Genomic DNA, 115,343 nt, shown 5'->3' on the forward strand with positions numbered 1-115,343 from the left:
CGGCAGCGGCGGTGACGCCGGCCTCGGCGGCGAGGTCGGCGGCCCGCTCCCCGGCCTCCAGCCGCGCGACGAGCTCCATCTTCCTGTCGAAGGGCAAGTATACGGCCTTCTTGCGGGGCGGCGGGGCGACGCCCGCCGCCTTCGCCCAATTTACAACGGCCGTGCGGCTGCAGCCGGCCAGCTCGGCCGCCTCGGTCAGGCTGAACCCCGCCGCGACGGCCTCCACGGCGAGCTCCCTGGTCTCCAACGGGTACATGCGGACTCCAATCCGGACACCGGAGTGTCCAACTTTTTGTCCGCACCCCCCGCGCTCTTGGAAAATGTGCTTTCCTGTACCTTCGTTTTTCTTGAAGGCCTTCAGCAGGCCAAAATAGCACAATTTCCAAATCCTGGGCCGCCCTCTTTGCATCGAGCAGAAATTGTCTTCGACAAAAAGATTTCTCCATTTCGTCTTCGCGTCTGGCGATGGCGAGGCTGCGGGAAAAACTATAGGCGCATCGCCGACTTTTTAACCGATTGGAAATGTTGACCGCTGAGATGCCAGTAAAATAGCGTGCTACAGTCATTTTCGAGAACCGATAAGGAGGTCGCAGGTCGTGGAGCCGAATATCAAAGAGGTGGCGGGGCGTATTCGCGCTCTGCGGGAGGACATGGACCTCACGTTGCAGGAGATGGCCGAGGCCACGGGCCGGTCGACGGCGGAGTACGCCGCACAAGAGTCCGGCGAGGAGGATCTCTCCTTCACCTTCCTGTACAAGTGCGCCGAGAAGTTCGGCGTCGACGTCATCGAGCTGCTCACCGGCGAGAACCCGCACCTGACGGGCTACTCGCTCACGCGCGAGGGCGCGGGCCTTTCCATCAAGCGCCGCGCTGGCTTCGAGTACCTGCACAAGGCGCCGCATTTCCGCCACAAGCTGGCCGAGCCCTTCGTGGTCACCGCTCCCTATTTGGAAGAGGAGCAGGACGTGCCCGTGCACCTGTCCCGTCACGAGGGCCAGGAGCTCGACTTCATCATCTCCGGTCAGATGCGATTCGCCTACGAGGACCACGAGGAGATCCTGAGTCCGGGCGATGTCGTCATGTACGACTCCGGTCGCGGCCATGGCATGATCGCCACGGGAGGGGAGCCCTGCGTGTTCCTCGCCATTGTGATGAAGCCCGAGGGGGAGAAGATTATCTAGGCGGCCCGACTCGCGGGCTTGCGACCGGCGCTACCGGGCCCGGCCGCGCGTCCGCGCATCCGGCGTCGCCGAACCCAAGGTAATCGTTCGTCCTATCAAGACTTCACCCGAGGATATCATCATGAGAAACATCAACTTGCGCTACGTGGACGAGGCCTACGACGAGAACGGTCTGCTCACGAAGTTCGACATCACCATGCCCGATAACTTCAACTTCGCCTACGACGTCGTGGACGACATCGCGATCAACGACCCCGAGCGCACGGCCATGGTCTGGTGCAACCCGGAAGGGGAGGAGCACACCTTCACCTTCGCCGACATGAAAACGTGGTCGGACAAGACGGCGAACTTCATGGCGGACTGCGGCATCGGCCGCGGCGACTTCGTCATGGTCATCCTGCGCCGCCACTACCAGTTCTGGTTCACGATGCTGGCCCTGGAGAAGCTGGGAGCGGTGGCGGTGCCGGCCACCTTCATGCTGAAGGAGCACGACCTCACCTATCGCCTGAACGGGGCTGACATCAAGGCCATCATCGCCACCTCGGCCGGGGACATCGCCGGCACCATCGACGCGGTGGTGAAGGAGTGCCCCAGCGTGGAGACGCTCATCCTCGTGAACCCCGCCGGCGCCGGGCTCACCCCGCGCGACGAGGACGGGAACTGGGTCGCTCCCGCCGGCGAGCTTGTCGGCGAGGCGCTCTCGGGCCCTGCGGGCATCTGCGCGGCCCCCGTCGCGCGCGAGGGCTGGCGCGACTTCAACAGCGAGGTGCGCGCGGCTTCGGCCGACTTCACCCGCCGCGAGACGGCCGGCGCCGATCCCATGCTCATGTACTTCTCCTCGGGCACCTCGGGCAATCCCAAGATGGTGCTCCACGATTCCGGCTACGCGCTGGCGCACCTCGTCACGGCCAAGCACTGGCACAACGTGAATCCCGAGGGGCTGCACTTCACCATCGCCGACACCGGCTGGGGCAAGGCGGTCTGGGGCAAGTTCTTCGGCCAGTGGCTCATGGAGGCCGCGGTGCTCACCTACGACTTCGACCGCTACGATCCGGCCGAGATCCTCTCCCTCGTCGGTCGCTACGGCGTGACGACGCTCTGCTGCCCGCCGACGATGTACCGCCTCATGACCGAGGTGGACGTGGACGCCTTCGACCTGTCCAGCTTGGAGTACTGCACCACGGCCGGCGAGGCGCTGAACCCCGATCTGTTCGACTTCTGGCGCGAGCACACCGGCCTTACCATCTACGAGGGCTTCGGCCAAACGGAAACCCCGCTCACCGTGGGCAATCTGACGAACTCCACGCCGCGCCCGGGCTCCATGGGCAAGCCGGTGCCGATGTACGTCATGAGGATCTTGCGCGACGACGGCACCGAGTGCGACACCGGCGAGACCGGCGAGATCTGCATCTCCATCGACCCGCATCCGGCCGGCATCATGATGGAGTACTACCGCAACGCCGAGAAGACCGCCGAGGCCATGCACGACGGCTGGTACCACACCGGCGACACGGCCTGGCGCGACGAGGAGGGCAACTACTGGTACGTGGGCCGCAACGACGACGTCATCAAGTCGAGCGGCTACCGCATCGGCCCCTTCGAGATCGAGTCGGTGATGCTCGAGCACGACGCCGTGCGCGAGGTGGCCGTCACCGGCGTGCCCGACCCGGTGCGCGGCTTCGCCGTGAAGGCGACGGTGGTGCTCGCCGACGGCTGGCAGGGAAGCGATGACCTCACCGCCGAGCTGCAGAAGTGGGTGAAGCGCCAGACAGCCCCCTACAAGTACCCACGCATCATCGAGTACGTCGACGAGCTGCCGCGCACCGTCAACGGCAAGATCCGCCGGGCCGCCATCCGCGAGCAGGACAAGACCCACCACGCCTCGCAGAAGACCCCCGAGGGGCTCATCTGATGACGGCAGATCAAGCTGCGAGGCTCCCGTTCCCGTTGGCGCCGGTCACGGTGGTGACGGGGCATTACGGAGTGGGGAAGACCAACTTCGCCCTCAACCTCGCCTTGGACGCCGCCGCGGCCGGGTACCGCGTGACACTCGCCGATATGGACGTCGTGAACCCGTACTTCCGCTCGAACGAGTATCGCGATCTTCTGGAAGAGGCCGGGGTGCGGCTCATCGCGCCGGTGTTCGGCCACGCGGGCACGAGCCTCGACGTCCCGTCGGTCACCGGGGAACTGGCCGTGGCTGCGGCGGAGGCCTATCGCGACGAGACGGGGCGTACGGTCGTCATCGTGGATGCCGGCGGCGACGATGTGGGCGCCACGGCGCTCGCGCGCTTCGCGCCGGCCCTCGCAGCGGGGCCTTATGCCATGCTCTACGTGGTGAACGCCTTCCGCAACCTCACGCAGGAACCTGCCGATGCGGTGGCGGTGCTGCGCGAGATCGAGGTCAAGAGCCATTTGGCGGCCACGGCCGTGGTGGGCAACTCCCACTTGCAGGGCGAGACTGCTTTGGGACACATCGTCGAAAGTGTCCCGTATACCCAGGCAGTGGCCTCGATGGCGGGCCTTCCCATTGCCTGCATTACCGCCCCCATTCAGGCCATTCAGCGGGAAAACACGGGGCCATGCGCCCTGGACGACATTCCCAATGGCTATGCTGTGAACGTGTACGTCAAGCCTCCCTGGTCCTAAGGGCGGCCCATTCAAGATGAGAGAGAGGCGCGGGCGGCGAGGCCCGCGCGCGAGTAAGCAAGGGAGGTTTCCATGGCGCGAGTCACTATCGACGATTTCTTCTGCAAGGGATGCGGGCTGTGCACCGATGTCTGCCCGGTGGGCATTCTCGAGCTCGACCCGGACGTCATCACGGCCAAGGGCTATCACCCGGCCCATTGCACCGACGAGGACAAGTGCACCGGTTGCGCCACCTGCGCGACCATGTGCCCCGATGTGGCCATCACGGTTGAAAGGTAGTTCAATGGCTGAGAAAGTACTCATGAAGGGCAACGAGGCCATGGCCGAGGCGGCCATGCGCGCCGGTTGCCGCTTCTTCTTCGGTTACCCCATCACGCCCCAGACCGAGGTGGCCGCCTACATGGCGAAGATGATGCCGAAGGTGGGGGGCACCTATCTTCAGGCGGAGTCCGAGGTGGCGGCCATCAACATGGTCTACGGCGCATCGGCGGCCGGCGCCCGCGTGATGACCTCCTCGTCGTCGCCGGGAATCTCGCTGAAGAGCGAGGGCATCTCGTATATGGCTGGCGCCGATCTGCCCGGCGTCATCGTCAACGTGCAGCGCGGCGGTCCGGGCCTCGGTTCCATCCAGCCCTCCCAGGCCGATTACTGGCAGGCCACCAAGGCCACCGGGCACGGCGACTTCCACATCGTCGTGTACGCGCCCTCCACGGTGCAGGAGATGGCCGACTACGCCTTCAAGGCGTTCGATACAGCCGACAAGTACCGCGTGCCGGTCATGATCATGGCCGACGGCATGCTCGGCCAGATGATGGAGCCGGTGGTCCTGCCCGAGGCGCTCGCCCCGGAGGATCTGCCCGAGAAGCCCTGGGCCACCTGCGGCCACGGGCATAAGCGACCCCACAACGTGGCGAACTCGCTGTACCTGACCGCGTCCGATCTGGAGGACCTCGTCCGCGAGCGCTATGAGCGCTACGCGGTCATTGAGGAGACCGAGCAGGAGGCCGAGAGCTATCTCACCGAGGACGCCGACATCGTGCTCGTGGCCTTCGGCGGCGCGGCCCGCGTGGCCCGCTCGGCGGTGAACGCCGCGCGCGAGCAGGGCATCAAGGCGGGCCTTGTGCGCCCCATCACGCTATGGCCCTTCCCGACCCGCGCCATCGAGGCGCTCGTGCCCACGGCCAAGGCGTTCCTCGATGTGGAGATGAACATGGGCCAGATGGTGGAAGATGTGCGCCTGGCGGTGGCGGGGCGCGTGCCGGTGGAGTTCTTCGGCCGCACCGGCGGCGTCATCCCGACGCCCGACGAGGTGCTGGCGGCCATTGTCGCTTTGAACGAGAAGGTAGGTGAGTAGCATGGCCGAGACGACTGAGAAGGAAATGAAGGTGGTCTTCGAGCGACCCCACTCCCTGTTGCCCGTGGTCACGAACTTCTGCCCCGGCTGCCCCCACGGCATCGTGGAGCGTTTGGTGTGCGAGGTCATGGACGAGCTGGACATCGAGGGCGAGACGATCGGCGTGGCGCCCGTGGGCTGCTCGGTCATCTCCTACGACTTCTTCGGCTGCGACATGATCGAGGCCGCCCACGGCCGGGCGCCGGCGGTGGCCACGGCGGTGAAGCGCGTGCATCCCGACAAGGTGGTCTTCGCCTACCAGGGCGACGGTGACTTGGCCTCCATCGGCATGGCCGAGACGGTCCATGCGGCCACTCGCGGCGAGAACATCACCATCATCTTCATCAACAACGCCATCTACGGCATGACCGGTGGCCAGATGGCCCCCACCTCGCTGCCGAACCAGGTGACCCAGACGAGTCCCTACGGGCGCGATGTGTCCACGGCCGGCAACCCCATCCGCGTGAGCGAGCTTCTGAACGCGCTGGACGGCCCGGCCTACATCGAGCGCGTCTGCGTCGATACGCCGAAGAATGTGCGCAAGGCTAAAAAGGCCATCAAGAAGGCCTTCCAGAACCAGATCGACGGTGTGGGCTACTCGTTCATCGAGGTGGTTTCCACCTGCCCCACCAACTGGGGCATGACGCCGCAGGACGCCTTCGAGTGGATGCGCGTGAACATGCTGCCGTACTATCCGCTCGGGGTGGTGCGCGATGTGACCGCCGACGGCTTCGCCAATGCCGCCGAGGCGGCGAGCGCCCGCAATGCGGCCTGCCCCATCGCCCATCCCAAGGCCGTGTCAGAAGGAGGCAACTAATGGGCAAGGATCTCACCTGCGTCGTCGCCGGCTTCGGCGGCCAAGGGTCGCTGTTCGCCGGCAAGGTCATCGCTACGGCCGGCCTCATTGAGGACCGCGAGGTTTCGTGGATGCCCTCCTACGGCCCCGAAATGCGCGGCGGCACCGCCAACTGCTCGGTGACGCTGTCCGATAAGCCCATCGGCAGCCCGCTGATCACGCGCCCGAGCGCGCTCATCGCTCTGAACCAGCCCTCCTTCGACAAGTTCATCGACAACGTGGAAGAGGGCGGCATCGTGGTGGTGGACACGGCCATGGTGCCGAGTCTCACCGAGCCCGAGGGCGTGACGGTCATCGGCATCCCCGCGACCAAGATGTGCGAGGAGGCCGGTCTCAAAGGCCTCGGCAACATCGTGCTTATCGGCAAGCTCTGGGCCGAGACCGGCTTCTGCTCCGAGGAGGCGCTCGACGGCGCCATCGCGAAGGTGGCCGGCAAGAAGCCCGAGAAACTCGAGCAGAACCGCCAAGCCATCAAGCTCGGCATCAACGCGTAGTCTTTTACCGCAGCCGGGCGGGCTGGAAGCGGTCGGGGATTGAATCAGGCACCGTCCAGTCAGGGGCGGGACAAGATAGAAGGACGAACATGGAAGAAGAGAACCTGAAAGATTTGGGCGAGCGCCTGCAGGGCCTGCGCGAGGCCTGCGACGTGTCGCGCCACACTATGGCCGAGGAGCTCGGCGTCGATATCGACACCTACCGCGGCTGGGAGGAGACCGGCGAGGACATCCCCATCTCGGCCATCTACCACATGGCCCGCAAGTTCAACGTCGACCTCACCGAGATCCTCACGGGCACCGCGCCGAAGCTGGACACCTACCACTTGGTGCGTCGCGGCGAGACCGAGGAGGTCGAGCGTTTCCCCGGGTATCACTACGAGGACATGGCCAGCCGCTACGCCCGCAAGATCATGCAGCCGCTGCTGGTCATCTTGGATCCGTGCGACGAGCCGGCCGAGCTGGTGTGCCACGACGGCCAGGAGTTCAACTACGTGCTGGAAGGGTCGCTCATTCTCACCTTCGGGGATCGCGACATCCAGCTGAACGCCGGCGACAGCATCTATTTCAACCCCACCTACCCCCACGGCCAGCGCTGCAACGGCGACGTCCCCTGCAAGTTCATCACCATCATCGCTGAGTAGTACCATCTCATTTTTGGAAGAGTAGCGAAGCGACCCGGGGTGTTCCAACCGAGCGAGTTCCGCAGCGACTGGAAATGCCCAGTGGGCATTTCCACAAAGCGAGGACTGTTTGAGCGAACTGGAATACCGCGAGGCGCTTCGCGGACAAAGCGGAATCGCGCACAAAGCGAAATAGGAGAGCAGAGAGAAGCACCACTATGGATCATGTTCTGAAGAAGTACTGCCCGAGAATTGAGTTCGATTCCTACGAGGACTTCGCCGAGAACTTCACCATCGAGGTTCCCGAGGCCTTCAACTTCGGTTTCGACGTCGTCGACGAGTGGGCCGCCGTGGAGCCCGACAAGCGGGCGCTTCTGTGGACCAACGACGCCGGCGAGGAGCGTGTGTTCACGTTCACCGACATCAAGCGCCTGTCCAACCAGGCCGCCAACGCCTTTAAGGAGCTCGGCATCGGCAAGGGCGACGTGGTCATGTGCATCCTGCGCCGCCGCTGGGAGTACTGGGTGTGCGCCGTGGCCCTCTGCAAGTTGGGCGCCACCATCATCCCCGCGTCGCTGCAGCTCACGCGCAAGGACGTGGTCTACCGTGCCAACAGCGCCGACGTGAAGGCCATCGTCGCCGTGAACGACGAGTACGTCTGCACGCAGGTGGAAGAGGCCATGCCCGATTGCCCCACGGTGCGCGAGAAGTTCATCGTGGACGGCTCCCGCGAGGGCTGGGTCGATTTCGACGAGCTCATCGCCGGCTACCCCGATACCTTCGAGCGTCCGACCGGCGAGGCGGGCGTCACCTCCAAAGACATCATGCTCATGTACTTCACGAGCGGCACGACGGGCAACCCCAAGGCCGTGGAGCACAACTTCGCCCATCCGCTCGGCCACATCATAACGGCGAAGTACTGGCAGCAGGTGCAGGAGAACAAGCTGCACATGTCGGTGACCGACTCCGGTTGGGCCAAGTTCGGCTGGGGCAAGATCTACGGCCAGTGGATCGCCGGCGCCACCATCTTCGCCTACGACATGGACAAGTTCGTGCCCACCAAGCTTCTCCAGAAGATCCAGGACTACAAGCTCACCACCTTCTGCGCGCCGCCCACCATGTACCGCTTCATGCTGCAGGAGGATGTGGCCGCCTACGATCTGTCCAGCGTGGAGAACTTCGCCACGGCCGGCGAGCCGCTGAACGCGGAGGTGACCATTCAATGGGAGCGCCTCACCGGCAAGAAGATCCGCGAGGGCTTCGGCCAGACCGAGGGCCCGGTGCTTCTGGCCACCTTCCCGTGGATCGAGCCGAGGCCCGGCTCCATGGGCAAGCCGTCGCCCCTGCTCAACGTGAAGCTGCTCGACGACGACGGCCGCGAGGTCGATGACGGCGAGGAGGGCGCCATCTGCGTGACGGGCCTGAAAGAGGCCTACCCGCCGGGGTTGTTCGTGGGCTACTACGGCAACCCGGAGCGTACGGAGGAGGCCGTGGGAGGGGAGTATTACAACCTCCACGACATGGCTTGGCGCGATTCCGACGGCTATTGCTACTTCGTGGGTCGCAACGACGATGTCATCAAGTGCTCCGGCTACCGCATCGGCCCCTTCGAGGTGGAAAGTGCGCTGGTGGAGCATCCGGCCGTGGTGGAGTGCGCTGTTACGGCGGCGCCGGATCCCATCCGCGGCAAAGTGGTGAAGGCCACCGTCGTGCTCGCGAAGGGCTACGAGGGCACCGACGCGCTCACCCGCGAGCTGCAGGACCACGTGAAGAAGACCACGGCTCCCTACAAGTACCCGCGCATCATCGAGTACGTGGACGAGCTGCCCAAGACCATCGGCGGCAAGATCAAGCGCAAGCTCATCCGCCAGACCGACGGCATTCAGGAGTAGTTCCGTTCGCCCTGACGGGACGAACGGGAACGCCGACGCTGCGGCTCCGACAGGCACCTGGCCTTGCCCCTTGTTTTCACCTTGGCGCGTACCGAAGTACGCTTGGGTGAAAGGCGGGGCAATTCCAGGTGCCTGTCGGAGCCTCGCTGATTTCCTTGGTCCAATTCCGCTCCCTTTTCTTCTCGATGGGCTAAAAACACCATTGGCGAGAATTTCGCGGTGATCGGCGTTGTCAATTGCAGCCAAGTTCAGGTATCATGCACATCGAAGCGAAACCCCAAGGGGCGATGGCGTCGCGCTTCGAATGGCGCCGCCCTTGCCCCTCGAGGTTCAGAGGTCAGCTGGGGAGGGCAGATCGCTCGCTTCGAAGGAAGGAGATGCCATAAGGGCATCTCGAGGATCCCCAACTGGAAGGAAGAGGCATGACAGAAGAAGAGAAAAAGGTGGACGGGCAGACTGCCGAGCCTGCCGCCCAGAAGAAAAAGAAGAAGTGGCCCATCGTCGTGGGCGTCGTCGTCGCTGTGCTCGTCGTGGCCGGCGCCGGCTTCTGGGTATGGCACGAGCAGCCGAGCTTCTGCAACGCCATCTGCCACACCCCGATGGACGCCTACCTGCCCACCTATGAGGCCGAGCCCGGCCAGGCCGCCACTGACGTGTGGGGCAACGAGGTCGCCAACGCCTCCGGCATGATGGCCGCTGTGCATCGCGCCCAGAACGGCACCACCTGCCTTGGTTGCCACGTGCCCACCCTGTCCGAGCAGATCGGCGAGGGCATGAGCTGGATCACCGGCAGCTACGAGGTTCTGAACACCCAGACCGGCCAGCAGGTCGTGCCCGAGAAGTCGCTGGAGGATCTCGTGGCCGCCCGCGGCATCGAGCCCGATCAGTTCTGCCTGAACGAGTCCTGCCACAACATGACTCGCGACGACCTGATCCAGGCCACCGCCGACCTGGAGCGCAACCCGCACGTGGCCCAGCACGGTGAGAACCAGTGCAGCGACTGCCACAAGGCGCACCGCGCTTCCGTGAACATGTGCTCGCAGTGCCACAACGACGCCCCCATCCCCGAGGGCTGGATCTCCGCTGCGGACAACACCGCGCTGGAGAAGGAGCTGGACAGCCTGAACAAGGCCTAAGCTTCTCGCCACGCAGAGCATCATGGGGAAGGCCGCCTTCGGGCGGCCTTCCCTTTTTGTCGGGGGTGCAATGGCGAAGTTACGATTACCCAACTCCTTAAGGTTAGCCGCCGCAACTCGCGGCGCCGAGTCTCACTATAGGTAGGACGATACGGCGCCCGCACGAGCGAGGCCGTGGTGAAAGGAGTTGGAACCCATGGAACTTGAGAAGTCCCAGACATGGAAGAACCTGGAGAGCGCGCTCTCCCAGGAGGCCGTGGCCTACTGCGAGTACACGTTCTACGGCCAGCAGGCCGCCAAGGACGGCTACAAGCAGATCTCCGACATCTTCAACGAGACCGCCGGCAACGAGCTGCACCACGCGAAGCTGCACTACAAGAAGATGCACGGCGGGAAGGTACCAGGGACGCTCGACAACCTGAAGGCCGCCGCCGCTAGCGAGGACGAGGAGGTCGGCATCTACACCGACTATGCCAAAACCGCCCGCGAGGAGGGCTTCGCCGATCTGGCCGACTTCTTCGAGGGCCTGGCCGCCATCGAGAAGAGCCACGAGAACCGCTACCAGCTGCTCATCGAGCGCATCGAGAACGACGAGGTGTTCCGCCGCAAGGAAGTGAAGGTGTGGGTGTGCACCGTCTGCGGCCACATCGAGATCGGCACCGAGCCCCCCGAGAAGTGCCCCGTCTGCGAGCACCCGCAGGGCTACTTCGAGATCAAGGCCGAGAACTTCTAAGTTCCGTTCGCCCTGACGGGACGAATGGCACTCCCGATGCTGTGGCTCCGACAGGCACCTGCCCTTCGCACTCAGCGCTTTCCCTCACGGCCCCAAGGCCGCTCGGCCGCGCTTCAAGCGAATTGCAGGCACCTGTCGGAGCCTCGCTGACTTCCTTGGGCGAACCTGTGGCCATCCCATTTTCGCCTTTTTAGAAAAAATTCAACACAACGCTTGCAACTCATCTTTCTGCGGTGTATGGTGCAACCGTCCTTTAAATGCGGTACAGAGAGGCCGACAAGGTAACCCCAATCAGCGCAGCGCCCGGAAAGCGGGAAGCAAGCGCAACGACGCAGGAAGCCTAGTCGCCAGACGGGCTTTTTCTTTTGCCCGCGCGGCGGCACGAAGCTCGCGGAAAACTCGGACGCGGGGCTTCGCGGACTCGTCTGTGCGCACTGACCTTACGAAGGGAGTGTGTATGAACGACGAGAGCATGGTCAAGTCGATCTGCATGGATGCAGACGACATCGAGCGAGCGGTGACGCGCATGGCGCACCAGATCCTCGAGGCCAACAAGGGCGCGGACAACCTCGCGCTCGTGGGCATCGTCACGCGAGGCGACCTTCTCGCGAAGATGCTCGTTCACAAGATCGAGGAGATCGAGGGGGTCAAGGTTCCCCTGGGCAAGCTGGACATCAGCTTCTATCGCGACGACTTCGCGACCCATATGTCCCCCGAGGTCCATTCCACTGACATCCCGTTTAGCATCGACGGCATGACCATCGCGCTCGTGGACGACGTGCTCTACACGGGCCGCACTATCCGCGCGGCGCTCGACGCCCTCATGGACATCGGCCGCCCCGCCGCCGTGGAGCTGGCGGTCCTCGTCGACCGCGGCCATCGCGAGCTGCCCATCCGCGCCGACTTCGTGGGCAAGAACGTCCCCTCGTCCTCCAGCGAGAACGTGCGTTTGTTCTTGGAGGAAGTCGACGGCATCTCGGCCGTGGAGATTCTGGACATCGAGCCGGGCAAGCGCGCAGGCGCCGCGGCCCTGACGAAAAAGGAAGGTGAGTAGGTCCATGGCCTTCGATCACAAGCACCTCATCGACATCACGGAGTACTCCGCCGATGACATCATGACCATCCTGGAGACGGCCAAGACCTTCAAGCAGGTCAACGAGCGCCGCATCAAGAAGGTGCCGACGCTGAAGGGCTTCACCGTCGTGAACATGTTCAACGAGCCCTCCACCCGCACCCGCTCCTCCTTCGAGATCGCCGAGAAGCGCCTTTCCGCCGACTCTCTGAACTTCGGCGGTTCCTCCACGGCCACGGTGAAGGGCGAGAGCCTCGTGGACACCGTGAAGACGCTCTGCTCCTACAAGATCGACTGCATCGTGGTGCGCGACCGCTGGGCCGGCGTGCCCCGCAAGATCGCGGATGTGTCCGGCGTGTCGGTCATCGACGCCGGCGACGGCAAGCACCAGCATCCCACCCAGGCGCTACTCGATCTGTACTCCATCTGGGAGGAGAAGGGCTCCTTCGACAACCTGCACGTGGGCGTGGTGGGCGACATCTCGCACTCCCGCGTGTGCGGCTCGCTTATCCCGGCCCTGAAGATCATGGGCTGCGAGGTGACGGTCATCGCACCGCCGACGCTGCTGCCCGCGCGCCCCGATATCCTGGGCGCCGACCATGTGACGAGCAACCTGGACGAGGCGCTGCCCGAGCTGGACGTGGTGTACATGCTGCGCATCCAGCGCGAGCGCTTCGAGGGCGCGCCCTACCCGAACCTGCGCGAGTACAACCTGCTCTACGGCCTCACCGAGGAGCGCGACCGTCTTTTGAAGCCCGACGCGTGCGTGTGCCACCCGGGCCCCATCAACCGCGGCGTGGAGCTGGACAGCTTCATGGCCGACCATCCCAAGCGCTCCATCATCCTCGACCAAGTTTACGCCGGCGTGCTCGTGCGCATGGCCGCCCTGTACCTGCTCCTAGGAGGTAGCAACGATGGCATTGATGCTTAAGAACGCCCGTCTGATCGACCCCCAGATCGGCCTTGATGAAGTGGCCGACATCCTCATCCGCGACGGCAAGATCGTGGAGGTGGGCCACGACCTCACCATGGAGAAGGGCGTCGAGCGCGACCTGTCCGGCAAGATCGTCACCCCCGGCCTGGTGGACATGCACGTGCACTTCCGCGATCCGGGCCAGGAGCAGAAGGAGGACATCGCCTCCGGCTCCCGTGCGGCGGCCCACGGCGGCTTCACCGCGGTGTGCACCATGCCGAACACGAGCCCGGTGGTCGACGACGCCGTGGCCGTGGAATATGTGAAGGCCCGCGCCGCGGCCGTGGGGAAGTGCCGCGTCGTGGTGGCCGGCGCCTGCTCCAAGGATCTGAAGGGCGAGGTGCTCTCCGACATGGGCGACATGTACGCCCACGGCGCGCCGGTGTTCACCGACGACGGCCACGGCATCCAGGACGCCGGCATGATGCGTCGCGTCATGGACTACGCCAACCAGTTCGACACGGTTATCATGGCCCACTGCCAGGACGACTCGCTCGTGGCCGACGGCCAGGTGAACGAGGGCGTGGCGAGCACGCGCCTCGGCATGGTGGGCTGGCCGGCCGAGGGCGAGGAGCTCGAGATCGCCCGCGACATCGCGCTCTGCCGCCTGACCGGGTGTCCTCTGCACATCCAGCACATCACCACCAAGCGCGGGCTCGATCTGGTGGCCGCCGCCAAGGCCGAGGGCCTGCCGGTGACCTGCGAGGTGACGCCGCACCACATGTTCCTCACCGAGGACGCCATCACCGCCGAGTACCAGACCGCGCTGAAGGTGAACCCGCCGCTGCGCACCGCCGAGGATGCCGCCGCGCTCATCGAGGGCCTCGCGAATGGTACCATCGACGCCATCGTCACCGACCACGCGCCCCACACCGACTGGGAGAAGGACCGCGAGTTCGAGCTGGCGCCCTTCGGCATGACTGGGCTTGAGACCTCGCTCTCCCTCGTGCTCACGCACCTCGTGCGCGCCGGCGTCATCGACTACGGCCGCATGATTCAGGCCATGGCCGTCGCCCCGCGCGAGATCCTGCGCCAGGAGCCGGTGAAGATCGAGGCCGGCAGCGTGGCCGACCTCACGGTCATCGACCCGGAGGCCGCCTGGACCGTGGAAGTGGGCGACTTCTATTCCAAGGCCAACAACTCCGGCTTCATCGGAGCCGAGCTTACGGGCCGCGCCACCGACGTCTACGTCGGCGGCTACGCCACCATGGAGGACGGCAAGATCGTCGAGTAGGTACCTGCCGACAACCAATGTCTTGCCTGGAAGGGGCCGTCTTCGGACGGTCCCTTCTCGTTTACGCCTCAAGCTGCGCTTTACGGGAGAGCGTCGGCTGGGCAACAGGTGGGAGAGCGGAACGCGCGAGCCGGAGAGCCAATGTCTAGAATGAGGCAGTGCCGATTGTGGATGTTCTCCGAAGGACTTGCATAAAAGTAAACCGATGATAACATCTGGCGTTGTGAGTTTACTAAAGCTAACTTGATTGCTCAGCTTTCAGAAAGGATGTGCCCATGGCCCCGATTTCCCGCCGCACCTTCGCGGCCTTCCTCGCTACTGTCGCCCTGACTCCCATGCTCGGCGGCTGCTCCTCTTCCAGCGGTTCCTCCGCAGAAGGAGAGGCCGCCACGACGACCGACGGCAGCACTTCCGGCACCGATGCGGCCGCAGGCGCAGCCACGCGCACGGTGGACACCGACAAGGGCCCGGTGGAGATTCCGACCAACCCCCAGACCATCGTCAGCGACTACTACCTCGGCGAGTTCCTGGCCGTGGACGTGAAACCGGTCATCGCGAGCCCCTATGCCTTGAACAACCCCTTCCTCGCCGGGCTGTGCGACGGCATTGAGGCGCTGAACACCACCTCGGCCGAGACCTCGCTCGAGATGATCGCCGAGAAGCAGCCGGATCTCATCGTCACCATCACCGAGGCCGACTACGACAAGTACGCCAAGATCGCGCCGACGGTCTACATCGCCGATGGCACGCGCACGGACGAGGATCTGTTCCGCTACATCGCCGATTTGGTGGGCAAAAAGGATGCCGCCGAGGCGTACATCGCCGAGTTCAACGACAAGGTGGCCACGGTGAAGGACGAGATCGTGGGTATCGTGGGCGACCGCACCGTGTCCATCCTGGAGGTGTGGCCCCAGGAGATCTACACCATGGGCAGCCACTTCGCCCGCGGCGGCTCCATCCTCTACGACATGTGGGGGCTGAAGGCGCCCGAGGCCATCCAGGGCCCCATGGTAGAGGGCGACGAGGCCTACAAGGTGATCTCCGTGGAGGCGCTGCCCGACTACGCCGGCGACTTCATCTGCTACGGCGTGCTGGACGGCGCGGACTCGGCCTATGTGGACGACTCGCAGCTGTGGAAGAACCTGCCCGCCGTCAAGGCCGGTCGCCTCATGCCCTACGAGCAGGTGGCCTTCATGCACCGCGACCCCATCACGCTCACCAACCAGCTCGAGGCCTTCACCGACTTCTTCCGTGCCCATGCGGATGCGGCGGCCTAGCAGGGACGCTTCGTGTCGCGCCTCAGGACATCGATCTTCCTGATCGGGGGAGTCGTCGCGGTCGCGCTGGCCGCGGGGCTCTCCCTGTTCTTCGGCAGCACCCCCATCCCGCCCGACCAGGTGCTGGGGGCGCTCTTCTCGCCGGACATGGCGAACCAGGAGCACGTGGCCATCCTGGAGCTGCGCGGGCCCCGTACGGTGGGCTGCATCCTCGTGGGGGCGGCCTTCGCCGTGGCCGGCGCCATCATGCAGGGCGTGACCCGCAACCCCCTGGCCGACTCGGGGCTTCTCGGCATCAACGCCGGGGCCGCCTTCGCGCTGGCGCTTTGCTTGGCACTTCTGCCGGGCATGAGCTTCGCCGGGGTGGTGGGGTGCTCGTTTGTAGGCGCCGCCTTCGCCCTGGCCGTGGTCTTCGGGGCCGTGAGCTTCCGCCGGCGCAACGTGGATCCCGTCCTGCTGGTGCTGGCCGGCTGCGCCGTGGGGCTGTTCCTCACGGCGCTCGCCCAGGGCGTGGCCATCTTCTTCAACATCGGCTACTCGCTCACCTTCTGGACCGCCGGCGGCGTGGCCGGCATCCGCGCCGATACGCTGGCCATGACGGCGCCGTTCATATTGGCGGCGCTTGTGGCCTCTTGGGTGCTGGCGCGGCGCGTGACGGTGCTCTCGCTGGGCGAGGAGGCCGCCTCGGGGCTCGGCGTGAACGTGGGGAAATCCCGCACGCTGTGTCTGCTCGTGGTGCTCGTTCTGGCGGGGGCGGCCGTGGCCCTGGCCGGCCCGGTGGCCTTCGTGGGCCTCATGGTGCCGCACATGGTGCGCCGCTTCGTGGGATCGGACTACCGGGCCGTCATCCCCGCCTCAATGGTGGGCGGCGCGCTGTTCATGCTTCTGGCTGACGTACTCGCCCGCACGCTCATGGCGCCGAGCGAGATTCCCATCGGCGCCATCTTTGCCATCGTCGGCGTGCCGTTCTTCATTTGGTGCGCGCGGAGGGAGGCGAGCGGCCTTGACTGAGCGAAAGAAACGGCTGCGCACGGGCGCGGTGCTGGCGATCCTCGCCGTGTTGGCGCTTTTGGCCCTGTGGTGCGACATCAACGCCGGCTACCGCAGCATCTCGTTGGAAGAGCTGGGGCAGATCCTTTCCGGCACGGCGAGTCAGAGCCTCACCTACACGCTGGTGGACTTGCGCCTGCCCCGGGTGCTCACCTCGCTTCTGGTGGGCGTGGGGCTGTCGCTTTCCGGATGCCTTCTGCAGGGCGTCTCCCGCAACGACATGGCGGATCCCGGCGTGCTCGGCATCAACGCCGGCGCAGGGCTGCTCGTGGCCGCCTTCATCGTCTTCGTGCCCGCGGGGCTCTTCCCCTCCGCGGTGGCCCTCCCGGTTCTCGCCTTCGCGGGCTCGGCGGCCGTGGCCTTCCTCGGCTGGCGGCTGTCGGTGGTGCGCGGCGCCTCCAGCCCGCGGCGGCTGCTGCTCATCGGCGTCGCTTTGGCCACGGGGCTCTCCAGCGCCACGTCGCTCCTCATGCTGCGCATGTCCGACGGCGACTATGCCTTCGTGCAGAATTGGATCGCCGGCAGCATCTGGGGCGCCAGTTGGGAGAATGTGGCCATCCTCGCCGTGGGGCTGGCACTGCTCACGGCCGGCGCCCTCTACGCCTCGCGCACACTGAACGTGCTGGGACTCGGCGAGGCAGCGGCCACAGGGCTCGGCGTGAACGTGCCCCGGGCCCGCGCTGCCCTCACCGCCGTGGCCGTGGGGGCATCGGGGCTCGCCTGCGCCGTGGGCGGCGGCCTCACCTTCGTGGGGCTCGTGTGCCCGCATATGGCGCGGCGCCTCGTGGGGCCGAACTTCCGGACGCTCGTGCCGGCATGCGTGCTCGTGGGCGCGGTGCTCATGCTTCTGGCCGACATCATCTCGCGCACGCTGCTCGCCCCCAACGAGATTCCCGTCGGCATCGTGGCGGCCGTCATCGGCGCGCCCTATTTCCTGTACCTTTTGGCGAGATCCTAGGAGAAGGTGACGCTTGTGAAGAAGCCGAACGCAGCGGATTTCCTCGATTCCTTCCGCGAAGACGCTCCTGAAGCGCCCGAAGTCGTCGATGAGCCTCTGTTCTGCGGGACCTGCGACCGCACCTGCGAGAAATTCGCCGACGCGGCCCTGCGCGGCGAGGCCGTGTCGGTGGGCTACGGCGACCGCGTCATCATAGAGCCCATGGACGTGGCCGTGCCCGCCGGCGAGATCACCTCCATCATCGGGCCGAACGGCTGCGGGAAGTCCACGCTTTTGAAGGCGCTCTCGCGCACTATGCCCCTGCGCGGCGGAGCGGTGTACCTGGACGGACGCGCCATCGCCGAGATGCCCACGGCCGAGGTGGCCCGCAAGATGGCGCTGCTGCCCCAATCGCCCCAGGCTCCGGCGGGGCTCACTGTGGGCGAGCTGGTGGCGCTGGGCCGCTACCCGCACCAGAAGGGCTTCGGGCGCCTGACCGACGACGATCGGCGTATCATCGACTGGGCCCTTTCCATCACGCATCTGGGCGACTTCGCCGCGCGCCCCATCGACGCCCTTTCCGGCGGCCAGCGCCAGCGCGCCTGGATCGCCATGGCGCTCGCCCAGGACACAGGCCTCATCCTTCTGGACGAGCCCACCACCTACCTGGACATGGCCCACCAGCTGGAGGTGCTGGAGCTTCTGCAGGCGCTCAACCGCGACCAGGGCAAGACCATCGCGCTCGTCATCCACGAGCTGAACCTGGCCGCCCGCTTCTCCGATTGGATGATCGCCCTGAAGGCCGGCGCCATCCGCGGCGCGGGCACGCCGGCCGAGGTGATGACCCCGGCCCTCCTGCGCGAGGTCTTCGGCCTGGACGCCCTCATCGAGCCCGACCCCTGGACCGGCCGCCCCAGCCTCGTGAGCTACCGCCTTGCGGGGGAGGAATAAACTGCTGGACGCTCTGAAGCTTTTGGACGAACTCTCTGGCTAACTTTTCATGGGTGACCTTTAGGCGAACGCGAGGACCTTCTTCTCTTCGGCGCACTGCATCAGGTAGAGGTTTATCAGGTTCTGGTAGGGGATGCCCGTGCGGGCGGCCTCTTCCTTGAAGTAGTCGATGGCTTCCACGTCGATGCGCATGGTGACGGGACGGCACAGCCTCTTCGCGTAGGGGTTGGGCTTAGAATTGGTGAAATCGTACTCAGCTCTCATGGCAATACCTCCAGTAAGCTCGTTCCTTTTTGCAGCTTACCGCCCGTCTTCGTTCTGTTCGCTTGAATTCAACGCGGCGCATACGAGGTCGTCGTAGAGTCCCTCGTCCTCGGGGGCGTCCATCCAGGCTGGAAGGACGGTGATGCCTGTGGCGGGATTCGGCCGCAGCGTCTCCCGGCCGCTCAGGGCGGGGGAGGGCTCAGGGCGCAGATCGAAGGGGAGGCCGCCCACCTCGACGGACTTGCGCATGAAGAGGTTGAAGGCCTCGCTCAGGGAGAGGCCCCATCGGTCGTAGACGCGCCGGGTCTGTCGCTTCAGCTCGTCGCTCGTGCGAAACTTGATCTCGGCATCCTTCGTTGCAGTTGGCATGGTGCACCTCCTTGTTGTGGCCCTAATGTTACCACAAAAGGGTATTCATCTGAAACAGCGGCAGTGGGCGATGCTTTACTGTCAGCATTGGCTCGCCACATATCCCGCCCGCGAAAAAATCCTGGTGGTGTTGCCAACCTGTGCTAAACTTGCCGACATGCTGTTAATGAAGCGCACATATACATGCCTGGGGGGGGGTCTCACCGCTAAGTCGGCCCGACCCCTCGCGCGCTAGCGTAGCATTCCCGCGGGACGCGTTCCCGCAGCAACCGAGTAGATACAACCGAATAGAGAGCTTCGAGGCCCAAGGGTTCTTGGGTTCTTTTGCGCTTTGGAGCGGGAAGGGGCCATGAGCGGGCTTTCCACGACTTTATCGATCTGATGGACTGAAGCAGATATCCGAGAAAGGAAGGTAGGCACGTATGTTCTGTCCTAAGTGCGGGAGTGAGATCGCGGAGGGGTCGGCCTTCTGCGGGAAGTGCGGGGCGCCGGTGGGCGCCCAAGCGGGCGGTGCGGCCCCGACCAAAAACGCGCAGGGCACGGCTTCCGGAGGCTCTGGGGCCGGGGCGCCGGCATCCAAGAGGAACGGCGCCAAAATCGGTGCCATCGCAGCCGTTGCCGTAGTTGTGGTGGTGCTTGTCGCCGGGTTCGCGACGAACTGGTTCGGGCTCGCCGGAGTGCAGCCCAAGGAGGCGGTGGAGGTTCCCGCCGCGAGCCAGAGCGCGGACGGTGCACAGGATGCGAACGCGACCGATGGTCAGGCTGCCGATGCCGGCGAGAGCGCAGGCGATGCTCAGGGTGGCCCTCAGGCCGCTGCCGATGTCGTGGTGAAGTCGGCCGTCGAGGCTTACACGTGGGACGAGCTCTCACAGATCTCGGCCGAGATCGGCTCGGCCGGCGACGAGGCGGCTGCCATCGAGGTAGCCAAGAAGTACAACCTGTGCACGCCCGAGGGCAAACTCGACGGCACGCAGGTGAAGTCGGTAACGCTGGCCGACGGTACCCAGACCACCGTGCAGATCGTCGGCTTCGCCCACGACGACAAGACCTCAGGCGGCAAGGCCGGCATCACGTTTGTCTTCGGGGGTCCGCTGGTAAATCAACCTTTGCCTATGAACGATGATGATTCCATCGGTGCTGAAGGTGGCTGGGAAAGTTGCTCTATGCGAAGGTATTTGAATGGCGATGGATTGCTGATGCTTCCGGAGGAATTAAAGACCATTGTGGTTCCAGTTGACAAACTTACTGATAATAAAGGCCATGAAGGAGATAGCGAAGTCTCCGTGTCGTCGGTGTCAACGACCTCAGACTATCTGTGGCTGTTCTCGAATGTTGAGCTTAGTGGGGTCGTGCCTGAATGGTCAGAAAATGAAGCGGCAAACGAGGTCTTCGATGCGGAGGGCTCTGAATACAAGTTATTTCGCGATATGGGGGTAAGCTACCTCGAAGCCAATGCAATTCTTGAAAGAAGCTTTGAAGGAGAGCAAATATGGTGGTGGATGCGTTCCCCCAATCCTTACAACTCGGGTTACTTCTCGTTCGTTAGAGCAGAGGGGGCTCCTCATGACGCTACATATGCCGGTGCTGATCTTGGCGTAATTCCAGGCTTCTGTATATAAACCATCCAACCATCTAGACACTTCTCCCTGTGTGCCATGGGGAGGGGCAGAGAGGGTTCCAGATGGGCAACGTACCCCATCGAAACGCGAACCTTCGGTGGGGCGGAGAGAAGGAAAGGGACGCGCATGGGATTTCTGGACAACGTGGCCTCGGCGGTGAGCCGGAGGGCGGCGGCTGCGGGGCGCGGCGCCGACAAGATCAAGCTGAACGCCCGCATCGGCGAGCTGAACCGCCGGCAGCAGAGCCTGGCCGCCCAGCTGGGGGCGAGCCTGTACGAGGCCGCGGCGAACGAGAAGGACGGGGAGTAGCCATGTTCTGCACCAATTGCGGCAACCAGATGCCGGACGGTTCCAAGTTCTGCACAAAGTGCGGCGCTCCGATGGGCGCCCTGGCGCCGGAGGTTCCGGCAGAGGGTGCGTCCGCGGGCGGCGCGGACGCCGGGGACGCTCCCGCCCATGGCGGCGCGACCCAGGGAGCGGCTGCTGCTGCCGGCCCTTCGCCGGCCCCTTCCAAGAAGAAACCTACCGGACTCGTCGTAGGCATAGCTGCGGCGGTCGTGGTGGCGCTGGCGGCGGTGGGCATCGCGGTGGCGAACTCATTCGTGGCGCCCGCCCCCGAGCCGGAATCGGCCCCCGTGGAGGCACCGGCGCCGGAGCCCGAGCCTGCGCCCGAGCCGGAGACGCCTGCCGAGCCCGAGCCGGCTCTCGCCATTCCGAACCGCTACTTCATCTCGAGCACCAACTTCCATCCAAGCGGCACTTACGACGTGTGCCTCACCGATCTCGAGGGCAACGAGGTCGTCTTCGAGAACCCCGACATGAGGCCCATGGGCGGCTTCTCGGAGGGCAAGGTGCTCGTCACGTGGGAGACGAGCGAGTACGACGAGGAATGGGACACCGAGTTCGACGAAATGATCCACTATGGCCTGGTGGACGATACGGGCGCCCTGGTCGTCGACCTTACCGATCTCGTCCACGGCTACGGATACACTTTCCAGGGCAATCTACAGGATGCATCGGTGACCAACTCTCCCACTTACGCCGACGGACGACTCGTTCTCTTCATCGAGTGGAGCGGCGGCAGCTACGGAGCCGTCGTCGTCCTGGACGAGCAGGGGAAGGTCGTGTTCACCGTCGGCGACGCAGAGGCCTTCCAGTTCGCCGACGAGGGCGCGGCCGGCCGGGAATTCACCTACAACCTCGCCATGATGAATGCCCCCGACTGCTATCGAGACGGCGTCCTCGCACTGCAGGGCATCGACGGAGCCATGTTCCTCGATGTTGACGGCAACGTCCTCTACCAGGCCGAGGGCTACCCGACTTCGATCGGCGGCGGCTGCGTCATTCCCGACGATTCTGGTACCGTGGTGACGGACTACGCGAGCAACGTGCTGTTGGACATCGCCTCGTTCAATGTGGAGGGCGACATCGACGGCGCGGCTTTCACGGGCGACCAGGTTTCGTCGGGCGGCGTGGTGTGCGTGCGCGCCGAGAAGGTGAACCCCCACGGAGGCGCCAACAAGAATCTCGTGGGGCTGTACAGCGTTTCCGCCAAGAAGTGGATCGTTCCTTTGGCCGAGGGTTCGCTGAGCTTCACTGCCGCCGACGGCCTCGTCTACGTCACCGCGGACTCGAAGGAGCGTCTGATCGAGGGCTACGGCGCCGAGGGTGACGGATCGTCCGATGCGTACAGCTGTCTGATGGACTTGCAAGGCGCCATCGTCGCTGACGCCGCTACGCTGGCCGCCTCGGGGGCTGACCTTTCCGCAGATTTCGACGGGCGTTACCTGCAGGATGGGTACTGGCTTCTCGGGGAAAGGGAAGGGGGCCTTGTGGCCTACGCCGAGAATGGTAAGGTCGCGGGCATCGCGCCGGCTCCGGAGCACGGCGTCGATGTAACGCTCTATCCGGATACCGAGCCTTGCTACACTTGATGGTTCTGCGGCATCGACGCACAATTCCCCGCGAAGGGCCGCACGCAGCGGCCCTTCGTTTATAATCGGGGAAACGCTACGAAGGAGAAAGGCCGCACCATGACGGGCACCTACGAGAACGGCATCTATCGCGAGGGCGACGTGCGCCTGTCCGACCTGTCCGGCCGTCGGCGTCTGCCCATCGGGCGCGACGGGTTCGCCACAGCAGTGCAGGAGTCGGTGGTCATCGACAAGTCTCTGCTCATCGCCGACGTTCTCAACAGTTCTGCCGCCGTCACGCTGTTCTGCCGCCCGCGCCGTTTCGGCAAGTCGCTGAACATGACCATGCTCAAGTCGTTCTTCGAGATTCCCCCGGCGAGCGACCCGAACGCCGAGGACGCCGCCTATCTCTTCGAGGGCCTTTCCATTTGGGACGCCGACGACGGTCGCTATCGCGAGCATCAGGGCGCTTATCCCGTTATCTACATCAGCTTCAATCCGGTGAAGAAACAGTGCTGGGAAGATGCTTGGGGCGCCCTGAACCAGCTGATCGTATGGGAATACATCCGTCACGGATACTTGTCCGACAGCGCCGAGCTGAACGAACAAGAGCGCGCCTACTTCGAGCGTGTTGCGGGATGGGAGGCGGCGGACGGAGACATCGAGTCGTCCCTCATCAACCTCACTCGTCTGCTTTTCAAGCACCATGGGCGTCGCCCCGTCGTCCTCATTGACGAGTACGACGCGCCGGTCATGGCGGCTCGGGACAACGGGTACTACGACGAGATGGTCTCGTTTCTCAAAGGATGGCTTACGGCGGCCTTGAAGGACGGAGGGCAGGCCCTGGCCTTCGCGTGTCTCACGGGCGTGCAGCGCATCTCGAAAGAGTCCATTTTCTCTGATTTGAACAACTTGGTGGTGAACACCTCCCTCAACGCCAAGTACGACGAGCGCTACGGCTTCACGGAAGACGAGGTGCGCGCGCTCGCTAACTACCTGGGTCAGTCCGCTCACTTCCCCGAGATGCGCCAATGGTACGACGGCTACCGCTTCGGCTCGGTGGATGTGTACAACCCTTGGAGCGTGCTCAACTACTTCGACAACGATTGCGAGTGCGCGCCCTATTGGGGCAACACGTCTTCGAACGCGCCCATCGCCGCTATGGTGCGCGGGGGAGACGCGCGTCTGATGCGGAAGGTGTACGAGCTGCTTAAGGCGGGCGGGTCGGTGGAGGCCGCCCTCGATTTGTCGGTGGTGTTCGGCGATTTGGATGCCCGCCCCGAGGCCCTTTGGTCGCTTTTGTACCTTGCCGGCTATCTGACCACCGACGATACGGAGCAGCCCAATTCGAAGGACGTCGTGCGGCGGCTGCGCATTCCCAATTTGGAGATCGCGTCGCTGTACCGTAGCGAGATTATCGACCGTTTCGCGCAGATCGCCGGCGGTCGCGACTGCCTCATCGACCTTCACCGCGCGCTTGTCGACGGGGACGCCGGCCTGCTCGCCGAGGAGCTGGAGGACGTGCTGCTGAACTCGGCGAGCTTCTATGACCTTACGAGCGAAAACAGCTACCACATGCTTTTGGTGGGCCTTCTGTTCGGGGTACCCGGTTACGGGAACCCGGCCTCGAATCGCGAGGCGGGGCGCGGGCGCTTCGACATCCGGCTGGCTCCCGAGCGGGCGGGGCTACCGGCGGTCACCCTGGAGCTGAAGTTCGAGCACGGGGCCGACGCGTCCCGCCTTCAGGTGCTGGCCACCGAGGCCCTGGCCCAGATAGAGGCGCGGGCCTACGACGCGGACACGGCCAGGGGCGGCGCGGGCGCTCCGTCTACGGCGGGCAGCCTGCGCTACGGCATCGCCTTCTCCGGAAAATCTCTGGCTGTGGTCGTCGACCCCAGGCCTTCATAGGCCACGACGTTTCGGAGTCCTCGCGGTGCCATTCGGCTGTCGTCTTCGGCCGCTTATTTTTGTGCAGATGCATACCTAGCAAGGTGCCTTATGCTCAATTTCGACCTTTAACGGACGGTACCGAGAGACCGGCAAGGTGCGATGAGCGAACTTCATCTTGTGTGCTTGTAAGCGCTCCCGTCCAAGGCGGGAGCGCTTTTTTTGCGGGCGCTGCCGAGGGGCGGACCGTGCTTTCGCGAGAGTGCGGAGACGCGGGGACGGCAAGGAGCCGGGAGCACGTGAGACGAAAATGAGCGAGTCGCGGAAAGGACGGATGCTTTGAGCAAGATTGCGGAGAAGATGCGGGCGGCCACGTCGAAACCGGCGGCCGTGCCGGCGCTGCTCGTGCTGGAGGACGGCGCGGTGTTCGCCGGCACCTCCTGCGGCGCGCCCGGCGAGGCGTTTGGGGAGATCTGCTTCAACACCTCTTTGGAAGGCTATTTGGAAATCGCCACCGATCCCTCCTATGCGGGGCAGATCGTGGTGCTCACCTACCCCCAGGTGGGCAACTACGGCGTGAACGCCGACGACGCCCAGGCGCAGCACCCGGCCCTGCGGGCGCTCGTGGTGCGCGACCTGTGCCCCACGCCCTCCAGCTGGCGCAGTCAGGAGAGCCTCGGCGACTACCTCGCACGCGAGGGCGTCGTGGCCATCGAGGGCATCGACACCCGCGCGCTCGTGCGCCACATCCGCGACCATGGCGCCCAGCGGGCCGTCGTTTCCACCACGGACGCGGATGTCGCCTCGCTGCTCGAGAAGGTGCGCCGAAGCCCGTCGCTCGTAGGCGTGAACCTGGCCGCCGACGTGTCCTGCGACGGCGCCTACTCCTACACCGCCGCGAACCTGCCCGCTTTCCATGGCTTCGCCCTGGCCGCCCCGGCCGAGCCCCTCTTCAAGGTGGTCGTCTACCACTGCGGCGTGAAGCGCTCCATCTTGGACGACCTGGTGGCCTCGGGCTGCGAGCTCACCGTCGTGCCCTGGGACACTCCGGCCGAAGAGGTGCTGGCGATGAGCCCCGACGGCGTGTTTCTCTCCAACGGCCCGGGCGACCCGGAGGCGGTGGGGGAGACCTATCGCCAGGCCGAGAAGCTGCTGGGCCGCGTGCCGCTGTTCGGCATCTGCCTGGGGCACCAGATGATGGCCAAGGCCGCCGGCGCGGAAATCGACAAGCTGAAGTTCGGGCACCACGGCGGCAACCACCCGGTGCAGAACCTGCTCACCGGGCGCGTGGAGGTCACGGCCCAGAACCACGGCTTCTGCCCCCGCTTCCAGAGCCTCGGCGCGCTGGTGCCCGAGCTCTCCGGAGGTGCGACCGAGCACGTGGAGGACCTGCGCGAGTGGGGCCGCAAGGGCGTGGCCCCCGTCGCGGCCAACGAGCGCTTCGGGCGTATTCGGCTCACCCATGTGAACCTGGACGACGGCACTGCCGAGGGCTTCGCTTTCCTGGACGTGCCCGCCTTCAGCGTGCAGTACCACCCGGAGGCGGCGCCCGGCCCCACCGACGCCCACTACCTGTTCACCGCCTTCGCTCGCCTCATGGAGGGCCGTGAGGACTACCTGGACATTGATATCGCGACCGACCGCCTGTCCGGTTGGAAGTTCGGAGCTGACACGGAAGGGGAGGTGGCGTAAATGCCCAAGCGCGACGACATCAAGAGCATTCTCGTAATCGGCAGCGGCCCCATCGTCATCGGCCAGGCCTGCGAGTTCGACTACTCCGGCGCCCAGGCCTGCAAGGTGCTGCGCGAGGAGGGCTACCGGGTCATTCTCGTGAACTCGAACCCGGCCACCATCATGACCGACCCGGAGCTGGCCGACGCCACCTACGTGGAGCCCATCACGCCGGCCTTCGTGGAAAAGGTCATCGCGAAGGAGCGCCCCGATGCGTGCCTGCCCACCCTCGGCGGCCAGACGGGCCTGAACACAGCGGTGGAGCTGGCCAAATCTGGCGTGCTCGAACGCTATGGCGTGGAGCTCATCGGCTGCGACGTGGACGTCATCGAGCGCGGCGAGGACCGCAAGCTCTTCAACGAGCGCATGGCCGACCTCGGCATCGAGGTTTCGCGGGCCGGCTACGCCTACTCCGTGGAAGACGCCCTGCGCATCGCCGGCGAGCTCGGGTTCCCCGTGGTGCTGCGCCCGTCGTTCACCATGGGCGGCGCCGGCGGCGGCATCGCGCGCGATGCGGACGAGCTTGTCCGCATCGTCTCCCAGGGTCTGGAGCTCTCGCCGGCCGGCGAGGTGCTGGTGGAGGAGTCCATCGAGGGCTGGAAGGAATACGAGATGGAGGTCATGCGCGATGCGGCCGGCAACGGCATCATCGTGTGCTCCATCGAGAACCTGGATCCCATGGGCGTGCACACCGGCGACTCCATCACCGTGGCCCCGGCCCAGACCTTGACCGACCTGGAATACCAGCGCATGCGCGCCGCGTCGCTCGCAGTACTCGAGCGCGTGGGCGTTGCCACGGGCGGCTCCAACGTGCAGTTCGCCGTGCACCCTGAGACGGGCCGCATGGTAATCATCGAGATGAATCCCCGCGTGTCGCGCTCCTCGGCCCTGGCCAGCAAGGCCACGGGATTTCCCATCGCGAAGGCGGCGGCGCGCCTGGCCGTGGGCTACACCTTGGACGAGATCGTGAACGACATGACCGGCACCACGCCGGCCTGCTTCGAGCCGACCATCGACTACTGCGTCGTGAAGGCCCCGCGCTTCGCCTTCGAGAAGTTCCAAGGCGCCGACGACACGCTCACGACCCGTATGAAGGCCGTGGGCGAGGTCATGGCCGTCGGCCGCACTTTCGAGGAGTCCCTCGGCAAGGCCCTGCGTTCCCTGGAGACGGGCCGCGCCGGCTTCGGGGCCGACGGGAAGGGGGAGGAGACGGCGTTGACCGACGAGGAACTCTTCGCCGCGCTCTCGCGCCCCACGGCCGAGCGCATCTTCTTGGCGGCCGAGGCCCTGCGCCGCGGCATGAGCGCGGAAGAGCTGCACGAGCGCACGGCTATCGACATGTTCTTCTGCAATCGCATGGCCGACATGGTCGCCGTGCAGGAGGCCCTGCGCGGGTGCGCCCTGGAGGATATGGACGCCGAGGCCTTCCAAGTAGCGAAGCGCTACGGGCTCTCCGACGCCGAGATCGCCGTGCTCACCGGCTCCGACGAGCGCACGGTGCGCGCCTGTCGCAAGATTCTTGGCGTGCGCACGGCCTTCAAGACCGTGGACACCTGCGCGGCGGAGTTCCCCACGAAGACCGCCTACCATTACAAGACCTACGACGCCGACGAGTCCGAAGTGGCGCGCAAGGAGCGCCCGCGCGCCCTCATCCTGGGCGCCGGCCCCAACCGCATCGGTCAGGGTATCGAGTTTGACTACTGCTGCGTGCACGCCAGCTACGCGCTGGCCGACGCCGGGTACGAGACCATCATGGTGAACTGCAACCCCGAGACGGTCTCCACCGACTACGACACCTCCGACATGCTGTTCTTCGAGCCGCTCACCTACGAGGACGTCATGGACGTCATCGACGCGACCGACCCCGACGGCGTGGTGGTCACCCTCGGCGGCCAGACGCCGCTGAAGCTGGCCCGCGCTTTGGAAGAGGCCGGAGTGCCCATCATGGGCACGAGCCCGGATGCCATCGATCTGGCCGAGGACCGCGACCGGTTCGCCGCACTGCTCGACTCGCTCGACATCGCCTACCCGCGCTCGGCCATGGCCTCGGGGCTGGAAGAGGCCCGCTCTGCTGCCCGCGAGATCGGCTATCCCTTGCTCGTGCGCCCCAGCTACGTGCTCGGCGGCCGGGGCATGGGCATCGTCTACGACGACGCGGGGCTCGCGCGCTACGTGGCCGAGGCGACCGCCGTTTCCCCGGACCACCCCGTGTATCTGGACAAGTTCCTGGAAGGCGCCGTGGAATGCGACCTGGACGCCCTGTGCGACGGCGAGGACGTGTACATCGGCGGCATCCTGGAGCACATCGAGATGGCCGGCATCCACTCGGGCGACTCGGCCTGCTGCCTGCCGCCCTTCTCGCTGTCGGCGAAGGTGCAGGACGAGATGGCGAGCGTCGCCCGCAAGATCGCCCTGGCCCTGGGCGTGCGCGGTCTGGTGAACATCCAGTTCGCCGTGAAGGACGGGGTCGTCTACGTCATCGAGGCCAACCCGCGGGCGAGCCGCACGGTGCCCTTCATCTCGAAGGCGACGGGCGTGCCCCTGGCAAAGCTCGCCAGCCGCATCATGGCGGGGGAGAAGCTGGCCGCGCTGAAGCTTCCCGAGCATTTCGCGAAGCCGGGCCGCTACTTCGTGAAGGAGGCCGTCATGCCCTTCGGCCGCTTCCCGGGGGCCGATGCGCTCTTGGGGCCGGAAATGCGCTCCACCGGCGAGGTCATGGGCATCGCGGAAAGTTTCCCGGCGGCCTATATGAAGACCCAGATGGCCATCGACTACGCCGAGCCTGAGGGCGGCATGGCCTTCATCTCCGTGAACGACCAGGACAAGCGCGCCGTGGCCTTCATCGCCCGGGAACTTGTGCGCCTCGGCTTCTCGCTTCTAGCTACCGAGGGCACCTCGGCCGTGCTGCGCGCCTCAGGCGTGCCCTGCGAGGTGACCGGCAAGATCCACGAGGGGAAAAGCTCGGTGGTGGACGCCATTGCCGCCGGGGAGATCTCGCTCATGATCAACACCCCGCTCGGCGTGGCCACCCGCGACGACGGCTACGAGCTGCGCCGCGCCGCCGTGCGCCACGGCATCACCTACGCCACCACCCTGGCCGCCGCCCAAGCCCTCATAGCCGGCATGCAGGCCGCCCGTGCCGGCGAGCTGGATGTGGCGCCTTTGCAAGAGCTGTAGTTCTAAGCTTATCGGAGGAGTAGCAAAGCAAGAGGCTGTTCCTCCATGCAAATCTCCTAGGATTTCTGCTCGTTGCGACGTAGCGAATTCGATAATCGATTTACCATGCGTTAGAATATCACCAAATGCACTTTTCCGCCGACGCGACAGGAGAGCCTATGACGCTTTGTAACGAGAACGCGCCCATTCTGGTGAACGAAGAGATGGGGTGCAACATCTGGCTCATGACCGTGCGCGCGCCGGAAATCGCGGCGACGGCGCGGCCGGGGCAGTTCGTGCACGTGAAGGTGCCGGGCATGGAGGCCCACATCCTGCGGCGCCCTTTCGGCGTGTACGCGGCCGATGCGGAGGCGGGCACGGTGGACATGATGTACCAGGTGCTCGGCTTCGGCACTGAACACATGACAGAGCTCGCGATCGGCGACACGGTGGAGATGATCGGCCCCATCGGTCGCGGCTGGCAGCCGCCCGAGGGCTGCAAGCGCGCGCTCATTGTGGCCGGCGGCGTGGGAAGCGCGCCGTTGTATCCCTTGGTCGAGGAGCTGACAGCGGCGGGCGTTGCCACCGACGCCATCCTCGGCGCCTCCACCATCGACGCGCTGGTGGCCCGCAAGCGCTACGGGGCCGTGCTCGGGTGCGAGCCGGCCTGTTCCACCGATGACGGCACCTACGGCCGCGCCGGCTTCTGTACGCCGCTCGTGGAAGAGGCCCTGGCGGCGGCCGCGGCGGAGGGCGCGCCCTACGACTACGTGGCCTGCTGCGGCCCGGAGCCCCTCATGAAGATCGTGGCCGGCATGGCGGATGCGGCCGGCGTGTTCTGCGAGGTGTCCATGGAAAGACGCATGGCCTGCGGCGTGGGGGCGTGCCTGTCCTGCGTGGTCGATACGGTGGACGGCAAACGCCGCGCCTGCGTGGACGGCCCGGTGTTTCCTGCGAGCGAGGTGGTGTGGTAATGCAGCGCAAACCGAAAGAGACGAGCGTCAACCTGTCCGTGAACCTCGGCGGCATGGCCATGAAGAACCCGGTCACCGTGGCTTCGGGCACCTTCGGAGCCGGCATGGAGTACCACGACTTCGTGGACGTGGCGGCCCTGGGCGCCGTCACCACCAAGGGGGTGTCGCTCAACGGCTGGGAGGGCAATGCGAGCCCCCGCATCGCCGAGACGGCCTCGGGCATGCTGAACTCCATCGGGCTTCAGAACCCCGGCGTAGCGCACCTGAAGGAGGTGGAGCTGCCGTGGCTCGCTTCCATCGGCGCCACGGCTATGGTGAACGTGTCGGGACACTCCTTCGACGAGTACGTGGCCGTCATCGAGGCGCTGGAGGAGGCGTCAGTGGCCGCCTACGAGGTGAACATCTCCTGCCCGAACGTGGACGCCGGCGGCATGACCATGGGCTGCCACGTGCCTTCCGTCGAGAAAGTCGTCTCCATGTGCCGGGCGGCCACCAAGCGCCCGCTCATCGTGAAGCTCACGCCGAACGTCACCGATATCACCGAGATCGCGAAGGCCGCCGAGGCCGCTGGAGCCGACGGCATCTCGCTCATCAACACGCTGCTCGGCATGGCCGTGGACGCCCGCACCCGCCGCCCGAAGCTGGCGCGCGTGGTGGGCGGCTACTCGGGGCCGGCCGTGAAGCCCGTGGCCCTGCGCATGGTGTGGCAGGTGGCTCAGGCCGTTTCCGTGCCGGTGCTCGGCATGGGCGGCGTAACCACCGGTGAGGACGCCGTGGAGTTCATGCTGGCCGGCGCTACCGCCGTGGCCGTGGGCACGGCGAACTTCGTCAATCCCACCGCCACGGTGGACGTCATTGACGGCATCATCGACTACTGCGAATCCCAGGGCGTCAAAGACGTCAACGAGCTGATAGGAGCCCTGCAATGCTAACCGCCTTCGATTCCGTTCCCGCTCGCGACCGCGTCATCGTGGCGCTCGACTGCGACGCTTGGGAGGCCATAGCCCTGGCCGACAAGCTGGAGGGGCATGCGAAGTGGCTCAAGATCGGCATGACGCTGTACTACGCGGAGGGCCCGGCCATCGTGAAGATGTTCAAGCGCCGCGGCTTCAACGTGTTCCTCGACCTGAAGTTCCACGATATCCCGCACCAGGTGCAGGGCGCGGCGCGCTCGGCGGCGGCCAGCGGGGCCGATATGCTCACCATGCACACCGTGGGCGGCACCGCCATGATGGAAGCGGGTCAGCGCGGCGCCGAGGAGGGCGCGGCGGAGTACGGCGGGGACGTGCCGGCGACCCTCGGCATCACGGTGCTCACCTCCATGAGCCCCGAGGCTCTTGCGGCCACGGGCGTCGCCCGGCCCCTGCCCGAGCAGGTGGCGGCCCTCGCGGCCCAGGCCAAGGAGGCGGGCATCTCCGGCGTGGTGGCCTCGCCCCAGGAGGCGGCTGCCTTGCGCGAGATCTTGGGGCCCGACGCCTTCATCGTCACTCCCGGCGTGCGCCCGGCCGGCGCCGCCCTGGGAGACCAGAGCCGCGTGGCGACGCCCGCCCAGGCCTTCGCGAACGGTGCCTCCCACATCGTGGTGGGCCGGCCCATCACCGAGGCGCCCGATCCCGTGGCGGCCTTCGAGGCCATCGCCGCGGAACTGGAGTAGCTCCAAAGCGTTTTATCCCTGAATAAGGCCCGTGTATAGCCGATAATTAGGAAAAAATGCCGCATTTATTGATTCCGAGTAAATTAGGTGTTGATTCCTCATCAATGCGTGGTACTATGCCCTCAGCCCGAACTGGAAGGAGAACAGAAATGGCAATTCCCCAACTCAGCCCCGAGGCCCGCGCTGAAGCGCTTGAAAAGGCAAAGGCCGCACGCATCAAGCGGGCGGAGGTACGAGAAGAGCTGAAGACGGGCAAGCTCACCGTCGCTCAGGTTCTCGATATGCGCGACGACCCTGTCGTGGGCCGTATGAAGATTTCCACGCTCATCGAGACGCTGCCAGGCTACGGCAAGGCCAAGGCCGAGCGCATCATGAGGGAGCTGCAGATCGCCGAGAGCCGCCGCATTCGCGGTATCGGCGAGCGTCAGCGCGAGGCTCTGCTTGCGCGCCTGTCCAAGTAGAACGTCAACGTCACAAAGGAATTCATGAGACACGGAAACCTCTTCGTCGTAAGCGGTCCGTCCGGGACCGGCAAGGGAACGCTCATCGCGCGTCTTCTCGAGGAAGTGCCCGACGCTTGGTTGTCCGTCTCCGCCACCACAAGGCGCCCTCGTCCCGGTGAGGAGGAGGGCGTCAGCTATTACTTCCTCACGAAGGAGGAGTTCTTGAGCCTGGCGGAGGAGGGCGGCTTTCTGGAATGGGCCGAGTACTCCGGCAACTGCTACGGCACTCCGCGCGCCTCGGTGGAGCGCGAGATGGCGGCGGGACGCCAGGTCATTCTCGAGATCGAGGTTCAAGGAGCGCTCCAGGTGCGCGAGAAGATGCCCGAGGCGCACCTCGTGTTCATCGAGCCTCCCTCGCTCGAGGAGCTGGAGCGGCGCCTGCGCGGGCGCGGCACCGAGACCGATGACGTGGTGGATATGCGCATGCGCACCGCTCTGGTGGAACTTTCCCAGAAAATGGAGTATGATTATCGGCTTGTGAACGACGATTTGGACGAGGCCACTCGCCAGCTCGTCGCTTACGTCAACGAAATCGCCGAGCAACAGTAAGAGGATATCCGCCCTATGAGCATTATCGAACCGAAGATCGACGTCCTGCTTGACCGCACCGACAACGACCGTTTCCTTCTGTGCGCGCTGGCTTCCAAGCGCGCCCACGACATCAACGACATGATGCGCGGCCAGCGCGATCGCGCCATCCAGCTGCAGACGGCCGTGGAAATCGCCCGCGCCGCCGACACGAAGCCCTTGTCCATGGCCTTCAACGAGATCGCCCGTGGCGAGGTGAGCTACGACCCCGAGTCGATCGACGTGAAAAACCACTAAATGGAAGAGTTCCAGAGAATCATTCTCGTGCACTATCACGAGATCGGGCTCAAGGGACGCAACCGCGGAGTATTCGAGAAGCGCCTTCAGAAGAACCTGGAGGCGCTTCTTGGCGCGTATCCCGTTGTCACCATCCACCGCATCTCCGGCCGCCTGCTCGTTTTTTTGCGGGAGGGAACCACGCTTGAGGTGGCCAACCAGTGCACCGATGCCATTCTGGGCGTGCCCGGCGTGGCCCGCGCATCCTGCGGCTTCAAGTGCGACCTGGACATCGAGGTCATGGGGCGCGCTGCCTGCATCGCCCTGGCCGAGGCGGAGCCCTTCTCCTCCTTCAAGGTGTCCGCGCGGCGCAACCACACGGTGTTCCCCATCGACTCCATGCAGATGAACCGAGACATCGGGGAGGTGCTCTGCGAGCGGTTCCCCGAGAAGCGGGTGCAGATGAAGGGCCAGGACGTCACCGTGGGCGTCGAGGCAGTGGAGGGCACCGCCTACGTGTACGCGCGATCCGTCCGCGGGATCGGCGGCCTACCCGTGGGATCCTCGGGGAAGGTGGTGTGCCTTCTGTCCTCGGGCATCGACTCGCCTGTGGCCACCTGGCGCATGGCCCGCCGCGGCGCCGTGCCCATCGGCGTCCATTTCTCGGGACGCCCCCAGACTTCCGATGCCTCGGAGTACCTGGTGGACGACATCGCGCACGTGCTCGAGCGCACCGGCTGCATCGGGCGCGTCTACGTGGTGCCCTTCGGCGACTACCAGCGCGAGATATCCCTCTCCTGTCCGCCGTCTCTGCGGGTCATCCTGTACCGGCGCCTCATGTTCCGCGTGGCCGAGGAGCTGGCGCGGCGGGAAGGGGCTGGCGCGCTGGTGACCGGGGAGAGCCTAGGGCAGGTGGCCTCGCAGACCTTGGACAACATCCGCGCCACGAACGACGCGGTGGAACTGCCGGTGCTGCGGCCGCTCATCGGCTCGGACAAGCTGGAGATCATCGAGGCGGCCCAGGAGCTGGGCACCTTCGAGATCTCGTCCATGGACGCTCCGGACTGCTGCACGCTGTTCATGCCGCGCAATCCCGAGACCCACGCGAAACTGGAGGCGGTGCGCGAGGCCGAGGCGGCTTTTCCGGTTGACGAGTGGGTGCGCGCCCTCGCCGATGCGGCCGAGCCCCACGACTACGCCTGCCCGGCCTACAAGCCGCCAAAGAAGCGCGAGTAGAGCCGTTCCCGTAAGCTCTTCAGCTGCAAATCCTTCGTAGGGGGCGACCTTGGTCGCCCCTTTTTGTCATGCGCGCCTTTCCCCCTTGCGAGGGCAGACCTCGGTCTGCCCCTGCGGATGGCGCCGAAGAGCGCGGAGGGGACGGAAGCGGGACGCGATGGGGGTCGGCGCGGGGAACGAATCGGGACATTCCCGCGTCATTTTTACGGTCGTGCGCGCGTATCCTCTTCCCAACTCGGGAGAAGGAGGAGCCATGGCCTTTCAAGACAGCGCGGAATCGCTCGCGGAGAAACTGCACCTGAGCCGCGTCCCCCGGCCCGTCTTCGCCGCCATCGCCCTTGTCCTGGCGCTCGTGGTCGCGCTCGCCGTTTTCGCCTTCGCGACGTCGCCCGGCAGTGGCTTCGAGGTGACGGCGGCGAGCGACGAGACGGCGGCGCGGTCGGCGGAAGATGCTGGAGAGGAGGAGGCGAGAGCCGATGGGGCGGGCGGCGGCAGCGACACCTCGCCGGCGCCGCCGGCCGCGGACGGGGAGGACGTGGTGCTCCCTGCGGGAGGCGATGCTACGGCGAGGCGCGTCTGCATCCATGTGGACGGCTGCGTGGCGGCGCCGGGCGTCTACTATTTGGAGGCGGGCAGTCGCGTCATAGACGCCGTGACGGCGGCAGGAGGAGCCACCGACGAGGCGCGGACCGACGCGGTGAACCTGGCCCAGGAGGTGCAGGACGGTCAGCAGATCGTCATCCCGTCGCGCGTCGACGATCAGGCGGCATCCTCGGGCGCGGCCGATCAGACGGCATCCTCCAGCTCGCAGGCTTCCGGCGGCCTGTCTCCTTCGGGAGACGACGGCCTCGTCAACATCAATACGGCCACGGCGGAGGAGCTTGAGACCCTGAAGGGCGTCGGGGCGGCAACGGCGGAGAAGATCATCGCTGATCGCGAGGCGAACGGGCCGTTTAAGTCCATCGACGATTTGACGCGGGTGTCCGGGATCGGCGAGAAGAAGCTTTCGGCCATGCGAGATCGGCTGTGCCTATGAGGGGCGAGACCGACAGCCGGCCGCCGCGCCCCTCCCTGCCGCCTTTGCTCGTGGCGGGGCTCGTTCTGTGGGCGACGACGGCGCTGCTCTGGCCGCCCTTGCGCCTTGTTCCTGCTCAAATTCTCCCTGTCGCGGGAACGACCGCCCTCGGCCTTGCGACACTGCTCGCCCCTCGCATCTTGCGAGGGGTCCGAGCCGGCGGTGTCCCGCTCGGGGTTCTGGCAGCGCTCGCCGTGCTGGCCTCCGTGGTTCTCTGCGCTTTCTGGGGCGGTGCCCTTCGCGGCTCCATGGCGCTCGCGGATGCCGAAGGGCGCAGTTTGGATTCGGCGGCCTGGCGCGTCGAGCTCACCGAGGATGCCCGTCGGGGGGACTTCGGCTGGCACGCCGAGGCTCGGCTCTCCTGCGAGGATGGTCGCACGCTGCGGGCGCGGCTCAACTTGCCCGAGGATGCGGCGCTGCTCCAAGGACAATCCCTGACGGTAGCCGGAGCGCTTCGTCCGCCCTCGGAGACTGCGGCGGAATACTATTGGGGCGCTGGGCTGGCGGCCTCTTTCACCGTGAGCGGAAGCGATTTCCCCTCAGAGGAGAGATCGCTTGACAGCACCCCTTTCGTCTCCCTGAGACAACGCGCCTTGGATCTCATCGACGCGCACGGGGGAGGCAACGCACCGCTTCTTCAGGCTCTTGTGTGCGGTTGGCGGCCGGCCATCGAGGAATCGGGGCTCTACGATTGCTTCAAGGCCGTGGGGCTGGCCCATCTCGTGGCGGTATCAGGGGCGCACCTCTCCATCGTGTCCCTGTTCGTAGCGGGAGGACTGAGGCTGCTGAGATGCGGACGCCGGGCAACTGCGCTGACGAGCGCCCTGTTCCTCATTGGCTATGTCGCCTTCACCGGGATGCCCGTCTCAGCGCTGCGGGCCGCGATCATGGCTGCGACGGGGTTGTTCTCCCTCTGGACCGATCGCCGCAATTCAGCCCTGAGCGCGCTGGGACTGTGCCTTTTGCTCTTCGTCGGGATCGACCCGTCTGCCGCACTCTCGGTCTCCTTGGCCCTATCGGCCGGATCTACCTTGGGGATCGTCCTGTTCGCCCCGCTGCTGTCCTCGGCCTTCGCAGGGCATCCGCATTTGAAGAGGGTCGTGGGCGACCCCATCGCTCTCACCGGCGCCTCAGCCTTGGCGACCCAGCCCTATGCGGCGGCGCTCTTCTCCCAGCTGCCGCTGCTGTCGCCGCTGGCCAATCTGGTCGCAAGTCCTCTGTTCGCCCTGGCATGCCTTGTCGGATTCGTCGCCGTGCTCGCCGCCTGCCTCGTTCCCGTCGCCGCGCCGTGGCTCATCGGCGTTGCCAGCACAGCCTGCGCGCCGCTGTCCCTCGTCGTGGATGCCCTCGCGTCGCTTTCGGGCACGTGCCTTCCCATCGACGCCGTCCCTTTGGCGGCCGCAGCACTCTCCTGCGGGCTCTGCCTCGCACTGTGGGCCTGGTGGCCGCGAGTGAGCATCAGGGGCCTGACGGCGGCGGTAACCGGCGCCGCCCTAATCCTCGGTCTGCTTCGTTTTCCCTTCGGCATGGCCTCCGACGCCATCGTCATGCTCGATGTGGGCCAAGGCGATGCCTTTATCGTGCGCAGCGGCGAAAACGTGCTGCTCATAGACACGGGCAACCAGGATGCCCTGTTGAAGGCCGCCTTGGCCCGCCAGCGGGTGGGGCGCCTCGACGCCGTGGCCGTCACCCACAGCGACGACGACCACTGCGGCTCGCTCCCGGTGCTCGGGGATGTGGCGCCGGCTGCGGCGCTCTTGGTGCCCGAGGGCCTTCCCGCTTGCGGTTGCCGGGCTTGCGCCGAGCTGATGGAGGCAGCGGAGGCGGAGGGACTGGCCGACGACCTCGTCGAGCTCTCCTTGGGTGACACGGTGCGCTGTGGCCGGTTCTCGCTGACGGTGCTGTGGCCGGAACGTTTGGCCGACGATGGAGGCAACGCCGACAGTCTCTGCCTGCTCGCCTTCTGGGACGGCGATGGCGACGGCGCGGCGGAGTGGACGGCCCTGTTTACGGGCGATGCCGAGGCCGAGCAGCTGGGTCAGCTGTCCGACAGGCTGCCAGCCGGCGGTGTGGACGTGCTGAAAGTGGGGCACCACGGCTCGAAAAAGAGCCTCGATGCCTCTTTGGCCGAGCGGCTCTCGCCCGCTGTGGCGCTCATCGGCGTCGGGGAGCACAACCGCTACGGGCATCCGTCCCGGGAGGTGCTCGACCTGCTGGACGCGTCGGGATGCGCCACCTACTGCAGCGACGAGGCGGGGGATGTGGTCGTGGCGTTTTCCGAAGATACGCTCACGGTTTCCGCGCAAAGGCAGGGGTAGTGCGGACGATGGGGTACAATGGGGTTATGAGCGACAGCCAACATACCGATCTCCTTCCCGCCTATTTGGCCGTGGGAGAGGACGCCCTCAAGCGCGAGGCGGTCATCGCCCGTCTCAAGGCGCGCCTGGGCACGATGGGCGATATGGCCTTCAACTCCGACGAGTTCGACGGGGAGTCGGCCGAGGGCGCCGCCATCGCCGCGGCCTGCAACACCATGCCCTTCGCCAGCCCCGTGCGCCTCGTCTACGTGCGCAACGTCGACAAGCTGAAAAAGGCCGACGCCGAGGAGCTCGTCAACTACCTGAAGGCTCCCAGCGCCACCACGGTGCTCGCCTGCGAGGCGGAGAAGCTCGCCCGGAACACGCGGCTGTACAAGGCCCTCGCCGCCGCGGGCCCCAAGGCCGTCATCGACTGCGCCCCGCCCAAGAGCTGGGAGCTGCCCAAGCGCGTCCGCGCCATGGCCTGCACCCACGGCATCACGCTTACCGAGGGGGCGGCCTCGGCTCTGGTGGAGCTCGTGGGTGAGAACACCGTGCACCTCGACAACGAGCTGAAGAAGATCGCCTTGGCCCACGGCACCGGCGAGGGGGTGGGGGAGCGCGAGGTGCGCGCGCTGGTAGCCCGCACTTCCGAGGTGAAGCCGTGGGATTTCACAGCCGCCTTCGCCGAGCGAAACCTCGGAAAGTGTCTCGCCCTCAGATCCAAGATGGAGAGCACCTCGCCCCATGTGCTCATAGCTCTGTGCACCACGCGGCTGCGCGAGCTCATGGCGGCCCAGTCCATGGCCCGTCGCGGCAACCCGCGCGGGCTGGCCAAGGCCCTCGGCGCGCCCGACTGGCGCGTGAAGAACCACGGCGCGTGGGCGCGCCAATGGCGTCCCGAGGAGCTGCGCCGAGCGCTCGCCTCTTCTCGCGACGCCGAGCAGGCCATGAAGAGCGGCAGCGATCCCGACGAGGTCTTCTACCGCTGGCTCGTGGAAACCCTCAAGCGCTAGCTAGCCGCCCCCGGCGCCAAGGCCAGGTTCTTGCGGTCGTAGGGCATGCGGAAGTAGTACTCATGCCCGCAGATTCCCTGCAGGATGCGGCCCTCGCGCACAAGGTAGATGAGATGCGCCAGCGTCTCGCCCATGGAGAAGTACTTCTGATCGAGCGGCCAGCTCTTCCAATCGGGGTAGCGCCACGTGGCATGCTGGGAAATCTGAACGATGTCGTCGTGACCGCCGGCCACCAGCTCGTAGATCTCCTCCAAGCGCTTGCGGTGGTGCTCGATGAGGAAGTCGACCCGCTCGCCCATGCCGGTGAAGGGCTTGCCGTGGGCCGGCAGCACCAGATCGACATCGTAGCCCCTCACTTTCTCAAGGCTATCCAGGAACTCCGCCAATGCGTTGTAGGCAGAAAACCACGACGATACCGACGGCGTGATGCGCTCCAAAACATGATCGCCGGACAGGAGGATCTTGTGGGCGGCCTCGTAGAGGCAGATGTGCCAGGGATCGTGGCCCGGCGTCTCGATCACCTCGAACTCGAACTCGCCGAGACTCAGGCGGTCGCCATCGGCCAGATACGTCATAATCGGGTAGGTGGAAAGCGGCAGAAGCTCCGCCGACACGTGCAAACGCGGCCCCTCCTCGCCGAAGGTCATGTCTTGCTGCTGCTCGGAAGTGGCCGCTTGAAGGAGCAGCGGACCATAGACGTTGCCCTCCATCTCCATGAGGTTCTTCACCTCTTGGAAGGAGTGCAGGTTCGCGAGCACCGGCATGCCCTCGCGCCAAATGCGGTCGAGGTTGCCCGTGTGGTCGGGATGCGAATGGGTGAGCACCACCTGCACCTTGTCCCAGGAGCGCCCGAGGGCGGCCAGGGCATCGCTTAGGGCCTGCTCGCAATCCGGATGGTTGAAGCCCACGTCCACGATGGTGGTGGTGCCGTCGTCGTCCAAAATGAAATAGGAGTTGAGGGCGTGCAGCGGGTTGTGGGGAAGGGGCACGCGCACCAGGTAGAGGTTGGGGTAGATGAGCACCGGCTTGCCGAATTCGGCGTTGCGGGCCGTCTCCGCCGCCAGCACCGCGCCCTCGTCGGGCGTGATGCGCCCCCGCTCGCGGGCTCCGACCGTCTCTGCCATGTTGGCTCCTTCCGCGCTGGGCCCTCATCGGGCGGTTTCGTGTCTCGTTTTCTATTGTAAATAAAGGGTTCGTTCCTGCAACGGAAAACCGCCGTCTTGTAGGCAGGTTGATCCCATGAAAAAGCGCCGCCCCAAACGGGACGGCGCTTCGGATCGCGAAGTCAGCGGAGCGCGCAGGCTACTCGGCGGCCTCCTCGGCCGGAGCCTCCTCAGCCTCGGCGGCAGCGGCCTCAGCCTCGGCCTTGGCGGCCTCCTCGGCCTCCTTGGCCTTGCGCTCGGCGGCCTTCTTCTCCTCCTTCAGCTGCTTCTCGCGGCGCTTCGCCTTCTCCTCGGAAGCGGCGGCCATGGCGGCCTTGCGGGCGGCCTTGGCCTCGGCCTTCTTGGAGCCGGTCTTCTGCGGCTTCGGCGCCGGCTTCTCGTAAGCGGCGATATCCTCGGCGGTCACCACGGTGTTGGCCAGGCGCATGATGCCGCTCTTGCGGTTGGCGGCCTGGTTCTTGTGGATGACGCCCTTGGAGGCGGCCTTGTCCATCAGACGGCAGGCCTCGCAGGCGAAGGCGTAGGCGTCCTTGCCGTTGCCCTCGGCCACGGCATCCTTGACGTGACGGACGGCGGTCTTCAGCTCGCTCTTGACGGCGCGGTTGCGCATACGACGCTTCTCGTTGGTGATGATGCGCTTCTTCTGGGACTTGATGTTAGCCATGAATGCTAGCCCTTTCTGGTTCGGTCGTTTCCCATCTTCGGTGGTATCCAACGACACGAACGCGCGGCGGTATACCCCGCTGCGGGCCATCGTGCGAATCGGAAAGCGGCGGGATTTCTCCGCTTCCTCAGCCCCGAGACCGAATGCCTCGGAAAGCCGCCAGCAATCGTAATCTTAAAGCGCAGCCACGTCTGCAGATTTGGCGGTGGAATCACCGCGTGCACGTATCGCTGGATACACAATGCGGTAGAATACCAAAGATTCCCGTGAGCGCGGCGAAGAAAGTGGTCTTGCGGCCCCGAATCTTCGCGAGACGCACACATTGGGAGGGGAGAGGGGCCTCGCGGGCCCGCTCGCCCGGTAAGACCGCCGCCGATAAGAAAGACATTATGACCCACGAGCTTTCCCATATCCGCAACTTCTCGATCATCGCGCACATCGACCACGGCAAGTCCACGCTCTCCGACCGCATCCTGGAGCTCACGGGCACGGTGGCCAAGCGCGACATGCAGGCCCAGCTACTCGACTCCATGGATATCGAGCGCGAGCGCGGCATCACCATCAAGAGCCAGGCCGTGCGCGTCAGCTACACCGCAGACGACGGCGAGACCTACCAGTTGAACCTCATCGACACGCCGGGCCACGTGGACTTCACCTACGAGGTCTCCCGCAGCTTGGCCGCCTGCGACGGAGCCGTGCTCGTGGTGGACGCCACCCAAGGCGTGGAAGCGCAGACGGTGGCCAATGCGATGCTCGCCATGAACGCCGATTTGGAGATCATCCCGCTCATCAACAAGATCGACCTGCCGGCCGCGGAGCCCGAGCGCGTGAAGGCCGAGATCGAGGACGGCCTGGCCATTCCCGCCGACGACGCGGTGCTCGCCTCGGGCAAGACCGGCGAGGGCGTCCACGATCTTCTGGAAGCCGTGGTCTACAACATCCCTGCCCCCACGGGCAACGGGGAGGCGCCCCTGCGCGCGCTCATCTTCGACAGCTACTTCGACGCCTACCGCGGCGTGGTGGCCCTCATCCGTGTGGTCGACGGGCACATCAAGAAGGGCGACAAGATCCGCATGATGGCCACGGGCACGGAAACGCTCGTGGAAGAGGTTGGCGCGCGGCACCCCCAGGAGGTGCCCGAGGAGGCGCTTTATGTGGGCGAGGTGGGCTACCTCGTCACGGGCCTCAAGGACGTGAGCCAGGTGAAGGTGGGCGACACCATCACCGTGGCCGACGGCGGCGTGAACAAGCCGCTTCCCGGCTACCGTGAGGCGAAGCCCATGGTGTTCACAGGTCTCTTTCCCATCGACGGCGACCAGTACGAGCCCTTGAAGGAGGCGCTGGAGAAGCTGTCGCTGAACGACCCGGCGCTCGTGTGGGAGCCCGAGACCTCCCACGCCCTCGGCTTCGGCTTCCGCGTGGGCTTTCTGGGCCTTCTGCACATGGAGGTCATCAAGGAGCGGTTGGAGCGCGAGTTCGGGCTGGACCTTCTGGCCACGGCGCCCTCGGTGGAGTACCACGTGTACCTCAAGGGCGGCGAGATGGTGTCGCTCCACTCGCCCCAGGAGATGCCCGACCCCGGCTCCATCGATCACGTGGAAGAGCCCTATCTGAAGGCGAAGATCCTCATCCCGCCCGACTACGTGGGCGCTGTGATGGATCTGGCCGTGGGCCGCCGCGGCAACTTCGTCACCATGAACTACCTCTCCCAGACCACCGTCGAGATGCTCTGGGAGATCCCGCTGTCCGAGCTCATCCTGGACTTCTTCGACAAGCTGAAGTCGAACACGAAGGGCTACGCGTCCCTCGACTACGAGATGGACGGCTACAAGCCCTCGCAGCTCGTGAAGTTGGACATCCTGCTGTCGGGCAAGCCCATCGACGCCCTGTCGTTCATCGTGCACAAGGACAAGGCCTACGACCGCGGGCGCGTGCTCTGCGACAAGCTGAAGGAGATCATCCCGCGCCAGATGTTCGAAGTGCCCATCCAGGCGGCCATCGGAGGTAGGGTGCTCGCGCGCCAGACCGTGAAGGCCAAGCGCAAGGACGTGCTCGCCAAGTGCTACGGCGGCGACATCACCCGCAAGCGCAAGCTTCTGGAGAAGCAGAAGGCCGGCAAGAAGCGCATGAAGGCCATCGGCAACGTGGAAGTGCCCCAGGAGGCCTTCATGGCCATTTTGAAGGTGGACGAGTAGGGAAAAGCCTATCCCTCCAGCAGGTCCTCGCGGACGACGTTGGTCATCACCTTGGGCTCAAGCTCGGGCGGGTTGATGCCGGCGGCGCGGCCCGCTTCGATGCACTTGAGCATCCAGGCCATGTTGCGGCCGAGCACGCGCATGGTGTGCAGGCCCTCGCCGTCGCCCTGCGCCTCGCCGGGGTTGCGCCCGTAGGCAATGTTCCAGTAGGAGCTGGACACAATGGGCTGGCAGTTGATCTGGAAGTACTTGTTGATCTGGTCGGCCGCCTCGATGGCCCCGGCCCGGCGCGCCACAGCGACGCCGGCGGCCGGCTTCATGCGGAAGTTCGTGCCGCCGGCGTAGAACATGCGGTCCATGAGCGCCCGCAGCGATCCGGCCATACCGGCGTAGTACACCGGCGACCCCACGATGAAGCCATCGCACTCGACGGCCTTCGCGATGAGCTCGTTGCAGCAGTCCTCGGCGAACACGCAACGCTTATCGCCAGTCTTGCCGCAAATGCCGCAGGCGATGCACCCGCGGATCTCCTTGTTGCCGATCCAGACAAGCTCGGTCTGAACGCCCTCGGCCTCAAGAGCAGCGGCCGCTTCCTCCAGCGCCCGGTTCGTGTTGCCCTTCCAGCGCGGGCTCCCGTTGATGAGCAGTACCTTCACGATCGTCTCCTCTTCTTGTGATCTTGCCGCGACCGCGGCGCGCATCCATTAAACTATGCTCATTCTACACCGTTAAACGCAGCAGTCGAAAGAAGCACCGATGGCCAAGGAACAAGAAGACTACGACTGGATCAACGACCCCTTCGACGAGAAGAAGATCGCCGAGGAGCGGGAGCACATGGGCATGAGCGGCACGTCCAAGACCTTCGTGGGCGTCGGGTGCCTTCTGTTCGTGCTGGGCTTCATCGTGCTCATCGGGCTTTTGCTGTTCGGGATTCTTTAGTCGTGGAAGGGCTCTTCGGGAAATACCGGGTGCTGCTCGCGCCCATGGCCGGCGTGTCCGACATCGCCTTCCGCACCTTGTGCCGCGAGGCCGGGGCGGATATGGCCTTTACGGAGATGGTCTCGGCCAAGGGGCTCTCCTTCGCCAACGAGAAGACGCGCCACTTGCTGGCCCTGGCCGACGGCGAGTCCCAGGTGGCCGTGCAGCTGTTCGGCCACGAGCCGGACGTCATGGCCTCCCAGGCCGCCTGGATCGAGCAGGAGATGGGGGAGAGTCTGGCCTACCTGGACATCAACATGGGCTGCCCCGCCCGCAAGATCGTGTCGAAGGGGGACGGCTCGGCGCTCATGAAGGAGCCCGCGCTGGCCGCTTCCATCGTGCGGGCCGTGAAGGGCGTCGTGGAGCACCCCGTCACGGTGAAGTTCCGCCGGGGCTGGGCGGAAGACGACGAGACGGCGCCGACCTTCGCGCGCCGTATGGAGGAGGCCGGGGCCGACGGGGTCACGGTGCACGGGCGGTTCGCCGAGCAGCTGTACCGGGGGAGTGCCGACTGGGGCGTCATCGCTCGCGTGCGCGAGGCGGTGTCCGTGCCCGTCGTGGGCAACGGCGACATCCGCAGCGGAGCCGACGCCATGCGCATGGCGGTCGAGACCGGCTGCGACGCGGTGATGATCGCCCGGGGCACCGAGGGCAACCCATGGCTGTTCTCCCAGGTTCAGGCCGCTCTTGCCGGCGAACCCGAACCTGCGCCGCCCACGGTTGAGGAACGCATTGCCATGGCGCGCCGCCATGCAGAGCTGCTCACCCATCGCGAGGGGCGCAACATCGTGCGCATGCGCAAGCACGCCATGTGGTACATGGCGGGTCTCCCCGGCGCCGCCCAAGCCCGCGGCCGCATCAACTACTGCACGACGCTTTCGGACTTCGACGCGGTGTTCGACGAGCTTCTGGAGATTGCCCGGGAGCGTTCGTGATTTGTCCGTCTCGCGCCAATATCGCTCCGATTTCCTGCTGTCCATCTCGCATCAGGGTTGTCCGTCCGACGCTAGGAGGCATTGCAATTCGCTCAGACAGTCTTCGCCGGTATCGAAGGCGACAGGGTTCAATTTCCCGCATATCGCCGCGCCTTCGACACCGTCTGCGGAACTCGCTCGGTTGCAACGCCTCCTATCGTCGGACTACCCAGCCGGAAAGAGAGGTCTGTCGTGGCTTATGACCCTTATAAAGCACTGTACCTGCATATTCCGTTCTGCGTGAAGCGGTGCGGGTACTGCGATTTCGCCACTTCGGCGGTAGAACGGGACTCGCCGATTATTGACGAGTACGTGGAATCGCTCGTGATGGATATTCGCCGAGCCTCGAGGGAGGGGAAGCTCGGAGCCATTGAGACGGTGTATCTGGGCGGGGGGACGCCGAGCTATATCGGCATGAGACGACTTTCGATGCTTCTTTATGCGCTGTCGATGTCGATGCATCTCGAACCCGAGGTCGAGTGCACGATGGAGGCGAACCCCGAAAGTCTTACGGCGCCCATGGTGCGGGATATCTGGGCGCTCGGGGTGAACCGGCTCTCCCTTGGCGTGCAGTCCTTCGACGACGAGGTGCTGCGCATCCTGGGCCGCGCCCACGACGCCGAGGCTGCCCGGGCGGCGGTGCGCGCGGCCCAGGAGCGCTTCGAGAACGTATCGGTGGATCTGATGTGCGGCATCCCGGGTCAGAGCGAGGAGTCCTTCGCGGAAAGCGTGCGGGAGGCGGTGGCGCTCGGCGCGAACCATGTGTCGGTGTACCCGCTGACCATCGAACCCCATACGCCCTTCGATGCCGCCATTATGCGGGGCGAGATGCTCGAGCCCGACGAGGATGCGGAAGCGGCGGCCATGGAGGAGGCTCAGCGCATCCTGGAGGACGCGGGCTTTCACCGCTACGAGGTGGCAAGCTACGCGAGGCCCGGGTTCGAGAGCCGCCACAACACGGCCTACTGGACGGGCAAGCCCTACCTGGGGCTGGGGCGCTCGGCCGTCACCATGACCCAGAACGCCGAGCGTCGCATGCGGGTGCAGGACGGACAGGTGGTGGATGATCTGGACGCGCGGCAGATGGCCGCCGAGGACCTCATGCTGGGCATGCGCATGGCCCGCGGCGTCTCCGACGAGCAAATGGAGCAGGCGGCAGCTGTCATCGATGGGACTGCAGTCGGTCGGAAAGGGGGGAAGGCGAGCTTGGAAGAGGTGGCGGACAGGTCCGCAGAAGAGGCCGGCTCGGTGCACGCTGCCTTCGACGAGCTGGCCGTCCTCGGCCTGGCCGAGCACCGCGAGGGCCGTTGGCGTCCCACCGACGCCGGCTGGCTCTGCGGCAACGAGCTCTACGGCCGCCTGCTCGACCTCGCCCCGTAGCCTGCCGGTGCCTTCCACCTTTGCTTGTGTGTCGCTTGCGTCGAGATGGGGGCTTTCGTTAGCACTCTCGTGCCGAGGTTGCTAAAATAGCGTCAACAACGGAAGCCCGCGCTTGGCGCGGGGGTGATGCGGGAAGGTGAGAGGAGCGGATATGCTGTCGGAGCGACGCCAAAGGGTGCTGCGCGCGCTGATCGAGGACTACATCGAGTACGCGCTGCCCGTGGGCTCGCGTACCCTGACCGAGCGGCACCGCCTGGGCGTGAGCCCCGCCACGGTACGCAACGACCTCTCTGCTCTGGAAGACGCCGGCTTCATCCAGCAGCCACACACCTCTGCCGGGCGCGTGCCCACCGACGCCGGCTACCGCACCTTCGTCGACGAGCTGCTCTCGTCGGGATTGGCCGAGGAGGAGCGCCCGCACCAGGCCATGGTTGACGAGCTGCGCGCCTCGGCCTCGGAGCTGGACGCGCTCATGGAACGCACCTCGGCGGCCCTCGCGCGGCTCACCAACTGCCTGTCCATTGTCATGGCGCCCTCGGTGCTCGCGGGCCGCATTCGTCAGATCACGCTGGTGTCGCTTTCGCCCTGGCAGGCCATCGTCATCGTGGTGGCCGAGGACGGCCAGGTGGTCAACCGCACGGTCACCTTCGCCGACGAGGTCTCCGCCGACGAGCTGGCAGGTGCCCAGAACCTGCTGAACCGGGTGCTCGCCGGGCACTCGGCCCGCGACGTGCGCCGCTCCATGGACGCCGGCACCGTAGAGGCCCTCAGCGACCCGCTCGTGCAGCTCATCATCGACGAGGTCATAGAATGCTTGGGCGAGTCCGAAAGCGCTCGTGCCCACAGCCTCGGTGTCTCGGCGCTTCTGCGCCAGCCGGAGTTCAGCGATTCGAAGGCCCTGCTGCCGGTCATAGAAGTGCTGGAGGACGACCGCGTGCTGCTGAACACCTTCGACGAGGCCGCCGCGGAAGGGGGGCCGGTCATGGTGCGCATCGGGCACGAGAACCCCGCCTCGGAGCTCGCCGGTGTCTCTATCGTGGCCTGCCCCTATGGGCGCGGCGAGTCCGAGGGCGTCGTCGCCGTCATCGGCCCCACCCGCATGAACTACGAGCGCGCCATCCGCGCCGTCCGCGCCGCCCAGTGCGCGCTGCACGGCGAGTAGACGTGCGTTACCCAAGAATACGGAAGAGCGAACGAAGAAAGGCAAGATTCACCTATCATGGCCGCAACTAAGGACCTCTACGAAATCCTCGGCGTCTCCCGCGACGCCTCCGAAGCCGAGATCAAGAAAGCATTTCGCCATAGGGCGCGGGAGCTGCACCCGGACGTGAACAAGGCACCGGATGCCGAAGACCAGTTCAAGGAGCTGAACGAGGCCTACGACGTGCTGTCCGACCCCCAGAAGAAGGCCCAGTACGACCGCTTTGGCACGATTCCCGGCGCGGCGAGTGGCGGCGGCCCCTACGGCGGCGTCGGCATCGATTTCGAGGACCTGTTCGGTGGCGGCTTCGGCGGCATGGGCGACATCTTTTCCACCTTCTTCGGCGGCGCGGCCGCAGGCGGCCGCCAGGTGCGCAAGGACGGCCGCGACATGGGCGTGGGCATCCGCATCACGCTGAAAGAGGCGGCGACCGGCGAGAAGAAGGAGATCGTTTACGACCGCCTGGCGCCGTGTCCCGATTGCGACGGCACGGGCCTGGGCGAGGACGGCAAGGAAGTGACCTGCGAGGAATGTCACGGTACCGGGCGCGTCGTCACCGTGCAGCACACCTTCTTGGGCGACATGCAATCGGCGAGCACCTGCCCCGCCTGCCACGGCACCGGCACGGTCATCGATAACCCGTGTCCCGAGTGCGAGGGCCAGGGCCGCGTGCCCGACCGCCAGCGCGTCTCGGTGGAGATCCCCAAGGGCATTCGCGACGGCCAGCAGCTGCGCATCCACGGCTTCGGCGAAGCGGGCATGCAGGGTGCGCCGGCCGGCGACCTCATCGTCACCGTGCGCATCGCCCCCGACGAGTTCTTCGAGCGCGACGGCGACAACCTGCACTGCAAGCTCGTGGTTCCCATGGTGCAGGCGGCGCTCGGCGCCGACATCGAGATCGACGGCATCTACGAGGACGAGAAGGTCACGGTCGCCATCCCCGAGGGCTGCCAGAACGACCAGATCGTGCGCGTGAAGGGCTTCGGCATGCCGCGCCTGAAAAGCGACGCTCGCGGCGATTTGTTCGCGCACATCGCCGTGGAAGTGCCGAAGAAGCTCTCCAAGCGCGAGCGCGAGCTTTTGGAGGAGCTGGCCGAGGAGATGGGCGAGGACGTGAACGAGGAGAAGCGCTCGCCCTTGCAGAAGCTCCGCGACATTTTCGAGTAGGACTACTGATCATGTCGTTGCCGCGCTTCTTTCTGGAAAACCAAGTGCTCGCTGCCGAGACGGAGGCGGTGTTCCCGCTGCGCCTGGCACCCGACGACGCGAAGCACGCGCGGGTGCTTCGGCTGACGACGGGGGAGCACATCGCCGTGATCGACACCGACCAGGATTACTTCGAATGCGAGATCGTCGATTTTGCGGACGAGCTGCCCCTCGTTTCTATTGCGCGCCATGAAGACGCGAGCGAGGCCGGCCCGCAGGTGATTCTGCTGCAGGGCCTGGCCAAGGGCGACAAGATGGAGACCGTCATCCGCCACGCCACCGAAGTAGGCGTGGCGGCCTTCGTCCCCCTTACCTGCGCCCGCTCCATCGTGAAGCTGGACGGCAAGAAGGCGGCTGCGAAGACGGAGCGGTGGCGGGCCATCGCCAAAAACGCAGCCATGCAATCGGGACAGGCCCGGGTGCCGGAGGTCGCCGAGCCCGTCTCCGTGCGCGAGGCGGCCGCGATGCTCGGCCAGGCGACGGCCGTGCTCGTGTGCTGGGAAGAGGCGCCCGAGACAGCGAGTCTGCGTGAGGCCGTGCACGATGCGCTCCTTGCGACGTGCACGCCGGCCGCCGACGCCCGCATCGCCGTGGTCGTGGGCCCCGAGGGCGGCCTCGCCGAGGAGGAGGTGCGCTGCTTTCTCGGCTGCAACGCCCGCGCGCGCCTCGTGACCCTGGGCCCGTCCATCCTGCGCACCGAGACCGCCGGCATCGTGGCCCCGGCGCTGGTGCTCTACGAGCTGGGCGGCATGGGGAATCGGCCCTCTCCCACTTACGAGGGCAACCGTGGGTAGGGCCCTCTTCGGCTACACGGTCGTGAACTTGGGCTGCAAGGTGAACCGCGTGGAGGCCGACGGTTTCGAGCGGCTGCTCGCGGAACGCGGGGGAGTGCCTGTTGGAGAGGCGGCGGCCGATCTCATCGTCGTGAACACCTGCACGGTCACCGGCGAGGCCGAGAAGAAGACCCGCAAGGCCGTGCGCCATGCCCTGTCGACCAACGACGGCGCACGCGTCGTCGTCACGGGATGCGCGAGCGAGCTCTCGTCGGAGACCTTCGCCGCTATGGGTGATCGCGTCGTTGTCGTACCCAAGGCAGGCGCGGATCTCTATCTCAGCGAGTTGGAAATGAGCGGCGCAGCTCCTTGCGAAACGTCTGAATCTTTCTCGGCATCGCCCGCCGATGGCCGCACGCGCATCGGCATCAAAGTACAGGACGGCTGCGACAACGCCTGCACCTACTGCATCGTGCACGTGGCCCGCGGCCGCGCGACGAGCCGACCGGCCGGCGAGGTGGTGGCCGAGGCGGTGGCCCTCGCTGAATCCGGCGTCCGCGAGGTCGTGCTCACCGGCATCAATCTGGGCTCTTACGACGACGGCGGGACGGATCTGACCGACCTATGTCGCCGCCTTCTAACGGCCACCGCCGATCTGTACGGCGCGGGCGAGCCTCCCTGCCGCTTCCGCATCGGCTCCATCGAGCCTATGGACGTGACCGGCGAGTTCGTCTCTCTCCTCGCCGAGGCCGAGGGCCGCATCTGCCGCCATCTTCATCTGCCCTTGCAGTCCGGCTCGTCCCGGGTGCTGCGCGAGATGGCGCGCCCCTACGACGCCCACGAGTTCCGCCAGCTGGCCGACTTCCTGCGGGCGAGCGTCCCCTCCATCGCGCTGACCACCGACATCATCGTGGGCTTCCCCGGCGAGACCGATGAGGACTTCGAGGACACCTGCGCGCTCGCTCGCCACGTCGGCTTCTCGAAGATCCACGTGTTTCCCTACTCCAAGCGAGAGGGAACGCCCGCGGCCGCCCGTGCAGACCAAGTGCCGCCCGAGGCGAAGGCCGCCCGCGCCGCCCGCCTGCGCGCGCTTTCCGACGAGTTCGCCGCCGCCGACCGTGCCTCTCGCGTCGGCACCATCGAGCTGGCCCTCGTGGAAACCCCCGAGACGGCCACCACCGAGAGCTACCACGAAGTGCCTGCCCCCGCAGATGCGGAGATCGGCTCTCTCATCCCCGTGAAAATAGGATAGCCGCGCGGCAGAAGCGCCTCTCCCGCTTGAAACGCGCTCCGGATTAAGGCTCGCGCCGCCCGAGCGACCTTTTTCGGTCGAGTGCCGATGGGGTTTGGCTGCGACATCGATGGGAGTTTTGGAGCAGGCGCACAACACAGCGCGCAACATAGGGTACAATAGCGAGCATGACTGATTTGATGCAGACAACGCTCACGGCGCCCGGCGGGGTGGACATGGCCCTCGTCGTCGGCGCCTCCGACGAGATCCTCCACGTGCTGGAGGAGTCCTTCGACGCTCGGCTCACCGTGCGGGGCAATCGCATCGTCATCGAAGGGAACGCCGTGGAGGTGCAGCAGCTCACCGCGCTGTTCGCCGACCTGTTCAAAACGGTGGAGGAAGGGCAGGCCCCCGACACCGACTCGGTGCGCCGTTCCGTCGAGCTGCTCCGCCAGGCGGAGTTCGCCCCCACCGCCCTGCGCGACGATGTGCTGCTCACCTACCGGGGCCGGGCCATTCGACCGAAGACCGCCGGCCAGAAGCACTACGTCGACGCCATCCGCGACAACACGGTCACTTTCGCCATAGGGCCGGCCGGCACGGGCAAGACCTACCTGGCCATGGCCATGGCGGTGGCGGCCTTGAAGCGCAAGGAAGTCGGCCGCATCGTGCTGTCGCGGCCCATCGTGGAGGCCGGCGAGAACCTCGGCTTTCTGCCGGGCACCCTCTTCGAGAAGGTGGATCCCTACATCCGACCGCTCTACGATGCGCTGTACTCCATGTTCGATCAGGAGCGAGCGAATGCCCTCATCGAGAACGGCACCATCGAGATCGCCCCTCTCGCCTTCATGCGCGGGCGCACCTTAAATGACGCCTTCATTATCTTGGACGAAGCCCAGAACACCACGCCCGAGCAGATGAAGATGGCACTGACGCGCTTGGGGTTCGGTTCGAAAATCGTCGTCACCGGCGACATCTCTCAAATCGATCTGCCCCGCGGGGAGAGCGGCCTTGTGCAAGTGCGCTCCGTCCTCGAGGGCATCGACGACATCGCGTTCTGCGATCTTTCCGGCAAAGACGTCGTGCGCCACTCTTTGGTGGCGACCATCGTGGCCGCCTACGAGCGCGCGGCGGGAAAGGCAAGATAGCCCATGGAAATCCTCATCACCTACGGACATCGCGAGGAAGACCTCGCCTCCCTTCCCATTCGCGACCTGGCCCTGTTCGTGCTCGAGCGCGAGGGGAAGCCCATCAACACGGAGGTCTCCATCAGCTTTGTGGACGATACGGCCATGGCCGAGCTGAACGAGCGCTTCCGCGGTATGGAAGGACCCACCGACGTGCTCTCCTTCGAATGCGACAACATCGACGACGACATCACCGCCGCCGACGGGCCGAGCTGCCCGGTCTACGAACTGGGCGACATCATCGTCGCGCCCGACGTCGCGGCGCGTCAGAGCACCGAGTTCGGCAACTCCTTCGAGCAGGAAGTGTCGCTGCTCATCGTTCACGGGCTTCTGCACCTGTGCGGCTACGATCACATCGTGGACGAGGAGGCCGAGGTCATGGAGGCCCGCGAGCGCGAGCTGCTCACGGCCTGGACCGAGCGCGACCTGCCCGCTGTCTCCGAGAACCGCTGAGCGCTTGAGAGGCAGCCCGTTGGCCGGCGACGATAAGATGAGGCCGCTCGTGCGCAGAGCGGGGGAGAGCCGCCGGTGCGGGGAGGGGCGCTTCCCGCTCGTGTGCGCCTTTCGCTGCGCGGCCGCCGGCGTCGCCTACGCCTTTCGCTCTCAACGCAACCTGAAGATCCAGGTGATCCTAGGGCTTGCCGCCGTCGCGGCCGGATTCGCCCTGGGCATCAGCCGCGTCGATTGGCTCGCCATCGTGCTCTGCATCATCGTCGTGTCCGTGGCGGAGGTGGTGAACACCGCCATCGAGTCGGCGGTCGATCTCGCCTCGCCCGAGTGGCACGAGCTGGCCCGCGCGGCCAAGGACGCGGCGGCCGGCGCCGTGCTTTTGGCCTCAGCGGGCTCGGTAATTGTCGGGCTCATCGTCTTCGCACCCTACGCGCTCGACCTTCTCTAACGCACGACGCCCCACCTCTTCGAAAGGAACTTCATGGATCTCGACGCCTACTTCGCTGAAAACCCCATGGGGGGCTCATTTCCCACCAATCCCGACTTCAAGAGCGGGTTCGTGACGCTGGTCGGGCGCCCCAACGCCGGGAAGTCGACGCTTCTGAACGCCATCATGGGCAAGAAGATCGCCATCACCTCGAACACGGCCCAGACGACGCGCCACCGTTTCCGCGCCGTGCACACCACCGATGACATGCAGATGATCATTGTGGACACTCCCGGTCTGCACAAGCCCCAGGACGCCCTCGGCGAGGAGCTGAACACGAGCGCGATCAAGGCTTTGGAGGACGTGGACGTCGTGGCCATGCTCATCGACGCATCGAAGCCCATCGGACGGGGCGACGAGTGGGTGGCCGCCCAGGTGCGCGCCGCGAAGGGCTCGGCGAAGATCTGCGTGCTTTCCAAGACCGACCTGGCGAGCGATGCCGAGATCAGCGCCCAGCGCGAGGCGGCCGAGAAGCTCTGCGACTGGGACGCCATGGTGGCGCTGTCGGCCGAGACGGGCCGCAACGTGGACGCCTTCGTGGAGGAGGTGCAGTTTCTTCTGCCCGAGGGCCCGGCGTGGTTCCCCGCCGACATGGAGACCGACCAGCCGCTGGAGGTCATGGTGGCGGAATTCATCCGCGAGAAGATCCTGCGCAACTTCTTCGACGAGGTGCCCCATGCCATCGGGGTCGCCGTGGAGGAGATGGAATTCGAGAAGCCGAACCTCTACCGCATCTACGCGGTCATCTATGTGGAGCGCGACAGCCAGAAGGGCATCATCATCGGCAAGCGCGGGGCAGCCATCAAGCGCATCGGCACCGAGGCCCGCAAGGACTTGGAGCTGCTGCTGGGGGCGAAGGTGTTTTTGGATCTGTCGGTGAAGGTACGCAAGAACTGGCGCCGAGACGCCAACCAGATCCGAAGATTCGGCTACGGGGAAGGGGCCTAGGCGCCTGTCGGACCCTCGCTGACTTCCTTGGGCGAACCAGTAACTTTGTTGTTGCTGGATATGGGGGCTATATTCAGAATAATCGGGTACAATTTTCCTTATCTGTGCAATCAATGAGGAGAACGTCGATGAAATGCCCTCACTGCTCATTCGATAATCGTGACGACGCCGCGTTCTGCGAGAACTGCGGCGAAGTGTTCGTGGCCGCCTCGGCGAAAGTGTCGGTGCCTCCCGTGGTGGAGGTGCCCCCGGTCGTGCGCGTGCCCGACGTCGCCCCGGCGCCTTCCAAACCGGCGCCGCGGGCCTCGGTGGCCGATCTGGTCGATCCAGTGCCCGACGGCCCCGATGTCCCCGACCTGTCCGGCTTCGAGCGGCTGGTCGACTCAAGTTACGTTCCGCCGGCGGCCACTCAGGCCGGTGACACGGCCGAGATCCCGCGCATCAACGAGGAGTACGTGCCACGCGCCCGCAGCTACGCCATGGGACCGACGGAGAAGGAGCTGCGGCGCCGCGACCGCCAACAGAAGAAGCTCGCGAAGAAGTTTTCGAAGATGCAGGAGAAGGAGGAGGCCCGCAAGGCCAAGGAGCTCCTGCGGGCCGAGAAGGAGCGCCTGCGCGCCGAAACGGCTGCGGAGAAGGAGCGTTTGCGCGCCGCCGAGGCCGAGGCCCGCGAGCAGCGGCGGATAGCCGAGGAGGAGGCCCGCGAGGCCCGGCGCGCTGCCGAGGCTGCCGAGCGGGAAGAACGCGAGCGGCTTGAGCAAGAGCGGGTGGCTGCCGCGACAGCAGCTGCGGCCGTGGCAGCCGAGACTGCCGAGATGGAAGAAACGCCTGAATTCACGACGCCCGGCGAGGATGCCCCTGTTGCTGAGAACGAGGCCTCCAAGGCTGGCGATGCGTCCGGTGTCGCCTTCGGTGCGATTCCTGGCGCCGTCGCCGGCTTCGCAGCTGCAGACGCAACCGCCAAGGACGACGATCTCGACGAGGTGCTGTCCAGCGGGGACGAGGTAGTGAGCCTGTTCGAGCGGTCGGGCAAGCGTCCGGCGCGCATGGGCTCCCATGCGGCGCGGCCCTCCGTGAATCGTCAGGGCCGCGGTCGCTCCCGTAAGACCCAGGATGAGGCGGGGGCGACTCTGGAGACCCCGGTGGTGCAAGAGGCACCGCAAGCGTCGCCCAATGAGTCGGCCGACGCTTGCGCCGCCGAGGAAACGGCTCTCATGGAGGCCGCCTCCGCCATTGTCGTCGCCGACCAGGCGGCAGTCACGACTGCCGAGGCCGAGGAAGCGCTCACGCCCCGGGCCACCGGCGAGCTGGCCTTCCCCTCGACCATCGAGGAGGAAACCCCTGAGCTGGAATCTTCCATAGGTTTCTCGGCGCCCGAAGAGGCCGCGCCGGTTCGCGATGGCGCCGATGGGGAGGCTCCCTTCCCAGGGCCCTCCGCACGGCCCCCGCGCGCCAAGGGCCCGATCATCGCCGCCGCATGCATCGCCCTGGCCGTGGTGCTGGCGGCCGTAGCGGGTGGTACCTATATGGCCGAGCTGTGGGGCGGCAAGACCATCCCCGAGGTAGTGGGCCTCTCCCAGCCCGAGGCGGTCGACGCCTTGGCAGCCAAGGGGTTCGTTGCGCAGGCCGTCGAAGTGAAGTCCGACGATCCCCAGGACACGGTGCTCTCGAGCGATCCCGAGCAGGGGCATCGCGCGGAAGAGGGCAGCACCGTGACGCTCTCCGTGGCCGTACCGCGCATCGTGCCGGCCATCGTGGGCGCCACCAGCGAAGAGGCCGCCCAGGCTCTGGAGGCCGAAGGGTTCACGGCGGTCACCTACACCGAGGAGAAGTCGAACGAGGCCGCGGGCACCGTGCTGGCCGTGAGCCCGGAAGCGGGCACGGAGGCGAAATCCGGCGACGCTATCACCGTCACCGTGGCCGTTCCCTACACCGTACCCGATGTGGAGGGCATGTCCGAAGCCGACGCCAAGGCCGCGCTTCAAGCCGAGGGCTACGAGGTGACGAGCGAGTGGTACACCACCGAGGACATCGAGGAGGGCACCGCCGTCTCCACCGACCCGGCCGCCGGCAGCGAGCTGAACTCCGGCTCCGAGGTCACGCTGTATGTCGCCCACTCCCGCGGCACCGAGCTGGTGGACCTCACCCGCGAGATCCTGCCCGGAGCCAACCTCACCAACGACGAGGGCAGCTTCAAGGTGGAGAACATCAAGAGCTGCACCTACCGCGGCGACGGCGAGGTGCTCTACACCGTGGAGGCGCGCCAGTACGAGGTGGTCACGATGCCCTTCGGCCTGGGCCAGGAAACGGTGTTCGCCAAGAAGCTCACCACCATCGAGGGCGGCATCGTGTGGAACGACGACAACGAGGTCTCCTACGCCAGCCCCTCCATCCGCTACTAGGCGCGGGGCGGCTTCGTGGCGCAACCGACCTACTCCCTGCGCGCTCTCGTGCTGCGCCGTACGAAGCTGGGGGAGAGCGACCTCATTCTCACGCTGCTTTCCGAGGACGGCAGCCAGAAGCGGGCCGTAGCCAAAGGGGCCCGGCGGCCCAAGAGCAGCTTCGCGGCGCGCACCGAGCCCTTTTGCGTCATCGACGCCCTGTGCGCGACGGGCCGAAGTCTCGACATTCTGAAGGAGGCGCGGCTCGTCGCGGCCCATGACGCCTTGCGCTGCAACCTCGAGGCCTCTGCGGCCGCCGCGCCCGTAGCGGAGCTGCTCGCCCGCATGAGCCAGCGCGACCTCGCCAACCCGCGCCTGTTCCAGTCGGCGATGCGCATGCTGGACGCCATGGACGGCGCCGATGACAGCCACCGTGCGGCGCTTTCGGCCGCCGAGCTGTTGAAGATCCTCGCCTTCTCGGGCCTGCGACCGAGCCTCGAGGTCTGCGTCGGCTGCGGCGAGCCGGTGGCGCTCGTCGAGGGCGCACGCATCCCGTTCTCGGCTGCAGGCGGCGGAGTGCTCTGCGAGAGCTGCCGGGGCCTGGACGAATCCGTGCTTGTGGATGCCGGCACCCTCTGCTGGGCGCAGTACTTCCTCACAACCCCCTTCGACGCCATTGCAGAAGGGCCGGCCGACCTTACGGGCACCTTCGCCGTGCTGCACCTCGTGCAGGATCTCGTCCGCGCCCACATCGGCAGTTCGCTGAAGTCCCTCGAGTTCCTCTTCACGTGCGGCCTGTTCTAGTGTCGCACCGCTTTTTTCGCCGCGCTCACCCAGCCCCAATATGCAGAAACCGTGTCGCTCGCGGAAACCTTGGGCGAGCCGCGCCGCAAGTGCCCTATACTGGGCGGGCTGCCAAAACGGCGGCGGAATTCGCCTTTGGTTCCCACGGACCACTTCCATGGCTACCCAAGACGGATGGAAACGGTAGGCCGCGCACGCGGCGAAGACGGGGGAGACCCCGGGAAAGAAAGGTGGACCAGCTATGGCCAGCAAGCTCAGCATCTCCAAGGAGCGCACCGCGGAACTCATCAAGGAGTTCGGCAAGAACGATCAGGACTCCGGTTCCGCCGAGGTTCAGGTCGCCATCCTCTCGGAGCGCATCCGCAACCTCACCGAGCACCTGAAGACGCACAAGAAGGACAACCACACCCGTCGCGGCCTCATGATGCTCATCGGTAAGCGCCGCGGTATGCTGAAGTACATCAAGGAGCGCAACATCGAGGAGTACCGCGAGCTCATCAAGAAGCTCGGTATCCGCGACAACATCTAGCTCGAGCATGTACGGGGCCCCGCCTGGGGCCCCGTTTTCTGCTATAAGCGGTCGGAAGCGCATGAGGTGCCGACGGTCGCGGGGGCGGCGAATGTAAGTAGCCGCGCCCGAAGAAGTCCTCCGCAATGAGGCGGGGGAGTTGAAGAGAAAGAAAAGCGTTATGACGAAAATTGTCGAAGAATTCGAGTTGTACGGCAAGCAGTACCGTCTCGAGACCGGCGAGCTGGCCAAGCAGGCCACCGGCGCTGTGCTCGCGACCTGCGGTGCCACGAGTGTGCTCGTGACCGCCGTCGTCTCCAGCCAGGAGAAGGACTACGACTTCTTCCCGCTCACGGTCGACTACATCGAGAAGATGTACGCTGTGGGCCGCATCCCCGGCGGCTACCTGAAGCGCGAGGCGAAGCCCTCCGACCACGGCACCCTCGTGGCCCGCACGGTGGACCGCCCCATCCGCCCCGGGTTCCCCGACGGCTACAAGAACGAGGTGCACATCGTGGCCACCCCGTTCGTCATCGACGGCGAGAACCTGCCCGACACCATCTGTGTGGCCGGCGCCTCTGCGGCGCTGCTCGTGGGCGGCGCCCCCTTCGACGGCCCGGCGGCCTGCGTACGCATCGGCCGCGACATCGAGACCGGCGAGTTCATCGTGAACCCCACCAACTCCGAGCAGGAGAACTCCGATCTGGAGCTCACCATCGCCGGTACCGCCGACTACATCTCCATGGTGGAGGCCGGCGCCGCTGAGATCTCCGAGGAGGACATGCTCGCCGCCATGACCTTCGGTCAGGAGGCCATCGCCGCCTTCTGCGAGAAGCAGGCTGCCTTCCTCGCCAAGGTGAACCCGACGCCCATGGACTACACCATCCACGCTGCCGACCCGTCCGTGGCCGAGCGCGTCGACGCCCACCTCGACGAGATGTCCGCGGCCCTGAAGGACGCCGACAAGGCCGCCCGTATGCAGAAGGTGGAAGAGCTCAAGTCCTCCATCATCGAGAATGACTTCACCGAGGAGGAGCGCACTACCTGGGGAAGCGACATCAAGGCGGCCCTCAAGGCCCTCGAGAAGCGGGCCATGCGCGCCATGATCCTCGAGACCGGCGAGCGCGTCGACGGCCGCACCCCCGAGGAGATCCGCCCGCTGTACATCGTGCCGGGATACCTGCCCCGCGTGCACGGCTCGGGCCTGTTCCAGCGCGGCCAGACCCAGGTCATGTCCGTGTGCACCTTGGGAATGCTCAACGAGTGGCAGCGCCTCGACACCATCTGGCCCGAAGAGGGCAAGCGCTACATGCACCAGTACAACTTCCCGCCCTACTGCACCGGCGAGACCGGACGGATGGGTGCGCCTAAGCGCCGTGAGGTGGGCCATGGTGCCCTGGCCGAGCGCGCGATTGCTCCCGTGCTGCCCGACACCGACACCTTCCCCTACGCCATCCGCGTGGTCTCCGAGGTGCTGGAGTCCAACGGTTCCTCCTCCATGGCCTCCACGTGCGGAAGCTGCCTGGCTCTGATGGACGCCGGCGTGCCGATCTCCGCGCCCGTCTCCGGTGTGGCCATGGGCCTCATCAAGGAGGGCGACGACGTGGTCATCCTCTCCGACATCCAGGGCATCGAGGACTTCCTCGGCGACATGGACTTCAAGGTCTGCGGCACCCCTAACGGCATCACCGCCCTGCAGATGGACAACAAGGCCAAGGGCCTGTCCGTCGAGATTTTGGCCCGCGCCCTGAAGCAGGCCCACGAGGGCCGCGCCTTCATCCTGGCCGCCATGCTTGAGACCATCGACGGCCCGCGTGCCGAGATGAAGGAGACCGCGCCGCGCATCGAGACCATCAAGATCCCCGTGGACAAGATCCGCGACGTCATCGGTTCCGGCGGCAAGGTGGTTCGCGGCATCCAGGAGGAGACCGGCGCCTCCATCGACATTCAGGAGGACGGCACCATCCACGTGGGCGCCGTCTCCGGCACCGCCATGCAGGCGGCCAAGGACATGATCCTCGGCATTGTGAAGGAGCCCGAGGTGGGCGAGGTCTTCGAGGGCGAGGTCGTCGGCATCAAGGACTTCGGCGCCTTCGTGAAGCTCACGCCGGGCAAGGACGGCCTGCTCCACATCTCGCGCGTGGCCAACGGCCGCGTCGGCAAGGTGGAGGACGTGCTGAGCCTGGGCGACATCGTGAAGGTGGAAGTGCTCGAGATCGACCCGAAGACGGGTAAGATTTCGCTGGACCGCCTGGACAAGCCGGACGCGCCGGCTTCCGCGTCCCCGGCTCCGCGCGACAAGGGCGAGCGTCACGAGCGCCGCGAGCGTCGGGAGGACAACCGTCCCGGCCGCGCCGGCCGCACGCCGCGTCGTCGCCACGAGAGCGGCAGCAGCAACTAGCGTTTTATGGAAAGGGTCGCGATTGCGGCCCTTTCTTGTTGCAATCGGAATCCGCTACGCCGGCACCGTCCTGTAGGGGCAGACCTTAGTCTCCCCTAACGCCCCAGCGAAAGAGAAACCGGGGATGCCTAGATGGTTCGGATTGCTTAGGTAGAAGTTCACGCCGCGACACTCCCGGAGAGGAGCCAGGGGGCACCTTGATTCGCTCAGACAGTCCTCGCCGGTATCGAAGGCGCGCTAGCTGCATTGCTCCCTGCATCATCGCGCCTTCGATACCGTCTGCGGAACTCGCTCGGTCAAGGCGCCCCCTGTCTCCTCTTCGCTCTCACGTTGTTGCTTTACAATAGCGTTCACGCTTCTTGTTGAATCTGACTGGTGTATGGGAGGTTTCCTATGATTAAGGTTGCGGTGGCGGGTTATGCGGGGCGCATGGGCTCGGCGGTGGTTGATGCGGTAACGGCTGCGGATAACATGAATGTGGTCTGCGGCATCGATCCCCATGCCAAGGAGGCGCCCTTCCCGGTGTTCGACACGCTGGCAGAGGCGCTGGATGCGACGGACGTCGATGTGCTCGTCGACTTCACGCAGCCGAACGTGGTGGCGGGCAATCTCTCGGTGGCGCTGCCGCGGGGGGTCGACTGCGTGGTGGGAACGACGGGGCTCTCCAACGAGACGCTGGAGGGGCTTGCCGCCTCGGCGGCGCCGGGGACGTGCCTGTTCTACGCGCCGAACTTCACCACCGGCGCCGTGCTCATGATGGAGTTCGCGAAGGCGGCGGCGCCCTACTTCCCCGAGGCCGAGGTCATCGAGTACCACCACTGCAACAAGAAGGACGCGCCCTCCGGTACCGCCGTGCGCACCGCCGAGATCATCGCGGAGGCCCGCGCCCCCCGCGTGAGCGAGGCTCCCGGCCGCGAGACGGAGATCGCCGGGGCTGAGGGCGCTCGCGGGGCGCTCATCGACGGCGTGCCGGTTCACTCCGTGCGCTCCATGGGCTTTGTGGCCAGCCAGGAAGTGATCTTCGGCTCACTGGGTCAGACGCTCACCATTCGCCATGACTCGTGGGATCGCACCTCCTACATGCCCGGCGTCCTTCTCGGCATCCGCAGCGTAGGGAACCGCGACGGCCTCATCGTGGGCCTCGAGAACTTTATGAATTAGCCACTCAGCCCCCATTCGTTCGCAGACACCATCCGTAGGGGGCGGCCTTGGTCGCCCCTGTTTTGTCTCGCGCGATCGTCCCGCTCGTCAGGGCCGACCAAGGTCAGCCCCTACGGAGCGGACGCAAGGGCAGTGCCCGCTTGGGACAGCATCTTATCCCCGCAGGTTGTGCGTTTGACGGACTTACGGGCGCTCGCGTTTCCCCGTCGAGCCAACCATGGCATAATAGAGCTGTGCTAGGGCAGCCACGCCCCCCGAGTTTGTTTAAGGAGATACTTCCATGGAGTTCAAGCGCGATCCTCGCTTCGGCCGCATGATTCCGGCCATGGTCACCCCGTTCAACGCCGACCTCGAACTCGATCTCGACCGGGCTCAGGAGCTGGCCGACCGACTCGTGCGCGGCGGTGCCGACGCCCTCATCGTCAACGGGACCACCGGCGAGAGTCCCACGGTGTTCTACCCCCAGAAGCTCGAGCTGTTCCGCGCCGTGGTGCGCGCCGTGAACGGCCGTATCCCCGTCATCGCGAACGTCGGCGACAACTGCACGGCCGACACGGTGTACTTCGCCCAGGATGCCGCCAAACAGGGCGTCGACGGCTTCATGTGCGTCGTGCCCTACTACAACAAGCCCCCGCAGGAGGGCCTGTACCGCCACTTCAAGACCATTGCGGATTCCACGGACATACCCATCATCCTGTACAACATCCCCGGGCGCTGCTCCATCAACATGGAGGGCGACACCACCCTGCGCTTGGCCCACAACTGCGACAACGTCGTGGCCATCAAGGAGGCCTCGGGGAACTTCGATCAGATCAAGTACATCATCGACAACGCTCCGGCCGGCTTCGACGTGTACTCCGGCGACGACTCGTCCACCCTCGACATCATGGAGCTGGGCGGCGTGGGCGTCATCTCCACCATTGGCAACGTCGCGCCCGACCGTATGAAGGCCATCGTCGATCTGGCCGCCAAGGGCGAGTGGGATGCGGCCCGTGAGGCCAACGAGGCCCTGATGCCGCTCATGAAGGGCCTGTTCGAGACCTCGAACCCCATCCTCGTGAAAGAGGCCTTGAGCCTCATCGGCTTCCCTGTCGGCGGCGTGCGTCTGCCGCTCGTGGACGCCACGCCGGAACAGTCGGCGCGCCTGGCCTCCATCATGCGCGAGGTCGGTGTTCTTGACTAGAATCGTCCACCATTGAAGATGCGACGCCGGCCCGACGCCCTCGGGTCGGCGTTTTTGCGCGTTACTACCTTTAGAAAGAGGCATTGAATGACCAAAGAAAACCAAGAGAAGCAGAACGGCCGCACGGAGGGCGGCAACGGCAAGAACGCCAATCGGCGCAACAACGATCGCCGCAAGAACAACACCTCCTTCAAGCGGGTGAACCTGGAGCGCAAGCGCCCGCAGCTCTCGCGCGGCGAGACGGCGGCGGCCAAGGAGGCCCCCTCCGGCGGCCGAAAGCCGCGGCGCGGCTCGAAGGCGGGCAAGGATCCGAACGCGAAGCTCAAGATCATCCCGCTCGGCGGTCTTGACGCCATCGGCAAGAACATGACCGCCTTCGAGTGCAACGGCGACATGATCTTGGACGACGCGGGCCTGATGTTTCCCGACGACGACCACCCGGGCATCGATCTCATCCTCCCGGATTACACCTACGTGCTGGAGAACGCCGACAAGCTGCGCGGCATCGTCATCACCCACGGCCACGAGGACCACACCGGCACGCTGCCGTACCTTCTGAAGGATCTCGACCGCACGGTGAACATCTACGCCACGAAGCTCACGCTCGGCCTCATCGAGGGCAAGTTCGCCGAGCACCGCGTGAAGAACGCCAAGCTCATCGAGATCAAGCCCGGCGACGAGGTCAAGCTCGGCTGCTTCACGGTGGACTTCTTCGCCGTGAACCACTCCATCCCCGGCGCGGTGGGCCTGTTCATCCAGAGCCCGGCCGGCAACGTCCTGCACACCGGCGACTTCAAGCTGGACCAGACCCCCATCGACGGCATCACCACCGACTTCGGCGCCCTGGCGCGCTTCTCGGAAACGGGCGTGGACCTCATGATGAGCGACTCCACCAACGCCACGAACCCGAACTTCACCCCGTCCGAGGCCGAGGTGGGAAAGACCTTGGAGCAGATCATCTCCCAGGCCAAGGGGCGCGTCATCATCGCCAGCTTCGCGAGCCACATCCACCGCATGCAGCAGATCTGCGACGCGGCGGTGAAGAACGGCCGCAAGGTGGTGGTCACGGGCCGCTCCATGATCCAGAACACCGACATCGCGCGGCGACTCGGCTACCTGAACATCTCCGACGACAACCTCATCGACGCCTACGACCTGAAGGGCATCCCGCCGGAGCAGGTGGTCATCATGTGCACCGGCAGCCAGGGCGAGCCGCTTTCGGCTCTGGCCCGCATCGCCAACGGCGAGCACAAGACCATCGAGATCGAGGAGGGCGACACCGTCATCATCTCGGCCACGCCGGTTCCCGGCAACGAGAAGGCCGTCACCCGGGTCATCAACCAGCTGGCCAAGATCGGCGCCGACGTGTACGACAAGAGCCGGGCGCGGGTGCACGTGTCGGGCCATGCCGGGGCCGAGGAGCTGAAGATCATGCTCTCCATCGTGAAGCCGAAGAACTTCATGCCGGTTCACGGCGAGGCCACGCACCTGCGGGCCCACGCGAAGCTGGCCGAGGCCACCGGCGTCGATCCCGACAACATCTACGTGCTGGAGAACGGCGACTCACTGGAGCTTTCGGCCATGGGCGTGGCCCGCGGCGAGGGCGTGCCCTCGGGCATCGTCTACGTGGACGGCCTGTCGGTGGGCGACACCTCCCAGGACGTGCTGGACGAGCGCAACACGCTCGGCAACCAGGGCTTCGCCTCGGTGGCCGCGGCCGTGAACATGAAGGATCGCAAGCTCATCGGCCAGGTGCAGGTGTCCATGCACGGCATTACCGGCGGCGACGACTACTATCTGGCCCACGAGGCCGAGAACACCGTGGCCAACGCCCTGCGCAAGTGCCTTTCCAAGGACGGAGGCGTGAAAGAACTGCGCAAGGCCGCCCGCGACGCGCTGCTCTCGCTTCTCTGGGAGCGCACCAAGCAGCGTCCCATGGTCGTCGTGAACCTGCTGGAGGTCTAGAGGCACCGTGGCGCGCAATACGAGCACCAACAAAGAGAAGGCGAGCGCCCAGAAGGCCTCGGGGAACCCGTCGAAGAGCGGCACGCGCAAATCCGCCGCGGCCCGCAGCCGCGCCGTTGAGGCCGAGCCCCGCATCTTGGACGACCGCACGCGCCGCGACATCGTGGGCGTCGGCTTCATCATTTTGGGCATTGTGCTGTTCATCGCGGCCGCGGCTCCGGCCGGGGCCACCGTGACCGACTTCCTTTCGGAGTCGCTCCATGTCGTCTTCGGCGTGGGCTGCTACATCATGCCCTTCTTCCTCGTCGCCATCGGTGGCGCCGTTCTGTACCGCATGCAGTCGGAGCGCATGTCGCTGCGCGTCACGTTGGGCCTCTCGCTCATCCTCGTGGCGCTGCTCGGCATCATCGCGCTGTTCACGCCGACGACCGGCACAGGCCCTGCTGCCCTGTTCGACCGCATTGCGCTCGTGACCCACGGCGGCTATGTGGGGGCGGCGCTCGCCTGGGTGGGGCTCACGCTCTTCGGGCCGGCCATCTCCGCCATCCTGCTCATCGGGGTGGCCATCGTCGGCGCCATCGTCATCGGATTTTCCATCTCCGCATTTCTGGAGAAGGTGCGCGCCCGCTGCGACTTGGACGGCGAGGGTGCCGCCTCCCTCATCCCCGATGCCTTCGGATCTATGAGGCGGGGGAGGGGCAAGCCGCCGCTGACGACCATGGCCGAGTCCGCCGATCTGCCCCCGGCAGCCCATGGGGCGCCCACCGCCCGCATCTCCTTGGGCGAGCAACCGCGCCGGCGCTCCCGCGGGACTGCGGCCGACGCCGTGCCCGATGCGGCCGTCACGCGGCAGCTGGGCGCCCAGAAGACGGGCGGTCTCGTGCCCATCCAGGCCCCGGATCCGCGCGAGGTGGCCGAGGTGGAGGACATCTCCGCTGTGGAGCCGGCCGCTCCCATGACCCGCAAGCTCGGGCGGCGCCGGCAGGAGGCCGAGGCCGCCGAGCGCGAGGCCGCGAAGACGAAGCCCGTGAGCAAGAAGGCCGCCCCCAAGAAAAAGAAGGAGGCTCCGGCCCAACCGATCTCCAAGGACGGCTTCCAGCTGCCTCCCATGAATCTCCTCGCCACCGGCGGCGCCCGCCGCGGCTCTACCGAGGAGGAGCTGCGGGAAGTGGCCGCCGAGCTGCAGGGGACCCTGGAGGACTTCGGCGTCATGGCGAGCGTGGTCGGCTGGGTGGAGGGCCCTACGGTGACGCTGTTCAAGGTGGACCTGCCCTCCGGCGTGCGCGTGAGCAAGGTCACCAACCTCACCGACGACATCGCGCTGGCGCTCGCCGCCCCCGGCGTGCGCATCTTCGCCCCCATTCCCGGCACCAACTACGTGGGCATTGAAGTGCCCAACCGCAACCGCCAGATGGTGTATCTCCCCGACGTGCTCGCCGCTGCGGGCCCCGGGCCGCTGCAGGTGGCCATCGGCGAGGACGTGGAGGGCCACGCCATTGTCCACGACCTGGCGAAGATGCCCCACGTGCTCATCGCCGGCACCACCGGCTCGGGCAAGTCGGTCGAGGTCAACTCGATGATCATGTCCATCCTCATGCGCGCGACCCCGGCCGAGGTGCGCTTCATCATGGTAGACCCCAAGCGCGTGGAGTTCGCCCCCTACGAGGGCATCCCGCACTTGTACGTCCCCGTGGTCACCGAGTGCCGCGAGGCCTCCAGCGCCCTTTCCTGGGCCGTGGCCGAGATGGAGCGGCGCCTGAAGATGTTCTCGAAGTGCGGCGTGCGCAACATCATCACCTTCAACGAGAAGGCCCGAGCGGCCCAGGCGGCCGACGAGGCTGCCGAAAAGAGGGGAGAGGAGCCGCCGGAGAACCTCTACGGCGAGCCCATCCCCTACATCGTCATCGTCATCGACGAGCTGGCCGACCTCATGATGAATGTGGGCAAGGAAGTCGAGTTCTCCATCAGCCGCATCGCGCAGCTCGCCCGCGCCGCCGGCATCCACCTCATCATCGCCACCCAGCGCCCCTCCACCAACGTGGTCACAGGCCTCATCAAGGCGAACATCACCTGCCGCATCGGGCTTACCGTGGCCTCGGGCATCGACTCCCGCGTCATCCTCGACTCCACAGGCGCCGAGAACCTCATCGGCATGGGGGACATGCTCTTTGCCAAGCCGGAGTACCCCAAGCCCATCCGCATCCAGGGCCCCTACATCCCCGACGACGAGATCGCCGCCGTGGTGGCGCACCTGAAGAGCCAGGGCGAGCCGGAGTACCACTCCGAGATCCTGAAGACCAACGTCGTGACCTTGGGCGACTCCTCGCCTTCGGGAGAGGGGGGCTCCGAGGCCGACGATCCGCTTCTGTGGGAGGCCGCCGATGTGGTGGTTTCAAGCGATTTGGGCTCCACGAGCAACCTTCAGCGTCGCTTGAAGGTCGGATACGCGCGAGCTGGACGTATAATGGATCAGTTGGAAGAAAAGGGCATCGTGGGCCCGGCCAACGGAAGCCGCCCGCGCGAGGTGCTCGTCGACCAAATGGAACTGGAAACACTGAAGGCCTTCGAGGCCGCTGACGAATAGGCCGGAACGGAATCGCACCGCAACGGCCAACGGAAAACACAGAGGAGACCATCGTGGCGAGACAGACATCATTCGGCGAGGCGCTTGCCCATGCCCGCGAGCGCAAGGGACTCGATTTGTCCACGGCCGCCCGCAAGCTGCGCATCCGCCCGGATATCCTGCGCGCCATCGAGGAGGGTGATTTCGCCCGCATGCCCCCGCGCGGCTACACGTCGAACATGGTGGGCGCCTACGCGCGCCTGGTGGGGCTGAACCCCACGGAGGTCACCCGCGCCTACCGGGAAGAGGTCTATCAGTTCGAGACGGGCCGCCGTCCGGCGAGCAACCGTCGCGAGCGCCCCCGCGATGCCGGGCGCACGGTCGCGCTGCCCTCCAGCCGCGATCGGGGATCCTCTCGGGGCTCCTACCGAGACGATTACGCGGGCTCCACGCGCTCCGGCCGTTCCGGCTTGGGCGGTTCCTCGGCCCGCACGGGCAGAGCGGCCCCGCAGCCCCAGTACACCAACCTCGTCCAGGGCCGGCAGGCCCCGGGCATCGCGGCGAACATCGGCTCTTACTTGCCGCTCATCATCGTGGGCGCCATCATCGTGGGCCTGCTCGTCCTCGTGATCGTCCTGGCCTTTGGAAACCGCGCAGCGCCGGAAAGCGATGTGCCTACGGTGCCTATCTCCGGCATGCAGAACCCCGCCGGCACCGATACCGGTGCCGCGAATGAGGGCGGCACCGACGCGACGGCGCCCACCCAGCAGCCCGTGGCGCCGACGAGCGCCAAGTTCAGCTACAACGTGCCCGAGGGCTCAAGCGTCTACATCGAGGTCGTCCAGGACGGCAAGACCGTGGAGGCGGGCGATGTCACCGGGCCCAAGACGGGCGATTTCGATGTGACCGGAACGCTGAAGTTCGTGCTTTCCGGTGATGACGAGGACATCGCCGCCGTCAAGCTCACCCTCGACGGTGAGGAAGTGAAGGCCGAGGATCAGAACGGCCGCGGCGTCTACACCTACACCGTCAACTTCGAGGACGTGCTCAACGACTGGAAGCGTGCCAACGGCGTGGCCGGCGCCTCCTCGGATAGCTCCGGCGACTCGGATTCCGGCTCCTCCTCCGGCTCGGATTCCTCGAGCGACGACTCCAGCACAAGCGATAGTTCCTCCGGCACCTCGGGAAGCGGCGACGCGTCTGATTCCGGCGAGGACTCCTCCGACAACGCGGCCTAGCGGGCCCATCGAGAAAGGCAATCAACCCATGGCTAAAGAATCCAGCTTCGATATCGTCTCCACGGTGGATATGCAGGAGGTGGACAACGCCTTCCAGCAGGCCCGAAAGGAGCTCGCCCAGCGCTACGATCTGAAGGACTCGGGCGCTGAGATCTCCCTGGACAAAAGCGCCGGCACCCTGACGGTGACCGCGCCGGCCGATTTCGTGGCCTCTCAGGTCATCGACGTCATCGGCAGCAAGCTCATCAAGCGCGGCATCGATCTTACCGCCGTGAAGTGGGGGGATTCCACGCCTTCCTCCGGCGGCGGGGTGCGCCGGTGCGCCACGGTGGTCAACGGCATCGACAAGGAGACCGCGGGCAAGATCAACAAGGACATCAAGGCCCAGAAGCTCAAGTGCAAGGTGACCATCGAGGGCGACAAGCTGCGGGTGAGCTCTCCCTCTCGCGACACGTTGCAGGAGGTCATCGCCTTCTTGCGCGGCCAGGACTACGGGCAGCCGCTGCAGTACGTCAACTATCGCTAGGGCTACAGACGTGATCGATACGACGCGCGACAGCGCGGCGCCCTCCGTCTGCCTCATCACGATGGGGTGCGCGAAGAACGAGGTGGACTCGGCCGCCATGGCGCGGCGCTTGCGCGAAGCCGGCTTCTCCGTGACCGAAGAGGCGTCCAGCGCCGACGCCATCATCGTGAACACCTGCTCGTTCATCCAGGCTGCCACCGAGGAGAGCATCGATGCCATCTTCGAGGCCGCCTCCCTGCCCAAAGTGGATGAGGGCAGCGCCGTCCTCATCGTCGCCGGCTGTATGCCGGCCCGCTACGGGGACGACCTGGCCGCGGAGCTGACGGAGGCGTCGGCGTTTGTGCCCTGCAGTCGCGAGGACGATATCGCGGAAGTGGTGGCGCGCGCTTTGGGGATCTCCCTTCCCGTAGCGGCCGTTGGGGGCGAGCCGACGGAAGGGGAGGGCCGGGCGTTCGCCTACGTGAAGATATCCGACGGCTGCGACCGCTTCTGCTCCTATTGCACCATCCCCTACATTCGCGGGCGCTACCACAGCTTCCCGTACGAGCAGATCGCCGAGGACGTCGAGCGCGAGATCGCCTCCGGCGCCCGGGAGATCGTGCTCATCGCCCAGGACACCGGACGCTGGGGCGCCGACCTTCCCGACGGCCGCGACCTCGCGTGGCTCGTCGACACGCTGGCCGAGGCGCACCCCGACACGTGGTTCCGCATCATGTACCTGCAGCCCGAGGGCGCAACCGACGAGCTGCTCTCCGTCATGGCGGCCCGCGAGAACGTTTGCTCTTATCTGGACATTCCCCTGCAGCACGTGAGCAAACCGATCCTTCGGGCCATGAACCGCCGAGGGGATGCCGCAGCGTTTCGCGCCCTCATCGAGCGCATCGAGGCCGCGGTGCCCGACATCACCTTGCGCACAACGCTCATCGCGGGATTTCCCGGCGAAACCGACGAGCAGTTCGAGGAGCTCCTCGATTTCGTCTCCGAGGGGCTGTTCCATTACGTCGGCGTCTTTCCCTATTCCCGCGAGGAGGGCACCACCGCCTTCGACCTGCCGAACCAGATCGACGAGGACGAGAAGGCCGAGCGGGCCCAGGTGCTGCGCGACGCCGCCGATGCCGCCTGCGGGCCCCGCATCGCCGAGCGCATCGGGAAGGGGGCGATCGTGCTCGTCGAGGGAACCGAGGAGGACGGCCAGCGCTTCGGTCGCGCCCAATGCCAGGCGCCCGAAGTGGACGGCGTCACTTACGTGTCCCGCGGCGAGATCGGCGCGTTCGTTCCCTGCACCATTGCGGATACCCTGCTTTACGAAATGGAAGGCGAGTAGGCCATGACCACCATCCAGCCCACGGCTCCGGACAAGCTCTGGACGCCGGCGAACATCGTCACGCTCATCCGCATCTGCCTGGTGCCGGTCTTCGTGCTGGCGATCCTGAGCCCCTGGCCCGAATGGGTGGGCCTGCCGGGCATCACCATGGAGGCGAAGTGCGTCATCGCCGCCGGCATCTTCATTCTCATCTCCTGCACCGACTGGATCGACGGATATCTCGCCCGCAGCCGCGGGGAAGTGACCGACTTCGGGAAGTTCATGGATCCTCTGGCCGACAAGATCCTCGTCACGGCGGCGCTCATCGCCTTAGTGGAGCTGGCCGTGCTGCCCGGTTGGCCCGTGCTCATCATCCTTGCCCGCGAGTTCATCGTCTCGGGCATCCGCATGGTGGCGGCGAGCAAGGGCACGGTCATCGCCGCCAGCTGGTACGGCAAGGCCAAGACGGTGTTCCAGATCATCGCCATCGTGCTGTTCCTTCTCAAGGACTCGCTCACGTTCACCACGGCGGCCGGCGCCTTCACCAACCCCATGTTCGTGCTGTCCTGGACCGTCATGGTCATCGCGCTCATCCTGACGGTCATGTCCATGCTCGACTATCTCGTCAAAGCACGCCATCTGTTGAAGGGGAGCGCGGGGGCCAAAACCGCAAAGGCGGCCGCCCCTTCTGCGGCACCCACCGAGATCGCGGCGCTGCAGAAGGCCATCGACGAGCAGGCGCGCATCGTCGTCGAGAAAGCGACGGCAGCAGGGGCCACGGTGGCCACGGCCGAGAGCCTCACCGGCGGCCTCATCGCGGCCATGCTCACTTCCGTGCCTGGGTCGTCGGCCTCGGTGCGCGGCGGCATCGTGAGCTACGTGAACGAGGTGAAGGCCGAACTTCTCGGCGTTTCCGAGGACGTGCTCGCGCGACAGGGGGCCGTCGACGAGTTGGTGGCCCTGCAGATGGCCCGTGGCGCCCTGCGCGAGCTGGGCAGCGATGTCTCGGTGGCGGTCACGGGCATCGCCGGACCGACGGGCGCCGAGCCCGGCAAGCCGGTGGGCACGGTGTGGATCGGCTGCGCCACGGCCAAAAAGACCCATGCAGCATGCCATCATTTCGAAGGCGGCCGCGAGGCCGTGCGCCTGCAGACGGTGCTGATCGCCCTGCGCACGATGGAAGAGGCGCTCGCGAGCTTCTGACAGCGCCGCGGTTTTGGCGAGAGCGCACGGGCGCTCTGCGACGAGAGTGCGACAGCGGTACGGTCGGCGCGAGGACTCAAATGAGACATTCCCGCGTCATTGCTGCGGTCGCGTAGCGTTATGCTGTTTTCGCGCACAGAGGGAACTGGTTTTTGAGAATCACCTCTTGACGTGCATACGTTTGTTCGTATAATGATGAAAACAGGCCATTTGTTCGCCTGGCCCAGACAAGGAGAGGTCATGAACGAAGATAAAGAAAAGATGCTCAAACTCACCACCGATCAAATCGAGTCCAAATTCGGCAAGGGCTCTATCATGACCCTCGGCGAGGGGGGCGCCGATCTCAACATCGGGGTCATCCCCACGGGCGCTCTGCCGCTCGATGCCGCGCTCGGCATCGGAGGCGTGCCCCGCGGCCGCATCATCGAAATCTACGGTCCGGAGTCAAGCGGCAAGACAACGCTCGCCTTGCAGATTCTCGCGGAGGCCCAGGCGCTGGGCGGCATCGTCGCCTTCATCGATGCCGAGCACGCCCTCGATCCCGTTTACGCCGCGCGCATCGGGGTCGATATCGACGAGGTGCTCATCTCCCAGCCCGACACCGGCGAGCAGGCGCTGGAAATCTGCGATATGCTCGTGCGTTCGGGCGCTATCGACTGCGTCATCGTCGACTCTGTGGCGGCGCTCGTCCCCCGTGCCGAAATCGAGGGCGAGATGGGGGATACCACCGTGGGCCTTCAGGCTCGGCTCATGTCCCAGGCCCTGCGCAAGCTGGCCGGGTCGCTGTCGAAATCGAACACCACCTGCATCTTCATCAACCAGCTGCGCGAGAAGATCGGCGTCATGTTCGGCAACCCGGAGACGACCACCGGAGGACGCGCCCTGAAGTTCTTCTCCTCGGTTCGCATCGACATTCGCCGCATCGACTCTATCAAGCAGAACGGCGATGTGGTCGGCAATCGCGTGAGGGCGAAGGTGGTCAAGAACAAGGTGGCTCCTCCTTTCCGCCAAGCGGAGTTCGATCTCATGTACGGCGAGGGCATCTCTCGGGAAGGCTGCATCGTCGATATGGCCGTGGAATGCGGCGTGGCCAAGAAGTCCGGCGCCTGGTACACCTACGGCGAGGAGCGCCTGGGCCAGGGCCGCGAGGCGGCCAAGCAGACGCTCAAGGAGAACCCCGATCTGCGTGAGGAACTCGAGAACAAGGTCCGCGAGGCCTACGAGATCCCCGTCATCGAGCGTCCGGCCGAAAACGAATCGTTCACGCCGGCGCCCAAGAGCGGCAAGAAGAAGTAACGCATTGTGGCGTCCAAGGCCGACATACTCGCAGCGCTCAGGGCGGATATCGCCGCCCTGGAAGCCACTTCTTCCTCAGAGGAGCCGCACGCGCAAATCTCCGCTTTGCCGCATCCTGTCGAGGATGTTGCCGTCTGCGGCAAGGATACAGGGGCGTCTTGCGCGCAGGATCTCTCCCGCTCCTCTCGTGGAGAGGAGCGGGAGAACGCTCTGAGCAACGAGGAGGGGAAGACGGCCCGCGACGCGTACCAGAAGATCCTCCGATGGGCCGCGGTCCGCGAGCGGTCCACAGCCTATCTGCGCGAGCGCCTGCTGAAGGACGACTTTCCTGCGGCAGTGGTGGAAGAGGCCCTTCAGCGCGCCATGCGCGTACGGGCGGTGGACGATCGACGCTACGCCGACGCCCTCGTCCGCATGAAGCTTGCGGCCGGCCGGGGGCTTCGCGATGCCGAACGGGAGATCGAGGAGCTCGGCATCGACCCAGCCACCCTCGATTCCTGGGTCGAGCACGAGCGGAAGGGGAGGGACTTCGAAGTGGGCCGCGCTCTGGCCGCCCTACGGCGTCGGCCGCCTAAAGCCAAGCGCGCCCGAGAGGCCGCCTTCCGCCGTCTCGTATCCCAAGGATTTTCCACCGATGTCGCCGCTTCCGCGTCGCGCACGTGGTCCGAGGAGCAGGAGCGCAACCTGAAGTGCGATTCGATGAGCCATTCGTGACACAAACCCACTAGAGTCTGTCTAAAGCCGCGGCCTTACGCTATACTGTGAGCTGTGGCTTTAGAGCATACGTGCCCTTCTGGGCATTCAAGATAGAGAATTTCATATTCCTCGTATCTTCGCGCAGTTATGCTCATGCCCGGCCACGGGCATTTTTTATGACATGAAATGGGTATGAAAGCCCAGATGAAAGGAGGAAACAGCCATGGATCCCATCACGATCGTGCTTTTGATCGTCGCTATCGTCATCGGCCTGGTCCTCGGTTTCATCGTCAACCGACTCATTGCCAGCTCCTCATCCAAGAACGCTGCCCGCGAGGCCGCAAGCCTGGTCGAGGATGCCAAGAAGCAAGCCGAGACGCTCCGACGTGAAGCCGCCGTGGAAGCCAAGGACGAGGCCCTTCGCTACAAGCAGGAGATGGAGAAGGAGAACAAGGAGCGCATGCGCGAGGTGCGCTCTGCCGAGAACCGCATCGCCCAGCGCGAGGAATCCCTCGATCGCCGCGTCGAGTCGCTGGATGCCCGCGAGCACCAGCTCTCGTCTTTGCAGGGACAGGTCGAGCGCCGCGAGCGCGATGTCGAAGAGGCCGAGAATGCCATCGAGCGCCATCGCGAGGAGGCCCAGATCGAGATCAACCAGGCCCTCGAGCGCGCTGCGGGCATGAGCCCCCAGGAGGCCAAAGAGGAGCTGCTGGAGACTATCCACGACGAGGTCACCCGCGAATCGGCCGTCATCATTCGCGATGCCGAGACGCGTACCAAGGCCGAGGCGGACAAGAAGGCCCGCGAGATCTTGAGCCTCGCCATCCAGCGCGTGGCCGCCGACCACTCCGCCGAGAGCACGGTGTCCACCATCCATATCCCCTCCGACGATCTGAAGGGCCGCATCATCGGCCGCGAGGGCCGCAACATCCGCTCTTTCGAGCAGCTGACCGGCACGAACCTCATCATCGACGACACGCCGGAGTGCGTCACCATCTCCTGCTTCGACCCGGTGCGCCGCGAGATCGGCCGCGTCACCATGGAGAACCTCATCGCCGACGGGCGCATCCACCCCGCGCGCATCGAGGAGATGTACGACAAGGCCGTCAAGCTGGTGAACCAGCGGGTGCACGAGGCCGGCGAGCAGGCCACGTTCGATGCGGGCATCCACGATCTCCACCCGGAGCTCGTCAACACCCTGGGACGTTTGCGCTATCGCACCTCGTTCGGCCAGAACGTGCTGAACCATTCGCTCGAAGTGGCCTATCTGGCCTCGGTCATGGCCTCCGAGCTCGGGCTCGACCCCATTCCCGTCAAGCGAGCCGGCCTTTTGCACGACCTCGGCAAGGCCGTCGACCACGAGGTCGAGGGCAGCCACGCCGTCATCGGCGCCGATCTGGCCCGTCGCTTCGGCGAGCGCCCCGAGATCGTCCACGCCATCGAGGCCCATCACAACGATGTGGAGGCCAACTCCGTCGTCGATGTGCTCATTCAGGCCGCCGACGCCGTCTCCGCTGCCCGTCCCGGTGCCCGCAAGGAGACGCTGGACGCCTACGTGAAGCGCCTCGAGAAGCTCGAGGAGATCGCGAACTCGCACAAGGGCGTCGAGCGCACCTACGCCATCCAGGCAGGCCGCGAGGTTCGCGTCATGGTAGAGCCGGAAGTGGTGGACGAGGCCGAATCCGTCGTTTTGGCCCACGACATCGCCCAGCAGATCGAGAACGAGATGCAGTATCCGGGCCAGGTGAAAGTCGTCGTCATCCGCGAGAGCCGTGCGGTCGACTACGCCAAGTAGGCCATGGAAGGCGATACCCTCAGCGATTTCATAGACGATGTGTGCGGCGAGAGCCGTCTCCGGGTCGAGGATGACCTCGGAGACGGCTTCGTCCGCCTCCGGTCCTCCGAGGCCGAACGACGCCAGGCCGCCCAGGACATCCGCTCGAGCGAGGACGTTGTCATCGAGCTTCTGCGCAACGCCCGCGATGCCGGCGCCAGCCGCATCTTCCTCGCCACTCAGAAGACCGGCAACGAACGTCTGCTCACCGTCCTCGACGACGGACAGGGCATTCCCGCCGCGCAGCACGAGCGCATCTTCGAACCGCGCGTCACCTCGAAGCTCGATAGCGCGCATATGGACAAGTGGGGCATGCACGGGCGCGGCATGGCCCTTTACTCTATCTCCGTGAACGCCGAAGAAGCCCGGGTGCTGCAATCGGAGCCGGGGCTCGGCACCAGCCTCACGGTCGCCACCGACACCGAAAGCCTCGCCGAGAAGGCGGATCAGTCGACGTTTCCCCGTTTCGAGCAGGAGCCTTCCGGTTCGTGGGCGATGCGCGGCCCCAAGAACATCGTGCGCACGGCCGCGGAATTCGCCTTGGAGCACCGCGGCGACCTCTCCGTGTATCTCGGCACCCCGGTGGAGGTGGCAGCGACGCTGTACCAACTGGGCCTCGCCTCGCTCTCCCCGGCCGTGCGCGCCTTCGGGGGCGACGGCACGGGAATCCCCCTCGTCAAGCGCCTCGCCCTGGCCGCCGGCCCCGATGACCTCGCGGACCGCTGCGAGGCCCTGGGGCTGCCGCTCTCCGAGCGCTCGGCCCGACGCATTCTCGACGGGGCCATCGCTGCGCTCGACCCCTTAACCGAGCGTTTGGCCGCCGAATCGTTCCCGCGGCAGGCCCATCGCCCATCCGAGCGCCGGCGAAATTCTAAGAACGCCCGCTCCCTGCGTCTGGCTCCCGAGGACATCGATGCGCTGAAGCGCGGCATCGGCCGGCTCATGGAGCCCGTGGCGGAAACGTATTATCTGGAAGCGGTGGGCGAGGCGGAGGTCATCGTGGGCCAGGAAGCCATCCGCATCACCGTTCCCATCCGCACGTCGCTCTAAGGAAGCGCGCGGTTGCGCCACTCGGGTGCAACAGGTAGAATATTCGGGCTGAAGGCGCCACGGGCGCCCGCTAAACGAACCACATCCAGAGAAGAACCGCACCACAAACGACAAGGACCAGCTGTGTCTACCACTGAAACCAAGCCCTCCATCGGGTGCCTCAAAGTATCCTCCAAATCGTCTCCCGCCTCCGTTGCCGGCGCCATCGCCGGCATGATCAAAGACGGGGCGTCGGTGGAGATTCAAGCCGTGGGGGCCGGTGCGGTGAACCAGGCTGTGAAAGCCGTGGCCATCTCCCGCGGGTTCCTCTCGCCGGTGGGCATCGAGATCTGCTGCATCCCCTCCTTCGCGGACATCGTCATCGACGGCGAGTACCGCACGGCCATCCGCTTCGCCGTCGAGCCGCGGGGCGCCGCCGCGATCGCCCCCATCGTCGATGCGGCCGCGGTCCATTAGAGGGTTTTGCTATGAGCAACGTCTTCGAGGGAACTCGTTTCTGCATCCACACCTTCGGCTGCCAGATGAACAAGCACGATTCCGAGCGGGTCGCCGGCATGCTGGAGGGCCTGGGCTCGCTGCCCGTCGAAACCATCGAGGAGGCGGACATCGTCGTGTTCATGACGTGCTGCGTCCGCGAGGCTGCCGACACGAGGCTCTACGGGCAGGTCGCCTCCATGAAGAACATCCCCTTGCGCGACGGCACGCCCCTCGACAAGCGCTACATCGCCGTAGGCGGCTGCATCGGCCAGCGCGACGGCGACAAGCTGCTTGCGGCGCTTCCCCATCTCGATGTGGTTTTCGGCACTCACAATCTGGGCTCTTTGCCGGGGCTTCTCCGACGCGCCATCGAGCAGCACGGCCGCGCCGCCGAAGTGATTGAGGGGGGAGCGGAGTTCTCCTCCGCCCTGCCCACGGTGCGCGAGCACGACTGGGCGGCGTGGCTGCCCATCACCGTGGGATGCAACAATTTCTGCTCCTACTGCATCGTGCCCTACGTCCGCGGGCGCGAGAAGTCGCGGCCCCTGGACGACATCGCCGCCGAGGCGCGCTCCTATGCGGAAGCGGGCGTCAAGGAGATCACGCTGCTGGGGCAGAACGTGAACTCCTACGGGCGCGACCTCTACGGCGAGCCGCGGTTCGCGGATGTCCTTCGGGCCGTGGACGCCGCGGGCATCGAGCGGCTCCGCTTCGCGACGAGTCACCCGAAGGATCTCACCGACGAGGTCATCGGGCTGTTCGCCACGCTGCCCTCGCTCATGCCGGCGCTGCACCTTCCCGTGCAGTCGGGCTCGAACCGCATCCTCTCGGCCATGAACCGCCGCTACACCCGCGAGCACTACCTCGGCCTTATCGAGAAGCTTCGCCGCGCCCGTCCCGACATCGCCCTGTCCACGGACATCATCGTGGGATTTCCCGGCGAGACCGAAGAGAACTTCATGGACACCTATCGCCTCGTGGAGGAAGTCGGCTACAGCCAGGTGTTCACGTTCATTTACTCCAAGCGCGAGGGGACCCCTGCTGCGGAGATGGACGACGACACGCCCCGCGAGGTCATCCAGGAGCGCTTCGACCGGCTCGTGGATCTCGTCCAACGCAAGGCCTTCGAGGCGAACCAGGCAGAGCTCGGCGCCACGGTGCCCGTGCTGGTCGAGGGCACGTCCAAGCGCGACGATTCCATCTTGGCCGGCAAGAGCCCGAAGAACCAGACCGTTCACGCGCCGGTGCCCGCTGGTGCGGACGCGACGTCTTTGGTGGGGCGCATCGTGCCCGTGACCATCGAGGAAGCCCGCACCTGGTATCTCTCGGGCACGATCGTCCATGCTTGAGCTTTCCGCACCCGTCATCGCCATCGTGGGGCCCACGGCCTCGGGCAAGACCGACGCGGCCCAGATCGTCGCCGAGCGCCTCGGCGGGGAAGTGGTGAGCGCCGATTCCATGCAGATCTACCGGGGCATGGACATCGGCACGGGCAAGCTTCCCGCATCTGAGCGCCGCGTGCCCCATCACGGCTTCGATCTCGTTGATCCCGGCGAGCCCTACTCGGCGGCCCTGTTCCAGGCGTTCGCCCGGCACTGCATTCGCGATATTGACGCCCGCGGCAAGAGAGCGGTGCTCTGCGGCGGCACCGGCCAGTACGTGCAGGCGACCATCGACGACTTCGCCTTCCCCAAGGGCGACCAGGTGGAAAACCCCGTCCGCGAACGCTGGACCGCCTATGCGGAGGAACACGGCAACCAGGCCCTGTGGGAGGCGCTGGAGGCGCGCGATCCCGCAAGCGCCGCCGTCATCCACCCCAACAACGTGCGGCGCGTCGTGCGTGCCTTCGAGCTTTTGGAGGAGGGTGCCAGCTACGCCGAGCAGAAACAGCGGCTCGCCACCGTGGCGCCCTTCGTTCCAGCCGTGCAATTCGGGCTGGCCGTGGAGCCGGCTATCCTGAACGAGCGCATCGACGCCCGGGTCGATGCCATGGTGGCCGCAGGGCTCGTCGACGAGGTGCGGGGCCTGCTGGCCGCCGGATTCCGCGACGGCGTCACGGCGCCCCAGGCCATCGGATACAAGGAGATCGTCGAGGCGCTGGATGGGAACATCACGCTAGAGGAGGCCGTGCAGGCCATCAAGACGGCCACGCGCCGCTACGGCAAGCGCCAGCGTACGTGGTTCCGCCGCGATAAGCGCATCCGCTGGGTGAACGCCGATGTCGGCGATGCCGAAGCCGTGGCCGCCGAGATTCTTTCCCAGTTGGAAACATTGGACGCCTACCATGGTTGAAGCGGCCCTTCCGGGTCGTCGAGGAGAGCTTCCGCCCCCTCAATTGCCGCCTAAAAGGAGCGTCCCATGGAGTTGTCCTTCGCCAAATTGCACGGTCTCGGGAACGATTTCGTCTTCATCGACGATCGCGACTGCGCTCTTGATCTGACCGACGAGCAGGTGTCGTATCTGTGCGACCGCCACTTCGGCATCGGCGCCGACGGCGTCATCCTCGTGCGGCCGGCTCTCTCGGAAGAGGGAGACGGCTACATGCACTACATCAACGCCGACGGCACCTTGGCCCAAATGTGCGGCAACGGCGTGCGCTGCTTCGCCAAGTACCTCGTCGATCGCGAGCTGGCGGACGTTGCCTCGGGCAGCCTTGTGGCCGACACCCTGGCCGGCCCGCGCCCTATCGCCTTTTCCGTGGATGCGGAGGGGAAGATGACCGAGGCGACCGTGAACATGGGCGCGCCCATCTTGGATCCCGTGCTCGTGCCCGTCGATGCCGCGCCGGACTCCCGCGCGACCGATGGTGCGCCCTATGTGGGGCATCTGCGCCTCGATTCGCCGTGGGGAACCTTCGAATTCGTGTGCGTCTCCATGGGAAACCCCCACGCCGTCTGCCTCGTGGACGATTGGGCGGCATTGCCCGACGAGCTGTTCCCCGCTGGTGCTGAGAAATCCCTCTCGACCCTGCGCATCGATCTTCCCGGCCCCTTCTTCGAGACGCATCCCGTATTTCCCGAGAAAACCAACGTCGAGTTCGCCTCCGTCACCGATGAGGGCATCGCCATGCGCGTATGGGAGAGGGGCTGCGGCGAGACCTTGGCCTGTGGCACCGGCGCCTGCGCCACCAACACGGCCGCCTGCCTCACCGGTCGGGCCGGCAGGGAGAACGATCTCCTGTTGAGCGGCGGCCTACTGCACATCTGCTGGAACGAGGATGGCACGATATCCATGACGGGACCGGCAACGGAGAGCTTCTCGGGAACCATTGTGCTGCCGTGAGCTTCTCCGGCGCTGCTGTTGTGCTATGATAGCCCCCGTTTCACCGGCGCAACGCCGCGCCACGATTAAGGAGTGATGCTCATGCGCCTGTAACGACCACTTGCACCGCCTTCCCCTCATGGGATCCGTCGTTACTTGAAGCAAAGGAGCATGCTATGACCGAATACGAATCCGTCATCCAAAAGGGTCCGGCCACCAAGGCCGAGGAGCGCCGCGAGCGCGCCGTTCTCGTGGGCGTCGAGCGCCCGGGGCTGCCGTGGCCCTTGGAATCTTCCCTGGCCGAACTGGAACGTCTGGCCGATACGGCCGGAGCCGATGTGGTGGCCACGACGACCCAGCGCTTGGACGCGCCCAACCCGCGCACCTTCGTCGGCACGGGCAAGGCCGACGAAATCGCCGAGCTGGCACGGTCGCACGAGGCCGACCTCGTCATCTTCGACGATGAGCTGACACCTTCCCAGCAGGCCAATCTGGAGAAGGTCATGGACAAGTCCGTGAAGGTCATCGACCGTACGGCCCTCATTCTGGACATCTTCGCCCTGCACGCCACCTCCAAGGAGGGGCGTCTGCAGGTGCGTCTCGCCCAGAACCAGTACTTGTACCCGCGCCTGCGCGGCATGTGGGCCCACCTCGCTTCGAACCGCATGGGAGGCGGCGTGGGATCCCGCTTCGGTGAGGGCGAAAGCCAGCTGGAGGTGGACCGCCGCATGGTGCGCAAGCGCATCACGAGCATTCGCCGCGAGCTTGAGCGTCTGTCCGACGTGCGCTCGTTGCAGCGTGAGAGCCGGTACGGCAGCGGCATGTTCAAAGTGGCACTGGCCGGTTATACCAATGCCGGGAAAAGCTCGCTCATCAACCGGCTCACCGGAGCCGACGTGCTCAGCTACGACAAGCTCTTCGCCACGCTGGACTCCACCACCCGCAAGTTCGAACTGCCCGAGGGCCGCGAGGTCACCGTCACCGACACCGTCGGCTTCATCCAGAAGCTGCCCACCACCCTGGTCGAGGCCTTCAAGTCGACGCTCGACGAAATCACCGGAGCCGACCTCATCCTGCACGTGATCGACGCCTCCTCGCCGGAGTTCGAGGGGCAGATCGAGGCCGTGTGCGAGGTGCTCGACCAGATAGGGGCCCAGAGCATTCCCACGATCGCCACTTTCAACAAATGCGATCTGCTGGACGCCGAGACGCTGGCCGGCCTTAAAAGGCGTTATCCGAGCGCCCGGTTCGTGTCCGCCCGCTCTGGAGAGGGCATAGAGGAACTCGTGGGCGCCATCGCCCAGGCCGCCTCGTCCGCCGACGCCAAGCTGGACGTGCTCGTGCCGTACCAACGGGGGGATTTGGTATCGCTGGCCCACGAGCGCTGCCACATCATCTCCGAGAGCCACGAGGCCACGGGCACGCGCCTGCAGCTGCTCGCGGCCCCTGCCTTCGTCAGCGCGTTCTCCCCTTACCTTGTCTCGGACGTCGACGCTTGAGGAAACCACCGCTCCAGAAACGAAAGAGCGCCCCTGCTCCGGATCCTCGCATCCGGAGCAGGGGCGCTCTTGATTGACCGAAAGGGGAGGACTCGCGGCCTATCGGCGCGGCGAAGGCGCTACAGGCGCCGAAACACGGCCACCACCTTGCCGGCAATGGAGCAGTCCGTGGTGATGATGGGATCCATCGTCGAGTTCTCCGGTTGCAGGCGGATATGGTCGGCCTCGCGGAAGAAGCGCTTGACGGTGGCGCCGTCGTCGATGATGGCCACGACGATATCGCCGTTGTTGGCCACCGGCTGCTCCTTCACAACCACGTAGTCGCCATCGTTGATGCCGGCCTCGATCATGGACTCGCCGCGCACCGAGAGCATGAAGGAGGGGGCATCGCCGACGATATCGGTGGGCAGCGTGATGGTGTCGGTGATGTTCTCCTCGGCGAGAATAGGGGAGCCGGCAGCCACGTTGCCCACCAAGGGCACATTGACGAGCTTGCTGTAGGCGGCCGCGAAAGCCGTGACAGGGGAGGGAACCTCCTCGATGGGATAGGTAAGCGCGATGGAGCGGGATTTAAGGGGGTCGCGCTTGATGAAGCCCTTGTCTTCAAGTGCCTTCAAATGGACATGGACGGTGGAAGGGGAGGAGAGCCCCAAACTCTGGCACACCTCGCGCACCGTAGGACCGTAGCCCTTCTCGCGAATGCACGCTTCGATGCAGTCGAGAACCGCCTGTTGCCGCTTGGTCACTTTCTGGGTCATAGCGCATCCTTTCACAAAAGCGTACATTTGTTTGAAAAATCTCTTGACGTGAACCTTTGTTCGCTCTATTATAACTGCGAACAAAGGTTCTACGCAAGAGGTCAGGAGTAAAAAATGGCACGCATCGAATTTTCCATAGCCTTCACGCTCAGCACCATCGCGTCATTCCTCATCTTCTTCGCCTAGAGCGTCGAGGGCGGGTGTCGTGAAGGTAGCAATGTTTTGAAGAGGGGAGCGCGCTAGGTCTGATAGGGTATGATAAGCAATCAACTTATCAAAGTGAGAAGGAGAACCTATGCGCTGTCCTTCCTGTGGCTACCAGGAATCGAAAGTCGTCGACTCGCGATCGGCCGACGACGGCGCCTCTATCCGGCGCCGTCGCGAATGCCTGCAGTGCGGCACGCGATTCACCACCTACGAGCGGCTCGCCGAAAATCCCATTCTCGTCATCAAGGCCGACGGTTCATCGGAGGTCTTCAACCGCGAGAAGCTCATGCGAGGATTGCTCATCGCCTGCGCGAAACGTCCCATCACGCCCGAGAAGATCGACGGACTCATCACGAGCATCGAGGCGGAATTGCGATCGAGTCAGCGCAACGAGATCAAATCGCGCGATTTGGGCGATTTGGTACTGGCCCGTCTGGCCACTCTGGATGACGTTGCCTATATTCGCTTCGCCAGCGTCTACAAGGATTTCCAGAATGTGGAGGAGTTCTCCGAGGCCCTGAAAGAGCTGGGCTGATCCATGGACGTTCTTTTCAAGCAGCTCGACGAGACCCTGGAAGCGCCCGCCTACGCCCGTCCGGGCGATGCGGGTCTCGATTTGCGCGCCGCCGAGGGCGGCACGCTTTTGCCCTTCGAGCGGGCACTCGTGCCCTGCGGTATCGCCTTGGCCGTTCCCGAGGGCTATGCGGGGCTCATCATTCCCCGAAGCGGCCTGGCGGCACGACAGGGCATCTCCATCGTGAACGCCCCGGGCCTCATAGACAGCGGCTACCGGGGGGAGATCAAGGTGCCGCTCATCAATCTCGATCCAACGGAGGTGTTCAATTACGAAAAGGGCGAGCGCATCGCCCAACTCGTGATCATCGCTACCCCCACCATTACTTTACATAACACTTATGAGCTTCCCGAGAGCTCGCGCGGAGCGCAGGGCTTCGGAAGCAGCGGCCTTTCCTAGAAAGAGTGTCCTTTATGACCGATCACCGCGATTCGAAACCCGAAGAAACGCCCGAGCCCCAGCAGCTGGGAGCTCCGGAGACGACTCCCGAAAATCCCCAGCGACCCGAGCCGTCGACGGAGCCCTCGCAGGATCAGAGACGGGCGCTCATCGACGCCGACCTGAAATCCGCCCGCACGCTCTCGACGGTAGCCGCCATTGCAGGTCCAGTCTCCTTCATCATCGGCGGCGTGATGCTGAGCACGGTGGGCCTCGTCTGCGCCATTGTCGGCTTCGTTAAGATCAAGCACGTGATAGACGATGTCGATGGTCGCCAGAAGGTCTATGCCGCCACGGTACGCCAGACGCTTATCTGGGGTCTCGCCATCAGCGCCATTGCGCTCATCGTCAACATCGTCGGCATCGCGCTCATGATGCCCGTGCTCATGGAGGCCATGCAAACGGGAGACTTCACCTCGATCCTCGGCGAGGGCGCCACCATCACCGCGCAGCCATCCGGCGGCAGCGGCAATGCCTGGGGCTAAACACCTTCCATATATGGTAAAATGTTTCAAGTTGGAGGGCTTCTGAAAAGATTGACAAGAAAGGCTGATAATATGGATTATGTAAAATCGAAATCACGATCAACTATACAGGGTTTTCTAGTGGTTCTCGCTGCTCTTTTGACGCTTTCCATTGGAATGGTCGGGTTGGCCGGTTGCTCGGGCGGCACGAGCGATGAAGACGCCATCCGCGCATCGCTCGCGTCCGAACTGGACAGCATCAAAAACATCGACGACGCGTTCGTCAACGAGTTCTCCGAGTCCATCGACATGAGCCAGCTTTCGGTCTACGGCATCGACGGCGTCGAGTTCATGAAGTCCTACCTGAGCGGCTTCGATTACGCGATCGACTCGATCAATGTCGACGGCGACAGCGCCACGGCCCAGATCACCCTTACTTGCAAGAGCTATACCGGCTACCTGCAGGCGCTGCAGACGGCCGTGGACGAGGTCACCGCCGATCCCGATGCTCTTGCCGCTCTCTCCAACGACGAGATCAACCAGAAGATCGGCGAGATCGTCATCGGCTCCCTCGACGGCGTCGAGCTGGCGGCCACCCAGCCCATCACCATCACCTACACCAAGGTCGACGGAACCTGGGAGCCGGCCTCGTCCACCTCGGGCGACATCGCGGCCGCGCTGATGACCAACTAAACGCGCCGTCAACGCGCAAACCCTTTGAAGGGCGCTCCATTGGGGCGCCCTTCTTCTATAATGCCAGGTAATCGACAATGCTTCTCGCGACGAAAAGAGAAATCGAACATGGGTTCCCATACAAAAACGAACAGCGGGGGAGCGACGACTCCCCTCTCCCCTCGCCTCGCTCTTCAACTGGCCGCGCCCCATACCTGGCCGGCGGCCATCATGCCCGTGCTCGTGGCCGCCGCCTGCGCCTTGGCCAACACCGGGTCGCTGGACGTGGCCATGGCGTGGCTTCTGCTCCTCATCTGCATCCTCATGCAGGCGTCCGTGAACACCTTCAACGACTACTTCGACTTCATCAAGGGAACCGATACAGCCGAGGACAACGTGGAGGCCTCAGACTCGGTGCTCGTCTACAACGACGTCAATCCGCGCTCGGCCCTCGGGCTGGCCATCGGCTTTCTGACCGTGGCCTTCCTGCTCGGCCTGTACGTTATTTGGAAAGCGGGTCCTGTCCCCCTCGTCATCGCGCTTATCGGAGCCGTCATCGTCGTGATGTACTCCGGAGGCAAGACGCCTCTCTCCTACCTTCCCGTCGGCGAGGCGGTGAGCGGCATCGTTATGGGCGGTCTTATTCCGCTGGCAAGCTACCAGGTACTCTCGGGCACGTTCACGTTCATGGCGCTCCTTTGGGCCACGCCCACGATCATCGGCGTGGGCCTCATCATGATGACGAACAACACCTGCGATATCGAAAAGGACATCGAGGCCTCCCGCCGCACGCTGCCGGTGCTGCTGGGCCGCGAAAGGGCGCGCGCCCTCTACCATGCCCTCATGGTCGTTTGGGTTCTCGCCATCCTCGCCATCGTCGCCATCTGGTTCCCCCGGGGCATCGTCGTGCTCCCCTTCTTGGCGCTCGGCTGCTACCCCCTCATGATGGGCCTGTGGAAAAATCCGCTCGCGGCGCCCACGCGTATCGGCGCCATGGGCCAGATCTGCAGCGTGAACGTGGCTCTGGGCGCATTCTACGCCGCCGCCCTCCTGCTTTAGGAGCGCCAGGGAATCTGCACGAGATCGGGCAGTCCGTCGCGAAAACCCTCCAGCGAGAAGTCCTTCAGCAGCTCTTCCGGCGTCGTCGGCGCCTCTTCGGGAACAAGTCCCGCCACCGCCGCGATATGTCCGATGACGGCTCGCGGACTTCCGAACCGGGCCAGCAGCTCGTCTAAGGCCGCGTCCCGATCGCGTTTCGAGAGGCGCCGGTTCTGCTCGGCCACAAGCAGCGGAACGTGCGCATAGGCGGGGTGCGGCAGCCCGAGAAGATCCTGGAGGTAGCGCTGCTGCGGCGTGGAGCAAAGCAGATCGACGCCGCGCACGACCGAATTGACGCCCTGGGCGGCATCGTCCACCACCACTGCCAGCTGATAGGCGAACGCGCCGTCGGAGCGGCGTATGAGGAAGTCGCCGCAGTCGCGGTCGAGCTTTTGCGCGTAGGTTCCCTGAACGAGGTCTTCGAAGGCGATCGTGCGGCTGTCCACGGCAACTCTCCAGCCCGGCGTGCGTCCCGCTGCCCAGCGCGCCTCCACCTCCGCGTCCGACAGATGGCGGCAGGTGCCGGCATAGACGAGCTTCTCGCCCCGGTGGGGCGCCGAGGCGGCGTGAAGGTCGGCCCGCGTGCAGAAGCACGGGTACAAAAGCCCCCGGGCTTCAAGGCGCCCGAATGCCTCGGCATAGGCCTCGTCGCGATCATGCTGGAAGTACGGCCCCTCGTCCCAGAAGAGTCCCAGGGTCTCGAAATCACGCTGGATCTGGTCGATGTAGACGCCCTTCGAGCGCTCGCGGTCGAGATCCTCGATACGCAGTACCATGTGCCCGCCCTGGGACTTCGCCACGAGCCATGCGATGAGCGCTGCGTAGATGTTGCCCGCGTGCATGCGCCCGGTCGGCGACGGCGCGAAGCGGCCGACAACGGGTGTCGCCTCTGTCGCTCCGCTTTCCGTCATAGCCAATGAAACCTTTCCGGCGCAGTCTTAAAACCGGGCTACTTCTCGCGCCGGTCGTCGACGTGCTTGGCCTTGCCGATGGCGCGCTCGATGCCGCCGGGTTCCACCAGGCGCACCTCCGGCGCCACGAGCAGCGTGCCCTTGAGCTTCTCGGCGATACGGGCGCGCAGGGCGTCCATGGCCTCGAAGGAGTCGCGGAAGGCCTCGGGGCGCAGCTCGGTCTCCACGATGAGCGCGTCCATGCCGCCGCGGGTCTCCACGATGATATGGTAATGGGGCGTGACCTCCTCGATGCCCGTGAGCACGTCCTCGATCTGCGAGGGGAACACGTTGGTGCCGCGGATGATGAGCATGTCGTCGGAGCGGGAGCGCACCTTGTCCATGCGGGCCAGCGTACGGCCGCAGGCGCAGGGCTCGGTGTGCACGGCGGTCAAGTCGTGGGTGCGGTAGCGCAGCACCGGAATGCCCTGCTTGCAAAGGGGCGTGAGCACGAGCTCCCCCATCTCGCCCTCGCCCACCGGCTCGCCGGTTTCCGGATCGATGACCTCCCACAGGAAATGATCCTCGGCGATGTGCTGCTGGTAGCGCTCGGCCAGACACTCGCCGGACACCCCCGGCCCCATAACCTCGGTGAGGCCGTAGTTGTCGGTGCAGACGATGTGCATGCGCCGCTCGATCTCGGCTTTCAGGCCCGGCGGGCAGGGCTCGCCGCCGAAAAGGCCCACGCGCAAAGGCGACTTCTCCCAATCGTAGCCCATCTTCTCCCCCACCTCGCAGATGTGCATGGCGTAGGAAGGCGTGGCCACGAGCACGGTGGTGCCGTAGTCCTCGATCATCTGGATATGGCGCTCGGTGTTGCCCGAGCCGGCGGGAATCATGGCGCAGCCCAGACGCTGCAGCCCGTAGTGCAGGCCGAAGCCGCCGGTGAACATGCCGTAGCCGAAGGCCATCTGGGCGATGTCCCCGGGCACGACGCCGGCCATCTGCACGAGGCGGGCGATGCACTCGCTCCACATGTCCATGTCGTCGTCGGTGTAGCCCACCACCACCGGCTTTCCCGTGGTACCCGACGAGGAGTGCAGCTCGCGGATGTCGTCCAGCGGCACCGCGAACAGGCCAAAGGGGAAGGTCTCGCGCAGCACGGCCTTATCGGTGAAGGGGAGCTTGCGCACGTCCTCGAGCGTCTGGATGTCGCTCGGCGCCACGCCCATCTCGTCCAGCTTCTGACGGTAGTAGGGCACGCGCTCGTAGGCGTAGGCCACGGTCTCTTTCAGCTTCTCCAGCTGGAGGGCGCGGATGTCCTCGCGGGAGGCGCACTCGATCTCGGGCTTGTAAATGGGCAGGGCGTCGAACCGTCCCGCCTCGGCGGCGGCCAGCGCCGCGCCCTTCTTTGTCACGTCGATGGAATCCATTGCCTCGCTCATGCGCCCTTACGCCTCCTTCGCAGCGCGCTCGGCGACGATGCGCGCGATGTCCTCTTGGGAAATGAGCTCCACCGGCTCGTCGGCCAGAAGCGCCTGGGCGCGCTCCGGCTCGCTTGTGGAGAGCACGATGTAGGTGGAGATCATGGAATAGCTGTAGACCACGTTGATGCCGCATTTGGCGAGCACGCCCATGACCCGCGAGAGCTCGCCGGGCGTATCGACGAGCTTCAGGCAGATGACCGGGGATACGACGCAAGCGCAGCCGGCATCCTTAAGCGCCTCCATGGCCGCCTCGGGCCTATCGACGATGAAACGGAGAATGCCGTACTCCCCCGTGTCGGCGGCGGAGAAGCCGCGCACGGAAACGCCGGCGCCCTCGAAGAGGTCGAGCACCCGGTTCATGTGCCCCGGGCGGCTGTTGGCGAATACGCTGATCTGGGAAACGGTCATGCTATTCTCCCTCCTCGTTCTCGATGACGGCTCGGCCCGCGCGCAGGGCGGCGAGGTTCGCCTCGACGGTCTTCTGCGGCACGCGCTCGGCCACGGTCTCCTCCCATACCTCGACGGGAATATCGAGGCGTGCGGCCAAGGCCCCCACGAGCACCACGTTGGCGCATTTGGCATTGCCGGCCGCCCGCGCGATGGCGTCGGCGTCGATGAGCAGAGCCCCGGCCTCGCGCAGGCGCTCCCGGGCGTTCTCGGGCATCGAGGCGGCACCGGTGAGCACCGGCAGGGGCCGAATGGCCACATCGTTGACGATGAGCGAGCCGCCCTCCTTGAGCTGGGGCAGATTGCGCAGGGCCTCGGTGGTCTCGAAGGCGACGACGACATCGGCGCATCCCGCGTCCGATACCATGGACTTCACGTCCTCGCCCACGCGCACCACCGTGGTCACGGCGCCGCCGCGCTGGGCCATGCCGTGGATCTCCGACACCTTCACCTGAAGATTCGCCTTCATGCAGCTGAAGGCGAGCAGATCGGCGGCGAGGATGGTTCCCTGGCCGCCCACACCGCACAAAAGCACCGTCTTAGTGGCATTTTCCATGAACGGCCTCCTATTCCTGGACGATGGCGTCGAAGCGGCAGTACTGGGTGCAGTGGCCGCAGCCGATGCACAGCGCGGGATCGATGAGCGCACGTCCCGTCTCGTCGCGGCCGAGGGCCGGACAGCCCAGGGTCACGCAGGCGCCGCAGGCCGTGCAGGAGCCGCTCACGAACAGCGGCGGCTCTACGTGGCGCTCGAGCAGCACGCAGGGCGAGCGAAACACGATGACCGAAATGTCGTCGCTGCCCGTGGCCTCCTTGAGGGCCCGTCGCACGGCGGCGGCGTCGTTGGGATCGACCACGCGCACATCCTCGACGCCGAGGGCAGCCACCACGGCCTCTATGTTCAACTCGCGGCTGGGCCGGTTCTGCAGGGTCACGCCGTTGAAGGGGTTGCCCTGGCGCCCCGTCATGGCGGTGGTGCGGTTGTCGAGCACGCACACCGTGCCGGCGCCGCGGTTGTACACCGTGGAGATGAGCGAGCTCAACCCCGAATGGGCGAATGTGGAGTCCCCGATGACGGCGACGATGGGACGATGCTCCGTGCCGGCCAGCGCCAGCTCGAAGCCGTGGGCCATGGAGACCGAGGCTCCCATGTCCACCGTGGTGTCCATGGCCGAGAGCGGCGGCAGGGCGCCCAAGGTATAGCAGCCGATGTCGCCGGTCACGATGGCCCGCATCCTCGAGAGCTCCTTGAACACGAGGCGATGGGGGCATCCCGGGCACAGCGCCGGAGGACGTCCCGGCAGATCGGTCGCAGCCGGCGCATGGGACGGCTGCTCAAGGCCGAAGGCCGCGCGCACGAGCCCCGGCGACAGCTCGCCTGCCCGCGGCAGAGGGCACGGCGTATCGCTCACCGGCACCCCGCAGGCCCGCACGGCGTCTTTGAGGTACTCCGAGCCCTCCTCCACGACGTACACGGCTTCGACGGAATCGGCGAAATCGCGCAGGGCGGCCGCGGGAAGGGGCCAGGTGACCCCGAGCTTGAAGATGCTCGCGTCCGGGAGCGCCTCGGCCACGTGCTGGTAGGCCGCGCCGGCGCAGACGACGCCCACAGTGCCCTTCCCCTCTATCACCTCGTTGTAGGGGCAGGTTTCCACCCACTGGCGCAGCTTATCGATGCGATCCAGCTGCACGAGGCGGCGCGGCTTGGCGAAAGCGGGCATCATGACCCACTTCGCCGGATTCTTCTCATAGGGCCTTGCCGGCGCCTCGGCGCGCTCCCCCGCCTCGACGGGCGTCTTCGTATGGGAGATGCGCACGCTGGAGCGGATGATCACCGGGACGTCGAAGCGCTCGGAGATATCGTAGGCCTCGCGGGTGAAGCGCAAGGCCTCGGCGGAATCGGCCGGATCGAGGCACGGGATGGCGGCGGCCTGGGCGTAGTAGTGCGAGTCCTGCTCGTTCTGGGAGGAGTACATGCCCGGGTCGTCGGCGGCCAAGATGACCATGCCGCCGCCCACGCCGGTGTAGGCGGCCGTGAACAGCGGGTCGGCCGCCACGTTCACGCCCACATGCTTCATGGTGGCGAGCACCCGCGCGCCGGCGGCCGAGGCCCCGATGCCCACTTCCACGGCCACCTTCTCGTTCACGCACCACTCGGCGTAGACGCCCTCCTTCTTGGCGAAGGCCTCCAGCGTCTCCGTCGACGGCGTGCCCGGGTAGGCCACGCCGATGGTGCAGCCCGCCTCCCAGGCGCCCTGGGCGATGGCCTCGTTGCCGCTCATCAGCTCCATATGTCTCTTCCTCTCCCTTCGGCGGCCGCCGTCGCGCCCGCGGCCCTAATTCTCCTCGTACTGCATGCAGAAGGTGCCGATCTGAATGAAGTCACCCGGACGCAGCGCACGGGCCTCCACGGAATCGTTGTTCACCCACACGCCGTTGAACGAGTTGGCGTCGCGGATGACGTAGCAGCCGTTCTCCTGCTCGATGGTGGCGTGCATGCGCGAGACGGTCATGTCGTTCAGGAAGATCGTGCGCTGGGGACTGCGGCCGATGGTGACGGGCTCGCCGGTGAGCACGAAGCTGATGCCCACTTGCGGCCCGCGCACGACGTTGAGCGTCGCACGGGCCGGGGCGCTCTCCTCAACGGTTGCGGCCGGCGTCTCGCTCATGACGAGCGGCTGCATGGCCTGCGTGGCGCCGAGCAGCTTGAATCCGCAGGTGGGACACACGGTGTCGTTCGGTGAAATCTCGTGGGAACAAACGGGGCAGCGCTCGCTCATGGCCCACACCTCCTTACTCGTTGGCGGCGTCTGCGGCACCCGCGCCCGCGCCGCTTCGGGCACCGTCGGCGGGAGCGTCGTCTGAGACGCCTGCGGCGATGGCCGCAACGGACTGATGATCCTCGCGAGAGGATGACTTGCTGTAGATGAGGGGCGTCTCGTTGACGACCTCGGTCGGTGCCGGGGCGTCGTTGCCCCACAGCCGGTTCCACCAAATGCCGATGCCCTCGAGAAAACCGGGGGCCGGCGAATCCTCGCAGGCGATGAGGTCCTGGGTGGCGACAAGCTCGTTGCCCTGGTAGAAGTTGGCGACGCCCACGACATCCCCCGCGGCCACCGAACCGGTCAGCTCCTCGGCGACGATCTCCTGGCTCACATTGCCCTCGGGCGCGAACACCTCGACGGCGGCCGAGGGATCGGCGAAGGTGGCCGCCACGGTGCGGTCCGGCCAGGCGCTCTGGGACACGCGGGCGATGAGCGGCACCTCGGCGCCGCCGTCGGCTGCAAAGGCCACGGTCTCGGGACTGTGGGCCAGCGCATAGCTCACGCGGTTGTCGTAGACCCAGTCGAACAGCGTCTCGGTGTCCTGGAAGCGCGCGTCCTCGGAGGGCGAGCCCAGCACGATGGCGTACAAAAGGCCGTCGCCGCGGTCGCACGCGCCAGCGAAGGAATTGCCCGCCGCCTCGGTGTAGCCGGTCTTGATGCCGCAGGCGCCCTCGTAGGTGCCGAGCAGACGATCAGTGGATTGAAGGTCGATGACCTGAGGCTTGCCGTCGGCGCGCGTGACGGTGATCTGGGCAGACTCCTTCGACACGATGGAGCGGAACGTCTCGTTTCCCATGGCGTAGGCGCTCATGAGGGCGACATCGCGGGCGCAGCTGTACATCTCGTTGTCATAGGCGCCGATGTCGAGCCCATGGGGGTTGGAGAACAGCGTCTCGGTCATCCCGAGCTCGGCGGCCTTGGCGTTCATGGCCGCCACGAAGGCCTCGTTGGCGGTCTGCGAATCGTCGGTCTTCATCCCCTCGCCCAACGTCTCGGCGATGGCGATGGCAGCGTCGTTGCCCGAGGGGATCATGAGTCCCGCGAGCGCCGCCTCAAGGGTGAGCGTGTCGCCCGCCCACAGACTCGCCGACGACTCGCCCACCTGCGCGGCCTCCTGGCTCACCGTCACCGTGCTGTCCAGGGGCACGCCGGAGTCCAGCGCGACGATGGCGGTCATAATCTTGGTGATGGAGGCGATGTGCGACCGCTCGAGGGCGCCCCGCGAGAAGAGCACCGTGCCCTCGTCGTCCATGACCAGCGCGAAGGACGCCGTGACATTCGGACAGACAACCGCCGGCAGCCCGCGCGCCTCGACGGAGGCACCCAGGATCTCGTCGGTGCCGCGCACGTCGGCGAAGGCCCGTGCCGGCGCGCCCAAAGGCAGCGCAAGCAGCAGAGCCAAAGCGAAGCCGAGCGCCCGCCTTGACAGACGGGCGCCTCCTTGGTGCGCACTGCCGTTTTCGATGGGGCTAAGCAGGGTCAACGCAGTAAACCTCTTCCGGAGCCAGAACGGCGAAGCCCGCCTCGGCGAGAACCGCCTCGGCACCGTCGCCCTCGATCTTCAGCACGTCGACGGCCTTGCCGTCGGCGGTGCAGAAGCAGTAGCCGTACTCGATGTTCATCGAGGCCCCTTGGCAGAATCCGAGAAGATCGGCCAAAGTGCCGGGAGCATCCTCGACGGACACGGCGATGACCGGCGTGAGCGAGGCGCGGAAGCCCGCCTGCCCCAGCACCTCCACCGCGCGAGCGGGCGTGTCGCAGAAGATGCGGACGATGCCGAAATCGGCGGTGTCGGCGATGAACAGGGCCTTCATGTTGATGTCGGCATCGGCCAACGTGCGGCAAGCCGCGGCGAGGCGCCCCTTCTCATTGGCGAGAAAAACGGTGAGCTGCGAAATCATTACTGGTTCTCCCCTCTCAGGTCGATGACGCGCTTGGCCTTGCCCTCGGAGCGCGCGATGGTCTTGGGCTCCACGAACTTGATGTCGACGGCCACCTGCAGGTTGCTCTTGAGGGCCGCGGCCAGACGGTTGCGCAGGTCCTCCAGGCGGCGCACCTCGTCGATCGGGAAGTCGGGCTCGGTTTCCACCTGCAGCTCCACATGGTCGAGCGGGCCGTTCATGGTGAGGATGATCTGGTACTGGGTGGCGATCTCCGGGAACTCGGTGATGACCTGCTCGATCTGGGACGGGAACACGTTCACGCCGCGGATGATGAGCATGTCGTCGGTGCGGCCCAGAAGACGCCCGATCTTGCGATGGGTGCGCCCGCACGCGCACGGCTCGGCGTTGATGGTGGTGACGTCGCGGGTGCGGTAGCGGATCATCGGCGAGCACTCGCGGGTGAGCGTCGTGATGACGAGCTCGCCCACCTCGCCGTCGGGGAGGACCTCCAGCGTCTCGGGATCGATGATCTCGCAGTAGAACTGGTCCTCGGCGATGTGCAGACCGCCGCGCTCGGCGCATTCCATGGCCACGCCGGGGCCCATGATCTCGGAGAGGCCGTACACATCGCAGTACTGAATGCCCAGCTTGTCGGCGATCTCCTGACGCATGTTCTCCGAGCAGGGCTCGGCGCCGAAGATGCCGCCGGAGATTTGGAACTCGGTGGCCGGGTCATAGCCCATCTCGATGGCCGTGTCGGCAATGAGCAGGGCGTAGGAGGGGGTGCAGGCCAGGATATCGGTCTTGCAGTCCTTGAGCATCTGCACCTGGCGCTTGGTGTTGCCCGACGAGGTGGGGATGACGGTGCAGCCCATGGCCTCGCCGCCGGCATGCGCCCCCAGACCGCCCGTGAACAGGCCGTAGCCGTAGGACACCTGGATGGTGGAATTCTCGTCACCGCCCACCATGGCGATGCCGCGGGCGAAGCAGTCGCCCCAGTTCGCGAGGTCGTTGGCGGTATGCCCCACCACCGTCGCCTGGCCCGTAGTGCCCGAGGAGGCGTGGATGCGGGCCACGTCGGCGTTCTCGCGGGCGAACATGCCGAAGGGGTAGTTGTCGCGCATGTCCTGCTTCACCACGAAGGGGAACTTGGCGATGTCCTCGAGGCTCTCAAGGTCGTCGGGGGTCACGCCCGCCGCATCGAAGCGCTCGCGGTACAGCGGCACGTTCTCGTAGGCGTTGCGCAACGACTCCCGCATGCGCTCGAGCTGCAGTTCGCGCAGCTCCTCGCGGGGCATCGTCTCAATCTCCGGTTGAAAGTACACTGGCTTCCTCCTTGTCCGTAGCTTCCTTATCGGCATCTTCTCTCTCGCGTGTCGGCGTATTCGGCCCCACGACGGTCACCTCGTCGATGGGAGCGTAGTTGGAGGTGAAATCCTCCTCGTGAAGCACGTTGCCCGCGCGGTCGCGGACGGTGCGGTGCACAGTCACGCTGCGCCCGTCGGCCCCGGCGGTCTTGACATAGCGCGTGCCTTCAGGCTCGCTCTCGTCGACTTTGGTGCGCTTCTTGAAGGGCTCTCCGGTCTCCCAGTCGCCGGTCTGCGTGGAGACCACGTAGCCCGGATCGATACCGTACAGTGTAACGGTTAGGCTGGAATCGGTGTAGCGCGAGCGCATCAAAACATCCGAAGTGCCGTCATTGACCCATGTGAGGTCGAGGTCGGGGTACGCGATGGCAGCGTCGCGGCCCGTGGGGTAGCTGGAGATGTAGAGCGAGTGGTTGCGCCGCTCGGTCACGGGATAGCCCGCCTCGTAGACCGCATTGAACACCGTGGTGGCCACCTGGCAGATACCGCCGCCGATGGCGTCGTCGTACTCGCCGTTGATGATGGCGTGCGCCGCCTGGAAGCCCGCCTCCTCGTTCGCCTCGCCCACCGTGTCGTTGAACGACCACTCCCCTCCGTCGGCCCGGGCGATGGAATTGTTCAGCAAGTCGGCCGCCGTATGGATGTTGTGACGTCGATTGGCCGTAGCGGGGCTGTCGTTGTACTCGGTCGTGAACGAGGAGATCGGGGCGATAAGGCCCATCTCAAGCGCTTCGTCGAAGGTAGTCCGGGACGGAGCCTCGCCCCATTGGATGGCGATGGAAGGGGTGTCGGAGCCGGCCGCCTCACTGCCGAACAGGGCGCTTTGGGCCTGCGCTGCCGCATCGGCGGTATGGGGATAGCGCGAGCCCTCGCGGGCGCTGACCCACACCTCGCCGCCATCGACGTCGAACGACACCGTGGCCGCCGAGGTGTAGCCCGCGTCGCGAATGAGCCCGAGCAGCCCCGAGGCCGCCTCGGTCTCGTCAAGGTAGGGAACCAGGGCGAAGCCCTCCTCCCGCTCTTCCACCCGGGTGCGCACCCACGCGCCCAGATCCGCCGCCCCCAGCGGCCACTCGGTCTGCTCGAAGGAGAAGGTGCAGCCCCGATCGAGGGCCGCCTGGACCTCGTCGGCGACCCGAGCGGCCTCATCGGCGCCGATGCGCACGTCCGCCTCATCGGGCGTCGCCACGATGACGACCTTGCCGGGTGCCTCGCCGAGAAAGCCCTCGGAGAGCTGACGGGCCACCGAGGCGCGGTCGACGGCCTTGCCGCCGTGGCCCTCCGTGACCGACACCGCGCCCGCCTCGATGGCGATGCCGTAATCGAGGCGCGGCTCGCCGGCAGATTCATCGATGGAGGAGCACAGCGCCTCCAAGGCCTCCTCGTCAAAGGAAAGGGCGACGTCGACGGAAACGCCGTTGCGCGCCGCCTCCATACGCTCCGCAAGACCGCCGTCTCGGCCCACGGCGAAGGCGCGGGAGACCAGCTCGCTCACGGAAAGCCTCGCGCCCAGCGTGCCGCTCTCGACGACCCACACCTGCTTGTTGGCCCGGGCCTCCTCTAAAGAGAGCTGCTCGGCCTGGGCGTCCTGTTCGGCAAGCTCGCTTTCCACATCAAGGGTGTCGCGGGCCTCCTCGCTGGCGAAGATAAGCGCCCGGCCATCGGCAACGCGAGGCTCGTAGAAGGAGCTCACGGCGCGACGGGCCTCCTCCTCGGTCATGCCGGAGACATCCACCGCGCCCACCGACACGCCATCGTAGATGCGGGAGCCGTTGACCGCGCCGTCGATGGCCCAGGCGCCGCCGACGAGCGCTAAAAGCGCCAGCACTGCCGCCAGGGCAATGCGGGGCCCGAGGGAACGGCGCTTGGCGGCAGGACGGCTCGCAATTCCGGCACGGCCCGCACTCGCGCCTCGCGGGGCGCCGAAGTTGCGCGGAGCCTTGGCCTGCGAAACCGTGGCGCGAGAACGATTCGACGGAGATGCGGCACGGCGCGCCGTCGTCGCGCCGCCAGCGCGCTTCGCCGTCGCGCCGGCGGCCGCGCCACCGCTGTGCGGGGTTACTGCCTTCGAAGAGCTCTTCGGTCTTGTTGCGGCCCGCGCCGACGGACGAGATGCGGATGAGGAGGGTCGAGCAGAGGAAGACTGCGCTGTTGCGGAAGAGGACGATCGAACGGTGCCCTTCGGACGAGAAACGCGGTTCGAAGGCATGACGATGCGCCGCTCGGCCCGCGCCCGCGCACGGCGCTCCTCGCTGCTCGGACGCTCGTCGGAGGGCCTACGCGTCGCCATGGGCGCTCGAACTTTCCGAAGCGGCCTCCTTGCGGTGTCTCAGCTCGGCGGCCAGGGCGCGCGCCGCCGCCACGGTGTAGTAGATAGTGACGCCAAGAGACAGGATGAGCCCCGCGTAGATGAACCAGATGCCCCAGGAGACGGCCTCGCCGTTGAACCCGGGCAACCAGGAGATGTCGCACCAGCCCAAACCGGGGATGAGCGGCGCGTTCAAGAGAAGCCCGGCAAAGCCGATAAACAGAAACGTCGTGGCGAACTTCCCCGGATAGACGACGGGCACGCGGATGCGGTAGCGCGACAGAAGCCACGCGCCCCCGATGAGCAGGTAGGCGTCGCGCAGCACCACGACGACGATCACCCACAGGGGAATGCGGCCGACGAGGAACACGCCGAGGACGCCGGTGATCATGAGGATGCGATCCACCGCCGGATCGAGGATCTGCCCCAACTTCGATACCGTATGGGTGCGCCGGGCCAGCTGTCCGTCGATGAAGTCGCTGGCGGCAGCAGCGGCAAAGACAAGCGTGGCAGCCAGGTTGAAGCCGGAGAGCAGCAGCCACAGGTACACGGGCACGAGGCACAGGCGCACGAAGGAGACGACGTTGGCCGCCGTGAAGATCTCGCTTGTCACCTGCTCGGGGATCTCTTCCCCATCTCGCTGCCCTTCGACCATGAGGCGTCCTGCTCCTTCCCTACAAAAACCGGACCCTCGACGAGGGTCCGGCGCACGTGCCGATAACGGCATATTTTAGCAGAGCGGCAAGCCCTTCTCAGACTCACCACGAAACTTAACGAGCGGTTAAGCTTACGATTCCGTCACCGCCGCCTTCGGGTCGGGGACATGCACCACGCGGCAGGATTTCGCGGTGGCGATGGGCGTGTAGGCGGGATCCATGGTCAGGCAGTGCTTGGGGCAGACGCGCACGCAGGTACCGCACTGCACGCAGCGGAACGGATCGATGGCCCAGGTGCGCTCCTTCTTCTCCACCGCGATGGCGTCGGCCGGGCAGCTCTTGGCGCAGATGCCGCACAGAATGCACGCACTCGCATCGTTTTCGATATGCCCTTTGAGCCCCGCCGGGGCCGGTTTCTGCTCGAAGGGGTACAGCACGGTCTCGGGCTTCTTGAACAGAGAGCCGAAGGTCATGCCGCCCAGTTTGAAGCTTCCCATATCCGCCTACCTTTCCGTGCAGCTGATGCAGGGGTCGATGGTCAGGATGATCATGTTGACGTCGGCCAAGTCGCACCCTTTCAGGGCCACGGTCATACCGGCGAGGTTCTGCGAGGTGGGCGTGCGCATGCGCATGCGCTCCAGGTTCTTCGAGCCGTTGCCGCGGGCGTAGTAGTAGCACTCGCCGCGGGGCTGCTCCAGCACGTTGGACGCCTGGGCGCCGTCGGCGGGCGCGCCCTTCACCGCCACCTCGATGTCGCCGGCGGGGATCTTCGCGCCGAGCTCCTTGATGATCTCGATGGACTGGAGCACCTCCAGACAGCGCACCTTCACGCGGGCGTAGCAGTCGCCCTCGGTGGCCGTGATGGGAGCGAAGTCCGCCAGATCGCCGTAGGCGCCGCGCCCGAAGGAGCGCACGTCGTAGGGCAGGTTGGAAGCGCGGGCGAAAGGCCCCACCATGGAAAGCGCCGCCGCGTCCTCGGTAGTGATGTGGCCCACGCCCACGGTGCGGTTCTTCACCGAGGTGTCCGTGAGCAGCGTGTTCATGATCTGCGTGTACTCGCCCTTGATACCGTCGAGCACCGAGACGATCTCGGCCATCTGGCTCGCGTCGATGTCGCGCACCACGCCGCCCACCTTCACCACGGACAGGATGACCCGTCCCCCGGTGGTCTTCTCGAACAGGTCGAGCACGCGCTCGCGCAAACGCCAGCAGTGCATGAACATCGACTCGAAGCCGAAGGCGTCGGCGGCAAGGCCCAGCCACAAAAGATGCGAGTGGATACGGGACAGCTCGTGCCAGATGACGCGCAAATACTCGGCGCGCTTGGGCACCTCCACGCCCATGAGTGACTCGACGGTCTCGGCATAGCCGAGGGAGTGTCCCATGGCGCAGATGCCGCAGATGCGCTCGGCAATGTAGATGAACTGGTTGTAGTCGCGGGTTTCCACGAGCTTCTCCAGGCCGCGGTGCACGAACCCGATCTGCGGGAGCACGTCCACGACGGTCTCGTCCTGCACCACCAGATCGAGGTGCAAAGGCTCCGGGAGCACCGGATGCTGGGGCCCGAAGGGAATGACGGTTGCCTTGCTCATGCTACTCCCCCTTCCCTTCCGCGGCCTTTCGGGCCTTCGCTTCCATAGCGGCGCGCACCTTCGCGACCTTCTCCGGATCCAGACCCGCTATCTTGGCCTCGATCTCCTCTTCCGTGGGGCCAGCGGGCGCCGGGGCGGCAGCCGCGGCCTTCTTGGCCTTGGCCTCCATGGCCGCCCTCACTTTCGCGGCCTTCTCAGGGTCGAGCCCGGCGATCTTCGCCTGGATCTCCTTCTCGGTGGGGCCGGTTGGCGCCTCGGCCGGCGCGGCCGCCTTCGCCTCCTTGGCGGCCTTGGCCGCGGCGATCTTCTTCGCCTTCTCGCGCGCCGCCAGCTGCTCGGGGCTCACCACGGTCATGGGGGCCTTCTCCGCCAGCTGGTAGAACATGCCGCCGAAGTCGATGGCAATGTCGCTGATGGCCACGTCGAACAGGTCGTGGATCTCGTTCTCGCAGACGAAGGCCTCCAGGTACAGATCGGTGATGGAGGGCACCACGTCCGTCTGCTTCACGCCGCTCACGTTGAAGTTGGCGAGATGCCCGTCCTTCATGTAGGAGTAGACGAGATCGATGCCCTCCTCGGTGTTGACGGCGAGAATCTGCACGTAGCGCCAGCCCTCGGCATGGCGCGCGGCCGCCAAGTCGTGCACGCCGGCCAGCGGCAGCTCCTCGAAGGTCTGCTCAAAGGTCGTCATTTCTCACGCTCCCTTCTTGGCAGCGGCCAGGGCCGCCGACTTCTCGTCGAGCTTCGCCACGCCGGCCACCACGGCGTCGATGATCTGCTCCGGGCGCACGGCGCAGCCCGGGGCGTACACATCGACGGGGATGGCCTTGTCCACGCCGCCGATGACGTTGTAGCAGTCGTGGAAGACCCCGCCGGTGCAGGCGCAGATGCCGCAGGCCACGACCACCTTGGGCTCGAGCATCTGGTCGTAGATCTCGCGGACGACGCCGATGTTCTGCTCGTTCACGCTGCCGGTGACGAGGAAGATGTCGGCGTGCTTGGGATTGCCCGTGTTCACCACGCCGAACCGCTCGCCGTCGAAGCCGGGGCACAGCGTCGCTAAGACCTCGATGTCGCAGCCGTTGCAGCTGGAGCCGTCGTAGTGGATGACCCAGGGCGATTTCGATGCGAATGCCATGTGCCTACCTCCTTACAGAAACGCGAGGAACGCGACGTTCACGCCGCCGGCGATAAGGGCCACGAGCCACGCCGACTTGAACATGAACTGCCACTTCACACGCGCGAAGTTGTTGTCGATCCAGATCTCCAGGAAGTACACCAGAAGCACGATGACGATGGCGACCAGAACGGAGACGGGGTTCGCCCACAGGAAGAACATGCCGATCCAGCCGAGGAAGAGCACGTTCTCGCACCAGTGCATGATCTCCACCATGCCGAGCGTAGGCCCGCTCATCTCGGTGGTCATGCCGCGCACGATCTCCTGGTGGGCGTGATGCGACATGGACAGGTCGAAGGGCGACTTGCGCAGCTTGATGGTGAGGATGAAGAGGACGCCCAAGAACACGAGCCAAATGGTGCAGATGATCGGGTGGTTGAGCTGGAACACCTCGGCCACGTCGAAGGAGCCTGCGGCCTGGAAGAAGGCCACGGCCATGAGCAGCACCATGGGCTCGTAGCTCATCACCTGCAGCGTCTCGCGAGCCGCGCCCACCTCGGCGTAGGGGCTGCGCGTGGAGTAGGCGGCCATGATGAAGAACAGGCTCGACAGCGTGATGACGAACACGCACAGAAGCAGGTTGCCGCCGGAGTAGAAGATGCCGCCGGCGATGAGCGCGAACAGCAGCGCGCAGGCCACGTAGACGCCTTCCACGGAGTTGACGGAGACGCGCTCCTTCTCGAAGAGCTTGCGCACGTCGTAGTAGGGCTGCAGAAGCGGCGGCCCCACGCGGCCCTGCATGCGGGCCGAGATGATGCGGTCGAGACCGGCCAGGAGGCACCCGATGACGGGGCCTGCCACGGCGAACAGGAGGGTGCCGATGAGTGTCGTAAGCAAAGTCATGAGATCACACCCTTCCTAAAAGCCCATCGGGCCCGCGATGATGGCGACGACGAACGCGGCGGCCATGATGAGCGTGTTGAACGCCACGCCGACCGGCGCGATGCGGGCCTCGCCGAACACGGATTCCATGTACCAGTTGCGCGTCGTGGCCTCAGTGGTGCCCGACAGCGAGTTCTGGAAGGCGCGGGAGTCGTTGTCGCGGCTGATGCCGGCCAGATAGACGTTCGCCCGACGCGATTTCTGCTTGGTTCCAAGGCCGGCGAACAGCACGGCCACCACGATAACGGTGCAGATGGAGGCGAGCCACAGGTTGTCCGTGGCGATGTCCTGGCCGAGCATGCCGTAGACGCTGGCCACGTAGGGCTCGACGAGGGTGCCGGAGATGAGCGGCAGGAACACGCAGGCCAGCACGAGCAGGCAGGCCATAAGAAGCAGCGCCGCCCATTCTGTCGGCTTCACCGTGATCTCCACGTTCTCCGGCTCGCCGGCGATGCCGGAGAGCTTGCCGAGCCACTTGGCCCAGAACATGAACGTGGCGGCGCTGCCGAAGGCCAGGATGATGATGAGGGCGACCTGGCGGGTGTCCACGAAGGACACGAGCGTGGCCCACTTGGCGAGCAGCATGCCGAAGGGCGCGATGAACATGCACATGATGCCGAGCATCATGAAGCGGGCCAGGCGCGGCATGCGGTCGAACAGAAGGTCCATGGACTCGATGTCGCGGCTGCCGATGTGGTGCTCGGCGGTGCCGACGCACAGGAACAGGAGCGACTTCGCGATGGCATGGAACAGGATGAGGAAGCACGCGGCCCACACCGCCTCGGCGGTGCCCACGCCGGCGCAGGCCGTGATGAGGCCCAAGTTGGCGATGGTGGAATAGGCCAGCACGCGCTTGGCGTTGGACTGCGAGATGGCCATGAACGAGCACAGCGCGAAGGTGATGCCGCCCACGAGCATGACCATGACCGCCGGCGCCGGCGACACGTGGAGCACGGGCGCCAGCTTCACCAGCAGAAAGACGCCGGCCTTCACCATGGTGGAGGAGTGCAACAGCGCCGAGGTGGGCGTGGGGGCCACCATGGCGCCCAGAAGCCAGGTCTGGAACGGCATCTGCGCCGCCTTGGTGATGCCCGCGAAGGCCAGCGCGGTGACGGCCAAGGTGGTCAGGGCCGGGTTGTTCTGGCCGATGACGAGGAACTCGTAGAACGAGAAAGTTCCCACCGTGAGCGCGCAGCACCACAGCGCCACCAGAAAGCCAATGCCGCCGGCCAGGTTCATGATGATCTGGCGGAAGGCGTTCGCAATGGCCTCCTCGGTGCGGGTGTAGCCGATGAGGAGGAACGAGCAGAGCGTTGTCACTTCCCAGCCGGTGAACATCCACTCCATATTGTTGGAGAACACGATGACGTACATGGCGGAGAGGAACACGAACATCAGCGCGAAGAACATCGGGCGGCGATCCGGCGCCCCTTCAGGCTCGTGGGCCTGGAAATCCTCCATGTAACCCAGAGCGTAGATGCAGATACCGCTTCCCACCACGCCGACGATGAAGGTCATCAGAAGCGAGAGCGAGTCGAAGTACAGGCCGTAGGGCACCTCGATGCCGTGGGAGAACATGAACTCCAGGATGAGCGTGCCGACTACCTGCACGCCCGCGAGCACGGCGGCCCACAGGTTCTTGTAGCGCACGGCGAACCACACGATGACCGCCGCGATGGCCACGGAGATGCCCGTGCAGATAAAGTCGATGGCCATGCTCTCAAACGCGAAGAGCGTGCAGCTCGCCCCCAGGTTCACGACCACGAGAACGACCGACGCCAGCGCGATGGCAACGCCCGACACGCAGACGATGACGCGGCGCGGCCCCTCCTGCCGCACGAACAAGAGCGCGGCGGCCACAATGAGGGGGAACACGATAAGGAAGCCCATCAGTCCGAAACTGAACTCCATTCAGGATCCTCCTAACCTAATATATCGGCCTTTCCGCAGCCTCATATTTTCTGCGGTTAGGCGAGATCCCTCGGATCTTGCCCCCTACCATAGCAAAGGAGGCGCAGGTAATCGCGCCTCCTTCCCCCGACTCATGAGCAATACTCGGTAAAAGGGTCATCGTAATTATGCATTTGATCAATTTTTGCGAGAACTCATCCGCTCGCGGCCGAATCGAACCGTCGGCCCAGAAGGGCGCCGGCCGCGCCGCCGACCAGCGACGGCAAGAGCCACGCGAAACCGTAAGCGTACAAAGGCGCCGCCTCGACGAAAGCGAAGGCCCCGGTGAGATCGTGCACCGTGAGGAGGAGGCTCGCTGCCACGGCGGCGAGCGCCGCGCCCTTGAACACCCAGGTGCCCCGCAGGTGCTTGCGAAACAGCAAGAGCACCACCGTCGTCATGAACGGCGGGCAGACCACCGAGAGAATCGGGCTCGCCAGGGCGATGATGTTCGTAAGTCCGAGATTGCAGATGAGCAATGCCGCCACGACCACAATGATAAGGGCCGCCCGATAGCTCACCCGGCGCATGGTGACGCGCTCGACGTAATCGGCCGTGGCGCCGCACAGCCCGATGGCCGTGGTGAGGCAGGCCAGGCCCACGACGACGCCCAGCACCGCCACGCCGGCCTCCCCCATGAGCTTCCACACGATCATGGTGATGAGCTCGGCCTGGCTGACCGTGTGCGGCACGACGCTGGCGGACGTGGCGCCCAAGTAGGTGAGACCGCCGTAGATGACGGCGAGCAGCACGCAGGCCACGAGGCTCGCCCGGGCCGTAACGCGCATCTGATCGCGCTTCTCGCCGTAGCCGGCCGCCCGCACCGATTCCTGCACGAGGATGGAGAACCCGACGACCGCGAGGATGTCCATAGTCTGATAGCCCGCGAGCACGCCGTCGGCGACGACGGTGTCCGTCTCGGGAGAGCCCACAGGTCCCAGCGGGTTCACGATGCCGGCGATGACCATGACCACGATGCCGGCCACGAGAAGCGGCGTGAGCACCTTGCCCACCACATCGATGATGCGCGTGGGCTTAAGCGTCAGCAAGAGCACCACGGCGAAGAACGCGACGGAGAACGGCAAGAGCCCGATAGCATCGCCGAACCAGGGCGCGATGGCCATCTCGAAGGTGGTGGCGGCGCAGCGCGGCGGGGCGATGAGCATGCCCACGCACAGAATGGCGGCGGTGTTCAGCGCCAGGCCGGCCTTCTTGCCCAGGGCATTTTGGATTGAGAGGATGGAGCCCCCCGCGTTGTTGATGGCGAAGACGCCCACGCAGGAGACCACCACGTCGAAGAACACGAAGCATGCCAGGCCGAGCGGCCAGAGCGTGCCCGACTCCATGCCGAGGTACGGCGGGAAGATGAGATTGCCGGCGCCGAAGAACATGGCGAACAGCGCCAAACCGACGACCAGCGCGTCTCTGTTCACGGGCGCCTCCCTTCTCATGGCGTCGATGCGGGTGTTTACGCATCTATTGTCGATGAACGAAGGGGCCATGATGACGCATCCGGGCGGCAGTTACCCGGCCAATGCCAAAGCGGCACAAAATCGTCAAGGGCGCCTCAGCTAGCCGATGGCGTCGCGCGCCGCCTCGCAAAGCGCGATGACCACGGCGCCTTCTTTGAGGTCGACGAGCAGGGCCGGCACGCCCAACTCGGCGAAGAACGCCTCGCGCTGCGCATCGGCATCGTCCCCTTCCCCGTCGGCGAGCACGATGACATCGGCACCGGCGATAAGCTGGGCCGCAACGTCGGCCGTCTCGCGCTGGAGCACGCGCAGCTCCCCCACCGGAAGATCGGCCTTCACCAGCGCCGTGGCCAGATCCATGGCGAGGTTCTCGGTATAGGTGTCGTTATCCGGCTCGGCCGCGATCATGAGCAGCCGCGGGTTCTCGGGCCAGCGCCCGCGCACGGCCTCGGCAAGACCCGAGTCCTCCCGCAACGTGGCGAACCGGTACATCCCGCGAATCTCGTAATCCATCGGCTCGGGTGCGACGATAACTTCCATGGGAACCTCCTCGTTGCATTTTCCCGGCTCTGTCGCCGGATACTGCTCGTTTTGGCATAGCCTACCACGACAGCAAAACCCGAGTTATCGAGTCTTCCTATGAGAGTATCGGCGCTTCCCCGCCTCGGAAGCTTAATGCGGCGGGGATCAGGAGTCCTATAACCTTAAGAACGGATACTTAATTCGGGCTTGTCGCTAAACTGGCATCGAAGCTTTTCCGTACGCACTAATATGCACACTCTCGGGATGCTGGGATTATCACCGGTGGCTTTGTCGAACAAAAGAGAGGCGAAGAACCATTCGGAAAATTTCCTCTTGCAAAGGCGTTGCGGTCGGGTTATCATAGCAAAGCTGTTTGAGCGAGAGCTCAAAAGCACCAACGGGTTGTGGCGCAGTTTGGTAGCGCACTTGACTGGGGGTCAAGGGGCCGCAGGTTCAAATCCTGTCAACCCGACCAGAACTTAGAGAGCCGGCATAATGCCGGCTCTTTTACTACGAGCGCGTATTTAGAGCTAACGGGCAAGTCAGTCAGGAATTAGATCAGAGTTTCGAGCAATGCGAAGGAATTAGTTAAGGGTTTCGGACATCACGAGAGAAATAGTCGGGAATTTCGAGCAGCAAATCGACCCATTGCAGGCAATTTGCTTCGAAACACACCCGAAACTCCCAACTACTTCCGATCTCGCAACATCACTCTGCTCGAAACTTCCAACTATTTCCAAAATCTTGCGAGTTATTTGATTCGCTATGTCACCGTTCAGGACGACCCATCTTCCCAGGTCACGCTCTGGGTTATGCCTTGGGTTAGGCATTTAACCCAATTTCGTCGATCGGCCCGATGCGCGGTTTTGCGAACCGGGCCATGATGCAACCCGTCAGCAGCGCTCGGCAATCGGACAGAGCCGAAGAGGACGGTTCCACCAGCCGAGCGCGAAGGGAGCGCGGTTCGAAGAAGCCGCCCGTCGTTCAGGAGGGTCATCATGGAAGTCACCCGTCGCGATTTATTCAAGTTCACCGGACTGGCCGCCGCCGGAGTCGTGGGAGCGAGCGCCCTTGCGGGCTGCGCCCCGAAAACCGCCGCGGAGACGGCCACGCTCGCGGATACCGGCTCTGCCGATGCCGGGCTGCCCGCCTTCCTGCAAGCTCCCGAGCCCATTACCGACTTCGCAGACACCCGCGAGTACGACGTCGTTGTCGTAGGTGCCGGCGAGTCGGGCCTGTCCGCGGCCCATTCCGCCGTAGCCGCCGGCGCCAAGGTGGCCTGCGTTCAGAACATCGGAACCGCCCAGACGACGGGCAACATGGGCGCCTCGGTGGACACCACCAAGACCGACGAGGCCGGCATCCAAGCCTGCGTCGCCTTCCTCATGGAGAAAAATGCCTACCGCTCGAACCGCAAGCTGCTGGAAGCGTGGGCCCGCAACTCCTACGAGGCCGTTACCTGGTGGGCGGACACGGCGGCCGAGGGCGGCGCCGAGTCGAAGCCCTACGATTCCGAGCGCGAGTACAACGGCTACACCTACTACTTGCACGCGAACACCTACAACCACTTGGAAGGCGCCCACAACGACGCGGCCCTGGCCGTCTGCGATGCGGTAGCCGCCGAGGGCGTGGAGTTCTTCTTCAACTCCCCGACCGTGCAGCTGTACAAGGAGGGGGAGCGCGTGGCCGGCGTGATCTGCGAGACCGAGGAGGGCAACGTGCTCTTCAAGGCCGCCAAAGGCGTCATCCTCGCCTCCGGCGACTGCTCCGGCAACCAGGAAATGCGCGATTACTACTGTCCCGACCTGCGAGGCTTCAAGACCATGAGCCCCTTCCGCGACGGCATGGGCATGATGGCCGGCATCTGGGCCGGGGCGCAGATGACGCCGGTGAACCACTCGAAGATGGTTCACGGCGGCGGTGCGCTGACCCGTCTGGAGCTGCCCTTCCTGAACCTGGACATCCACGGAGAGCGCTTCATGAATGAAGTTCTGTCCTTCGCCTACCTGAACAACCTCATGCGCGGGTACCTCGAGGAGTACGATTTCCAGAACCCCATGGCGGCGAAGTTCTTCACCATCATGCCGGCGAACTGGGTCGAGATTGGCGAGCAGTGGGCCGCAGCCCATCCCAACGAGGTGAAGTTCGGCGTGGGCAACATGAAGATTCCCTCGGAGGATCAGTTCGTCAAGGGCGAGACCTTCGCCGAGTTGGCGGCCAACATCAACGCCTACATGGAAGCCGAGGAGTGGCACATCGACCCCATCGACGAGCAGACCATCGTCGCATCCATCGAGGCCTACAACGAGCTGTGCGCGACCGGGGCCGATGGGAAGTTCGGCAAGCGCGCCGACTATCTGGTTCCCATCGAGCAGGGGCCGTTCTTCGCGGTGCCCCGCGGCGCGAACTCCGTGCCGGCCGTACTCGGCGGACTCACGGTGAACGAGAACCAGCAGTGCCTCGGCACCGAGGGCGCACCCATCGAGGGCCTGTTCGCCGTGGGCAACGCCTCGGGCCAGTTCTATGGCGGCGTGGATTATCCCATGGACGTCGAGGGCCTCTCCATCGGGCGCGCCATCACCTCCGGCTACGTCACCGGACGCTACGTGGCAGCCCTGTAGCTCTGATAACCCTCCCCCACCTGTCGCCCCGCCGGCCTCCCTCCCTGCCGGCGGGGCGGTGGCGCATGGGGGAAGGCCCTGTTTCCCGACGAACCGAGGCGCAATGAACGCAACCCGCTATAATGGCCCCATGGAAAAGACACCCGCACTGCGCGAGAAGCGCCGCCTCGACAATCTGGAGCAGATGATCCCCTATCTGTTCGCCTTGGGCTGCGCCCGGACGTGGATGACGCTCACCTTCGCGGCGCCGTGGGCGGGGCTGGCCGTCCCCTTCGATCCCCATGTCCTGTTCGACTACTTGTACGCGGGCTTCGGCATCGCCGCCACCCTGCTCGCCCGCCTCCCGCTTCATCGCCGTGCCGCTCGTCTACCTCTGCCAGGGACTTTCAGGCGATCGCTTCGCCGTCGTGCTCGTGCTCCTGCCGCTTGTCGCCGTGGGCAGCCTCGCCCTCGCGTTCCGAGCGCTGCCCGAGCGGGAGACGACGCCGCGGGCCTACCCCAAGTTCTCGTTCCCCGTAAAGCCGCTCGCAGTGCTGTGCATCTACGCCTTCGCCTACGGGCTGCGCTCAGCCCAGCTGCCCGCCGGCGCCGGGGTGCACTCGTCGCTGTCGACCGCCATTGTCATGGGCGGGTTCTTCATTGTCGTGTACTTCTTCTCGGACCGCTTCTCGGTGAGCGCCCTGTTCCGCTCGCCGCTTCTGCTCATGGTATGCGGGCTCCTGCTCATTCCCGCCGAGGGCATCCTCGGCACCACGGCGGCGGGCTACCTCATCTCCATGGGCATGTCCCTCATGTCGCTGCTCATCGCCCTTCTGTTCTACGACCTGTCCAAGCGCATGGGCATCGCCATCATCGCACTCACGGGCGTTGTACGCGTGAACTCGCTGTTCACGCTGTGGGGCGGCAACGTGGCCGAGCTCTTAGGCGCCTTGGGCCTCGCTCCGACGACCCAGAACATCGCCATCACCGTGGCCGTGGTCATGCTGGTGCTGGCGAGCACGCTCATGCTGCTGTCGGAGAAGGACCTGGCCAGCCGCTGGGGCATCCGGCTTCTGGAGACCGATAATCTCGCCAAGGAGAGCCTGCGGGCCGAGACTATCGCCGAGCGCTGCGACGCGGTGTCGGCCTCCTGTCATTTGAGCCCCCGCGAGGACGAGATATGCCGCCTCATCGCGGGCGGCAAGACCAACCAGCAGATCGAGCGGGAGCTGTTCATCGCCTCCGGCACGCTGAAGGCCCACATCCAGCACATCTACGTAAAGTGCGGCGTGCACTCCCGCAAGGAGCTCATAGCCCTGTGCGGTGGCGAATGATGCGTGCCCCTTGGAGAGTATTTACGCCAGAAATGGACAAAATTGCGTCCAGTGAGCTGAGAAGAGGTCTTTCGCGACCCAAACTGAGCAACATTTTAACGTCTTGCGCATAAAATGAAAGCAACAAGCCGCCATACGGCGCACATCCGAACTCCAGAGAACTCACTCGACGTCATTTTGTCCACCTTCGTTAAAAGTGCCCTCCGCCGTGCGCTGCGCTACTTCTCCGTGCCGTCGCCGAACAGGAGGTCGCGCTCGTCGCCGGGGAGCTTGGCGCGGGCCTGCTCGCGCAGGTTGTTCAGACCGGCGAGGTACTGGCGGTACAGCACCACGGTGAGGTAGCGGCCGGCCGGGGTGAGGGTCAGCTCGTCGGCGTTGTCGGTGGCAAACGCGCCATTGGCCCGCATGAAGGCCATCTCAACGGGCAGCCCGCGCTCCACGGACACGCCGAAATCGCGCTCGAATTCGTGCTTGTCGAAGCGCAGGCTGTACAACTGCAGCAAAAACTTGTAGCGCATGAGGTCACGGCGTGGCAGATCGGTCTTGCCGAGCAGCGGCGTCGCGCCGGCGCGCACCAGCTCGCCGTACTCTTCCAGATTAAACGTGTTCACGAACAGGTTGTCACCCAGATGCGTGATGGAGCCGGAGCCTATGCCCACGCACTCCTCATAGGACACGGCGTACTCGTCCACTTCCAAATGCTGTTTGCGCTCGTGATTCTCGTCGAGACGGTTGAACGTCCACAACGTGCGCCGCTCGAAGAAGGGGTTCTCTCCCCCGGCCAGAATCTCGTCCAAGATATGATAGAAGCGCCGCTCCTTGTCGTAGTCCATCTTTCCCAGCACTTGCTCCATTTTGCGCGTGGTGGCATGGGACTGGTACAGCGGCGAGAACGTCGTCTGATGGCAGCCGCACAGAGCGATCTTCTCGCAGTCGGAAATGAGGATGTCCTCGGTCTGCGTGGGGAAGTTGAAGATCATGTCCACGTTCAGCGACTCGAAGTACGGGGCCGCCTGGCCGATGCGCTCGAAGATCTCTTCCCCGCTCCCGTACTTCTCGTAGCGGTCCATCTGACGCAGAAGCCTGTCGTCGAAGGACTGCACGCCCACCGACAGGCGCTGGATGCGGCCCTTGAGCTTATCCAGATACTCCGGGATAAGATGGTTCGGGTTCGTCTCCGAGTTGACCTCCTTCACGTGGAAGAGGTCGCGGGCCAAATCAATGGTCTCGCACAGCTCGTCGATGTCCACCGTCGGCGTGCCGCCGCCCACATACACGCTCTCGAAGTCGTAACCCTGATCGGCGAGCATCCGCATCTCCTGGCGCAGGGCCTGGAAGTAGTCGCGAGCGCGCTGCTCCCGGTAGGGAAAGCGGTTGAAGGAGCAGTAGGGGCACAGCCGCTCGCAGAAGGGAACGTGCACGTAGAGGGTGTAGGGGCGCCCCTCCACGGGGTCGGGAAGCGCGCCTTCGGGCACGGGGTGCAGCGTCAGGGTCTTGTCGGTCATGGCGCGGACGACGGTGGTGAGCATGCGCTCTGAGAGCATCGATACCTCCTGGGTCTATTCAAGCGTAAGGAGGATTTTAGCACTCCCACAGGGCCAATAACCGACCTTTGTCCTAAGGGTATGCGGAACGCACAAACTCGCGATGCAACCGCGCGAGGTCGTAATTTCGGCCGACCGTTTCCTGCGCGCGCATCCTCAGGCCTTCTGCTGACTCCACGGCCCGTTCCTCTTTGTAAACGACAACGGCGAGCGCTTCATGTGCGAGAACACCGACTACTACAAGAAGCCCGTGTTCCTCACGCCTGTGAAGCAAGGCCCCTTCTACGCCCTGAAGGTCGGTCCGGCGCTGCTCGCCGTCTGCGGTGGCTTGAAGTGCAACAACGACTTCCAGTGCCTCGATGAGAACGGCGAGGTCATCGAGGGCCTCTACGTGCTCGGCAACATCATGGGCGACATCACCGCGGTGGACTACCCCATCAACGTCGCCGGCAACTCCCACGGCCGCTGTATCACCTTCGGTTATCTGCTCGGCCACGAGCTCGCCGAGGCCTAAGCGCCCGCGCGCGAAACCGCTTACTCCGCTGCGGCCTCCCCTCCCTGCGGCTGCGGCATTCCAGCTAGAAAGGCTCTCTTTCGGGAGCCTTTCTTCATGCCCGCTAATTGGAGAGGCGTTCTCTTACTCTTTTCCTTCGGCCATTTTCTCGACAATACTCATAAGCTCCTGCTTTGTGTGAACGCCCGTCTTGGAGTAGATGCGCTTGATATGGGCCCAAACGGTGTTTTCCGACAAGACGAGGTCTTCCGCGATGTAGCGAGCAGAACGTCCACGGGCCAGATAGCCCAGAATCTCCCTCTCGCGCCGCGTGAGTCCGCTCGCAGCAGCGATGCCTTCAACCCCTCCTTCGAACGCATTGTCGATCGAGTTCGAATCGCTCGCGTTCGCCTCTCCCTCCGAAACCTCATCAGGCATCGGCGTATCAGCCGGATGCGTGCAGTCGGTCACGCTATCTTCCTCCGAATCGCTCGTACGCGGCCCCAGCTGCCTGCGCGCTTTGCTGATACCGAACACCAGCACCCCGGCCAATGGGTAAATGGCGGCAAAGGCAAGCAAAGTGAGCAACGAAAGCCCGTAATCGACGCTCAGCGACCGGAGAATGCTGCCGACGCCTAAACCCGTCAGAAGCGAAAGCGCCGAACCTCCCAAGTAGGCAGCCGAGAGGATGTAGGTCGAAAGGTCAAGACGTCGCGCGCTGTCAACGATGTATAGCAAAAACACCATGCTGCAAGCATCGTAACAGGCAATCATGACGAGGCCCACCAGACCTCCAAGGCCATCGCCGAGAAATGGCAGAAGCGACAAAATCAAGAGAAGCAGAGGCAAGCAGGCATTGTAGACCGACGCCGGATGCGGGCTCCTAAGAGCGATGAGCGCCAAAAGCAGCGTGACCAGAGTTGCAGCCGCGAGGGGTATCCACATATCCACGTCGCCAACCAAATGTTCCGATTGGGAGCCAAGCACGGCGGTATGCAGGATGCCAACGACCCCGACGAGCGCGAAAACGCAAAGGTAGGCCAAGGTAAGGTCGCGTCGTTCCGGCGGAACAGCAGGCATAGACGTCCGATGTTCGGGAAAACTCATGGTGCGCTTCTTGCGGGACAACAACCACGACGAGAGGCCCACCGATAAAATGGGCAGCGTACAGGACCAAAAGCGCCCGAAGGCCACAAGGAGAGGGCTTGCTATGCATTGGACGATAAGGGCACCGACAATTTGCACCGTCGATGAAGCAGTATCTTCCTCGGCGGCGAAGACATCGAGCCAAACAGCATTGAGGATGGTCGACGAGTAGCCACACAGCGCACCACAGAGAGCGGCAGCGAAGCCATCGGGGAACCTAGAAAGCAAATCGCCGGCGCTGAGAAGAAACCCGGACGAGAGAGATATAACGGCGGGATACTGGCGCAGGGCGCCCGATAAGAGACGACGAGAGCGCACCATCAAAACGAGAGCAGAGGCCGTAAGAAGGGAACTCAATCATGGAATTCAACCGTAGGGACTTTATCAAGGGGACTCTGGCTTTGGGCAGTATTGCCGCCGTAGGGGGACTTGCTGGATGCTCGAGTCCGCAAAATCAATCACCCGACTCCTCCCCTTTGGCAGATACCGGCTCCATCCCCGGTATCCCAGAGAGCTTCACCGACGGGAAATGGATCGGAACAGCCATGGGCCACGACGACGACCTGATAGTCGAGGTCGTCGTCGCAGGCGGCGACCTCGCCTCAGTTCGCGTCCTGCGCTGCGATGACACCATCGGCATCGGCACAACCGCAGCGCCTATAATGGCCGCACGAATCCTCGAGACGAAGAATCTAGACGTCGACACAGTGACAGGAGCGACAACCACCTCTATCGCCGTCAGAAACGCCGTCGCAGATGCGATCACGAACGCCGGCGGCAGCGTTTCCTCCTTCAGTTTGGGGACAACTGCGCCGACCGGGGGCGCCCCTCAAAACCTCGAGGTCGATGTCGCACTGGCCGGTGCGGGAACCGCGGGACTCATCGCCGCCGTCCGTCTTCTGGAGGCCGGCAAGTCGGTCGTGCTCTTCGAGAAACAGGACATTGCCGGCGGCTCGATGCCGATGACCTACTCGGGCGTCGCGGCGGCGGAATCGCAGCTGCAATCGAACTATGCGCTGGGACGACACGATGAGAACCCCATGTTCAACAAAGCGGGTATGCTGGCTGTCATGAGCAAGTACCTCGTGCCCGAAAACGACCGTTTCGACGGCGCAATGCCCTATCAGACCGCCATGTACGACAATTCTGGCAAGCTGGTAGACTGGCTGCACGGCATGGGCGTGGGCTTCTACAGTCTCGGAGTGAACCCGGCCTACGGCGTGACCCCCTACCTCGCCCCCGGATGCTACATGGGTGGCTGCGGCTATGCCAAGGACTTCCTTGTCGACCGAGTGGGGGCGCTCGGCGGCCAGATCATCTACGCCACCGAGGTCACCGAACTCGTCCAGGAAGCCGACGGCCGAGTGACTGGTCTTTTGGCCCAGGGCCGCAACGGCTCAAGTTGGACCGTGGGTGCGAAAGCCGTTTGCCTCACCACGGGCGGATTCGCAGCCAACCCGGATATGATCGCCGAGTACTACCCCGAATACGCCGATTACAAGTTCAACTGCGCGCCCGGATCCACGGGCGAGGGTATCCTCATGGGGCAGAAGGCCGGGGGCGCCATCGAGTGCATGGGGCGCGAGCTCGGCGCCTTCCTCTCGACGACGAGCCAGGCAGGCTCTAACTTCGAGATCGCGTTCCTTTATCAGACGACGCCGGGCATCATCGTGAACGCCTCGGGCGCCCAGTTCGGAAACATGATGTCCGACAACCACGGTATGCTCGGCCGCGGTCTGCGCGATGCGGCCAACGGGGGCGCCTTCTTCTACATCACCGACGAGTCGGGGCGCATCACCACCAACAAGAACGAGCTGTACGCCATGGACACCTATAAATGCCTGGAGCATCGCGGCGACATGGTCCATTACGACTCGGTCGAAGAGGCGGCCGAAGCGCTTGGCCTGCCCGAGCTGGCCTCCACCATCGAGACCCACAACGCCCACGCCCTCGCCGGCGAGGAGGACGAGTTCGGGCGTAAGAATCTCCCCTACATCGACACCTATAGCGGCATCTGGGTCATCAGCTGCCTTCCCACCTTCTACCTCACCACGGGCGGCCTTGCCATCGACACGGCCGGTCGGGTGCTCACCGAAACCGGAGAGTCGATCGCGGGCCTGTACGCCGCCGGCGACGTATGCGGCTCCATCGAGGAGAAGGACGGCCGCCCCTACGCCATGGGCTTCGATGCGGCCATGAACTACGGGTATCTCATGGCAGAGGCCGTCATCGCCGATATCTAGCAAACCGCAACCTGAGAAGCCCCCTCCTGCGCCGGAAGCTCAACGCTTCCGGTGCTTCTTTTCCAGAAGGGAGGCGCCCTATTCGGTGTCGCCCACGTAGGGGGCGAGCACGGCAGTAAGGACCTTCAAGTGGGCCTTGGAGCGGTTCAGGCAGGGGACGTAGATGAAGGCCTCGTCGTCGGCGCGGTCGCGATGAGCGCCGCGGCGGAAGTCGTCGGCCGCACGCTGACGGCGACGAGCGGCGGCCAGATCGGCATGGGCATTGTCGCATCGGGCGGCGGCTTTGCCGGTGTTCTCCAGGGCGCCGGGCTCCTCGGCGGCGTTCACCTCCAGGCCCTCGAGTACCGCCCGGTAGAGGGGCTCCAGCTCGTAGGGCACGTCGTAGAGCGTTTCCAGGCAGTCCACGGAGAAGTTGGGACACGCCATGAACAGGCGGCTGCCCGGCTCGGCGGCCTGGGCCAGACGCTCCAGCGTGGGTCGCGTGAAGGGCGACAGCCAGGTGCGGCCCTTGTCGAAGCGGCTCTGGTAGCTGATGGTCCAGGCACGGCGATCGAGCCCGAGCTCGCCGGCCACGGCCAAACTCGTGGCCCCGGTCTGCAGCTCGTAGGTATCCCCCGCCTCGATGTCCTTCAGCGGAATGGAGTGGAACGAGAACAGAAGGCGATCTCCCGCCTCTTCGGAAAAACCCGCATTGCGGATAGAAGCGGCCACGGCCCGGACGTAGGTGGCGTCTTCGCCATAGCCGTCGATGAGGCACACGTCGCCCTTGAATCGCGCGCGGCGCACCGCTTTTTCCACCCCGTCGCTCACCGAGCCGGTAGTGGAGAAGGCCGACTGCGGGTACATGGGCAGCACCACCAACTCCGTGCAGCCGGCCTCCTTCAGCTCCTTCACGACGCGCTTGATCTGCGGTTTCCCATAGCTCATGCCCGCGCGCACCATGACGGGCAGGCCCCGATCGGCGTAGTACTCGTTCAACCCACGTTCCAGGGAGGTCGTGATGGCGATGAGCGGTGAACCCTCCTCCGTCCAGATCTTCTCGTACTTCTCCGCCGAGGCCCGCGAGCGCTTGCCCAGAATATGGGTGTGCAAAAGCGTCCACCACACGGGGCGCGGCATGGGGCAGATGCGCGGATCCATGAGGAACTGAGACAGGTACTTCTTCACGGCCTTGCGCGT

General features: G+C 65.3%; 105 protein-coding genes and 1 tRNA gene (1 of these 106 running past the window's edge). 77 read left to right on the top strand and 29 right to left on the bottom strand.

Going from position 1 to position 115,343, the window contains the following annotated elements:
- The coding region (locus tag ACW4LP_RS06565; RefSeq protein WP_455803616.1) for a hypothetical protein at window positions 1–256 on the bottom strand (256 nt) is incomplete at its 3' end.
- A gap of 340 nt (window positions 257–596) precedes the next feature.
- Between ACW4LP_RS06565 and ACW4LP_RS06570 the strand changes: the two genes are divergently transcribed.
- The 18 genes from ACW4LP_RS06570 (at window position 597) to ACW4LP_RS06655 (ending at window position 18,451) form a co-directional block, all read left to right on the top strand.
- Window positions 597–1,181, top strand: a complete 585-nt coding sequence (locus ACW4LP_RS06570; protein ID WP_022739977.1) for a helix-turn-helix domain-containing protein — start codon at window positions 597–599, stop codon at window positions 1,179–1,181.
- Between the two features lie 121 nt (window positions 1,182–1,302).
- On the top strand, window positions 1,303–3,093 hold the full coding sequence (locus ACW4LP_RS06575) for an AMP-binding protein (protein ID WP_114539010.1): 1,791 nt from the start codon (window positions 1,303–1,305) through the stop codon (window positions 3,091–3,093).
- Window positions 3,093–3,830 carry a nucleotide-binding protein gene (locus ACW4LP_RS06580; RefSeq protein ID WP_114548303.1) on the top strand — a complete coding sequence of 246 codons (738 nt, stop codon included), beginning with the start codon at window positions 3,093–3,095 and terminating at the stop codon, window positions 3,828–3,830. Before ACW4LP_RS06575 ends, ACW4LP_RS06580 begins: the two co-directional genes overlap by 1 nt.
- Window positions 3,831–3,902: 72 nt before the next feature.
- Window positions 3,903–4,109 carry a 4Fe-4S binding protein gene (locus ACW4LP_RS06585; RefSeq protein ID WP_022739974.1) on the top strand — a complete coding sequence of 69 codons (207 nt, stop codon included), beginning with the start codon at window positions 3,903–3,905 and terminating at the stop codon, window positions 4,107–4,109.
- A 4-nt stretch (window positions 4,110–4,113) separates the two neighbouring features.
- A complete protein-coding gene (locus ACW4LP_RS06590; protein WP_114548304.1) occupies window positions 4,114–5,184 on the top strand; it encodes a 3-methyl-2-oxobutanoate dehydrogenase subunit VorB in 1,071 nt (356 codons plus the stop codon).
- A 1-nt stretch (window position 5,185) separates the two neighbouring features.
- On the top strand, window positions 5,186–6,040 hold the full coding sequence (locus ACW4LP_RS06595; RefSeq protein WP_114548305.1) for a thiamine pyrophosphate-dependent enzyme: 855 nt from the start codon (window positions 5,186–5,188) through the stop codon (window positions 6,038–6,040).
- Entirely contained in the window at window positions 6,040–6,573 is a 534-nt protein-coding gene (locus ACW4LP_RS06600) for a 2-oxoacid:acceptor oxidoreductase family protein (protein WP_114548306.1), read from the top strand. The genes ACW4LP_RS06595 and ACW4LP_RS06600 overlap by 1 nt, the downstream gene beginning before the upstream one ends.
- An 89-nt stretch (window positions 6,574–6,662) precedes the next feature.
- Complete coding sequence (locus ACW4LP_RS06605) at window positions 6,663–7,217, top strand: helix-turn-helix domain-containing protein (protein ID WP_022739970.1); 555 nt, start codon at window positions 6,663–6,665, stop codon at window positions 7,215–7,217.
- A 197-nt stretch (window positions 7,218–7,414) separates the two neighbouring features.
- The gene (locus tag ACW4LP_RS06610; RefSeq protein ID WP_455803617.1) at window positions 7,415–9,088 is read left to right on the top strand and encodes an AMP-binding protein; all 1,674 of its coding nucleotides are present in this window, start codon (window positions 7,415–7,417) and stop codon (window positions 9,086–9,088) included.
- Between the two features lie 422 nt (window positions 9,089–9,510).
- Window positions 9,511–10,224 carry a cytochrome c-type protein Cgr1 gene (gene cgr1, locus ACW4LP_RS06615; protein ID WP_114539017.1) on the top strand — a complete coding sequence of 238 codons (714 nt, stop codon included), beginning with the start codon at window positions 9,511–9,513 and terminating at the stop codon, window positions 10,222–10,224.
- Between the two features lie 196 nt (window positions 10,225–10,420).
- Window positions 10,421–10,957 (top strand): rubrerythrin family protein, encoded by a 537-nt coding sequence (locus ACW4LP_RS06620; protein ID WP_161127867.1) that lies wholly within the window; start codon window positions 10,421–10,423, stop codon window positions 10,955–10,957.
- A gap of 457 nt (window positions 10,958–11,414) precedes the next feature.
- Complete coding sequence (gene pyrR / locus ACW4LP_RS06625) at window positions 11,415–12,011, top strand: bifunctional pyr operon transcriptional regulator/uracil phosphoribosyltransferase PyrR (protein ID WP_455803618.1); 597 nt, start codon at window positions 11,415–11,417, stop codon at window positions 12,009–12,011.
- A 4-nt stretch (window positions 12,012–12,015) separates the two neighbouring features.
- A complete protein-coding gene (locus ACW4LP_RS06630) occupies window positions 12,016–12,960 on the top strand; it encodes an aspartate carbamoyltransferase catalytic subunit (RefSeq protein WP_114539020.1) in 945 nt (314 codons plus the stop codon).
- Complete coding sequence (locus ACW4LP_RS06635; RefSeq protein ID WP_161127870.1) at window positions 12,944–14,236, top strand: dihydroorotase; 1,293 nt, start codon at window positions 12,944–12,946, stop codon at window positions 14,234–14,236. The genes ACW4LP_RS06630 and ACW4LP_RS06635 overlap by 17 nt, the downstream gene beginning before the upstream one ends.
- A gap of 275 nt (window positions 14,237–14,511) precedes the next feature.
- Window positions 14,512–15,513, top strand: coding sequence for an ABC transporter substrate-binding protein (locus ACW4LP_RS06640; RefSeq protein ID WP_455803619.1), 1,002 nt, complete (start codon window positions 14,512–14,514; stop codon window positions 15,511–15,513).
- A gap of 12 nt (window positions 15,514–15,525) precedes the next feature.
- Window positions 15,526–16,524 carry a FecCD family ABC transporter permease gene (locus ACW4LP_RS06645; protein ID WP_455803620.1) on the top strand — a complete coding sequence of 333 codons (999 nt, stop codon included), beginning with the start codon at window positions 15,526–15,528 and terminating at the stop codon, window positions 16,522–16,524.
- A complete protein-coding gene (locus ACW4LP_RS06650; RefSeq protein ID WP_455803621.1) occupies window positions 16,517–17,521 on the top strand; it encodes a FecCD family ABC transporter permease in 1,005 nt (334 codons plus the stop codon). Before ACW4LP_RS06645 ends, ACW4LP_RS06650 begins: the two co-directional genes overlap by 8 nt.
- A gap of 15 nt (window positions 17,522–17,536) precedes the next feature.
- A complete protein-coding gene (locus ACW4LP_RS06655; RefSeq protein ID WP_455803622.1) occupies window positions 17,537–18,451 on the top strand; it encodes an ABC transporter ATP-binding protein in 915 nt (304 codons plus the stop codon).
- Window positions 18,452–18,511: 60 nt separating this feature from the next.
- Here ACW4LP_RS06655 and ACW4LP_RS06660 read toward each other — a convergent pair whose 3' ends face one another.
- Together ACW4LP_RS06660 and ACW4LP_RS06665 are read right to left on the bottom strand one after the other, a co-directional pair.
- Window positions 18,512–18,715 (bottom strand): CopG family antitoxin, encoded by a 204-nt coding sequence (locus ACW4LP_RS06660; protein ID WP_302233788.1) that lies wholly within the window; start codon window positions 18,713–18,715, stop codon window positions 18,512–18,514.
- A gap of 36 nt (window positions 18,716–18,751) precedes the next feature.
- Entirely contained in the window at window positions 18,752–19,084 is a 333-nt protein-coding gene (locus tag ACW4LP_RS06665) for a type II toxin-antitoxin system RelB/DinJ family antitoxin (RefSeq protein WP_455803623.1), read from the bottom strand.
- A 422-nt stretch (window positions 19,085–19,506) separates the two neighbouring features.
- On the opposite strand from ACW4LP_RS06665, the gene ACW4LP_RS06670 reads away from it, so the two are divergent.
- The 16 genes from ACW4LP_RS06670 to holA all read left to right on the top strand — a co-directional run bounded on the left by ACW4LP_RS06670 (window position 19,507) and on the right by holA (window position 38,949).
- Window positions 19,507–20,703, top strand: coding sequence for a DUF6273 domain-containing protein (locus ACW4LP_RS06670; protein ID WP_455803624.1), 1,197 nt, complete (start codon window positions 19,507–19,509; stop codon window positions 20,701–20,703).
- A 126-nt stretch (window positions 20,704–20,829) separates the two neighbouring features.
- Window positions 20,830–21,012 carry a hypothetical protein gene (locus tag ACW4LP_RS06675; protein ID WP_455803625.1) on the top strand — a complete coding sequence of 61 codons (183 nt, stop codon included), beginning with the start codon at window positions 20,830–20,832 and terminating at the stop codon, window positions 21,010–21,012.
- A 2-nt stretch (window positions 21,013–21,014) separates the two neighbouring features.
- Window positions 21,015–22,637 carry a zinc ribbon domain-containing protein gene (locus tag ACW4LP_RS06680; RefSeq protein ID WP_455803626.1) on the top strand — a complete coding sequence of 541 codons (1,623 nt, stop codon included), beginning with the start codon at window positions 21,015–21,017 and terminating at the stop codon, window positions 22,635–22,637.
- A gap of 99 nt (window positions 22,638–22,736) precedes the next feature.
- Window positions 22,737–24,524: an AAA family ATPase gene (locus ACW4LP_RS06685; RefSeq protein WP_455803627.1), complete on the top strand. Its 1,788-nt coding sequence runs from the start codon at window positions 22,737–22,739 to the stop codon at window positions 24,522–24,524.
- A gap of 318 nt (window positions 24,525–24,842) precedes the next feature.
- Window positions 24,843–26,195, top strand: a complete 1,353-nt coding sequence (carA, locus tag ACW4LP_RS06690; protein WP_455803628.1) for a glutamine-hydrolyzing carbamoyl-phosphate synthase small subunit — start codon at window positions 24,843–24,845, stop codon at window positions 26,193–26,195.
- Complete coding sequence (gene carB, locus ACW4LP_RS06695; RefSeq protein WP_455803629.1) at window positions 26,196–29,411, top strand: carbamoyl-phosphate synthase large subunit; 3,216 nt, start codon at window positions 26,196–26,198, stop codon at window positions 29,409–29,411.
- Between the two features lie 158 nt (window positions 29,412–29,569).
- Window positions 29,570–30,364: a dihydroorotate dehydrogenase electron transfer subunit gene (locus ACW4LP_RS06700; protein WP_455803630.1), complete on the top strand. Its 795-nt coding sequence runs from the start codon at window positions 29,570–29,572 to the stop codon at window positions 30,362–30,364.
- Window positions 30,364–31,296, top strand: coding sequence for a dihydroorotate dehydrogenase (locus ACW4LP_RS06705; protein ID WP_455803631.1), 933 nt, complete (start codon window positions 30,364–30,366; stop codon window positions 31,294–31,296). The genes ACW4LP_RS06700 and ACW4LP_RS06705 overlap by 1 nt, the downstream gene beginning before the upstream one ends.
- Entirely contained in the window at window positions 31,290–32,018 is a 729-nt protein-coding gene (gene pyrF, locus ACW4LP_RS06710; RefSeq protein WP_157011650.1) for an orotidine-5'-phosphate decarboxylase, read from the top strand. Before ACW4LP_RS06705 ends, pyrF begins: the two co-directional genes overlap by 7 nt.
- A gap of 149 nt (window positions 32,019–32,167) precedes the next feature.
- On the top strand, window positions 32,168–32,479 hold the full coding sequence (mihF, locus tag ACW4LP_RS06715) for an integration host factor, actinobacterial type (protein ID WP_114539035.1): 312 nt from the start codon (window positions 32,168–32,170) through the stop codon (window positions 32,477–32,479).
- A gap of 24 nt (window positions 32,480–32,503) precedes the next feature.
- Window positions 32,504–33,070: a guanylate kinase gene (gene gmk, locus ACW4LP_RS06720; RefSeq protein WP_022739953.1), complete on the top strand. Its 567-nt coding sequence runs from the start codon at window positions 32,504–32,506 to the stop codon at window positions 33,068–33,070.
- Between the two features lie 15 nt (window positions 33,071–33,085).
- Window positions 33,086–33,346, top strand: a complete 261-nt coding sequence (locus ACW4LP_RS06725) for a DNA-directed RNA polymerase subunit omega (RefSeq protein WP_022739952.1) — start codon at window positions 33,086–33,088, stop codon at window positions 33,344–33,346.
- Complete coding sequence (gene thiI, locus ACW4LP_RS06730) at window positions 33,347–34,561, top strand: tRNA uracil 4-sulfurtransferase ThiI (RefSeq protein WP_114539036.1); 1,215 nt, start codon at window positions 33,347–33,349, stop codon at window positions 34,559–34,561. It abuts the gene before it with no gap.
- Window positions 34,562–34,814: 253 nt separating this feature from the next.
- Window positions 34,815–35,597 carry a helix-hairpin-helix domain-containing protein gene (locus ACW4LP_RS06735; protein ID WP_455803632.1) on the top strand — a complete coding sequence of 261 codons (783 nt, stop codon included), beginning with the start codon at window positions 34,815–34,817 and terminating at the stop codon, window positions 35,595–35,597.
- On the top strand, window positions 35,594–37,954 hold the full coding sequence (locus ACW4LP_RS06740) for a DNA internalization-related competence protein ComEC/Rec2 (RefSeq protein WP_455803633.1): 2,361 nt from the start codon (window positions 35,594–35,596) through the stop codon (window positions 37,952–37,954). The genes ACW4LP_RS06735 and ACW4LP_RS06740 overlap by 4 nt, the downstream gene beginning before the upstream one ends.
- A 26-nt stretch (window positions 37,955–37,980) precedes the next feature.
- A complete protein-coding gene (holA, locus tag ACW4LP_RS06745) occupies window positions 37,981–38,949 on the top strand; it encodes a DNA polymerase III subunit delta (RefSeq protein ID WP_157011644.1) in 969 nt (322 codons plus the stop codon).
- Here the strand turns inward: holA and ACW4LP_RS06750 are convergent.
- Together ACW4LP_RS06750 and rpsT are read right to left on the bottom strand one after the other, a co-directional pair.
- A complete protein-coding gene (locus ACW4LP_RS06750; RefSeq protein ID WP_302233779.1) occupies window positions 38,946–40,073 on the bottom strand; it encodes an MBL fold metallo-hydrolase in 1,128 nt (375 codons plus the stop codon). The genes holA and ACW4LP_RS06750 overlap by 4 nt on opposite strands.
- Before the next feature lie 178 nt (window positions 40,074–40,251).
- Window positions 40,252–40,776 (bottom strand): 30S ribosomal protein S20, encoded by a 525-nt coding sequence (gene rpsT / locus ACW4LP_RS06755; protein ID WP_157011640.1) that lies wholly within the window; start codon window positions 40,774–40,776, stop codon window positions 40,252–40,254.
- A gap of 389 nt (window positions 40,777–41,165) precedes the next feature.
- Between rpsT and lepA the strand changes: the two genes are divergently transcribed.
- On the top strand, window positions 41,166–42,971 hold the full coding sequence (gene lepA, locus ACW4LP_RS06760; protein ID WP_455803634.1) for a translation elongation factor 4: 1,806 nt from the start codon (window positions 41,166–41,168) through the stop codon (window positions 42,969–42,971).
- 8 nt (window positions 42,972–42,979) lie between these two features.
- Here lepA and ACW4LP_RS06765 read toward each other — a convergent pair whose 3' ends face one another.
- Entirely contained in the window at window positions 42,980–43,627 is a 648-nt protein-coding gene (locus tag ACW4LP_RS06765; RefSeq protein ID WP_455803635.1) for a flavodoxin family protein, read from the bottom strand.
- A 100-nt stretch (window positions 43,628–43,727) separates the two neighbouring features.
- Here ACW4LP_RS06765 and ACW4LP_RS06770 point away from each other — a divergent pair, with 100 nt between their 5' ends.
- The 32 genes from ACW4LP_RS06770 (at window position 43,728) to hflX (ending at window position 81,135) form a co-directional block, all read left to right on the top strand.
- Window positions 43,728–43,910: a hypothetical protein gene (locus tag ACW4LP_RS06770; protein WP_114539043.1), complete on the top strand. Its 183-nt coding sequence runs from the start codon at window positions 43,728–43,730 to the stop codon at window positions 43,908–43,910.
- Between the two features lie 2 nt (window positions 43,911–43,912).
- Entirely contained in the window at window positions 43,913–44,884 is a 972-nt protein-coding gene (gene dusB, locus ACW4LP_RS06775) for a tRNA dihydrouridine synthase DusB (protein WP_455803636.1), read from the top strand.
- A 231-nt stretch (window positions 44,885–45,115) separates the two neighbouring features.
- Complete coding sequence (gene hemW / locus ACW4LP_RS06780; protein ID WP_302011606.1) at window positions 45,116–46,303, top strand: radical SAM family heme chaperone HemW; 1,188 nt, start codon at window positions 45,116–45,118, stop codon at window positions 46,301–46,303.
- 151 nt (window positions 46,304–46,454) lie between these two features.
- Window positions 46,455–47,465 carry a heat-inducible transcriptional repressor HrcA gene (gene hrcA / locus ACW4LP_RS06785; protein WP_114539045.1) on the top strand — a complete coding sequence of 337 codons (1,011 nt, stop codon included), beginning with the start codon at window positions 46,455–46,457 and terminating at the stop codon, window positions 47,463–47,465.
- 57 nt (window positions 47,466–47,522) lie between these two features.
- Window positions 47,523–48,671 (top strand): molecular chaperone DnaJ, encoded by a 1,149-nt coding sequence (gene dnaJ, locus ACW4LP_RS06790; protein ID WP_161127251.1) that lies wholly within the window; start codon window positions 47,523–47,525, stop codon window positions 48,669–48,671.
- Between the two features lie 11 nt (window positions 48,672–48,682).
- Entirely contained in the window at window positions 48,683–49,504 is an 822-nt protein-coding gene (locus tag ACW4LP_RS06795; RefSeq protein WP_455803637.1) for an RsmE family RNA methyltransferase, read from the top strand.
- Window positions 49,497–50,735, top strand: coding sequence for a MiaB/RimO family radical SAM methylthiotransferase (locus ACW4LP_RS06800; RefSeq protein WP_161127249.1), 1,239 nt, complete (start codon window positions 49,497–49,499; stop codon window positions 50,733–50,735). The genes ACW4LP_RS06795 and ACW4LP_RS06800 overlap by 8 nt, the downstream gene beginning before the upstream one ends.
- Before the next feature lie 167 nt (window positions 50,736–50,902).
- Window positions 50,903–51,862 carry a PhoH family protein gene (locus tag ACW4LP_RS06805; protein WP_161127248.1) on the top strand — a complete coding sequence of 320 codons (960 nt, stop codon included), beginning with the start codon at window positions 50,903–50,905 and terminating at the stop codon, window positions 51,860–51,862.
- Between the two features lie 3 nt (window positions 51,863–51,865).
- Window positions 51,866–52,354, top strand: a complete 489-nt coding sequence (ybeY, locus tag ACW4LP_RS06810; protein ID WP_114539050.1) for an rRNA maturation RNase YbeY — start codon at window positions 51,866–51,868, stop codon at window positions 52,352–52,354.
- A gap of 19 nt (window positions 52,355–52,373) precedes the next feature.
- The gene (locus ACW4LP_RS06815; RefSeq protein ID WP_231699466.1) at window positions 52,374–52,799 is read left to right on the top strand and encodes a diacylglycerol kinase family protein; all 426 of its coding nucleotides are present in this window, start codon (window positions 52,374–52,376) and stop codon (window positions 52,797–52,799) included.
- A 66-nt stretch (window positions 52,800–52,865) separates the two neighbouring features.
- On the top strand, window positions 52,866–53,786 hold the full coding sequence (gene era / locus ACW4LP_RS06820; RefSeq protein WP_161127276.1) for a GTPase Era: 921 nt from the start codon (window positions 52,866–52,868) through the stop codon (window positions 53,784–53,786).
- Window positions 53,787–53,914: 128 nt separating this feature from the next.
- Window positions 53,915–56,188, top strand: coding sequence for a PASTA domain-containing protein (locus ACW4LP_RS06825; protein WP_302011614.1), 2,274 nt, complete (start codon window positions 53,915–53,917; stop codon window positions 56,186–56,188).
- A 15-nt stretch (window positions 56,189–56,203) separates the two neighbouring features.
- Window positions 56,204–56,971: a DNA repair protein RecO gene (gene recO / locus ACW4LP_RS06830; protein ID WP_161127245.1), complete on the top strand. Its 768-nt coding sequence runs from the start codon at window positions 56,204–56,206 to the stop codon at window positions 56,969–56,971.
- 241 nt (window positions 56,972–57,212) lie between these two features.
- On the top strand, window positions 57,213–57,500 hold the full coding sequence (rpsO, locus tag ACW4LP_RS06835; protein ID WP_022739929.1) for a 30S ribosomal protein S15: 288 nt from the start codon (window positions 57,213–57,215) through the stop codon (window positions 57,498–57,500).
- A 160-nt stretch (window positions 57,501–57,660) separates the two neighbouring features.
- Window positions 57,661–59,880, top strand: a complete 2,220-nt coding sequence (locus ACW4LP_RS06840; RefSeq protein WP_455803638.1) for a polyribonucleotide nucleotidyltransferase — start codon at window positions 57,661–57,663, stop codon at window positions 59,878–59,880.
- Between the two features lie 393 nt (window positions 59,881–60,273).
- On the top strand, window positions 60,274–61,041 hold the full coding sequence (dapB, locus tag ACW4LP_RS06845; protein WP_455803639.1) for a 4-hydroxy-tetrahydrodipicolinate reductase: 768 nt from the start codon (window positions 60,274–60,276) through the stop codon (window positions 61,039–61,041).
- Between the two features lie 280 nt (window positions 61,042–61,321).
- Complete coding sequence (dapA, locus tag ACW4LP_RS06850; protein WP_455803640.1) at window positions 61,322–62,224, top strand: 4-hydroxy-tetrahydrodipicolinate synthase; 903 nt, start codon at window positions 61,322–61,324, stop codon at window positions 62,222–62,224.
- An 87-nt stretch (window positions 62,225–62,311) separates the two neighbouring features.
- A complete protein-coding gene (locus tag ACW4LP_RS06855) occupies window positions 62,312–64,189 on the top strand; it encodes a ribonuclease J (protein WP_455803641.1) in 1,878 nt (625 codons plus the stop codon).
- A 7-nt stretch (window positions 64,190–64,196) separates the two neighbouring features.
- Window positions 64,197–66,773, top strand: coding sequence for a DNA translocase FtsK 4TM domain-containing protein (locus ACW4LP_RS06860; RefSeq protein ID WP_455803642.1), 2,577 nt, complete (start codon window positions 64,197–64,199; stop codon window positions 66,771–66,773).
- A gap of 53 nt (window positions 66,774–66,826) precedes the next feature.
- Entirely contained in the window at window positions 66,827–67,990 is a 1,164-nt protein-coding gene (locus tag ACW4LP_RS06865; protein WP_302383120.1) for a helix-turn-helix domain-containing protein, read from the top strand.
- Window positions 67,991–68,018: 28 nt separating this feature from the next.
- The gene (locus tag ACW4LP_RS06870; RefSeq protein ID WP_114548343.1) at window positions 68,019–68,516 is read left to right on the top strand and encodes a YajQ family cyclic di-GMP-binding protein; all 498 of its coding nucleotides are present in this window, start codon (window positions 68,019–68,021) and stop codon (window positions 68,514–68,516) included.
- 13 nt (window positions 68,517–68,529) lie between these two features.
- On the top strand, window positions 68,530–69,840 hold the full coding sequence (gene rimO / locus ACW4LP_RS06875) for a 30S ribosomal protein S12 methylthiotransferase RimO (RefSeq protein WP_455803663.1): 1,311 nt from the start codon (window positions 68,530–68,532) through the stop codon (window positions 69,838–69,840).
- A gap of 3 nt (window positions 69,841–69,843) precedes the next feature.
- Window positions 69,844–71,022 carry a CDP-diacylglycerol--glycerol-3-phosphate 3-phosphatidyltransferase gene (gene pgsA, locus ACW4LP_RS06880; protein ID WP_157011620.1) on the top strand — a complete coding sequence of 393 codons (1,179 nt, stop codon included), beginning with the start codon at window positions 69,844–69,846 and terminating at the stop codon, window positions 71,020–71,022.
- Window positions 71,023–71,262: 240 nt separating this feature from the next.
- Window positions 71,263–72,318, top strand: a complete 1,056-nt coding sequence (gene recA, locus ACW4LP_RS06885; RefSeq protein WP_022739919.1) for a recombinase RecA — start codon at window positions 71,263–71,265, stop codon at window positions 72,316–72,318.
- Between the two features lie 6 nt (window positions 72,319–72,324).
- Window positions 72,325–73,032, top strand: a complete 708-nt coding sequence (locus ACW4LP_RS06890) for a regulatory protein RecX (RefSeq protein ID WP_455803643.1) — start codon at window positions 72,325–72,327, stop codon at window positions 73,030–73,032.
- Window positions 73,033–73,237: 205 nt separating this feature from the next.
- A complete protein-coding gene (gene rny, locus ACW4LP_RS06895; RefSeq protein WP_114539060.1) occupies window positions 73,238–74,809 on the top strand; it encodes a ribonuclease Y in 1,572 nt (523 codons plus the stop codon).
- 3 nt (window positions 74,810–74,812) lie between these two features.
- On the top strand, window positions 74,813–75,898 hold the full coding sequence (locus tag ACW4LP_RS06900; protein WP_157011616.1) for an ATP-binding protein: 1,086 nt from the start codon (window positions 74,813–74,815) through the stop codon (window positions 75,896–75,898).
- A 123-nt stretch (window positions 75,899–76,021) separates the two neighbouring features.
- Window positions 76,022–76,354 carry a stage V sporulation protein S gene (locus tag ACW4LP_RS06905; protein ID WP_022739915.1) on the top strand — a complete coding sequence of 111 codons (333 nt, stop codon included), beginning with the start codon at window positions 76,022–76,024 and terminating at the stop codon, window positions 76,352–76,354.
- 11 nt (window positions 76,355–76,365) lie between these two features.
- Complete coding sequence (gene miaB / locus ACW4LP_RS06910) at window positions 76,366–77,724, top strand: tRNA (N6-isopentenyl adenosine(37)-C2)-methylthiotransferase MiaB (protein ID WP_157011614.1); 1,359 nt, start codon at window positions 76,366–76,368, stop codon at window positions 77,722–77,724.
- A complete protein-coding gene (miaA, locus tag ACW4LP_RS06915) occupies window positions 77,717–78,667 on the top strand; it encodes a tRNA (adenosine(37)-N6)-dimethylallyltransferase MiaA (protein WP_227069523.1) in 951 nt (316 codons plus the stop codon). The genes miaB and miaA overlap by 8 nt, the downstream gene beginning before the upstream one ends.
- Before the next feature lie 66 nt (window positions 78,668–78,733).
- Complete coding sequence (gene dapF, locus ACW4LP_RS06920) at window positions 78,734–79,657, top strand: diaminopimelate epimerase (protein ID WP_157011611.1); 924 nt, start codon at window positions 78,734–78,736, stop codon at window positions 79,655–79,657.
- Between the two features lie 155 nt (window positions 79,658–79,812).
- Window positions 79,813–81,135 carry a GTPase HflX gene (gene hflX, locus ACW4LP_RS06925; RefSeq protein ID WP_157011609.1) on the top strand — a complete coding sequence of 441 codons (1,323 nt, stop codon included), beginning with the start codon at window positions 79,813–79,815 and terminating at the stop codon, window positions 81,133–81,135.
- 119 nt (window positions 81,136–81,254) lie between these two features.
- On the opposite strand, the gene lexA is transcribed toward hflX, so the two are convergent.
- On the bottom strand, window positions 81,255–81,893 hold the full coding sequence (lexA, locus tag ACW4LP_RS06930) for a transcriptional repressor LexA (RefSeq protein ID WP_022739910.1): 639 nt from the start codon (window positions 81,891–81,893) through the stop codon (window positions 81,255–81,257).
- A gap of 295 nt (window positions 81,894–82,188) precedes the next feature.
- Here lexA and nrdR point away from each other — a divergent pair, with 295 nt between their 5' ends.
- From nrdR to ACW4LP_RS06955, 5 genes are all read left to right on the top strand, one after another.
- The gene (gene nrdR, locus ACW4LP_RS06935) at window positions 82,189–82,635 is read left to right on the top strand and encodes a transcriptional regulator NrdR (RefSeq protein ID WP_114539067.1); all 447 of its coding nucleotides are present in this window, start codon (window positions 82,189–82,191) and stop codon (window positions 82,633–82,635) included.
- Between the two features lie 3 nt (window positions 82,636–82,638).
- Window positions 82,639–83,073 (top strand): dUTP diphosphatase, encoded by a 435-nt coding sequence (dut, locus tag ACW4LP_RS06940; protein WP_157011607.1) that lies wholly within the window; start codon window positions 82,639–82,641, stop codon window positions 83,071–83,073.
- Between the two features lie 14 nt (window positions 83,074–83,087).
- Window positions 83,088–83,597, top strand: a complete 510-nt coding sequence (locus ACW4LP_RS06945; RefSeq protein ID WP_114548354.1) for a hypothetical protein — start codon at window positions 83,088–83,090, stop codon at window positions 83,595–83,597.
- Window positions 83,598–83,717: 120 nt separating this feature from the next.
- Entirely contained in the window at window positions 83,718–84,269 is a 552-nt protein-coding gene (locus ACW4LP_RS06950; protein ID WP_147270627.1) for a hypothetical protein, read from the top strand.
- Between the two features lie 108 nt (window positions 84,270–84,377).
- The gene (locus ACW4LP_RS06955; RefSeq protein WP_455803644.1) at window positions 84,378–85,307 is read left to right on the top strand and encodes a UbiA family prenyltransferase; all 930 of its coding nucleotides are present in this window, start codon (window positions 84,378–84,380) and stop codon (window positions 85,305–85,307) included.
- On the opposite strand, the gene gluQRS is transcribed toward ACW4LP_RS06955, so the two are convergent.
- From gluQRS to ACW4LP_RS07050, 19 genes are all read right to left on the bottom strand, one after another.
- Window positions 85,304–86,257, bottom strand: a complete 954-nt coding sequence (gene gluQRS, locus ACW4LP_RS06960) for a tRNA glutamyl-Q(34) synthetase GluQRS (protein ID WP_455803645.1) — start codon at window positions 86,255–86,257, stop codon at window positions 85,304–85,306. The genes ACW4LP_RS06955 and gluQRS overlap by 4 nt on opposite strands.
- Before the next feature lie 38 nt (window positions 86,258–86,295).
- Complete coding sequence (locus ACW4LP_RS06965) at window positions 86,296–87,681, bottom strand: phenylacetate--CoA ligase family protein (protein WP_227069521.1); 1,386 nt, start codon at window positions 87,679–87,681, stop codon at window positions 86,296–86,298.
- Between the two features lie 6 nt (window positions 87,682–87,687).
- Window positions 87,688–88,131 carry an amino acid-binding protein gene (locus tag ACW4LP_RS06970; RefSeq protein ID WP_114548358.1) on the bottom strand — a complete coding sequence of 148 codons (444 nt, stop codon included), beginning with the start codon at window positions 88,129–88,131 and terminating at the stop codon, window positions 87,688–87,690.
- A 1-nt stretch (window position 88,132) separates the two neighbouring features.
- Window positions 88,133–88,726: an indolepyruvate oxidoreductase subunit beta gene (locus tag ACW4LP_RS06975; RefSeq protein ID WP_157011601.1), complete on the bottom strand. Its 594-nt coding sequence runs from the start codon at window positions 88,724–88,726 to the stop codon at window positions 88,133–88,135.
- 10 nt (window positions 88,727–88,736) lie between these two features.
- Window positions 88,737–90,461 carry a thiamine pyrophosphate-dependent enzyme gene (locus ACW4LP_RS06980; protein WP_227069520.1) on the bottom strand — a complete coding sequence of 575 codons (1,725 nt, stop codon included), beginning with the start codon at window positions 90,459–90,461 and terminating at the stop codon, window positions 88,737–88,739.
- Between the two features lie 45 nt (window positions 90,462–90,506).
- Window positions 90,507–90,950, bottom strand: coding sequence for an FHA domain-containing protein (locus ACW4LP_RS06985; RefSeq protein WP_455803646.1), 444 nt, complete (start codon window positions 90,948–90,950; stop codon window positions 90,507–90,509).
- A gap of 13 nt (window positions 90,951–90,963) precedes the next feature.
- A complete protein-coding gene (locus ACW4LP_RS06990) occupies window positions 90,964–92,478 on the bottom strand; it encodes a D-alanyl-D-alanine carboxypeptidase family protein (RefSeq protein WP_227069519.1) in 1,515 nt (504 codons plus the stop codon).
- Window positions 92,465–92,896: an amino acid-binding protein gene (locus tag ACW4LP_RS06995; RefSeq protein ID WP_157011594.1), complete on the bottom strand. Its 432-nt coding sequence runs from the start codon at window positions 92,894–92,896 to the stop codon at window positions 92,465–92,467. Before ACW4LP_RS06995 ends, ACW4LP_RS06990 begins: the two co-directional genes overlap by 14 nt.
- Window positions 92,896–94,203, bottom strand: coding sequence for a phenylacetate--CoA ligase family protein (locus ACW4LP_RS07000; RefSeq protein WP_227069518.1), 1,308 nt, complete (start codon window positions 94,201–94,203; stop codon window positions 92,896–92,898). The genes ACW4LP_RS06995 and ACW4LP_RS07000 overlap by 1 nt, the downstream gene beginning before the upstream one ends.
- On the bottom strand, window positions 94,181–96,073 hold the full coding sequence (locus ACW4LP_RS07005) for a VanW family protein (protein WP_455803647.1): 1,893 nt from the start codon (window positions 96,071–96,073) through the stop codon (window positions 94,181–94,183). The genes ACW4LP_RS07000 and ACW4LP_RS07005 overlap by 23 nt, the downstream gene beginning before the upstream one ends.
- A 448-nt stretch (window positions 96,074–96,521) precedes the next feature.
- Window positions 96,522–97,208 (bottom strand): CDP-alcohol phosphatidyltransferase family protein, encoded by a 687-nt coding sequence (locus tag ACW4LP_RS07010; RefSeq protein WP_157011588.1) that lies wholly within the window; start codon window positions 97,206–97,208, stop codon window positions 96,522–96,524.
- 132 nt (window positions 97,209–97,340) lie between these two features.
- Entirely contained in the window at window positions 97,341–97,706 is a 366-nt protein-coding gene (locus ACW4LP_RS07015) for a 4Fe-4S binding protein (RefSeq protein WP_022739884.1), read from the bottom strand.
- Between the two features lie 6 nt (window positions 97,707–97,712).
- Complete coding sequence (locus tag ACW4LP_RS07020; RefSeq protein ID WP_114539079.1) at window positions 97,713–98,801, bottom strand: hydrogenase large subunit; 1,089 nt, start codon at window positions 98,799–98,801, stop codon at window positions 97,713–97,715.
- A 1-nt stretch (window position 98,802) separates the two neighbouring features.
- Window positions 98,803–99,492: an NADH-quinone oxidoreductase subunit C gene (locus ACW4LP_RS07025; protein ID WP_157011586.1), complete on the bottom strand. Its 690-nt coding sequence runs from the start codon at window positions 99,490–99,492 to the stop codon at window positions 98,803–98,805.
- Window positions 99,493–99,495: 3 nt separating this feature from the next.
- Window positions 99,496–99,939, bottom strand: coding sequence for an NADH-quinone oxidoreductase subunit B family protein (locus ACW4LP_RS07030; RefSeq protein WP_022739881.1), 444 nt, complete (start codon window positions 99,937–99,939; stop codon window positions 99,496–99,498).
- A 12-nt stretch (window positions 99,940–99,951) separates the two neighbouring features.
- Window positions 99,952–100,821 carry a complex I subunit 1 family protein gene (locus ACW4LP_RS07035; RefSeq protein ID WP_157011584.1) on the bottom strand — a complete coding sequence of 290 codons (870 nt, stop codon included), beginning with the start codon at window positions 100,819–100,821 and terminating at the stop codon, window positions 99,952–99,954.
- Between the two features lie 15 nt (window positions 100,822–100,836).
- A complete protein-coding gene (locus tag ACW4LP_RS07040; protein ID WP_157011582.1) occupies window positions 100,837–102,771 on the bottom strand; it encodes an NADH-quinone oxidoreductase subunit 5 family protein in 1,935 nt (644 codons plus the stop codon).
- Window positions 102,772–102,965: 194 nt separating this feature from the next.
- Window positions 102,966–104,243 (bottom strand): branched-chain amino acid transport system II carrier protein, encoded by a 1,278-nt coding sequence (gene brnQ / locus ACW4LP_RS07045; RefSeq protein ID WP_198160962.1) that lies wholly within the window; start codon window positions 104,241–104,243, stop codon window positions 102,966–102,968.
- A gap of 138 nt (window positions 104,244–104,381) precedes the next feature.
- Window positions 104,382–104,822, bottom strand: coding sequence for a hypothetical protein (locus tag ACW4LP_RS07050; protein WP_114548367.1), 441 nt, complete (start codon window positions 104,820–104,822; stop codon window positions 104,382–104,384).
- 380 nt (window positions 104,823–105,202) lie between these two features.
- Here ACW4LP_RS07050 and ACW4LP_RS07055 point away from each other — a divergent pair.
- The 3 genes from ACW4LP_RS07055 (at window position 105,203) to ACW4LP_RS07065 (ending at window position 108,738) form a co-directional block, all read left to right on the top strand.
- Window positions 105,203–105,279 (top strand) — tRNA-Pro (locus ACW4LP_RS07055).
- Between the two features lie 523 nt (window positions 105,280–105,802).
- Window positions 105,803–107,425 carry an FAD-dependent oxidoreductase gene (locus ACW4LP_RS07060; RefSeq protein ID WP_227069514.1) on the top strand — a complete coding sequence of 541 codons (1,623 nt, stop codon included), beginning with the start codon at window positions 105,803–105,805 and terminating at the stop codon, window positions 107,423–107,425.
- 356 nt (window positions 107,426–107,781) lie between these two features.
- Window positions 107,782–108,738 (top strand): helix-turn-helix transcriptional regulator, encoded by a 957-nt coding sequence (locus ACW4LP_RS07065; protein ID WP_417175428.1) that lies wholly within the window; start codon window positions 107,782–107,784, stop codon window positions 108,736–108,738.
- A 218-nt stretch (window positions 108,739–108,956) separates the two neighbouring features.
- On the opposite strand, the gene ACW4LP_RS07070 is transcribed toward ACW4LP_RS07065, so the two are convergent.
- Window positions 108,957–110,282: a coproporphyrinogen III oxidase family protein gene (locus ACW4LP_RS07070; RefSeq protein ID WP_237974255.1), complete on the bottom strand. Its 1,326-nt coding sequence runs from the start codon at window positions 110,280–110,282 to the stop codon at window positions 108,957–108,959.
- A 217-nt stretch (window positions 110,283–110,499) separates the two neighbouring features.
- Between ACW4LP_RS07070 and ACW4LP_RS07075 the strand changes: the two genes are divergently transcribed.
- Window positions 110,500–110,796, top strand: a complete 297-nt coding sequence (locus tag ACW4LP_RS07075; protein ID WP_232325476.1) for an FAD-binding protein — start codon at window positions 110,500–110,502, stop codon at window positions 110,794–110,796.
- Between the two features lie 123 nt (window positions 110,797–110,919).
- Here ACW4LP_RS07075 and ACW4LP_RS07080 read toward each other — a convergent pair whose 3' ends face one another.
- Window positions 110,920–111,882, bottom strand: a complete 963-nt coding sequence (locus tag ACW4LP_RS07080) for a helix-turn-helix transcriptional regulator (RefSeq protein ID WP_237974257.1) — start codon at window positions 111,880–111,882, stop codon at window positions 110,920–110,922.
- 398 nt (window positions 111,883–112,280) lie between these two features.
- Here ACW4LP_RS07080 and ACW4LP_RS07085 point away from each other — a divergent pair, with 398 nt between their 5' ends.
- Window positions 112,281–114,164, top strand: coding sequence for an FAD-binding protein (locus ACW4LP_RS07085; protein WP_302223330.1), 1,884 nt, complete (start codon window positions 112,281–112,283; stop codon window positions 114,162–114,164).
- Between the two features lie 78 nt (window positions 114,165–114,242).
- Here ACW4LP_RS07085 and hemH read toward each other — a convergent pair whose 3' ends face one another.
- A protein-coding gene (gene hemH, locus ACW4LP_RS07090) for a ferrochelatase (protein WP_455803648.1) crosses the window boundary here: on the bottom strand, window positions 114,243–115,343 show its 3' portion. The gene runs 75 nt beyond the window's last position; only the last 1,101 of its 1,176 coding nucleotides appear in the window; the start codon falls outside the window, past its right edge — the gene reads right to left on this strand; its stop codon occupies window positions 114,243–114,245.

This window comes from Adlercreutzia sp. CNCM I-6215, from assembly GCF_977072315.1.

What these genes read in the sequence shown, in the direction of transcription:
- ACW4LP_RS06575 (WP_114539010.1), top strand. Translation starts at nt 1,303, where the DNA reads ATGAGAAACATCAACTTGCGCTACGTGGACGAGGCCTACGACGAGAAC.
- ACW4LP_RS06580 (WP_114548303.1), top strand. Translation starts at nt 3,093, where the DNA reads ATGACGGCAGATCAAGCTGCGAGGCTCCCGTTCCCGTTGGCGCCGGTC.
- ACW4LP_RS06585 (WP_022739974.1), top strand. Translation starts at nt 3,903, where the DNA reads ATGGCGCGAGTCACTATCGACGATTTCTTCTGCAAGGGATGCGGGCTG.
- ACW4LP_RS06590 (WP_114548304.1), top strand. Translation starts at nt 4,114, where the DNA reads ATGGCTGAGAAAGTACTCATGAAGGGCAACGAGGCCATGGCCGAGGCG.
- ACW4LP_RS06595 (WP_114548305.1), top strand. Translation starts at nt 5,186, where the DNA reads ATGGCCGAGACGACTGAGAAGGAAATGAAGGTGGTCTTCGAGCGACCC.
- ACW4LP_RS06600 (WP_114548306.1), top strand. Translation starts at nt 6,040, where the DNA reads ATGGGCAAGGATCTCACCTGCGTCGTCGCCGGCTTCGGCGGCCAAGGG.
- ACW4LP_RS06605 (WP_022739970.1), top strand. Translation starts at nt 6,663, where the DNA reads ATGGAAGAAGAGAACCTGAAAGATTTGGGCGAGCGCCTGCAGGGCCTG.
- ACW4LP_RS06610 (WP_455803617.1), top strand. Translation starts at nt 7,415, where the DNA reads ATGGATCATGTTCTGAAGAAGTACTGCCCGAGAATTGAGTTCGATTCC.
- cgr1 (WP_114539017.1), top strand. Translation starts at nt 9,511, where the DNA reads ATGACAGAAGAAGAGAAAAAGGTGGACGGGCAGACTGCCGAGCCTGCC.
- ACW4LP_RS06620 (WP_161127867.1), top strand. Translation starts at nt 10,421, where the DNA reads ATGGAACTTGAGAAGTCCCAGACATGGAAGAACCTGGAGAGCGCGCTC.
- pyrR (WP_455803618.1), top strand. Translation starts at nt 11,415, where the DNA reads ATGAACGACGAGAGCATGGTCAAGTCGATCTGCATGGATGCAGACGAC.
- ACW4LP_RS06630 (WP_114539020.1), top strand. Translation starts at nt 12,016, where the DNA reads ATGGCCTTCGATCACAAGCACCTCATCGACATCACGGAGTACTCCGCC.
- ACW4LP_RS06635 (WP_161127870.1), top strand. Translation starts at nt 12,944, where the DNA reads ATGGCATTGATGCTTAAGAACGCCCGTCTGATCGACCCCCAGATCGGC.
- ACW4LP_RS06640 (WP_455803619.1), top strand. Translation starts at nt 14,512, where the DNA reads ATGGCCCCGATTTCCCGCCGCACCTTCGCGGCCTTCCTCGCTACTGTC.
- ACW4LP_RS06660 (WP_302233788.1), bottom strand. Translation starts at nt 18,715, where the DNA reads ATGAGAGCTGAGTACGATTTCACCAATTCTAAGCCCAACCCCTACGCG.
- ACW4LP_RS06665 (WP_455803623.1), bottom strand. Translation starts at nt 19,084, where the DNA reads ATGCCAACTGCAACGAAGGATGCCGAGATCAAGTTTCGCACGAGCGAC.
- ACW4LP_RS06670 (WP_455803624.1), top strand. Translation starts at nt 19,507, where the DNA reads ATGTTCTGTCCTAAGTGCGGGAGTGAGATCGCGGAGGGGTCGGCCTTC.
- ACW4LP_RS06675 (WP_455803625.1), top strand. Translation starts at nt 20,830, where the DNA reads ATGGGATTTCTGGACAACGTGGCCTCGGCGGTGAGCCGGAGGGCGGCG.
- ACW4LP_RS06680 (WP_455803626.1), top strand. Translation starts at nt 21,015, where the DNA reads ATGTTCTGCACCAATTGCGGCAACCAGATGCCGGACGGTTCCAAGTTC.
- ACW4LP_RS06685 (WP_455803627.1), top strand. Translation starts at nt 22,737, where the DNA reads ATGACGGGCACCTACGAGAACGGCATCTATCGCGAGGGCGACGTGCGC.
- carB (WP_455803629.1), top strand. Translation starts at nt 26,196, where the DNA reads ATGCCCAAGCGCGACGACATCAAGAGCATTCTCGTAATCGGCAGCGGC.
- ACW4LP_RS06700 (WP_455803630.1), top strand. Translation starts at nt 29,570, where the DNA reads ATGACGCTTTGTAACGAGAACGCGCCCATTCTGGTGAACGAAGAGATG.
- ACW4LP_RS06705 (WP_455803631.1), top strand. Translation starts at nt 30,364, where the DNA reads ATGCAGCGCAAACCGAAAGAGACGAGCGTCAACCTGTCCGTGAACCTC.
- pyrF (WP_157011650.1), top strand. Translation starts at nt 31,290, where the DNA reads ATGCTAACCGCCTTCGATTCCGTTCCCGCTCGCGACCGCGTCATCGTG.
- mihF (WP_114539035.1), top strand. Translation starts at nt 32,168, where the DNA reads ATGGCAATTCCCCAACTCAGCCCCGAGGCCCGCGCTGAAGCGCTTGAA.
- gmk (WP_022739953.1), top strand. Translation starts at nt 32,504, where the DNA reads ATGAGACACGGAAACCTCTTCGTCGTAAGCGGTCCGTCCGGGACCGGC.
- ACW4LP_RS06725 (WP_022739952.1), top strand. Translation starts at nt 33,086, where the DNA reads ATGAGCATTATCGAACCGAAGATCGACGTCCTGCTTGACCGCACCGAC.
- thiI (WP_114539036.1), top strand. Translation starts at nt 33,347, where the DNA reads ATGGAAGAGTTCCAGAGAATCATTCTCGTGCACTATCACGAGATCGGG.
- ACW4LP_RS06735 (WP_455803632.1), top strand. Translation starts at nt 34,815, where the DNA reads ATGGCCTTTCAAGACAGCGCGGAATCGCTCGCGGAGAAACTGCACCTG.
- ACW4LP_RS06740 (WP_455803633.1), top strand. Translation starts at nt 35,594, where the DNA reads ATGAGGGGCGAGACCGACAGCCGGCCGCCGCGCCCCTCCCTGCCGCCT.
- holA (WP_157011644.1), top strand. Translation starts at nt 37,981, where the DNA reads ATGAGCGACAGCCAACATACCGATCTCCTTCCCGCCTATTTGGCCGTG.
- ACW4LP_RS06750 (WP_302233779.1), bottom strand. Translation starts at nt 40,073, where the DNA reads ATGGCAGAGACGGTCGGAGCCCGCGAGCGGGGGCGCATCACGCCCGAC.
- rpsT (WP_157011640.1), bottom strand. Translation starts at nt 40,776, where the DNA reads ATGGCTAACATCAAGTCCCAGAAGAAGCGCATCATCACCAACGAGAAG.
- lepA (WP_455803634.1), top strand. Translation starts at nt 41,166, where the DNA reads ATGACCCACGAGCTTTCCCATATCCGCAACTTCTCGATCATCGCGCAC.
- ACW4LP_RS06770 (WP_114539043.1), top strand. Translation starts at nt 43,728, where the DNA reads ATGGCCAAGGAACAAGAAGACTACGACTGGATCAACGACCCCTTCGAC.
- hrcA (WP_114539045.1), top strand. Translation starts at nt 46,455, where the DNA reads ATGCTGTCGGAGCGACGCCAAAGGGTGCTGCGCGCGCTGATCGAGGAC.
- dnaJ (WP_161127251.1), top strand. Translation starts at nt 47,523, where the DNA reads ATGGCCGCAACTAAGGACCTCTACGAAATCCTCGGCGTCTCCCGCGAC.
- ACW4LP_RS06795 (WP_455803637.1), top strand. Translation starts at nt 48,683, where the DNA reads ATGTCGTTGCCGCGCTTCTTTCTGGAAAACCAAGTGCTCGCTGCCGAG.
- ACW4LP_RS06805 (WP_161127248.1), top strand. Translation starts at nt 50,903, where the DNA reads ATGACTGATTTGATGCAGACAACGCTCACGGCGCCCGGCGGGGTGGAC.
- ybeY (WP_114539050.1), top strand. Translation starts at nt 51,866, where the DNA reads ATGGAAATCCTCATCACCTACGGACATCGCGAGGAAGACCTCGCCTCC.
- era (WP_161127276.1), top strand. Translation starts at nt 52,866, where the DNA reads ATGGGGGGCTCATTTCCCACCAATCCCGACTTCAAGAGCGGGTTCGTG.
- ACW4LP_RS06825 (WP_302011614.1), top strand. Translation starts at nt 53,915, where the DNA reads ATGAAATGCCCTCACTGCTCATTCGATAATCGTGACGACGCCGCGTTC.
- rpsO (WP_022739929.1), top strand. Translation starts at nt 57,213, where the DNA reads ATGGCCAGCAAGCTCAGCATCTCCAAGGAGCGCACCGCGGAACTCATC.
- ACW4LP_RS06840 (WP_455803638.1), top strand. Translation starts at nt 57,661, where the DNA reads ATGACGAAAATTGTCGAAGAATTCGAGTTGTACGGCAAGCAGTACCGT.
- dapB (WP_455803639.1), top strand. Translation starts at nt 60,274, where the DNA reads ATGATTAAGGTTGCGGTGGCGGGTTATGCGGGGCGCATGGGCTCGGCG.
- dapA (WP_455803640.1), top strand. Translation starts at nt 61,322, where the DNA reads ATGGAGTTCAAGCGCGATCCTCGCTTCGGCCGCATGATTCCGGCCATG.
- ACW4LP_RS06855 (WP_455803641.1), top strand. Translation starts at nt 62,312, where the DNA reads ATGACCAAAGAAAACCAAGAGAAGCAGAACGGCCGCACGGAGGGCGGC.
- ACW4LP_RS06870 (WP_114548343.1), top strand. Translation starts at nt 68,019, where the DNA reads ATGGCTAAAGAATCCAGCTTCGATATCGTCTCCACGGTGGATATGCAG.
- pgsA (WP_157011620.1), top strand. Translation starts at nt 69,844, where the DNA reads ATGACCACCATCCAGCCCACGGCTCCGGACAAGCTCTGGACGCCGGCG.
- recA (WP_022739919.1), top strand. Translation starts at nt 71,263, where the DNA reads ATGAACGAAGATAAAGAAAAGATGCTCAAACTCACCACCGATCAAATC.
- rny (WP_114539060.1), top strand. Translation starts at nt 73,238, where the DNA reads ATGGATCCCATCACGATCGTGCTTTTGATCGTCGCTATCGTCATCGGC.
- ACW4LP_RS06900 (WP_157011616.1), top strand. Translation starts at nt 74,813, where the DNA reads ATGGAAGGCGATACCCTCAGCGATTTCATAGACGATGTGTGCGGCGAG.
- miaB (WP_157011614.1), top strand. Translation starts at nt 76,366, where the DNA reads ATGAGCAACGTCTTCGAGGGAACTCGTTTCTGCATCCACACCTTCGGC.
- miaA (WP_227069523.1), top strand. Translation starts at nt 77,717, where the DNA reads ATGCTTGAGCTTTCCGCACCCGTCATCGCCATCGTGGGGCCCACGGCC.
- dapF (WP_157011611.1), top strand. Translation starts at nt 78,734, where the DNA reads ATGGAGTTGTCCTTCGCCAAATTGCACGGTCTCGGGAACGATTTCGTC.
- hflX (WP_157011609.1), top strand. Translation starts at nt 79,813, where the DNA reads ATGACCGAATACGAATCCGTCATCCAAAAGGGTCCGGCCACCAAGGCC.
- lexA (WP_022739910.1), bottom strand. Translation starts at nt 81,893, where the DNA reads ATGACCCAGAAAGTGACCAAGCGGCAACAGGCGGTTCTCGACTGCATC.
- nrdR (WP_114539067.1), top strand. Translation starts at nt 82,189, where the DNA reads ATGCGCTGTCCTTCCTGTGGCTACCAGGAATCGAAAGTCGTCGACTCG.
- dut (WP_157011607.1), top strand. Translation starts at nt 82,639, where the DNA reads ATGGACGTTCTTTTCAAGCAGCTCGACGAGACCCTGGAAGCGCCCGCC.
- ACW4LP_RS06945 (WP_114548354.1), top strand. Translation starts at nt 83,088, where the DNA reads ATGACCGATCACCGCGATTCGAAACCCGAAGAAACGCCCGAGCCCCAG.
- ACW4LP_RS06955 (WP_455803644.1), top strand. Translation starts at nt 84,378, where the DNA reads ATGGGTTCCCATACAAAAACGAACAGCGGGGGAGCGACGACTCCCCTC.
- gluQRS (WP_455803645.1), bottom strand. Translation starts at nt 86,257, where the DNA reads ATGACGGAAAGCGGAGCGACAGAGGCGACACCCGTTGTCGGCCGCTTC.
- ACW4LP_RS06965 (WP_227069521.1), bottom strand. Translation starts at nt 87,681, where the DNA reads ATGAGCGAGGCAATGGATTCCATCGACGTGACAAAGAAGGGCGCGGCG.
- ACW4LP_RS06970 (WP_114548358.1), bottom strand. Translation starts at nt 88,131, where the DNA reads ATGACCGTTTCCCAGATCAGCGTATTCGCCAACAGCCGCCCGGGGCAC.
- ACW4LP_RS06975 (WP_157011601.1), bottom strand. Translation starts at nt 88,726, where the DNA reads ATGGAAAATGCCACTAAGACGGTGCTTTTGTGCGGTGTGGGCGGCCAG.
- ACW4LP_RS06980 (WP_227069520.1), bottom strand. Translation starts at nt 90,461, where the DNA reads ATGGAGCTGATGAGCGGCAACGAGGCCATCGCCCAGGGCGCCTGGGAG.
- ACW4LP_RS06985 (WP_455803646.1), bottom strand. Translation starts at nt 90,950, where the DNA reads ATGAGCGAGCGCTGCCCCGTTTGTTCCCACGAGATTTCACCGAACGAC.
- ACW4LP_RS06995 (WP_157011594.1), bottom strand. Translation starts at nt 92,896, where the DNA reads ATGATTTCGCAGCTCACCGTTTTTCTCGCCAATGAGAAGGGGCGCCTC.
- ACW4LP_RS07010 (WP_157011588.1), bottom strand. Translation starts at nt 97,208, where the DNA reads ATGGTCGAAGGGCAGCGAGATGGGGAAGAGATCCCCGAGCAGGTGACA.
- ACW4LP_RS07015 (WP_022739884.1), bottom strand. Translation starts at nt 97,706, where the DNA reads ATGGGAAGCTTCAAACTGGGCGGCATGACCTTCGGCTCTCTGTTCAAG.
- ACW4LP_RS07020 (WP_114539079.1), bottom strand. Translation starts at nt 98,801, where the DNA reads ATGAGCAAGGCAACCGTCATTCCCTTCGGGCCCCAGCATCCGGTGCTC.
- ACW4LP_RS07025 (WP_157011586.1), bottom strand. Translation starts at nt 99,492, where the DNA reads ATGACGACCTTTGAGCAGACCTTCGAGGAGCTGCCGCTGGCCGGCGTG.
- ACW4LP_RS07030 (WP_022739881.1), bottom strand. Translation starts at nt 99,939, where the DNA reads ATGGCATTCGCATCGAAATCGCCCTGGGTCATCCACTACGACGGCTCC.
- ACW4LP_RS07035 (WP_157011584.1), bottom strand. Translation starts at nt 100,821, where the DNA reads ATGACTTTGCTTACGACACTCATCGGCACCCTCCTGTTCGCCGTGGCA.
- ACW4LP_RS07040 (WP_157011582.1), bottom strand. Translation starts at nt 102,771, where the DNA reads ATGGAGTTCAGTTTCGGACTGATGGGCTTCCTTATCGTGTTCCCCCTC.
- ACW4LP_RS07050 (WP_114548367.1), bottom strand. Translation starts at nt 104,822, where the DNA reads ATGGAAGTTATCGTCGCACCCGAGCCGATGGATTACGAGATTCGCGGG.
- ACW4LP_RS07060 (WP_227069514.1), top strand. Translation starts at nt 105,803, where the DNA reads ATGGAAGTCACCCGTCGCGATTTATTCAAGTTCACCGGACTGGCCGCC.
- ACW4LP_RS07070 (WP_237974255.1), bottom strand. Translation starts at nt 110,282, where the DNA reads ATGCTCTCAGAGCGCATGCTCACCACCGTCGTCCGCGCCATGACCGAC.
- ACW4LP_RS07075 (WP_232325476.1), top strand. Translation starts at nt 110,500, where the DNA reads ATGTGCGAGAACACCGACTACTACAAGAAGCCCGTGTTCCTCACGCCT.
- ACW4LP_RS07080 (WP_237974257.1), bottom strand. Translation starts at nt 111,882, where the DNA reads ATGAGTTTTCCCGAACATCGGACGTCTATGCCTGCTGTTCCGCCGGAA.
- ACW4LP_RS07085 (WP_302223330.1), top strand. Translation starts at nt 112,281, where the DNA reads ATGGAATTCAACCGTAGGGACTTTATCAAGGGGACTCTGGCTTTGGGC.